This is a genomic window from Rhizobium tropici CIAT 899 (genome assembly GCF_000330885.1).
Classification (GTDB): Bacteria; Pseudomonadota; Alphaproteobacteria; order Rhizobiales; family Rhizobiaceae; genus Rhizobium; species Rhizobium tropici.
The window spans coordinates 971974-1087316 of sequence record NC_020062.1; the positions used below are offsets into that span (position 1 = coordinate 971974).

Genomic DNA, 115343 nt, shown 5'->3' on the forward strand with positions numbered 1-115343 from the left:
TGGCGGCGGCTCGCTGCGTTCGGCCGAATGGGCCGGCCGTAACGGCTTCAATCTGCTGATCGGCAATGTCACAACAGGCGAGCAGACCGACGATTTCTTCGTTGCTCAATCGCGACAGCTGGAAACCTATCGCGCGTCTGGCGGCGATACGAGGCGGATGGCGCTCGGACGGGTCATCGTGCCCTTCGACAGCGCGGATGCGATCACGCGCAAACGCTATACGGACTACGCCGCCGGCCGCTATGAGCGCACACTTTCACCTCAGGGCGAACGCCGCACGCTTTTCGCCCGCGATATCGTCGGCTCCTCGGACGAGATAGTGGAGCGTCTGCGCAAGGATCCGATCTTGCCTCATGTCAACGAATTCCGGCTGGAGCTGCCCTATGAGTTCCACGACGAGGAATATCGGCAGATCATCCATGATTTCGTGACGCTGATCGCTCCGGAGCTTGGCTGGAAGGAGACCACGCTCCTGCGACGATCCGCATCCTGAGGGCTGCGGCCGCCCACATCCGCGATGTTGGATCGACGGGCTCTCGCCCGTCAGATCCGGTTCGCTTCTGTCCTGAAGACCGCTCGGGCTATAGCGCCGGTTAGCAGGCGAGAGAGCTCGCGGCGTCCTTTCCTTTGAGAATCCGCTCGGCGAGATGCAGCGCTTCCTCACGGGACGCGACGATTTCCATTTTTATGCCGAATGCCTTCGTTGCAAGGCTCATCTGCAGCTGCATGGCGCCACGCTTGATTGCGCTTGCCTCGATACCGATGACTGCCTTGCAAACCGTTGCGAGTGCCGCCTTGTTTTTCTTCAGCCATATGCCGCGTGCTTTGCGATCCTTATGCTCTTCGGCGTGCTCGTCGCCTTCCATGATGATGACAAAGGGCATTGAAATGGCAAGCAGGGCGTCCATCTCGTGCTCCCATTGTTTAGAATAACCCGGCTGGATAGCCGCAGCGGAATGGCGCACGATCGGCCAAAGAGAGACGTCGTGAAAGGTGAAGGTAGCCGCATCGATTGTCATGGTGTTCCTCAGGCGATCTTATCGGTGATGGCCGCAAACAGCATGGCCGCGCCGCGTTCCGACGTGTCGATGGCGCAAGTCGCCCGCTCGCGCATGTCGGCTTCGTAATCCAGCAAGGCCGTGCAGGTGGTCTTTGTCTCCCTGCCGGCTTCGGCCAGGATCTGCGCCAGCATGCGGGCATCTTCGAGCGCGGTATTGGCACCTAGTCCGCCGGCAGGGCTCATCGCATGGATGGCATCGCCCAAAAGCGTCACTGGACCGAACGGCCAAAGGGCGTCGGGGCGCCCGCTTCTGACCGAGAGCGCGGCAACGGCAGTCGCTCTGCTCCGGCTGACGATCTGCTTCAGCTCCGGATGCCAGCCGCGCATGACGGTTCTCAGCAAGACGGGCAGATCTTGGGTATGGTCATATGTTTCCAGTCCAAGCCTTTGCCGCGGACCGATCAGTGCCCAATAGAGATAATCGGTAACCGACGTCAGCTTGCAATCGGGCGCGAGAATGGCGGCAAGGTTCGGAAGATCGTTGCGGAAGCGCATGAGATCGAAGATCGCCGTGCACCCATCGGCAAAGACTACCGTCGTTCCATTCCCAAGCAGGTCGGCAGCATCGTTCAGTGGCATTTCGCTTTTGCCGTAGACACATATAGAACCTGTATCCGCTGGCTCGGCATAGGGTGCCAGCTGGCGGCGTACCTGCGAGTTCACGCCGTCGGCGCCGACCAACAGATTGCAGGAAACCGGGGCGGCACCGTCGAACTGCACCTCGACGCGACCGTGGTCCATGCAGCGATAGTGGGTGAAAGCATGTCCGAGATGAACATGATCTTCGATCCCCGACAGCAGGATTTCGCGAAGGGTGAGGCGATTGACACTCAGATCGCCGTCGTCGTCATTCTCGCCCGTATCCCAGCTCGCCGGCGTGCGGCCCGTAACGGGCAGAAGCTGAGGGGTCAGGAAGCACGCGGATCGAGGGCTCGTCGAGGCGGTCGCTCGAAAGAGGTCAAACAGAGCGGTCGGCAGGCATGATGCCAGCGCTTGCTGCCCGTTTGCGTCGATACGAATGCGATAGCCTTGAAGGCGGCTATCGGCAGCCGGGTCGCGCTCATATACGTCAAAACGGATGCCGGCGCGCTTCAATCCCTGTGCGAGGCACAAGCCACCGAGGCCAGCGCCGATGATGACAACATGAAAGTCCTGCATGGGTCTTCTATTCCATTCATTGGTCGATTTCGATCTTTCGAGAGAAAATATAGCCGAAGGCCGCCGGAGCGTGATAACGACATTCGGTCTTTAAATGTTGCAAAGCGGCCAAACGAAACATGGGCATCGAAGATATTGGCGACCGTCTCGACGGGCCGCCGCTCATCGCCTTTTGGGGATCGGATGAACCCGGCAGCGCCTTCCGTCTCGGCACTCAGGAATATGATTGGCACGCGCATAGCCGCGGTCAGCTTTTCTGCATTGAGAGCGGGCTCGTCCGTGTCGATACGCCAGGCGGTTCATGGTTGCTACCGCCGCAGCGTGCGGGCTGGATTCCGCCTGGTGTCATGCACAAGGCGGGGATCAACGGCGTGCTGAGCGGCTGGGGCATTCTCTTGACGCCCGACGCCAGCGCCGGTTTGCCGGTGACGCCTTGTGTTCTGAGCGTCAGTGACGTGTTGCGAGCATTGGTGCGCCGGGCAACCACATGGCATTGGGAGGAAAAGCTGTCGGCGCAGCAGCGTCGCCTCGCAGCCGTTCTACTCGATGAGGTTCGGGCCGCACCGCGTGAAAGCCTGCATCTGCCGATGCCGACGGACCGGCGTGTTCTGCGCATCACGGACGCCGTACTGCAGGACCCTGCCAGCGAGGAGACCTTTCAATCACTGGCGCAGCGGGCGGGCATATCCGAGCGTTCAGCCAGGCGGCTGTTCCATGCAGAAACGGGCATGTCTTTCGCAAATTGGCGCCAGCAGGCTCGGCTGTTGCTGGCACTGGAGCATCTGAGCGCGGGAGCACCGATCGCTGAGGTGGCGGACAGCTTGGGCTATGCGAGCGCGAGCAGCTTCATCGCCATGTTCCGGAAGGCATTCGGCCTGTCGCCGCGCCGTTATCTGTCCGCCAGGAGATCTTGATCTCTTTGCAATCTCGGAATTGATATCAGGGCGCCGGCCTGTTCGTCGGCGCCCGTCAACAATTCAGACTGCGACCCGGCGCGGCTTTAAGGCGAGCAAGCGAAGCGCATTCATGGTGACCAGTACGGTTGCGCCGGTATCGGCGAGGATTGCCGGCCAGAGCCCCGTAATGCCGACGATCGTGGTCACCAGGAACACACCCTTGAGGCCGAGCGCGATGGTGATGTTCTGGCCGATATTGCTCATCGTCCGCTTGGAAAGGTCGATCATCTCGATGACATCTCCGACGCGGCCATGCAGCACGGCGGCATCCGCCGTTTCCAGCGCAACGTCGGTACCGCCGCCCATGGCAATCCCGACATCGGCGGCTGCGAGCGCCGGCGCATCGTTGATGCCGTCGCCGACCTTGGCGACCCGCAAGCCTTGCCGCTTCAGCTCACCAACGATCCGCTGCTTGTCTTCGGGCAGCAATTGCGCGCGAACCTCTATGCCGAGCGTTTTGCCGATTGCCTGTGCCGTGCGCTGATTGTCGCCCGTCAGCATGATCGTCTTGATGCCCGCGTTGGCCAGCGCCTTAAGACCAGCTGCGGTATCGGCGCGCGGTTCGTCGCGCATGGCGAGCAGGCCGGCGGCCGCACCTTTGGCAACCACGACGGAAACCGTTTTCCCCTCATCATTGAGTGCAGCGATGCGGGCAGACTGCTCCGAGGTCAATAATACGTGGTCGGTGGCTGCCTGTGGCGATCCGAGGAACACGTCCAAACCATCGACCGTGCCGCTGACGCCCTTTCCGCCGATCGCTTTGGCATCGATGACCTGAGGGATATCCGTTCCGGCTTCAGCTGCGCGGTCGAGGATGGCGCGGGCAAGGGGATGGCTGGAGCCGGTTTCGAGCGCGGCTGCCAGGCGCAATACGTCCGTTTCATTCATGCCGAGACCGATAATATCGGTGACCTTGGGCTTGCCTTCGGTCAAGGTGCCGGTCTTGTCGAAAGCAACGGCGGTGACCTTGCCGATATTCTCAAGCACGGCGCCACCCTTCAGCAGCAGACCGCGGCGGGCGCCTGAAGACAGTGATGCCGCGATTGCCGCCGGCGTCGAGATGACCAGGGCGCATGGGCACCCGATCAGCAGGATGGCAAGGCCCTTGTAGACCCACTCGTTCCAGCTGCCGCCCAGGAACAGAGGCGGGACGATGGCGACGAGCGCGCCGACAACGACGACGCCGGGCGTGTAATAACGCGAGAAGCGATCGATGAAACGCTCGGTGGGAGCCTTCGATTCCTGCGCCTCTTCGACCAGCTTGACGACGCGGGCAATGGTATTGTCCGATGCTGCCGCCGTTACCCGAACACGCAGCGCGGCGTCACCATTGACCGTGCCAGCAAAGACGCTTGCATCCAGGCCCTTGCGCACCGGCGTGCTTTCGCCTGTCACCGGCGCCTCGTCGATGGCGCTTTCGCCGGAAACGATCACGCCGTCGGCCGGAACGCGGTCGCCGGGGCGCACCAGGATGATGGCGCCGACAGCAAGGCTTTCAGCCTGCACTTCGCGGGTCTTGCCATTCTCCTCGATGAGCGCGGTCTTGGGCACCAGATCCGTGAGGGACTGGATGCTGGCGCGCGCCTTGCCGGCCGCAACGCCTTCCAGCAGTTCGCCGATCAGGAAGAGGAAGACGACGGCAGCTGCTTCCTCGCTGGCACCGATGATAACGGCGCCGATGGCGGCGATCGTCATCAGCATCTCGATCGAGAACGGCGTGCCCATCCTTGCGGCCATGAAGGCGCGTCTGGCGATCGGTAACAGGCCGACCAACATGGCCACGCTGAAGATCCAGACGTCCAGTGCCGGAACCAGCTTGCCGATACCGCAGGCGGCGGCGAGCGCCATACCGCTTGCGATCGTCAGGCGGCCCTTGGCGGATTTCCACCATGGCCCGCTGGTCGGTCCATGATCGTGACCGTGGAGGCCGGCAACCGAAGCATCGCGCTCATCCGAAGCGTGGTTGTGGCCGGAATGATCATGTCGATGCCCGTCGGCGCCGTGATCGTGGTCGCCGCCGTGATCATGCTCGTGGTCGTGACCCGTATGACCATGGTTGCGGCCATCGGATTCGTGCGTGTGATGGTCGTGCCCGCAGCCGCAGGCTTGATCGCTCTCTTCGACCCTTGGCGCAGCGGCATTGCTTTGCGGCAGTGGAAAAAGCTTGTAGCCCAGTCCAGTGACACGCTTTGCGATGCTCGGCAGCAGGTCCGGGTCGCTCTGATGCTTGATCGTCATCGTGCCTGCGGTGACCGAGACGGAAACATCCTCGACACCCTGCAGCCGGCGAACGGCCGTGTCGATTTTCGCGGCGCAGGAGGCGCAATCCATGCCCTCTACGCGATAGCGGCTCTGTTGTGTTGGCGATGTCATGTTGCGGTTCCAGATTTTCTCTTGGAACCATCGCTACATCCTCTAGTAACTAGAGGGACAAGAGCAATTCTGCAAATTTTTACGCAATCGTTCGCAGGCGCTGCAATCGATCCAGCCGCGTGCCACCAAGCCGCCCCAGCCGTCTGCTGCTGCGGCTACGCCAAGGCCCAGGAAAACCTATAGCAGTTTCAGCAGAACCTTGCCGGTCTTGCCGGGCGCCAGCGATGATTTCACAGCTTCCGAGATATCGGTGATGTCGTAGGCTGCCTCCACGGGCAGCTTGACTTCGCCTGAGGCGACGCGTGTGATGAGTTCGCTGATCAGCCGTCGCCGCTCTTCCGCCGGCATGGCGGCGCTGATCTTGATGCCCCAGAAGCCCTTGATCGTAAGCTGCTTGAAGATGACGGCCCTCGAGGCGATCTGCATCGGCTTGCCGGCAGCAGTGCCGAAGGAAACCAGCAGGCCGTTTTCGCCCAGCAGGTCTGCCAGGTCGTTGCTCGCAACACCACCGACGGAATCGACTGCGGCACGGATCGGCGCGTCGCCGATCATGGCGCGCACCTTGGCCTTCCAATCCGGCGCCGCGGTCGAGACGGCATTGCCGATACCGAATGCGGATAGCTCATCGATGCCGCCGTCTCGCCGAACGAGATTGATCATGTGTATGCCGCGGCTATGTGCCAGCATGGCCAGGGTCTTGCCGACAGCACCGTTCGCTGCGTTCTGGATGATCCAGTCGCCGCGCTCGACATTGAGGAATTCCAAAAGCGAGATAGCGCTGAACGGCATGGCGATCAGCTGCGCTGCGGCTTCGTCGGAGATCACGTCAGGCACCGGAACAAGGCTTGCTGCCGGCGCCGTGAATTGCTCTGCCCAGGTGCCATGGACGCCGGCCGCAACGACGCGCTTGCCGATCAGCGCCTTGTCGACGTCAGGCCCGACAGCATCGACAAAGCCAACCGCCTCGCTGCCGCCAATGGCAGGCAAAACCGGCTTATAGCCATAGGCGCCGCGCACGGTCCAAAGGTCATGATTGTGGATGGGGGAGAGAATGGTGCGAATGCGCACGTCTCCGGCGGCAGGCTCCGGCAGTGGCATGTCGGCCAAATAAAGGACCGAAGCCGGATCGCCGAAGACATCGTGGATGGCACTGCGCATTGTATTTTCCTTGTGTGTTGACATACTGGTCCTGCTTTGGATCAAAGGCCGCCGGGTGCCGAAAGGGCTTGCTCAGTGGCAAGCATGGCCTGGTCGAGCGGTGTCTTGTCTTTTCCTAGCTTCGCCAGGATTGCCGCCCCGAGCCATAGGCTATAGAGCGAACGAGCCGTCTTTTCCGGGATGCAGGATGGCGAAATCGAACCGTCCTCGCGTCCCTCGGTGATTGTTTTGGTGATGCGGCGAATGAGGTCCTCGACGCCGCCGAGCAGGATCACGCGCATATTGTCTGAGAGATCGGAGATCTCGGCGGCAAGTTTTACGACCAGGCACCGGTCAGCGAGGCTGGCCGTATTGCCATCGGAAAGCCAGGCATTCCAATAGAGCATCAGGCGCTGGCGGCCATTGCCTTTCCAGCCGAAGAGCGTGTCGAGCCGCTCCGCGTAGTCGGAACAATATTGCTTCAGCAGAGCGCAGCCGAAGGCCTCTTTGGATGCGAAATAGTAATAGAATGAACCTTTCGGCACGGCGCTCTGCTCGAGCAGCTCCTTCAGGCCCACGCCTCCGAAACCCTTGCGCAGCACCAGTTCCCGCCCGATTGCGAGAATATGGCTGCGAGTCAGCTCCGATTTCCTCTTCGTCATCATGAGCGGTCCCTAACAAATAATCGACCGGTCGTCTATAAACTCGATGTTGTTCACAGTCAGATCAGTGCGAGGGCCGCAAGCGAGAGGATCAAAGCCGGAAACATCACGAGAGCGCCGATCCTCAGAAACGCCAGCGCTCCCATATGCAGCCCTTCGCGGCGAAGAGCGGCAAGCCAGAGGATGGTGGCGAGCGAGCCGGTGACGGAGAGGTTGGGGCCGAGATCGACGCCGATCAGCACTGCGCCGGCAATGGAATCAGGAACATGGGCGGCCTGCACCGCGCTGCCGGCGAAAAGACCGGCCGGCAAATTGTTGACGAGGTTGGAGACGATTGCAACGGAAAGCCCGGCAGCGCCGACCGCCTGTGTCTGCGACTGAGTCGCCAGCAACGCCAGCTTTTCGGACAGGAGGGCGGTGAGCCCGGTGTGGTTGACCGCCTCGACGATCACGAAAAGGCCCGCAACCAGAGGTATTACGCTCCAGCTGATGCCGCGAACCGTCTCCAGCGGATTTTGCCGGGTAAGAACGAGAACGATGACGGTCGTGAGGAGGCCCGCGACAAATGTCGGGATGCCGAGATCGACATTCATGGCCGACGCCACGATCAGAATGAGGGCGGTGACTATCAGCCCCCATCCTGCCAGCTTGGCGCTATGGGAAAGGGCGGGTTGGCCAACCTCGCGGGCGATCGTGTCTTCCGCCAGTGCATGGCGCTGCGTCCAGTAGAGGCAGGCGAAGGTGACGATGATCGACACGATGGATGGCAGCAGAAAGGTCTGCATCCAGTGCGACAGGGATGGCATCTCGCCGCCGGCGAAGATCACCAGATTGGCCGGATTGGAGATCGGCAGCACGAAGCTTGCGGCATTGGCGATGAAGGCGCAGACCAGCAGATATGGCATGGGGTCCTTCACCCGTGCCGCACGGCAGGCTGCGTAGACGGCCGGCGTGAGTACGACGGCGGTTGCGTCGTTCGACAGGAATACCGTCACGACCACGCCGACGACATAGACAAGCACGAACAGCCGGCGAGGAGAGCCCTTGGCATGCGCGGTGGCGATTGCCGCCACCCAGTCGAAGAGCCCTTCGCGCCGTGCGAGCTCCGACAAAAGCATCATGCCGATCAGGAAGAGATAGACATCGAACCCTTTGGATATGCCTGTCCATACATCGGCTGGACCGATGAGCCGAAGCGCAACGAGAAGCGCTGCTCCGAGAACAGCCCAGATCGCTTCTGGCCATCGGAACGGGCGTGTAACGACGCCGATAGCTGTCAGGCCGGCGATGCTCCAGGTGATGGCGGATTCAGTCATTCATCTCGTCTTGGATTTGAGGTCGGAGCGGCTATGTAGCATCACCACGGGACAGCGCAAACCGTAACCGAGCTATATTCGCAGACAACCCAGCATGAAAGGCCACGCCGAGGGAGCGTTATGCCTTCTTCGCCGTATCCGCTTTCCCAGCGATATCGTCATGCGATTTGTCGGCTCGCTCGACAAGGACGGAGCATTCCGCATGACGGATGACGTATTCGACCGTCGAACCGAATATGCGATCGATGATATCGGACGTATGCGTTGCGAGGATAATCAGATCGGCCTTCTTCTCCTTGGCGATGGTCAGCAGCGTCGTCGATGCCGTGCCCATGCGCACATCGATGGTCGCGGTAATGCCGAGACGCCTGCACAAGGCATTGAGCTTTTCCTCGGCTTCCGTGATCGCTGAGACAGCCCATTCGTCCGGGCTTTCCCGCCCCGAGAGGAAGCGCTCGATAACGTGGGCGACCGTTAATTCGCCGTCTGGAGACAGAAGTGCGTGGGATGTGCGCAACAGGCGTTCGGCGCGTTCGCGTGAGCCGAGCCCAATGGCGCAAATGATATTGTCATACATTGCATTCTCCCAAAACACCCCGGCCGCAGTCGTTCTTGGCGTCACTGGCATCTGTCCGGTTGCGACGAGCAGGGCGAGCATACGAATGTTCAACACATCGATAATGGCGGGATTCGTCAAGTCTCGCCGCCGCTGTGATGCAAACCAAACCATGCATATCTACGCGCTCCGTCGCCGTGTGGCTTCGATTTATCCCACTTTGCACGAAGACAGCTGCGTCATTCTGGCAACTGGACTCGATCATTCCATTCATTGTACATATATTGTATGCATTCAACTTACCAATTGATTGCATTCATTTGCGAGACTGAATCAGGAGTAATGTCATGGATATTGACTATCCCCCGCTGAGCCCATTGCAGACTGGTCTCCGGTGCCGCTGCCCGCGCTGCGGTCAGGGGCGCATGTTCGACGGATTTCTGACCCTGCGCAAACGATGCGAGGCGTGTGGGCTTGACTATTCCTTTGCCGATCCGGCCGACGGCCCGGCATTTTTCGTCATCTGTTTCGCCTGTATCCCGAGCGTTCTTCTCGGCGTCTGGCTGGAGGTGGCCTTCTCCGCTCCGGTCTGGGTGCAGTTTCTGTTGACTGGCCCCTTCATGGTGGCGACCTGCATCCCCCCTCTACGCCCGCTGAAGGGTTGGCTTGTCGCCAGTCAGTACTTTTATAAGGCCGAGGAAGGCAAGCTCGTCCGCCTGCCGGCAACCGAGACGCCGCACTAAGCGAGCTAGGTTTGTGGGCCTTATCTCGAATTGATGACCGTCGCGGCGAGATGGACGATAGCACCGCTATGTCGTGCGGACGGGAATATCATGATCGAAGTTGGATTCGACGATGGTTTGAACAAAAAATAAAGCTGCCAGAGCATCAGTTTCGGGGTGGTGCTCCTCACGATAAATAGTGTCAACTAGCCTGGAAATATTCGAAATGTGGGATTGGTTCCCTTTAGTCTTCATTCTGTTCAAGGTTCTCGTGTTAGGCACGGGCATGTTCTTCGCCATCAAGTGGCATCACGATCAAGGGAAGCAGAAATAACGAAACCGGCGGACATACCTTTGACGCCTCGGATCAAAGCGAAATTCTCGGCGCTCGATACCGGATATCGACCCTTCGGCATCGCAGTGCCTATGCCGCACTGCACATTTCGCCAAATAAGTCACCCTTCAAGTCAAAAAAGTATCAGTCGAGCGTACAAGGCGTAGTAGCGGCAGGCGCGTATGAGGGGTAGGTTTACCACATAGAAGACGTGATGGCCTCTGGGAGGAGGCGCCGCAACCGTTGCTATGCGGACGGATGAAAAGGAGGCTTGCCGATGAACCCCGATTTGGAAGTGGTCGCGATCGGCAGCGGAGAATCCTTCAAGGCGTGGGAACACGGTTATCCCTACCGCACGGTTCGCTGGCATTTCCATCCCGAATATGAAATCCACCACGTCGTCGCGACGACGGGCCAATATTTCATCGGCGACTTCATTGGTGAGTTCGAACCGGGCAATCTCGTGCTGACGGGACCGAACCTGCCGCACAATTGGGTGAGCGATGTGCCCGTCGGCGTCACCTTGCCGCTGCGCTGCCGCGTGCTGCAATTTTCCGAATCCTTTTTTGCCGATGCCAGTAAAGTCTTTCCGGAACTGTCGGCCTGCGCAGGTATTCTTGAAACGAGCCGCCGTGGTGCGCTCTTCACGCCTGAGACGGCTGTCATCGTCGGCCCGATCCTCGGTGAGCTGGTCGAGGCATCGGGCATCCGCCGTATCGAACTCTTCATGAATATTCTCGACGCCATGAGCCGTGCCGAGGGCACGCGCACGCTCGCCAGCGCCGGCTATCAGCCGGACCCATCCGGCTTCATGTCGGCGGGTGTCAATCAGGCGCTGGCTTACATCAACGCGCATCTGACCGAGCCGTTCAGCGAGTGCGATCTGGCCGAATTGACCGGCCAGAGCCCGAGCGCCTTTTCCCGCAGCTTTCGTCGCCATACCGGCATGGCGCTGGTGCAATATGTCAATCGTCTGCGCATCAACTTCGCCTGCCACCTCTTGATGAGCAAGGCCGACATGACGATCACCGACATCTGCTTCGCGGCAGGCTTCAACAATATTTCGAACTTCAATCGGCGTTTTCTGGATCAGAAGGGCATGGCGCCCTCTCGGTTCAGATCGCTCTTGGCACAGCACGCACGTGCGGTGGAGGCCGCCTAAAAAAAGGGAGGACAGGGAGGAGAGACAAAATTCAGGGCAAGCGAACGGGCAGGCACATTTGCCGTCCGAAGGAGAAGGCTTGTCCGAAAATACCGCCGCGTCGGCCCGATGGCCGTTGTTTGCGGACAACCAAACAAGAGCATCGCGTGCGAACGGCCGCGATGATCGAGGGAAACCATTACCAATTGGAACGGAGAAATTCCAATGACCCATTTCGCACTGAAAGTCGCCGGCATAGCCGTGCTTGCCGCCGGTCTTCTGGCCGGCACCGCCGCCTTTGCGCAATCCGCCAAGGTGACGGATGCGACCGTCGCCTTCCTGATGCCGGACCAGAGCTCCACTCGCTATGAAGAGCATGATTTCCCCGGCTTCCAGGCGGAAATGAAGAAGCTCTGCGCCGGCTGCAAGGTCATCTACCAGAATGCCAATGGCGATGCTTCGCGTCAGCAGCAGCAGTTCAATTCGGCGATCTCGCAGGGTGCAAAGGCCATCGTGCTCGATCCGGTTGATTCCACTGCCGCCGCTTCGCTGGTGAAGCTCGCGCAAAGCCAGGGTGTAAAGGTCATCGCCTACGACCGCCCGATCCCGTCGGCTGCCGCCGACTACTACGTCTCCTTCAACAATGAAGAGATCGGCAAGATGATCGCCAAGTCGCTGGTCGATCACCTGAAAGCCAAGGGCGTGAAGGCGGGTGACGGCGGCCTTCTCGAAATCAACGGTTCGCCGACCGATGCTGCTGCGGGCTTGATCAAGAAGGGGATCCATGCCGGTCTGGCCGATGGCGGCTATCCGGTGCTTGCGGAATTCGACACGCCGGAATGGGCGCCGCCGAAGGCGCAGCAATGGGCAAGCGGTCAGATCACCCGCTTCGGCAAGAAGATCCTCGGTGTCGTTGCCGCCAATGACGGCACGGGCGGGGCAGCCGTCGCCGCATTCAAGGCCGCCGGCTACGATCCGGTGCCGCCGGTCACAGGCAACGACGCGACCATCGCCGGTCTGCAGCTCATCATTTCCGGCGACCAGTACAACACGATCTCCAAGCCGAGCGAGATCGTGGCCGCCGCCGCCGCCAATGTCGCGATCGAATTACTATCAGGCCAGGCGCCGAAGGCCGACACGAAGCTCTTCGACACGCCGACCAAGCTCTTCACGCCGGCATTGGTCACCTCTGAAAACCTGAAGGCCGAGATCATCGACAAGACTGTGAACGGCAAGCCGATCCAGACGCCGGACCAGCTCTGCATCGACCGCTATGCCGATGGCTGCAAGAAGCTCGGTATCGGCAGCTGAGCCTTGCCTCATCCAGATCCGGCCGCTTCGGCGGCCGGAAACCAACAGCATTTCAACCCGAGAAGGTGGCTTGTCATGAGTGACGCTTCCGACCAAAGAGCCCCATCGGGCGAGCTTGTGCTCAGCCTCAAAGGGATCTCCAAACACTTCGGCGCCGTCTCGGCTCTGACGGATATCAACCTCGATGTGCATGCCGGCGAAGTCGTGGCTCTTGTTGGCGACAATGGCGCGGGCAAATCGACGCTCGTCAAGGTTCTGGCCGGCGTTCACCAGCCGAGTTCAGGTACGATCACATTCCGCGGCAAGCAGGTCACGCTCAGCGATCCCGCGACCGCGCTTGATCTCGGTATTGCCACGGTTTTTCAAGATCTGGCGCTTTGCGAAAATCTCGATGTCGTCGCGAACATCTTCCTCGGCCGGGAATTGAGCCCGATGAAGCTCGATGAGACCGCCATGGAGGTTCGCGCCTGGACCTTGCTCAATGAGCTTGCGGCGCGCATTCCGAGCGTGCGTATCCCGATCGCATCGCTTTCGGGCGGCCAGCGGCAGACGGTGGCGATCGCCCGCTCGCTGCTGCTTGAGCCGAAACTCATCATGCTTGACGAGCCGACTGCAGCGCTTGGCGTCGCACAAACCGCCGAGGTGCTGAACCTCATCGAGCGCGTTCGCGACAAGGGGCTCGGCGTCATCATGATCAGCCACAACATGGAGGACGTGCGCGCCGTCGCCGACCGCATCGTCGTGCTGCGCCTCGGCCGCAACAACGGGATCTTCTATCCCGACACGTCAAATCAGGAACTCGTCAGCGCTATCACCGGAGCCACGGAAAATGCCGTGTCGCGACGGGCAGGGCGACGTCAGGCCCAACAGGAACTCAGAGAAGGGGGCCAGCCATGAGCGAGAATGGCAAGCAATCCACCCTGCTGCTCGACCGCAGCGACGTCCGCGTCAACCATGATACCGGGCTTGCGGCCACCATCCGCTCCTCCATCGATAAGGTCCGCTCCGGCGATTTAGGCTCGCTGCCCGTCGTCGTCGGGCTCGTGATCATCTGGACGGTGTTCGGCACGCTCAACCCGACCTTCCTGTCCAGCAACAACCTGGCAAACCTGCTGTTCGACGCCTCGACAGTCGGCATCATCTCTCTCGGCATCGTCTGCGTGCTGATGGTTGGCGAGATCGATCTTTCCGTGGGGTCGATCAGCGGCTTCGCATCCGCCATGGTCGGTATGCTCTGGGTCAACGAGGGCTGGCCGGTGGCCTTGGCGATCCTGGCGGCGCTTGTCGTCGGCGGCGCGATCGGCGCCATCTATGCCGTACTGTTCAACCGGCTAGGCATGCCGAGTTTCGTTGCCACATTGGCAGGCCTTCTCGCCGTACTTGGCATGCAGCTCTATCTGCTTGGAGCGACGGGGTCGATCAATCTGCCCTATGGCTCGGCCATCGTGAACTTCGGCCAGCTTCTCGTCATTCCTCGACCGCTTGCGTATCTCTTCGCGCTCATTCCGGGTGCGGTCCTGTTGTTGACCGGCTTAGGTACCGTGCGGCGGCGCAAGCAGGCGAACCTCTCCGCGCCCTCCGTCGGTGGCCTGCTGGCGAAGGCGGCCGTCATTACCGTGGCGTTGGAATTCGTCGCCTTCTATCTCAATCAGGATCGCGGCATTCCCTGGATGTTCGCCCTGTTCGTGGTGCTGGCCATCGTCATGAATTATGCGCTGACGCGCACGCAATGGGGCCGGTCGATGTCCGCCGTCGGCGGCAATCGCGAGGCCGCTCGCCGCGCCGGCATCAATGTGCGGCGGATCTATACCAGCGCCTTCGTTCTATGCGCCATGTTCGCAGCCCTTGGTGGTGTACTCGCGGCAGCGCGCCTGGCCTCGGCCAGCCAGCAGGCTGGTACCGGCGACGTCAATCTGAATGCGATCGCGGCGGCCGTCATCGGCGGCACCAGCCTTTTCGGCGGCCGCGGCAGCGCCTATTCGGCACTGCTCGGCATCGTCGTCACCCAGTCGATCGCCAGCGGCCTCACCATGCTCGATCTGTCGTCGGCGCTTCGCTACATGATTACAGGCGCAGTTCTTGCCATTGCCGTCATCGTCGACTCGCTCGCCCGTCGTTCCCGCGCCTCGCATGGGCGCGGCTGATTTCTTCAAGAAGGTAAGGATTGCTATGAGACAGGATTTTGCCGGCAAGGTCGCCGCCATCACTGGGGCTGCGTCCGGAATTGGCCTGGAATGCGCCAAATCGCTATTGAACGAGGGCGCCAGCGTCGCCCTCGTCGACCGGGCCGAAGACAGCCTGAAAAACCTCTGCGCCGAATTGGGACCGAACGCTCATCCCGTGGTCGTCGATCTTCTGAAGCCCGAGAGCGTGGCAACGATGATGCCGCAGATCCTGGAGAAATTCGGCAGGCTCGACATCTTCCATGCCAATGCCGGCGCCTATATCGGCGGCGAGGTTGCAGAAGGCGATCCCGATGCCTGGGACCGGATGCTTGACCTCAATATCAACGCGGCCTTTCGGTCCGTTCGGATGGTGCTGCCGCATATGATCGAGCGCAAGACCGGCGATATCATCATGACGAGTTCGATCGCCGGTCTGGTGCCCGTGGTCTGGGAGCCGATCTACACGGCCTCGAAGCATGCCGTTCAGGCCTTTACGCACACGGTGCGGCGCCAGGTCGCCAAGCATGGCATCCGTGTGGGTGCCGTGGCGCCGGGGCCGGTGGTGACGGCACTGATCAGCGATTGGCCGCAGGCAAAGCTCGATGAGGCGATCGCGGCAGGCGGTCTCATGGAGGCGACCGAAGTGGCGGATGCGGTGCTCTTCATGCTATCGAGACCGCGGAACATCGTAATCCGGGATCTGGTGATCCTGCCCTTGAGTACGGATCTCTGATGACGGCACCTTATTTCATCGGCATCGATGTCGGCACCGGCAGCGCCCGGGCCGGAATTTTCGATGCGCATGGTCATCTGCTTGGTGCGGCCAAGCAGCCGATCACCATCTGGCACGGGGCTGGCAGCATCGTCGAACAATCGAGCGAGCAGATATGGAAGGCCGTCTGCGATAGCGTCAAAGAGGCTATCGCCACGGCAAAGATAGCGGCCGGTGACGTTTCGGGCATCGGCTTCGATGCAACCTGTTCGCTGGTCGCGGTCAAGGTGGATGGTCGGCCCGTGGCCGTTGGCCCGTCTGGGGACGCCAATCGCAACATCATCGTCTGGATGGATCATCGCGCGGCCGGCGAGGCGGCGGAGATCAATGCCGGAGGTCATGCTGTGCTGCGCTATGTCGGCGGCCGCATCTCGCCGGAGATGGAGACGCCGAAGCTTTTGTGGCTGAAGCGAAACCTGCCGCGCTCCTTTGCGGCAACTGATCATTTCTTCGATCTTGCCGATTATCTGACCTGGCGCGCGACGGGTTCGCTGCAGAGATCGGTGTGCACGGTGACGTGCAAGTGGACCTATCTGGCCCACGAAAAGCGCTGGGACGCCCAATATTTCAAGGATATCGGTCTTGGTGAGCTAGCGGACGAAGGTTTTGTACGGATCGGCACCGAGATCGTCGAGCCGGGTACGGCGCTTGGCGAGGGCTTGAACGAAAGCGCCGCCCGCGATCTTGGCCTTGTCGTTGGTACGCCGGTCGGCGCATCGCTCATCGATGCCCATGCCGGCGGTGTCGGCACGCTTGGCGGGCAGGGACCGGATGGTAAAGCCGATGTCAGGAACAGGCTCGCCTATATCTTCGGCACATCCGCCTGCTCGATGGCATCGAGCGAAGCGGCCATCTTCGTCGATGGCGTCTGGGGACCTTATTTTTCGGCCATGGTGCCCGGCCTCTGGCTGACCGAAGGCGGCCAATCTGCGGCAGGGGCCGCGATCGATCATCTCGTTACCATGCATCCTGCGTCCGGCGAGGCGCGTCAGAAGGCGGAGGCCGAGGGCTTGTCGCTGGTCGCCTGGCTTGATCGACAGGCCATGCAGGCGAGCGGCAACGCGTCCGACGCCGTGAAGCTCGCGCAATCCATCCAAGTGGTTCCCGAATTTCTCGGCAACCGCTCACCCTATGCCGATCCCGATGCACGCGCCGTCATCTCCGGCCTCGGGTTGGAAACAGGCATCGACGATCTCATCGCTCTGTACGTTGCCGGCCTCTGCGGTATCGGCTATGGCCTCAAGCAGTTGCTCGAAAAGCTGGCGAAGGACGGCATTGCCTGCGATCTCGTCATTGCGAGCGGCGGTGCTGCGCAGAGCGGATTGGTCCGTCAGCTTCTCGCGGATACGACCGGCAGACCTGTCGCTGTGGCCGATACGGAAGAGCCCGTTCTTCTCGGCGCAGCCATGCTCGGTGCCACGGCTGGCGGCCATTGCGGCTCGCTCTTGGAAGCCATGACAACCATGTCGCGACTGGCGAAGAAGTTCGAGCCGGCGGACGGTGCCGTCAAGGCGTTGCATGCACGGCGTTACGAAGCTTTCGAACTGCTGCAATCGGCAGATCGCAGCATCCGGGCCTTGATGGCGTCGTAAGTCCGGCGAGAAACGACATTTATTGCTCCAATTCATGAGTCTATACGCGGATGGCCCCCTACCGCTTTGTCAATTGCGGGCTAAATTGCCCTCATGCAGCCGAGCCGTCACGGTTCATCGCAGGAAAGGATGGTCATCATGGATATCACGAGGAACGGTGCGCAACCCTCCGGCAAAGGCCCTTCGGACTGGTTCACCGGTACAGTCCGCATCGACCCGGTCTTCGCGGCTAATGATGCGCGGCGAGCCGCAGCCAGCAGCGTCACGTTTGAACCCGGCGCAAGAACTGCGTGGCATACCCACCCGCGCGGTCAGACCTTGATCGTCACGGCTGGCCTGGGTCTCGTTCAGCGGGAAGGCGGCCCGGTCGAGGAGATCCGCCCCGGGGATATCGTCTGGTTCGAACCGGACGAGAAGCACTGGCACGGCGCTTCGCCGACGACAGCCATGACCCATGTCGCCATCCACGAACACCTCGACGGCAAGGTGGTGGATTGGCTGGAGCATGTGACGGACGAGCAATATCAGGCAAGGTAAAGGTCCAGCCCCGCGATCGGGCCAGTATCGAGCGGATCGCTCGCGAGCACCTAACGCTTGCCATGGCTTGGCCATAAGTCGGCCGCACGAGGTCAGTACAGACGGAACTCTGCCGCTTCGACGGCGCCGGCCTAACGATCGAATGCCCCGCGACGGCACTGACCTCGCGATGGCAGCAACACGGATGGGGAAATATCATGCTTCGGCTTGTGATTGGCGCAGCTCTCGCGCTTGCAATGCTCACATGGTCCAATGCGCAATGCATGCAGATGCCGACGGGTTTTTTCCTGCTGTCGAGCAGCGTATTTGTGCCCGATTGAACTCGACGCAATCAGGCAGATGTCGCCATCGCAGCGGTGCTGGCCGTAGGCAGATAAGCGTTCGGTTGCATCGCCGCGTAGTTTCGATCCAATGGCACGAATCGAGGATATCCGATGACCTCTGCTGAGCGTCCTATGCCGAGCGAGGCAGGCATCTTGCAGTTCATGGAGATTTGCGATTCTTTCTATCCGCCGGATGCGGTTGCGGCCTCCATCGCACAGCAGCGCCAATGGTATGACGCATTATGCGCGCGCTTCGATCGCCCTTTGCCGAAGGGCATGCAGACCAGAGATGACCTTGTATCCGGAACGATTCCCGTCAGGCATTACAAGCCCGCCAATATCCGCACGGCAACGAACCTGCTCTATCTCCACGGTGGCGGCTTCGTCGTCGGCTCGCTCGAGAGCCATCATGCCATCTGCGCCGAGATCGCCGATCATGCCGGCGCTGAACTGATCTCGGTCGATTATCGGCTGGCGCCGGAATATCGCTGGCCGGCACAAACGGATGACTGTTTCAGCGTCCTCAAACAGCTGCTTGCCGAGAGGAAGTCGGTCGTGCTGATCGGCGACAGTGCCGGCGGTAATCTGGCGGCTGGATTGGCGGTGCGGGCGCAAGCCGAGGGGCTTTCGGGGATTGTCGGCCAGATCTTGATCTATCCCGCACTCGGCGGCGATCTCGTCTCGGGTTCCTATGAGGAGATGGCCGAGGCGCTAGGCCTCACGACGGCCGATGTCGCCTATTACCGCACTATTCTGCAGGCGCCGGAAGGCGATCCGGTCTCGGGGCCGCTTGCTTTGTCGTCTCTAGCTGGCCTTCCGCCCACCTTTATTACCGTGGCCCATTACGATCCGCTGCGCGATGATGGACGCAATTATGCGGCCCGTCTGGCGCAGGCTGGTGTCGAGGTTTGGTTCCGTGAGGAGCCGCAGATGGTGCATGCCTGGCTACGGGCACGGCATATGAGCGAAGGTGCGCGGGCCGGCTTTGCCGCCATCTGCGCAGCGGCAAGCCGGTTTGCGGGGTCGCGCTGACCTACATCAGGTCACGGGCGATGCGCTTCTCCTCGAATATCTTCCTGAAAATCTCGGTCTCCCCCTCATAGGCAACGACCGAGGCACTTATGACCCAATCCTTCGCCGTGCAGGATATCGAGGATGTTGCGACCGTGCGGACGAACCAGCCAGGGCGTCGCATGTCGCAGGTCCATGTCGATATGCCGGACATCGACAATGGATCGTTCGGCGCGATCGACCAGACCTCCTCGCGCAGCTGCCGGGTGGAAAGCCCTGTGCCGGGATGTTCGGAAAGGCCGGTATCCTCATGGATTTCATAGCGGGTGACGCCGGCCGAGAGATCGCGCACCACCTGTCGTTTCGTTGATCCCGGTGCATGTTCGATATACTTCGGCAGCGGATCGGGATTGTCGGGCTGCTTGATGTCGATGATCTCATGCGCGCCGAGCTTAGGCAACGCAAGGCCGATGGAGGCGATATCGATCGTCAGGCCCGGATCTTCCGGTGGCGGCAGCACCATCGGCCAATAGGCTGTCGACAACGACAGGCGGATGCGGTGCCCCTTGCGGAAACGATAGCCGCAGGCATCGAGCGTTAAGGTCACTCTGACCTGCTGCCCCTTGCTCAGCGGCTCCGGCGCAGCATTGCCGTTGTGATGAGCGAGATTGAGCACGCCGAAGGAAACGCGCGTTGCCGTGCCGTCCGGATGGATATCGACGAGCCTTGCGCAGAGATTGGCGGTTTCGGCGTCGCACTGCAGCGTCAAGGTGACGATGGGGCGGCCGAGATAATCATGATCCTCGACCAACGGCGTGGTCTGGAAGGTCAGCGATCCGGCATCGTCGATGCGCTGATCGATCGCCATTTCCGCGTCCGGCTTCAGAGTGAACCATTCGCCCGAGGCCGTGCCTGTGTCGAGTGGTGAGCGCAGATAGACGGGATGTTCCGGCGCATGCGGGATCGGCATGCCTTCCATCAGCGTACCGAACTGCTCGACATAGAAGCACTGCATCTCCGGCTGCTGCCACTCTTTCTTGGCAATCCAGAAACCGGGGTCGAAATCGCGGCGCATGGCGGGTTTGGCGGCGTCGAGAATATAGGCACGCACCGATGGCATGGCTTCGGCGCCGTTGCGCTCGCCGCGCAGCCAGCGGTTCCACCAGGCAATCGCTTCTCCATGGAAATCGACCCGCGGCTTCGGCCAAGCGAAATGCGGATATTTGTGAACCCATGGGCCAATCAGCGCCTTCGCCTTATCGCGCAGCCCTTCGACGGCCAGCAGCGGCGTGTTGCGATAACCGTCAGCCCAGCCGGCGATGACGATGGCGGGAATATCGAAGCCGGCGAAGTCTTCGCAGATCGACCCATGCCGCCAGAGGTCATCGCGGCGCTGATGCTGGAGCCATTCTTCCATGAAGAAGGGTTCCTGCTCCAGGCGTTCCAGCCACATATCGCGCCAATCGTCACCAACGATGGCCGGATCGGGTGAGCGAGACTGATAGCCGAGCATGGTCGCCGCCCAGGAAAGCTGGGCGGAGAGATGGCAGCCGTTCTTGTAGTGGATGTCGTCATTATAACGGTCGACCGTAGAGGCGATCGAAATCACCGCTTTCAGTGCAGGGGGCTTCAGGGCCGCGACCTGCAGGCAGTTGAAGCCGCCCCAGGAAATGCCCATCATGCCGACAGAACCGTTCGACCAAGGTTGTGCTGCGATCCAGGCAATCAGCTCGCAGGCATTGGCAAGCTCCAGTTCGGTATATTCGCCATCGATAACGCCGCCGGATTCGCCGGAGCCTCTGATGTCGACACGCACGCCGGCAATGCCGGCTGCAGCGAAGACCGGATATGTCGATTCGTCACGCGGACTTGTCCCGTCGCGCTTGCGGTAAGGCAGGAACTCGAAAACGGCAGGCACGGGATCGCTTTCCGCGCCATCCGGCATCCAGATGCGCGCGGCAAGCCGCGTTCCGTCCTTCAGCGTGATCCACTGATTTTCGATGGTGGTGAAGCTGCGCTCGGCCATGATCATATATCCAGAAGAGTTTTAGGCATTAAACCATACACGGCTGCCGATGTAGCCGTTGGACATATCGTTGCCGATGTCGTCGACATATCCCTTCAGCGTTTTCGCAGAGGCCATGATGTAGTCGTTGAAGACGGGCAGGATCAGGCCACCATCGTCTCGCACCGTGAGCGCCAGCTGTCGATAAAGCACCTTGCGCTTGGCTTCATCGAGCTCGGACCGTGCCTGCAGCACCAACTTGTCGAAGTCGGGGTGCTTGAAACGCGTATCGTTCCATTCCGCGTTCGACAGGTAGGAGGTGGAATAGCGCGAATCCTGCGTCGGACGACCGCCCCAGAAGGAGGCGCAGAAAGGCTGCTTGTTCCAGACATTGGTCCAGTAGCCGTCTTCCGGCTCGCGTTTGACGTCGATCGTGATGCCGGCCTTGCGCGCGCTTTGCTGGAACAGGATCGCCGCATCCACGGCGCCCGGAAAGGCTGCATCGGACGTGAGCAACTGAACGGGGCGGTCGACACCCGACTTCTTGAAGTGGAAGGTGGCCTTGTCCGGATCATATGGCCGCTGCTCGATATCGGTCGGCGCAAGCGCATAGTTGGAGTTGACTGGATAGTCGTTGCCGATCGTTCCATAGCCGCCCAGAACCTTGTCGAGGATCGACTGGCGATCGATGGCATATTTCAGCGCGAGACGAAGATCGGCGTTGTCGAAGGGCGCCGTGTCGCAATGCATCAGGAAGCAGTAGAAGCCTTTGCCGGCGTTTCGGAGGATGTCGACGGTCGGTGCCCGCTGCAGCATCGGTACGGTCTTCGGATCGACATTGTTGACGAAATGGACCTGACCGGAGGCGAGCGCTGCAATGCGGGCGGTGTTATCGTTGATGACGAGGATTTCGACGCTGTTGACAAAGCCTCGGTCGGAGCGCCAATCCTTTGCGTTCTTCTCGAAGGTGGCGCGAACACCCGGTTCAAAGCTTTTTAGAATGTAAGGGCCGGTGCCAACGGCCGCCGCCGGCTTGTCGACGCCACCCTTCGGCTGGATGATCAGGTGGTAGTCGGTGAGAAGGAGCGGCAGGTCCGCATTGCCTTCCGAAAGCGTCAGAACAAGATCACCCGCTTTTTCTTCGATGCCGGTGATCGAGGCCATGAGCCCAAGAGCGCCCGACTGCGAATTCTTGTCCGCGTGTCGCTTCAGGGTCGCGACGATATCGGCAACGGTCATCTTGCTGCCGTCGTGAAACTGCACGTCGTTCCTGATCTTGAAGGTCCAGGTAGATGCATCCGCTGACGGCGTCCAGGAAGTTGCCAGCGACGGTAGGGGAGCGCCGGTTTTGGGGTCGGATTCGACAAGCGTATCGCCCCAGAGGCGGCCAATGACGAACAATACGGAGGCACTATAGGTCGCCGGATCGAGCGCGTCACTGGTGGCGCCGCCTTTGAGACCAAGCTTCAGATGGCCACCACGCTTTGCTTCCTGCGCGCGGGCATCGTGCGGCACCAAGAGGCCGGAGGCGAGGGCAGGCAAAGCGCCCAGTGCGACGGCACCGCCCAGGAAGTGGCGGCGGCCTATGCTCAGAGGCGATGATTGATCTTTTTCACGCGTCATTGCAGTTCCCTTTTTCAACTTTGTTGGGAGGGAACGTAGAGGTCAGGCTGCTTCATGCAATTTCGCGACTTGACGCATCTTTAAGCGAGTTTACGCTAGTTCGTTCCAAGACGGAGTTATGGATGCCTCACCTGGCCGAGAACCTCAAAATTGCCTGCGCAACGCAACGTTCCATTTCGCAGCTGTGCCGTGCAATCGACATCAACCGGCAACAATTCAACCGATATATCAACGGTCAGACGCGGCCGTCTGCCCATAATCTCGCGCGTATAGCCAAGTACTTCGATCTCGACGCAGCCGACTTTGGTCTCGCTCCCATGCTCTTTCGCGAGCGGCTTCGCAAACCGGCCCTGGACCTCAATCAAAGTTCCGAATTGTTAAAGGCGTTCCCCGGAGATCTAACCGCGCTCCGGCGCCATATCGGCTATTTCCAGACCTACCATCGCTCACCGTCCTGGCCTGGAATGGTTGTCTGTTCCTGCAGTCGCATTATCGAGCAGGGTGGGCTGATGCATGTCAAATCGATGGAGCGTCTGCGTGACCCTGGAAACGGCATCCAGCAGTTTTCCAAATATGTGGGTTTGGCAGCCTTCTATCGAAACCGGATCTTCATTACCGAGCGTGTGGTCGGCCCGAATCCCATACTGTCACAGACGATCCTCCTGCCATTCGACGAGTATCAGCGCGTCTATCTGCGCGGGACGACGATGGGAGTTTCCTGGCGAAAGGAAAACCTCCCTTATGCGTCGCGGATGATCTGGCGCCATGTCGGCACCGAGCCGGATCTTCGTGAACTTCTCTCGCGCTGCGGACCTCTGCCGCTATCGTCGCGCCGGCTGCCGCCGACGGTGCGCTCATTCCTCGCCGATCCATCCGCAGAAGTATATGCGGTGCCGGCAGAATATTGAGGAGCCGATTGCCTGGTTTGGTTAGTCTTCGGCCGTTCAAGGGCGAAAACTCCCAAATACAATAGAAAGTTGTGCTTTTACAGAATATATTAAGGGTCGATTTATAAGATTGCAGTCTATCTTGAGGTTGGCGGCACATGCTTTGATATTCGGGGGCGGTTAGATGCTTTTCTCTGCGAGAACGGGTGCAGATCCCAGCCCTCATACCTATGTCAGTGACCTGTTTCGCCAGGAAGCAAAGGTTGATTTGCGCGACGACGCAGACATTCCCGAAGCTGTCTCAGTCAACCGTGTCTTGAATTTCATCAAGCATTTGTGGAGCGAAACCGGCGAGGAGCTGGATGTCAATGTCTTCTATCGTCATCGCACCCTTGATGCCCTCAGCCTTGCAATTTCCAATCACGAAGATCTCTCTGTCTCGCCGAAAATCATAGAGCTCCGAGGCGGAGAAGGTCGTGCACCCCTGCTGCTATTTGCCGGTGGAGCAAGCTGCTTCCTGGAAATGCAGCAACTCATCAAGGAAATCCGCTTTCCCGGGCCTATTCTCGGCGTGGCATTGACGGCCTTCAACCGCGATCGTCACCATCCGGCAACGGTGGAAGACGAGGTTCAAAGCACGCTGAAAGCGTTGCAGGCAGCCGGGATTGACGGACCCTATCGATTGCTCGGCTATTCTTTCGGCGGTGTTTTTGCCTTGGAGCTTGCGCGTGCATTGAAGGCACAAGGGCAAAAGATCGCGTTCCTCGGGATGCTCGATACCCCCTTGGGCGAGCAAGAATGGCCGCTGATGACCTGGGGCAGCTTCATGTGGCAACGCTGGAGGCGAGCTCATACCCGAAAGAAGAATCTGAGGAAGACCGATCCTCAACCACGCCATCGAACATCAATCCAGGCCAATAGGCCGACGACCGAGCGACGGGAATTCCTCGCAAAGAAACTGAAACCACTTTCTTTTCGCTACGCCGACCCCCGCACGGCATATTATCCGGAACTGGCGCCGCAATGGATGGGGGATTATCCTCCGCTTTACGATGTGGCTGCCAGACAACTTCTGCGCATGAAAGGCCTTTATAGACCAAACCGTTACGACGGCGAATTGACCTTCTACCGCAGCCTGCAAGGCTCACCGGTCGATTGCGATCCGAAGACCATATGGGGACGCTTTCTTGCGCATGCCGACTGGATCGATGTTTCCGGCAACCACCAGAGCATGATCGTCGGCCGCAACGCCGGTACGCTCGCGCGCGAACTCAGCGCGCGCCTTACGCGCTGAGCCCACGGGATCGAAATAATCCAGCGCTCAATTGCCGGCGCTCTCCATCTTCCGCGTCGTTAGCACGCGCTCCAGCCACCCGATCTCCATTTCCGGCACGGATTTCAGCAGCAAGTCGGTATAATCGTCGAAGGGCGGCGAAAGCGCTTGCGATTTCGGGCCGAAGCGGACGAGCTTGCCGCGATGCATCACCGCGACACTGTCTGCGATGGCGCGAACGATGGCGATATCGTGGGTGATGAAGACGTAGGAGAGATGCGCCTCTTCCTGTAGCTTCAAGAGCAGTTTCAGAATGCCTTCGGCAACCAGCGGATCGAGTGCCGATGTCGGCTCATCGCAAAGAATGAGTTCCGGCTTGGCCGCAAGCGCTCTGGCGATGGCGACGCGCTGTTTCTGGCCGCCCGAAAGCTCGGCCGGATAGCGGTCGATGAAACCGTTACCCATCTCGATCTGATCCAGCAGCTCTTTCACGCGCGCCGTCTTTGCCGCGCCACGCAGGCCGTCATAGAAGGTCAGCGGACGACCAATGATATCGCGCACGGTCTGGCGCGGGTTCATCGCCGTATCGGCCATCTGGTAGATCAGCTGGATACGCCGCAGCTCTTGCCGCGAACGGTCTTTCAAGGCAGGCGTCAGCGGCTTGCCGTCGAAGGAAATCCGCCCGTCGCTCGGCGGCAGGAGGCCGGTAATCACGCGCGCAAGCGTCGATTTTCCGGAGCCGGACTCGCCGACCACCGCCAATGTCTGGCCTTTAGGAACGTGTAGAGAAACATCGTGCAATACCTTGAAACCATTCGAGTATTGCGCGCTGATATTCTCGACTTTCAAAAGCGCACCCGTCTGATCGGCGGCTTCGGCACGTGCCTCCTGGCGAACGTTGACGAGGGCGCGGGTATAATCCTGCCGCGGCTCCTCGATGATCTGCTGGACGCTGCCATATTCCACCGTCTTGCCATGCCTCAACACCATGATGTCGTCTGAAATCTGGGCGACGACGGCAAGGTCATGGGTGATGTAAAGCGCAGCCGTATGCGTTTCCTCTATCGCATGCTTGATTGCCGCGAGCACGTCGATCTGCGTGGTGACGTCGAGCGCGGTCGTCGGTTCGTCGAAGACGATCAGTTCGGGATTGGAGCAGAGCGCCATAGCGGTCATGGCGCGTTGCAGCTGGCCGCCGGAGACCTGATGCGGATAGCGGTCCCCGAAGGTTTCCGGATTGGGCAAGCCAAGCACCCGGAAGAGATAGAGGGCGCGCGTTCTTGCTTCTTCCTTCGACATCAGGCGATGCTTGACAGTTGCTTCGATCACCTGATCGCCCAGCCGATGCGCCGGATTGAAGGCGGCAGCGGCCGATTGGGCGACATAACAGACCCGCGCGCCGCGAATCCTGCGGATGCCGGATTTGCCGAGCGGCAGAATGTCTGCGCCATCGAGCAATACCTGGCCGCCGGTAATTTCCGCACCGCCGCGGCCATAGGCGAGGGCGGAGAGGCCGATAGTGGACTTGCCGGCGCCGGACTCGCCGATCAGGCCAAGGACTTTGCCTTTCTGCAGATCGAAGGAGACGCCATCGACGATGGTGACGCGCTTCGGCGGCTCGCCCGGTGGATAGCTGGTCGCCTCGATCTTGAGACCGCGAACGGAAAGAAGCTCAGGCATCGCCACGCCCTCCCTTGAGGCTGGAGGTGCGCCGCAAGAGCCAGTCGACCACCAGATTGACACAGATTGCCAGCGCCGCAATGGCGGAGCCCGGCACGAGCGCGGCAGAGATGCCGAAGATGATGCCGTCCTTGTTGTCCTTCACCATGCCGCCCCAGTCGGCCGCCGGCGGCTGGATGCCGAGGCCGAGAAAGGAGAGCGTGGAGAGGAAGAGGATCGAGAAGGCAAAGCGCAGCCCGAATTCCGCCAGCAGCGGCGACAGCGTATTCGGCAGAATCTCGCGGAAGATGATCCAGATCTTGCCTTCGCCGCGAAGCTTGGCGGCCTCCACGAATTCCATGACTGCGACATCGAGCGCCACGGCGCGGCCGAGGCGATAGACGCGGGTGGAATCGAGGATGGCCATGACGAGGATCAGCACGATCAGGTTCTGCGGCAGGACGGCCAGAACGACGAGCGCGAAGATCAGCGTCGGGATCGACATCATCAGGTCGTTGAAGCGCGAGAAGACCATGTCGATCCATCCACGCGAGACGGCGGCGGTGAAGCTCAGGATGATGCCGAGCGAGAAGGAGATAATCGTCGCCGCCAGCGCGACGAAGAGGGTCGTGCGGGTGCCGTAGATCAGACGCGACAGGATATCGCGGCCGAGATTGTCGAGGCCGAAGAAATATTGCGCATCGGCGGGCTGCCAGACATTGCCGACGACTTCCGTTTCGCCGTAAGGGGCGATCCAGGGGGCGAAGATCGCGCAGATGAAGGCGATCAGGATACCGATGATGCCGATCCAGGCGGTGATGGGGATATCTCTCAATCTCATCGTGGATGCCTCAGACGCGGATTGGCGACGATGGCGAGAATGTCGGCCGTCATGTTGAGGAAGATGTAGACGGCGGCAAAGATCAGGCCGCAGGCCTGGACCACAGGCATGTCGCGTACCGTTACGGCGTCGACCATGTACTGACCCATGCCGGGATAGACGAAGACGACTTCGACGACGACAACGCCGACGATGAGATAGGCAAGGTTCAGCGCGATGACGTTGATGATCGGCGCCAGCGCATTGGGCGCGGCGTGCTTGACGATGGCGCGGAAGGCGGAGAGGCCCTTCAGCTCGGCCGTTTCCATATAGGCCGACGACATCACGGAGAGGATGGCCGCCCGCGTCATGCGCATCATATGCGCGAGCACGACGAGAACCAGAGTCGCGGTCGGGAGTGCGATCGCCTTCAGCCGGTCGACGAAGCCCATGCCGTCGAACACCGTCGCCGGAAAGGTGGCGATGCCGAATTTCACGGAGAAGAACATGATGAGGAGATAGCCGATGAAGAATTCCGGCAGCGAGATCGCCGCCAATGAGATGACGTTGATGATCTTGTCCGGCATGCGGTTCCTGTAGTGGACGGCGAGCATGCCCAGGGAGACCGCCAGCGGCACGGAGATCAGGGCGGCAAAGCCTGCCAGAAACAGCGAGTTGCCGAGGCGCTTGCCGATTTGCTCGCCGACGGAATTCTTGCTCGCCCAGGAGGTGCCGAAATCGCCCTTAACCGCGTTGCCCAGCCATTCCACATAGCGGGTCACGACGGGCCGGTTGAGACCGAGCTCCTCGCGGATATTGGCGACAGCCTGCGGCGTTGCCGACTGGCCGAGATAGGTGGTGGCGAAATCGCCGGGCAGGGCTTCGAGCCCGCCGAAGATCAGGACGGAGACCGCAAACAGCAGGATGATACTGAGCACGCAACGCTCGATGATGAGGGACAGCAGCGGAAAACGCTGCTTGAACCTCAGCCCGGGCAGAACGGTGCCGGGGGGCAGATTGGACATGGCCGATGCCTCGCACTTGGAGCGGTTCCATGTTTCAGGGAATCGTTGAGCCGCTCGATCTTGTTGTCTTACGCAATTCCGGACGGAAAGCAGCTAAGCAATTTTCCGGGGATTGCCTGAAACGTCGGGAGGACCGCGAAGGGCTTTCGCGGTCCCGGCTGCGTCGGAGATGAGGGCGGTTTCGCCCGGATTCGGGCGTCAGGCGTCGAGCCAGACGCGGGTCGCGACGTAGCCGTTCGACATGTCGTTGCCGATATCGTGAACGTAGCCCTTCACCTGCTTGGTGGAGGCGTTCACGAAATCGTTGAACATCGGCAGGATGACGCCGCCTTCGTCGCGCACCATCATCGCCATGGCGCGGTAGAGCTCCTTGCGCTTGGCTTCGTCCAGTTCGGAGCGGGCCTGAAGCAGAAGCTTGTCGAAGTCGGGTCGCTTGAAGCGCGTGTCGTTCCAGTCCGCCGTCGAAAGATAGGCGGTGGAATACATCTGGTCCTGCGTCGGTCGTCCGCCCCAATAGGAGGTGGAGAAGGGCTGAACGTTCCAGACATTCGTCCAGTAGCCATCGCCCGGCTCGCGCTTGACCTCGATGTTGATGCCAGCCTTCTTGCAGCTTTCCTGATAGAGAACGGCCGCATCGACCGCGCCGGGGAAGGCCACTTCCGACGTGCGAAGCAGCACGGAACCACTGTGACCGGACTTCTTGTAGTGGAAGGCGGCCTTGTCGGGATCGTATTTGCGCTGCTCTATCCCTTCGGGGAAGAGCGCATAGGTGCTGTTGATCGGGAAGTCGTTACCGACTTTGCCGTAGCCGCCGAGGATCTTCTTGACCATGGTCTCGCGATCCATGGCGTATTTCAGCGCCAGACGCAGGTCGTTGTTGTCAAAGGGCGCCTTGTCACAATGCATGATGAAGACATAATGGCCGCGGCCGGCGGTGGCCAGAATCTCGACGTTCGGAGCACGCTTCAAAAGATCCACGGTCTTCGGGTCGACGCGGTTGATGTAATGGACCTGGCCGGATGAGAGCGCCGCGATACGGGCTGTGGCATCGTTCATGCAGATGATTTCGATGCTGTCGACGAAGCCGCGGTCGGTACGCCAGTCGTCCTTGTTGCGCTCGAATGTGGCGCGCACGCCGGGCTCGAAGCTGACCTGCTTGTAGGGACCGGTGCCGATCGAGGCGAGCGGATCGTCATAGCCGCCATTCGGCTGGATGACGAGGTGATAGTCGGTCAGGAGCAACGGCAAGTCGGCGTTGCCTTCGGTCAGCGTCAGGACGAGGTTGTCGCCGTCGGCCTTGATCTCCTTGATCGACTTCACGACGCCGAGCGCGCCCGATTCCGATTTCGCATCGGTATGGCGCTTGAGCGTGGCGACCACGTCGTCGATCGTCAGTTCCTTGCCGTTGTGAAACTTGACGCCCTTGCGGATCTTGAAGGTCCAGGTGGCGGCATCTTTCGACGGCTCCCAGGATTCTGCGAGCGACGGAACGGCGGCACCCGTCAGCGGATGGGATTCCACCAGCATGTCACCCCAGCAGCGGCCGATGCAGAACATGACCTGCGACAGGAATTTTGCCGGGTCTTTTGAATCGGTCGCAGCACCGCCTTCAAGGCCAAGTTTCAGATGACCGCCGCGCTTCGGTTCGGCCGCCATTGCACTTTCGGTGAAGAGTTTGTCGGCGAGCGTCAAAGTCACGCCCGCTGCCATTGCGCGTCCCATGAATTCGCGGCGGCTGAGACCACCCGCGGTGACGCGGCCTGCAAGATATTTCGTATAGTCGTTCATTCCCCTGTTCCTTCTTCTTGCCGTGTTGACAAAGCTATCGAGCAAGCCACCTCAGGTCACGGTTCCTCTTCCGCCTGAAGCCTGTCGCCCGTGAGCATGCGGGAAATTCAGCGGTTGCCGCCGCCTCTACCTTCCTTTCCAGATGGGGGCTCGCTTCTCCGCAAAAGCCCGTGCGCCTTCCAATTGATCTTCGCTCGAATAGAGGAGGTCGACGGTTGCGAACTGCCGTTTGGTGATCTTGTTCATGGCAGTCTGAAACGTCGAACCCTCCGCCTCGCGAACGATTTCCTTGATTGCTGCATAGACCAGCGGCGGCCCGCTTGCGAGCAGACGGGCGAGTTCCCAGGCCCTGTCCATCAGCCTGTCGGCGATTACGATCTCGTTGACGAAGCCCCAGCGATGCGCCTCTTCGACATTGAGCCAGCGGCCAGTCAGCAGCATGTCCATGGCGATATGATAGGGAATGCGCTTCGGCAGCTTGATCGATGCTGCATCAGCGACGGTGCCGGAGCGGATCTCGGGCAAGGCGAAGGTCGCATGCGGGGCGGCGATGATTAGATCGGCGGAGAGCGCAATCTCCAGCCCACCGCCGCAACAGATGCCGTTGACGGCGCAGATGATCGGCTTGTTGAGGTCGCGGAGTTCCTGCATGCCGCCGAAACCGCCGACGCCATAGTCGCCGTCAACCGCGTCGCCATCGGCGGCCGCCTTCAAATCCCAGCCGGCGGAAAAGAATTTCTCGCCGGCGCCGGTGACGATGGCGACGCGCAGATCCGGGTTGTCGCGAAAGTCGCGGAAGATCAGTCCCATCTTGCGGCTGGTCGCGAGATCGATGGAATTCGCCTTAGGCCGGTCGATGATGACCTCGAGGATGCCGTCTTCGGAGCGGGTTCGAATGGGGTCTTGCAACTTCCGCTACCTCCTTCGCCGGATGAGAGCATCCGCAGCAACAACGCCTCGGGATTCTGCTAGGACCATCAATGGATTAATGTCTAGTTCTTCAAGATGTGCGGCGTTCGTTACGACATATTCTGCCGCTGATAGGACGGCGTCGGCTACAATCTCCAGGCTGCTTGCCGCGCCACCGCGATAGCCTTCGATCAATTTGCGAACCTTCAGCCGCGAAATCCGCTCAAGAACCTCGGCTTTCGTCACGGGGAGCGGCAAAACGACGGAATCCTCAAGCAATTCCACGAGAATTCCGCCCGCGCCAACGGTTAGCGTCAGGCCGACGACCGGATCGCGGACCGCGCCGACGATGAGCTCGGCGATAGGACGGTCGACCATCCGTTCGACGAGGAATCCACGAGCGACCGCAGCCATGCCTTCCGCTGCATCCCTGACGGCATTTCTATCCCATAGGTTGAGCTTGACGGCGCCGACATCGGACTTGTGCTCGACGCCAAGCGCCTTGAGTGCAACGGGGAAGCCGAGTTGCTCCGCGCACCCGGCCGCTTCGTTTGCTGTGGCAGCAGTATGACCCCGCGGGACGGCGAGGCCGGCCGCGGTAAGCTCTGCCTTGGCGGCGGCTTCGTTCAGGGTCTCGACCTCGCCTTCGGCAATGGAGGCGTTAACGAGCGGCAATGGTTGCGGCTTTCTCCAGGCATCGGCAATCCCGCTGGCAACATCTGCCGCCGCCAGCGCTTCGCTGATGCCGCAGAGCGGCACGATGCCGGCTTGGAACAATTGCTCAGCGATCGCTTCCGGCATGTTTTCCGGCAGCGTCGCCAGAATGCCGGCGATAGCCCCCGTCTGCTTCGCGGCTGCGGCAACGGCCGAGACCGTAATCATCCAGTCGGCGCCATCACAACGATCCTCACGCGGGAAATCAAGCACGAGGAGATTGAGGGCATAGCCGCCTGCGAACATCGCGCTGAAGGCCTCCGTCTGTCGGGCCAGATCACCCCAGACGAAGGTGTGGTAATCGAGGGGGTTGGAGAGCGTCACCATCGGGCCGAGGCTTGCGCGCAAGGCGGGCAGCTGTTCGGGTTTCAACGCACGGAACTCGATAGTCCGGCCGACGGCGGCATCGGCCATCAGCGATGCCTCGCCGCCCGAACAGCTCATCGAGGAGATCGCATCGCTTTCGAGAGGGCCGGCAACATGCAGGAGTTTCAGCGTTTCGATCAGCTCCGGCAAAGTCGCGACGCGGCCGATGCCGAGGCGATTGAGAACGGCGTCTGCCACCGCGTCGCTGCCGGCAAGCGAGGCCGTATGCGAGACGGTGGCGCGCTGCGCCTGTTCGGATTTTCCGACCTTCAGCGCGACGACGGGCTTCTTCAATTCACGGGCGCGTATGGCGAGTGCTTCCAGCGCCCTGATATCGCCGAAGCCTTCAATATGCAGTCCCACAGCCGTGACACGCCGGTCTTCAAGGACGGCGCGGGCGAGATCCGAGAGGCCGGTCTGCGCCTGGTTGCCCGCCGTCATCAGATAGCTGATGGGCAGGCCGCGCCTCTGCATGCTGAGATTGATGGCGATATTGGAAGATTGTGTGAGGATGGCAACGCCGCGCTCGGTTCTGACGATGCCGTGCTGGTCCGGCCAAAGCAGGGCGCCATCCAGGCCGTTGATCATGCCATAGCAGTTCGGGCCGACGATCGGCATGGTGCCGGCGGCTTCGACGAGCGCGCGCTGCAGATCCGCCCCGTCTGTCAGTTCCGCCACGGCCTCGCTGAAGCCGGAAGCGTAGCAGACGGCGCCGCCGGCGCCTCTGGCTGCGAGATCACGAACAATATCGACGGTGAGCGTCCGGTTGACGCCGACGAAGGCGGCGTCCGGCGCGTCAGGCAGGCCGGCAACCGACCGGTAGCAGCGGCGACCGAGGACGCTTTCCTGTGTCGGATGCACGGGCCAGATCTCGCCGGCGAACCCCATGCGGTCGCATTGCTCAATGACGCGCCGGGCCTCTCTGCCGCCGAAGACGGCGATCGTTCTGGGGCGAATGAGGCGGTCGAGCGAGCGCTGGGTCATGGGCTCATGCTCCGAATGGCCGGAGCAGGTCGCGGCTGATGATGTGCCGCTGGATTTCCGAAGTCCCGTCCCAGATGCGCTCGACGCGGGCGTCGCGCCAGAAGCGGGCCAGCGGCAGGTCGTCCATCAGTCCCATGCCACCGAAGATCTGGATTGCCTCGTCGGTGACGCGGGCGAGCATTTCCGAAGCATAGAGCTTGGCCGAGGCGATTTCGCGATTGGCCGGGATGCCGGCATCGAGCTTCCAGGCGGCTGACAGCGTGAGCAGATCGGCCGCGTCGATCTCGGTGATCATGTCGGCAAGCTTGAAGGATACGCCCTGATTGGCGCCGATCGGCTTGCCGAACTGCTTGCGCTCGGCGGCATAGGGCAGGGCGAGATCGAAAACACGGCGAGCCCGGCCGACGCAGGTGGCGGCCACGGTCAGGCGAGTGCCGTAGAGCCACTGATTGGCGAGATCGAAGCCCCGATGCACCTCGCCAAGCACCTGTGACTTCGGCAGCCGGCAGTGGGTGAAGTTCAGGATGCAGTTGTGATAGCCGCGATGGGAAACCGAGTCATAACCTTTGAGGATATCAAAGCCCGGCGTGCCGCGATCGACCAGGAAGGCTGTGATCTTCTTCTTGACGCCCCGATGCGTTTCTTCTTCGCCGGTTGCGGCAAAGACGATGACGAAATCGGCGACATCGGCGTGCGAGATGAAATGCTTCGTGCCGTTGAGCACGAAGTCATCACCATCCTGTCGTGCCGCGCATTTCATGCCGCGCATGTCGGAGCCGGCATCGGGTTCGGTGATCGCGAGCGCATCGATTTTGTCGCCACGCACCGCCGGGAGAAGATAACGTTCGCGCTGCTCACCCTCGCAGGCCATCAGAATGCCCGACGGGCGTCCGAAAAAGACGGTGAGGCCAAGCGAGCCTCGGCCGAGCTCGCGCTCGATCAGGGTAAAGGTGAAGTGATCAAGCCCGGCGCCACCGATTTCCTCGGGGAAATTGCAGGCATAGAATCCGAGTTCGATGCATTTGCGACGGATTTCGTCTCCAAGCTCGGGCGGCACGACACCGGTACGCTCGACCTCGTTTTCGTACGGATAGATCTCCGTCTCCACGAAGTCCCTGACCGTCTTGACGATCATCTCCTGTTCTTCGCTGAGCCCGAAATTCACGATCGCTTCCTCCTAGCGTTTTTGTCCCACATGACGGCCGGCACCCTCCGGCATGGTCAAGGCTGCGTGCGCGGCAGAAATCGGCCCCAGCTTCGCCAGCACCTCCTCCGGTGCGGCCGTGGCTTTGCCTGCTTTCGCGTCGACATGCAGCAGCATTTGTTCTGCGGTGGCGATGACATCGCCGTTCGCGCTGTCGTGCAGCGCATGGAAGACATGCAGCCGCTTTTCGTCGGATGCGAGGATCTGCGCCGTCGAATGGATGGCCTGTCCGAGCTTGGCCTCGCCGAGATGGCGGATATGGGTCTCCACCGTATAGTAGCTGTGGCCGCGTTCCACATAATCGAGATCGACGCCGATCAGCCGCAGCAGCGCATCCGACGTGTCGCCGAAGACTTGCAGGTAGCGATGCTCGGTCATGTGGCCGTTATAATCGACCCATGCGGGGCTGACCTTAGTGTCGATAAGGCGCAGCGGTTTCGTGACGTCCAGCCCCCCTTTCTCGCCACCGCCAGCGGCCCAAAGTTGCTGCTCGAAATCCTTCAGCAGCTTACCGGCGCCCCAGCCCTTACCGCCGTGGCCGCCTTTCAGGCTCTGAAGGATGCCGACGAGGTTTTCGTCGCGGATACGCTCGAGTTCGCGGATCGACAGGCCATCGGCCTGTTCGTCCGACTGCTGGCCGATCTTTTCGACAAGGGCATCGTCGAGATCGACGACATCCATCAGTTTCGTCCAGTTCCACTGCAGGGCAGGGCCGAACTGCGCCAGGAAGTGACGCATGCCCGCTTCGCCGCCGGCGATGCGATAGGTCTGGAACAGGCCCATCTGTGCCCAGCGCAGGCCGAAGGAATAGCGGATGACATCATCAAGCGTCTCGACGGTGCAGATATCGTCCTTGATCAGCCACAGCGCCTCGCGCCACAGCGCTTCCAGCAGGCGGTCGCCGACGAAAGCCTCGATTTCCTTGGCGATATGCACGCCCTTCATGCCGATGGGCGGCAGTCGTTCCATCGCCGCCTGGATCGTCGCGGCACTGGTCTTTTCGCCGCCCACGATCTCGACAAGCGGCAGCAGATAGACGGGGTTATACGGGTGGGCGACGAACAGGCGCTCGGGATGGCGCATGTCGCGTTGCAGATCGGTCGGTAACAGGCCGGAGGTGGATGAGCCGATCAGAGCATCGGGCTTTGCGGCTGCATCGATCTGCGTCAGCACGTTGCGCTTGAGATCCAGCCGCTCGGGCACGCTTTCCTGGATCCAGTCGGCACCGGCGACGGCCGCTTCCAGCGTATCTCTGAATGTGAGCTTGCCGCGCGGTGGAAGCGGAGCGCCGGTCAGCATCGCATAGGCTTTTTCGGCATTGGCTAGAACTTCGCCGACGATGCGTTTCGCCTCTGGATGCGGGTCGTAGACATCGACATCGATGCCCGCCAGCAGGAAGCGGGCGATCCATCCGCCGCCAATGACACCGCCGCCGATGCACGCCGCCTTGTTGATCTTGGTCATCGGGGCCTCAGCGCTTCGTCAGTTTCAATTTCTTGCGGACATCTTCGGGGCCGATGATGCGAGCGCCCATGCCTTCGACCACCTGCACCGCCTTTTCGACGAGCTGGGCATTGGTCGCGAGCATACCCTTTCCGGCGTAGAGATTGTCTTCCAGCCCGACGCGGACATTGCCGCCGGCAAGGATCGCAGCCGCCGGATAGGCCATGGCATTGCGACCGATGGAAAAGGCCGAGAAGGTCCAGCTTTTGGGAACGTTATTGACCATCGCCATAAAGGTGTTGAGGTCATCGGGCGCCCCCCAGGGGATGCCCATGCAGAGCTGGATGAGGACCGGATCCTCGATCAAGCCCTCCTCGGCAAGCTGCTTGGCAAACCAGAGATGACCGGTATCGAAGGCCTCGATCTCCGGCCGGACGCCGAGATCGGTCATCTTCTTCGCCATGGCTCGCAGCATCGAAGGCGTGTTGGTCATGACGTAATCGCCAAGATTGAAGTTCATCGTGCCGCAATCGAGCGTGCAGATTTCCGGCAGGCATTCGGCGACGTGGCTGACGCGCTCGGTGGCGCCGGCCATATCGGTGCCCTTGGCATTCAGGGGCAGGGGGCTTTCGACGTCGCCGAAAATCAAGTCGCCGCCCATGCCGGCGGTCAGGTTCAGCACGACGTCGATGTCTGCCGAACGAATGCGGTCCGTGACTTCCCTGTAAAGCTCGTTGCGGCGGCTGGCAGCGCCCGTTTCCGGATCGCGGACATGGCAGTGAACCACTGCCGCCCCAGCCTTGGCGGCGTCGATCGCGGAGTCCGCGATCTGCTTGGGAGTGATCGGAACATGGCTGGATTTGGAAACCGTGTCGCCGGCGCCGGTCACGGCACAGGTGATGAAGACATCGCGATTCATCGCAAGAGGCATCTTTTGTTCTCCCTCGTATTGAGGACATTACGAGCCATGAGACGTCTACATGCTTTGTATTATCGGAAGCATATAATACAGTTTCGGAACTCTCGAAGGATTGCTGAATGCTGACATCGGCCAATGAGACGCTCGACGTCGACCTCCTGATCCTTCCGGAGACGAACCTGATTTTGATCGCGTCGGTGATCGAACCATTACGTGGGGCCAACCGCATTTCCGGAGCCGAGCTCTACCGCTGGCGCCTTTTCACGCCGGATGGTTCGCCTGCGGAAACGACGAGCCTTATTCCGGTGCCCGCCTGCTCCGGCTTTCGCCCGACATCGGACGCGACGCCGCTTTTCGTGCTCGCCAGCTACAATTGGCGGCGCAGCGCGACGCAGGCATTGAAAATGCAATTGTCGCAAACGGCACGTCACCGGTCGATGGTCGCCGGCGTCGAATCCGGCACGTGGCTGCTGGCCGAAGCAAGCTTGCTGGACAATGTCTCCGCTGCTGTCCACTGGGAGGACTACGACGATTTCGCGCTCGCCTATCCACAGGTGCGCGCCGTCAAGGATCGCTACGTGATCGACGGCAAGCGCATTACTACGGCGGGTTCGCTGCCGACGGTCGATCTGATGCTGGAGATCATCCGGCGACGGCAGGGCTATTCACTGGCGCTCGAGGTTAGTCGGCTGTTCATCTACGAGCCGGCGAGCACGCAAAGCGCTGCGGAGCTTTCGCCATCGACGGCTGGCCTGCGCATGCGCGATCCGCGAGTTGCTCAAGCCATCCGCCTGATGGAGGACCATATCGAGCAGCCGCTGGTGCTCACGCGTCTCGCCCGCCGCGTCGGGGTCAGCGCACGCCACCTGCAGACTCTTTTCCAGGAGAGCATAGGCGTGCCGCCGCATGTGCATTATCTGGCGCTGAGGCTCAATGCGGCCCGGCGCAAGGTCATCGAGACGAAGGCTTCGTTCGCCGAGATCGCGGCCATGACAGGCTTCAATTCGGCATCGGCCTTTTCGCGCAGTTACCGTGCCAGCTTCTCGGAAAGTCCGTCCGGCACGCGCCGCAGGTTGCGCCGGCGCATTACGGCTGCAGCGGAGCCGACATAGGACGAAAGGCCTCGCGCACCATCTCTGCCAGTTCCCGGATCGCTTCGCTCGAATGATAGGGATTGCGTCGAAGCACGACACGGGAGGAATCGACCGGCGGGAAACCGTCATCACCCGTCAGTTCACGACAGCCATGCGGAATGTTGCTGCGCGACAGCGTCGTTACGGCAAGTCCGGCGGAAACGGCGTTCTTCAAGCCGGAACTCGTATCGGCGACGAAGGCAATACGATAACGCCGCCCGATTTGCTCCAATGATTTCAGAGCGAAATCGCGGCACCATGTCGAATCCCGATAAACAGCGATGGGCATGGGGGTTGCCTCATGCACACGATGCACCAATGATGTTACCCAGACCGTTGGATCGACACAAAGAACTTCGCCCTTGCTCTGGTTGTTCCAGTCGAAGACGACGGCCAGGTCCAGTTCATCTTTTTCCAGCGCGGCCAGATTATGCACCGTGTAATCGCATGAAACGGTGACCTCGACAGCGGGATGCCGGATGGCGAAGGCGGCCAGTGCCGCCGGCAACACAGTCTGGCTATATTCCTCCGGAATCCCGATCCGGACCGGCCCGTCGAGCGGTTTGGTACGGATATTTGCCGCCGCCTCGTTCAGGAGTTCGATTACGCGCTGCGCGTAGGGAAGCAATTGAGTGCCGGCTTGGGTGAGGACGGCGCCACGTGCACTTCTTTCGAAGAGCGTTTCGCCGATCGTATCCTCCAGCCGCCTGATCTGGGCGCTGACGGCCGATTGCGTGCGGCCGATCCTTTGAGCGGCCGTGGAAAAATTGGACGTCTCGGTGATGACGAGAAACGTCCGCAGAAGGTCGCTTTCAATGAGGTCGCGCATTTGGTCACAAATATTTCTGATAGCTACTATCTCTACTATTCGTTTGCCTGATGTCAAATAACGGCGCACACAGGGGCGTTCCTTCGTTCCTCGAGTCCATACATGACATTCCAGCTCCCGGCCCGCTCCGCTTTTGCCAGCGATTATGAGAGGGGCGTTATTCTTGTGGCGACAGCAATGCTTGCGTGGAGCTGCAGTGGCATCTACGCGCGCCTGCTGACCACGGACATATGGACGGCGATCGCCTGGCGGTCGCTGTTTGGCGGCCTGTTTCTGCTGATTCCAAGCTTTTTCCTCGAAGGCGGGTTTTCGCGCAGGCAATGGGCATCGATCTTTCACCCTGCCGGGCTGGCGATGCTGGTTTGCCAGACCGTCAGCCAGGCCTGCTTCATCGGTGCGCTCTATACGACCACGGTCGCAAACGTGACGATGATCTATGCGACCGCACCGTTCATCGCCGCCTTCCTCAGCTGGATCATGCTGAAGGAACGGGTAGCAAAACGGACCTTGATCGCAGGTGGCATCTGCCTCATCGGCGTTGCTGTAATCGTTGCCTCATCGATCGGCGGCGGTACGGGTGTCGGCGATCTGTTGGCGCTCGGCATGACGGTCACCTTCGCCCTCATCATCGTCATCCCGCGCATGGACCCCAGTATCCCGATCCTGCCGTCGAGCGTCGTCAGCGGGCTTTTGACATTCGTCGTCTTCGTGCCTTTTGCCTCGACGAGCTCGGTAGATATTCAAAATTGGCTTTTGCTAGCGGCTTTCGGCGCGACGAATTTCGCGCTCGCCTTTGTCCTTTTCCTCTTCGGTTCGAGAAAAATGCCTGCCGCCGACGCTGCGCTTATCAGTTCGATGGAAATCGTGCTGACGCCGTTCTGGGTGTGGCTCTTCTTCTCGGAGATGCCGCCGGTTGCCACTTTTGTCGGCGGCGCGATCATCTTCGCGACGATCGTCTGGCATACCGCGATCGATCTCCGGCATAGCCGCCGCCGTCGGGCACCCGTCAATGGGCTATAGCCATAATCTCTCGTCTCAGCAAAGATAGCGGCTCGAGCCTCGGCTTCATAAAGCGATGAAAGTGACATGACCTCCAACGATCCCTTGCTCCAGCCCTATCAGCTCAAGCACCTGACGCTGAAGAACCGCATCATGTCGACGGCGCATGAGCCGGCCTATTCGGAAGGCGGCATGCCGACGGATCGTTACAGGCTCTATCACCGCGAGAAGGCCAAGGGCGGTATCGCGCTGACAATGACGGCGGGCTCGGCGATCGTCTCGGCGGATTCGCCGCCGGCCTTCGGCAATCTGCATGCCTATCGCGATGAGATTGTGCCCTGGCTGAAGAAGCTTGCCGACGACTGTCACGAGTTCGGGGCTGCTGTCATGATCCAGCTGACCCACCTCGGCCGCCGCACCGGCTGGAACAAGGGTGACTGGCTGCCGGTGTTGGCGCCATCGCCGATCCGCGAGCCGGCGCATCGCGCCTTTCCGAAGGCGGCTGAAGATTGGGATATCGAACGGATCATTGGCGACTTTGCGGCAGCGGCACAACGCATGCAGGCGGCCGGCCTGGATGGTATCGAGATTGAGGCCTATGGCCATCTGACCGACGGCTTCTGGTCACCGGCAACGAATCGACGCGAGGACGAATTCGGCGGTTCGCTTGAAAACCGCATGCGGTTCTCGATGATGGTGACAGAAGCCATTCGCAAGGCGGTCGGCCCGGAGTTCATTGTCGGCATGCGCATGGTGGCTGACGAGGATTGGGAGAAAGGGCTTTCACGCGAAGAAGGCATTGAGATTGCCAGGCGGCTGGTGGCCTCCGGCAATATCGATTTCCTCAATATCATTCGCGGCCATATCGATAGCGACGCGGCGCTCAACAATGTCATTCCGATCCAGGGTATGGCCTCGGCACCGCATCTCGATTTTGCCGGCGAGGTGAGGGCTGCGACAAAATTCCCCGTCTTCCACGCCGCCCGCATCGGCGATGTCGCGACGGCGCGTCATGCGATCGCGGAAGGCAAGCTCGACATGGTCGGCATGACGCGCGCCCATATCGCCGATCCGCACATCGTCAACAAGGTGATGTCCGGGCAGGAGGCCAGTATCCGCCCCTGCGTCGGCGCGACCTACTGTCTCGACCGCATCTATGAGGGTGGCGAGGCGCTCTGTATTCACAATGCGGCGACGAGCCGCGAGGCCGAGATGCCGCATCGGATCGAGCGCGCCCAGGCGCTTCGCAAAGTCGTCGTCATCGGCGCCGGGCCTGCGGGCCTGGAGGCGGCGCGCGTGCTGGCCGAGCGCGGCCATAAGGTCGACGTGCTGGAGGCGAGCAGCAAGGCCGGCGGGCAGGTGAATCTGCTCATCCGCAACCCGCGCCGCAAGGAGATGATCGGCATCGTCGACTGGCGGCTGGCGGAGCTGGAGCGGTTGGGCGTCACGCTTCACTACGACGTCTATGCGGGAGCTGACGATGTTATGGCGTTCGAGCCCGATCTCGTCATCGTGGCAACGGGTGGCATCGCGCAATCCCCCGAGCTGGAGAGCGGCGACAGCCTCGTCACCTCCTCCTGGGACATTCTGGCCGGCGCAGTCAAGGCCGAGGGTCAGGTGCTGCTTTACGACGACAATGGCGGACATCCGGGCATGTCGGCGGCAGAAGTCATCGCCAATGGCGGCGCCGAACTGGAACTCGTCTCGCCGGAGCGCTTCTTCGCGCCCGAGATGGGCGGCATGAACCATGTCCCCTATGCCAAGACCTTTGCCGAGAAGAATGTCCGGGTCACCATCAATACCAGACTGAAATCGGTGCGCCGCGACGGCAATGCACTCGTTGCGGTTCTAGGGTCCGATTTCTCGGATGAGACGCAATGGGAGCGGCGGGTGTCCCAGGTGGTCGTCGAGCATGGCACGGTGGCGAATGATGAGCTTTATCTTGAGCTGAAGCCATCATCGCGCAATCTTGGTGCTGTTGATTATCCCGCATTGATTGCCCGGCGATCGCCGCTGCCCGTCAAGAACGAAGCTGGTTCCTTCGATCTGATCCGCATCGGTGATGCGATCGCAAGCCGCAATATCCATGCCGCGATTTACGACGCGCTGCGCTATTGCTCACTTCTGTGAGATCATCGGGATTGTCGACTTTAATCGCGTTATCACGCCAGACATTTTTGCGGTTTTCCAATAAAATTCATAATGTCAATGCAGTATCCTGGATGTCTTAAGTGATATGTGAGGTTCCGCCGCCGCGACATGGCTGTGGGAACTGCCTTAATTTTGAAACAAAATGTAACAACTTATAACACCCCGTTACCCGCCGAATCATTATATTCGGGCATGTGAGTGAACGAGAGGTTGTTTGATGCTGGCTAACCATGCGCCGTCCCCTTCGCAGACAGATGTGCTGATCTGTCTGGATAATCAGCAGATTGCCTCGCGCATCAGTTCGCTTTTGTCGCAACAGGGATTGACGGTCGCAGCCATATCGACGACCGGTCTTCAGGAATGGTTCGATCCAACCGGCTGTCACCTGGTGGTGACGCATACCGCGATGATCGGAGACGTGCGGACGCGATTGAACTTGCCGATCGTCAACATCGAGACGTTCATATTCGATCGCCCTGATCATGTGACCGAGGGAGCTGCGCGGCAGTTCGACGGCGATGCCTTTGTCAAACGCGTTTTTTCGGTCATGAATGGTACCCAAAGGCGCGCAGCTGAGTGATTTAAATCAGCGGTTGCCGCCTTCTACAGTCGTTGCTGACTGGCCTTGTCGAAGAAGTGCAGGTCCGGCGTCTTGAGCGAGATCTGAATTGTCTGGCCTGGTACGAGTTCGGCGCGTTCCCGCATGACCCAGGTCAATTCCTTGCCTTCCAACTCGAGCGCCACGTGCGTTTCCGAGCCAGTGGGTTCGACGACGGTCACGGTTGCGGTAACGCCAGCCTCCGATGCGAAGGAAATATCTTCTGGACGTATGCCGAGAACAACCTCCCGACCCTCCGATTGCGCCGGAGCGTTGGCGAGTTGGATGCGTGTGCCGGTTGGTAAAACCAATTCCGGCGAGGCACCGCCGGTAAGCTTGCCTTCGAGAAAATTCATGGCCGGAGAGCCGAGGAAGCCTGCGACAAAGACATTTCTCGGGCGATCGTAAAGCTCGAGCGGCGAGCCGACCTGCTCGACCTTTCCGCCCTGCAGCACGACGATCTTGTCGGCCATGGTCATGGCTTCAATCTGATCATGGGTTACGTAAACGATCGTCGTCTTCAGGCGCTGATGCAGCGCCTTGATTTCGGCGCGCATCTTCACGCGCAGCTTGGCATCGAGATTGGAAAGCGGTTCATCGAACAGGAAGACTTTCGGGTCGCGCACGATGGCGCGGCCCATGGCGACGCGCTGGCGCTGGCCGCCGGAAAGCTGAGCGGGCTTGCGATCCAATAATGGCTGCAGGCCCAAGATCTTGGCTGCTTCGCCGACCTTCTGATCGATTTCGGCGCGCTTCGCCCCGGCAAGCTGCAGCGCAAAGCCCATATTCTGCGCCACAGTCATTTGCGGATAGAGCGCATAGTTCTGGAACACCATGGCGATGTCGCGATCTTTCGGTGGCAGGTCGTTGACCACCCGTCCACCGATCGAGATTTCCCCGCCGGTGATATCCTCAAGCCCCGCGATCATCCGCAGCAGCGTTGACTTGCCGCAGCCCGAGGGGCCGACGAGAATGACGAATTCGCCGTCCGAGATCGCCACGTCGACGCCATGGATGATGTTTACCGCGCCGTAGGACTTCCTGACGTTCTTGATGATCAATCCGGACATGACATTCTTCCCTTGGGTCAATGCTTCTTGCGGATGCGCAACGCCTGGTATGGCCTGCCCGGCAGTTCCACGCCGAAGGCGGCATCCGCCTTGCCGCCGCGCACGATGGCGCCATGGCGTGTCGGATGCGGGATGGGCGCTTCCACCTTCTTTGCCGGCGTGATCGTCATCTCCCACGTGTCGATGATGTCGACGTCATAGTCGGTTCCGTCCTTGGGCAGGCCGGTAGACCAGATGACCGGCTGGTGCTCGCCGAGATAGATGTAGCTGACATCGCCGTCGCGCGCGCCGGAGACGCGGGTCCAGGGCCATTCGCCGAACGAGGCCATGGGTTCAAGACCGTTGACGACATCCTGCTCGAGGAGATCGCGCAGGAAGCCGATACGCTTCCAGGCTTCGCCGCGCAGTTCGCCGCCCTTCGCCCACCAGATCAGATCTTCCGGATGCGAATAGGTTTCGCCATGGCCGGCATAGCCGCCGCGCGTCATTGTGATCCAGAAGCGATGCACCAACTCTTCAGCCGTCAGGTTGCCCCATGACTGGATGATGTTGCCCTCATATTCCGGCTCGTCGTTGACAACAGGCTTGCCATAGGCATCGCGCCATTCCTGCGTGCGCTTCACATCCCAGTTCTGGATGCAGGTATGGGTCACCCAGGGCTTGCGATGATCGAAGTTCATCGTCGGGTCGCCGTTATGGATGGACTTCAGATGGCCGTAAGGATCGTTCTCCTCGAGAATGTGGAAATAGCGATCCCATTGCTGCAGCGGTTTGGTGTCGAGAAGGAAGTCGTACTCGTTTGCAAGCGCCCACCAGACGTTGCGATAGGCGGCAAGCCGTGCCGCGAGATAGGCGACATAGCGGAAATCCTGCTCGGCCGACATGTCGGTGTAACCCCAGCGGTCGTAGGGGTGAAACATGATGATATCGGCTTCGATGCCGAGATCGCAGAGCGCTGCGACCTGGCTCTCGAAATGACGGAAGAGAACCGGGTTCGGCCGGTCGAAATCCTCCTTGCCGTCGGCGCCCTTTTCAAAGCAGGCATGGAGCGGCTCGTTGACGTTATAGGGATAGTCCTTCGGAAAGATGCCCATGCGGATCTTGTTGAAGCGCGATTTCTTCAGCGTCTCAAGCGTCTGGGCTTGCATGTCGAGTGGCTGGTGCGTCCAGGCATAGCAGGTCGTGCCGAACGACAGGAAAGGCTTGCCGTCGGCATAGGCGAAGTGGAACTTGTTATGGACATGCACGGGCCCGTGGTTGCCCTCGGACGGCTTGGTCGCGACGAAAGAACCGGTCTTGCCATCCAGTTCCGATGTCTTCGAGTGCGTGTGGAACGACCAATCGCCTTCATTGTCCGGCATGAAGCGAACGCGATAGACGCCGTCGCCATCGTAGAAGCCTGGTACGCGGATCTCGCGGCTGTTCTGGCTGAAGACGGCATCGAATGCCACATCGAGATAGGGATTGCCGCTCGAAGGACCGTTGAAGGCCGCTTCGAAGACACCCCATTTTTCGACGGACGCGTTGGACATGATGTTCTCCTCGGAAGATGTATGGATGGTGCGACGGCTCAGCCCTTGACCGCGCCGGAAGTGAGGCCGGAGACGAAGTAACGCTGGAAGATCAGATAAACGATAGTTGCCGGCAGCACGGTCATGACAATTGCGGCATTCAACTGCCCGTAATCGTTGGAAAACTGCCCCTGGAAGGACATAAGCCCGAGCGGCAGCGTCCACATGTGCTGGTCCTGCAGCAGCACGAGCGCCATGGCGAACTCGTTCCATGTCGAGACGAAGTCCAGGATCAGCAGTGCGGCGAGCACTGGCAGGCAGACGGGCAGGAATATCCGGCGGAAGATGGTGAAATGGCTTGCGCCGTCGATCAGGGCTGCCTCAGACAGTTCCTTCGGAATGCCTTTGAAGAAGCCGTGAAGGATGAAGACCTGATAGGGCACGCCGAAGGCGATGTAAGGTAGGATCACGCCGGGATAGGTGTCGATCAGTCCGAGCGAGTTGACCAGCGTGAAGAGCGGCGCCAGCATGACCTGAAAGGGGATCATCGTGCCGAAAACGACGAGGAGTAGCAGCAACTTGCTGAACCTCAGCCTGATCTTGGCGAGAGCATAGGCGGCCATCGCCGAGAGGATGAGACCGAGCGGCACCTTGATCACGGTGATGATGGTGCTGTTGAGGAAGGCATTGGCGAAATTGCCGCGGCCCCAGGCGCTCGAATAATTCTCGAAGGCCGGATCGAGCGGCGGCATGAAGGCGCCGGTCGATGTCACGTCGGCCTGCGTTTTCAGCGAGGTGAAGACGATGAAGACGAAAGGCGCAAGCCAGATCGCCGCGACGACCAGCAGTGCGATCCATAGGCCGATCAGGACGGGATCGCGCTTGCGCTTTGCCGGTATGATGGTCTCGAAGTCGTCCGATATGGATGTGGCCGATGTTGCCGTCATTGTTCTGCCTCCTCATGCTTCTGCGTCCAGCGCAGATAGGGAATGACGATGGCGATGGTGATGAGCAGCAGGACGACGGAGATCGCAGCACCGCGGCCGAAATCGAAGATCTGCATGGCCTGCGTGAAGGCCCAGAGCGCCAGCATCTGCGTCGATTGCGCCGGCCCGCCTCCGGTCAGGCCGTAGACGATGTCGAAGGCCTTCAGTGAGGAAATGACCGACAGCACCAGCACGATGGTCAGCGTCGTGCGCAGCGCGGGCAGGGTGACATAACGGAAGATGTTCCAGCGCCCGGCGCCATCGATGCGGGCGGCTTCCACCAGCGTTTGCGAGACACTCTGCAGGCCGGCGAGAAACAGCACCATGGAAAAGCCGACGGATTGCCAGAGAAAGGCGACGAAGACCGAATAAAGTGCGATATCCTTGTCGCCGAGCCAGTCCTGGATCCAGCCCTGCAGCCCCATCGATGTCAGGATTTCGGTGAAGAGACCGAAGAAGGGGTCATACATCCATTTCCACATGGTCGCGACCGCGATCGGGGCGATGATGACGGGCAAATAGAAGATGGCGCGAAAGGTATTGCGGGCAAAGAGTTTCAGATTGAGGCTCAGCGCCAGCAGCAACCCGACCATGGGCGGAAAGATCACACACATGATCGTCCAGATCACGGTGTTGCGGAAGGCAACCCAGAAGACCGGATCCTGCGTGAAGACATATTGATAGTTTGCCAAGCCGACGAACGGGCGCTGCGGATCGAGGCCGTTCCATTTCTGAAAGCTCAACACCACCACGTTCAGCATCGGATAAAGCGCGAAAATCACATAGATCAGCATGGCCGGCGCAAGCAGGATCGCTGCCTGGACGCGGGGATCATGAGTACGATTGCGGAATGACATTCTGCTTGCTCCCGGCGGCAGCTGGCACGTGGGCATGGAGGTGAGGGAGCCGTCGCCACAACTGGCATTGGCGGCCCCCTCGATAGGTCAGGTACGACCTGCGATGAAGGTCTGCAGCTGCTTGGCAGCATCGGCCGGCTGGACGTTGCCGGAGGCGACATCGTTGATCACCCGGAAGTATTCGGTTGTCACGTCAAGCGGGAAGGCCTGGTCGCCATTCATGTAGACCTTGCTGTAGGTCTTGAAGATCTCAAGCCATTTCGCCTCGAGCGGCTTCTGGTCGGTGTACTGGACATTCTTGTTGACTGAGATCGAGCTGATCTGGCCAACGAGATCCTGCTGCACTTTCGTCGACAGGAAATAGTCGAGGAACTTGGCGGCAAGGTCCGGGCTCTTGCTCTTGGTGCTGACGTAATTGTACTCGGCAAAGCCATAGAGGCGATTGGTGTTCGTCGGGAACGGCACGATGCCGTAATCGTCGAGATTGACCTTGCTGCCGGTGAGCTGGCTGACCAGCCAGTCACCCTCGAGCATCATCGCGGCGCGGCCGGCGACGAACAGCGTATAGGACTGCTGGTTGCTGATGCCCATGAAGGGCTTCAGAGTGTAATCCTTCGTCCACTTGGCGAATTCGGTGAAGGCGTCGGTCGCGCAGGGCTCCTTGGTCCAGTCCGCCTTCATCGCCATCAGCGCGTCATGCTTGTCGGCGCCGCACTTGGTTTCGAGCAGCACGTCCATCAGGCGCATGACATGCCAGTTGACCGAGCCGCCGAAGGTGAAGGCCGGAATGCCGGCGGCCTTGAGCTTGTCGGCTGCGGCCAACAGCTCCTCGTAGGTCTTCGGCTCCCCGGTGATACCAGCCTTCTGGAAGAGCTTCTTGTTGTAGTAGATCGCCTCACCCTTGAAGGTGAAGGGAACGCCGTGCTTGCCGCCGGGATAGAGATCGGCAAAAGCGGCGGCGGACGGAAGCAGTTCGTCGTTCCACTTGTACTGGATGTAATACTTGTCGAGCGGTAGCGAGAGGCCCGCCTTCACATATTCGCCCCCGAGGCCAAGGCCGGCCCAGCTGAAATAGATATCCGGGCCTTTGCTCGAACCCGCCGCGACGCGAAGAGCAGTCTTGTGTTCATCGACGCCGCGCTGGACGATTTCGATATGGGTGCCGGGATTGGCGGCCTCGAAATCCTTCGCCACCTTCTTCAGCGCGCCGTTTGCCGCACCGTTGTCGAAGTTTAGCGTCCACAGCGTCAGGTCTTCCGCAGCAACATTCGTTGCCGAAAAGGCCGCCACTGCCAAAGCAGCAGCGCCGAACCAACGCGCATATTTGAAGTTGCCAGCCATCTCCCGTCCTCCTCTGAGCAAAGCTGAGGGCGGTTTTGACAAATAGTCATCAACATGTCAACTGGTATGATGAGCTTATCAGCAGGATCAGGTGAAGTGGTCGCGAAAGCAGGCCATGATGACGACGGCCGACGCCGCGCCGGGGTCCATGTGCCCCAGCGCCCGGTCGCCGAGGCGCGATGACCGGCCTTTCGCCGCGATCATGCTTTTGGTGGCTTCCGCACCCGCTTCACCGGCTTTGAAGGCGGCGGCCAAACAGTCGGCAAGTGAAAGTCCTTGATCCCGGGCGGCACGGCAGGCTGCGGCGGCGGGTGCCCAGGCATCGACCATGGTCTTTTCGCCAACCTCTGCCTTGCCTCGATCCTGAATACCTCTCGCAAAGGCCGAAAATACCTCGACCATATCGTCATCGCTCAACGAAGATTTTCCCTTGGCGACGGCACCCGCACGCATGAGCGCCGTCGCATAAAGCGGTCCGGATGAGGCGCCGACCGCGTTGAGGAAGGATTTCGCGGCCGTATTGAAGACCAGTGTCGGGTCGGATGCCGATGAATCCAGCTCCGAAACCGCTTTCGCGGCGGCGGCAAAGCCAAGCTCCATGGCGATGCCATGATCGGCATCGCCGATCACGCCGTCCAGCTCGCAGAGACGATCCTTTTCGCGGGCCATCGCCTCAGCGATCCGCACGAAAAGCAACTTCAGTTCTTCCGTTCCGATCGTGGTCATGCGAAACCCTCGCCGGAGCGGAACATGGCGCAATCGCAGGGATGATCGATCAACCGCTGCAGTTCGTCGTCGAGATGCATGAGCGTGACCGAAGCGCCGGCCATTTCCAGCGATGTGCAGTAGTTGCCGACCAGCGACAGGTGGATAACGAGGCCGGCGTCGTCGAGCATTGTCTTGAGCTTGCGCATCATGATGTAGAGTTCCATGAGCGGCGTCGAGCCCAGCGAATTGACCAGCACGGCGACGCGATCACCGCGGGCCGGCTTCATCTCCTCCAGGATCTTGCTGACGAGCTCGCTCGTCACTTCGTCAGCCGGCCGCATCGGCCCGCGCGCGACGCCGGGCTCGCCATGGATGCCCATGCCGATTTCCATCTCGTCGGCGCCGATCTCGAAGTTCGGCTTGCGTGTCTGCGGCAGCGAACAGGGCGAAAGCGCTACACCCATCGTATAGGTGCGTTCATTGGCAAAGCGCGCCACTCGTTCAACATCGTCGAAACCGTACATGAGATCACAGGCAGCACCTGCGGCCTTGAAGATGAAGACGTTGCCGGCAACGCCACGACGGCGCTCTTTCTGATCGATGGGCGCAGAGGCGATGTCATCCGTCGTCAGCACGGTACGCACCTCGATATCGTCCATGGCCAGCATTTCCGCCGCCATGTCGAAATTCATGACGTCGCCTGCATAATTGCCATACATGAACAGCACGCCGGCGCCGCCATCGACGACCTTAGCACATTCGATGATCGGATCGGGCGGCGGTGAGGCAAAGACATTGCCGATAGCGGCGGCGTCGGCCAGCCCCTTGCCGACGAAGCCGAGAAATGTCGGCTCGTGCCCGGAACCACCGCCGATGACCAGGCCGACCTTGCCGGCTCGCGGGCCATGGTTTGCCACGATCGAGCGTGGCGATCCTTCAACGGCGCGGAGATGGTGCGGATGAGCCGCTAATATCCCGCCCAGCATTTCATCCACGGCGGCCGCGCCTTCGTTGATCAGCTTCTTCGTCTTCACGCAGTCCTCCAAATCATTGCGATTGTTGGGACTAACATGCGCGTCTGCAATTGAAGGTCAATCCATCAACTCAGCCGAAAGAGTGCTGTAGGCATCAAGCATGAGCCTCTTGTTTCCCCTCTGTTCCTTAAGCCGAAACTCCCCCAGCTCCACCAGTTGCGGAATGGGCGTTATGTTGACCAGATGGAGCGAACGCAATCCGTTGGACCGTGCCGTGGTGAAGCTGAGTACGGCGCTCGGATCGGACGACAGGCACTCTTGCCATTGCTGGCCGGCGAGGCGTGACAGCGTCGCAATCGTATTGAACAATGGCCGTTTGGCGCCTGCCGCCGACGGCTCGTTCGCTCCGGCGATCAGCCCGAAGGACCCCGTCAGCGCCGAAAGCGTCAGGCATTCCAATCCGGCATCGAGGACACGGGCCGCGTAACCCAACGCAAAAGCTTCCCCGAAGCGGGCATTGTGACGCGGATCGATGTTAGCCATGGCGATACGGCCGCCGCGGGGATTGTCCATTGTGCGGCTGCCATAGGGGTTCTGTCGCATCGGTATGGTGGATGGGCCGATACGGTAGGGCTTGTCGCCGTAAATGGCGCGTATGGAACGTGTGATGAATGGCAGTGCTTCCAGCGTCTGCATGACGCTAAGATCGTCGGCCGCATGCACGATGGGATTCGTGCAATGGGTGATGAAATCCAGAGTGCCCGCGGGCACTCGTTTGCGATTGAGTTCGGTGAAATAGCTCAGCATGCCGCCGCCGATACGCATATCGGGAAAGGCCGCATGCGCGGCGGCGTAGACCTCCTCGAGCGGCGGACATTCCGGCCATTTGCTGCCCGGCGGCGTCGATTGCCGGTCGACGGAAGGCGAGATCATGATTGCATCGGGTTTGAAGCCGGCCGCCTGCATCCAGCCTGCTATTTGCTGTGTCTCGACAAGAGGTGTCTGGCGGCAGGGCAATGCGATTTCGAGCGTCGATCTGCCTGGATGGAGTGCGGCAACGGCGGCGAAGCGCCTGAAGGCGTCAGCACCGTGGCCGGCATCTGGATCGAAGTGGAACAGCAGCTCCTGCGGTCCGATTTCAGCCAGCCGGTCGCGCGCAGCTGGCGTCGCATCCGCCTCCTCCGGCGTAATGACAAGGCCCATGGACGGCATGAATCCGGACCTTGCTCCAGCGCTCAGCCCGACCGCGGGCGTTTTTTCCGAACCATAGGTGGAGGCGGGAGGCAGGCGGCGCATATCTCCGATGGTCAGAACGATGCGCTGCCGCATCGGCTTTCCAGCCGGAATTCGATAAGGCCAGGGCAGGGCGAGCGGGCGAACGTAGGTCTTGTAGGAAGCATCGGACCAGTTGCGCTGATCTTCCATCTCGAAGGTGTCGCCTTCCATGCGGCATTCGGCTGTTACGTTCGCCACCACGCTATGCGTAATCGCCCGCATATCCCTGAAGGGCTGCCAGGGTTCGATGAGGTCGGGAAAATGCGTGCTCTCGCTGCTCCCATCGACATGTTCAACCGAAACGGGCATCCCGGCAACGCCGACGATCGGGTGCAGGATACAGAAGCCGCAGCGGTTGGTTTCGAAGCCGGTCGTCGAGAGCACCGTCGCTTCGAAGATCAGGGCCTCATCGACTTGAGCCGTTATCCGAACGTCGACGGTAAGCTCGGTGTTCTCGGGGCCGGCGCAGCGCGCTAGATAGCTGACGAAAAAGCCATCATGACGCTGCTCGATCCGTAGATCGTCGATACCGGGCGAATAGGTGCCCCAATCGCGATCGCGGATCAGATAGGAAACAGCCCGCAGAACCTCGATGCCATCATAGCGGATGGTCCGGAGATTGCCGTCCTTGAAATCGACATCCAGCCTGCCCGAAGTCAGTCGCATCGGCGGCGTTTCGAGCTCGCGTGTGCCGTAAAGCTGAAACGGATCGATCTCGGTCTTCATCGCAGCATCGCTCCGATATCGATGGGATACCCGTTGGCGGCACTCTCGTAGGCGGCCTCGACAAGTGCCAGGGTCTTGAGATTGTCGGCACCTGACGTGGAAGTCTCGCCGCCATAGGCAAGACGGTCGATCCAATGCTGCTGGATCGCCAGAACGCTTTCCTGGATGTTGTGCCAGGGACGAGAAGCCCAGGGCAGAAGCCGCGGCGATGCATCCGAGACGCGCACGCCATCGGGGGCGCTGACCTCAAGCCGATATCCTTGCGACAGCCGAATGCTACCCTTCGTGCCGTCGAGTTCGATCAGCGTCTCCGGGAAGGGCTCGGTTGCAAGCTTGGAGGCGTAGCTGACGTCGACGATCGAGGTCGCGCCGCTCTCATGGTCGAGCAGGATAGTTGCGACATCCTCGCCCTTGATCTTGGGATTGACCCGTTTGGTGCGGGCCGTCAGTGAAGAAACGTCACCGAGGACGAAGCGGGCGATATCGAGCGTGTGGATACCGAGATCCTCGATAATGAACCGTTCGCCTTCTGCCAGGTAAGGCTGGCCGGAAAAGACGTCATAGCCCGAGCGGAAGGAGAAACGTCCCCAGAAGGGCTCGCCGATTACGCCGGACTGCAGAGCGGTCTTGACGGCTTGAATAGGTGTCTGCCAGCGAAAATTCTCATGCACCATCAGCGGCACGCCGGCTTCAGCGCAGACTGCGACCATTGCCTTGGCGTCGCTCAGCGTTTTTGCGAAGGGCTTCTGGCAGATGGCCGGAATCTTGTGGGAGGCGGCCATCTCCACCAGGGCGTGATGGCTCGCCACCGTCGTTGCGATGTCGACGAAATCAAAGCCACCATCGGCGAACATTGCGGCTGCATCCGTATAGCGACGTTCGATGCCGAACTGGTCGCCGACGATCTTCAGCCGCTCCGGGTCGCGGTCGCAGATCGCAACGATGCTGGCGCCTTTGACGTCTCGCCACGCATGCATCTGATTGATCGCGAAGAAGCCGCAACCGATCAACGCGCCCTTGAGTTCTGCCATTTCAGCCTGCCTTTGCCATTTGCATGAGAGTTACGCGCTGCTGGAGACGCCGCTGCGCCTGATCCACGACCACAGCGATGATGATGACCAGCCCCTTGATGACCATCTGCCAGAAGGATGATACGCCCATCATCACGAGGCCATCCGAAAGAATGCCGATGACGAAGGCGCCGATGATCGTCCCGCCTATGGTGCCGCGTCCGCCCGACATGGAGGTGCCGCCAAGCACGGCTGCTGCAATGGCGTTCAGCTCGAAGCTCTCGCCGGTTGCCGGATGCGCCGCCATCAGCTCCGACGATATGACGATACCGACGATGGCGGCGCAGAGGCCTGAGAACATATAGACAAAAATCTTGACCACATCGACGCGGATGCCGGACATGCGCGCGGCGCGCTCGTTTCCACCGACAGCGAAGATGTGCCGGCCGATCGGCGTCGAGCGGGCGACATAGGCGGCGGCGAGCGCCAGCACGATCAGGATCCAGATGGAAACGGGAAGGCCGAGCAGGCGGCCGGCGCCAAAGACATCGAAGCCTGTCGTATCATATTCCGGCCGTCCCACGAGGTTCGGGAACGTCTGACCGTCGGAAGACAGAAGCGCGAGGCCACGGGCGATGTAGAGCGTTCCGAGCGTGGCGATGAAGGGCGCGACGTTGAGCTTGGTGATGAGCAGGCCGTTGATCAGCCCAATCCCCAGGCCGACGGCCAGTGTGATGAAGATGATCTCGTAGATGTTGAAGTAGACCGTATATCCGATCGGCAGTTCGACGCCATTCAGGATGAGGGCACCGGCCACCATGCCGCAAAGGCCGACGATCGAACCGACCGATAGATCGATCCCGCCGGTGACGATCACGAAGGTCATGCCCATGGCGAGAAAGGCGTTGAGCGCGACATGCTTCGACATCAGGATGATGTTGGCGGTCGAGGTGAAGTTCGGTGCAAAGATCGCAAAAAAGATGACGACGGCGAACAGCGCGATGAAGGTTCTGAGCTTCATCAGCGTCAGGAGAACGGAGCCGTTCGAGCGATTGGTCGCAAAGGCGGAGGACGTATCTGCGGTCATAACGCGAGTTTCCCTATATGTCCGTGTCCCTTGGCGGATGCCGCGATGATGGCCTCTTCCGTCGCTTCGCTTCGGTCGAGAACGGTGACGAGCTTGCCGTTGCTGAGCACTGCGATGCGGTCCGAAAGAGCCATGACTTCTTCAAGGTCCGATGTTGAAAACAAGATTGCCAGGCCCTTGCCGGCCAGCCTGCGCATGGTGCGAAAAACGTCTGCCTTGGCGCCGACATCGATGCCGCGGCTCGGCTCGTCCATCAAAAGCACCTTCGGATCGGTCATCAGCGCCTTGCCGATGACGACCTTCTGCTGGTTGCCGCCTGACATGGAGGTAACTTCGAAGTCCGGATTGGGCGCCTTGATTGAGAGATCGCGGATCATGTCGCGGATGGCATTCTTTTCGGCGCCCGGATCGATATGGAAAAGCAGCCGGGCGAAACGCCCAAGGCTTGCAAGCGTCAGGTTGCTGGCGATGGACAGGACCTGGACCAGTCCTTCGCGCTGCCGATCCTCGGGAATCAGCGCAAGGCCGTGCCGGATGCGCCGGGTGGTGTCGCGGGCGCGAACCTCCACGCCATCGATATAGATCCGCCCGGTCGAATGCATATGCCGGCCCATCACGCATTCGAAGAATTCGCTGCGCCCGGCACCCATCAGGCCGTAGATGCCGAGGATTTCGCCGGCGCGCACCGACAGCGAGACATGATCGACGGCAAGGCCGCCGGTGCGTCTCGGCAGGCTGATCTCCTCGGCACGGAAGGCTTCCTTGCCGATCGCATGGCCTCCATCCCTGGCGAAATCCTTGGCGTCGGATCCGATCATCGAGCGGACGATCCATTTCGTGTCGATATCGCGAACCATGGCATGGCCGGTGATCTGCCCGTCGCGCAGCACGGTGATGTAGTCACCGATCCGCATCAGCTCTTCCAGCCGGTGCGAGATATAGACGATCGCAACGCCTTGAGCCTTCAGCTCTGCGATGACCTTGAACAGAATGTCGACCTCCGCCGCGGACAGCGCCGATGTCGGCTCATCCATGATGAGGATGCGGGCATCGAGCGAGATGGCCTTGGCGATCTCGACGAGCTGCTGCTGCCCGATCGGAAGGTCCTCGACCATGGTTTTGGCGTCTATGCCAGCGTCGAGCCGATCCAGAAACTCGTTGGCCTTTACGACCTGCGCCTTGTGATCGATACCGAAGACGCCACGGGTGATTTCGCGCGTGGCAAAGATGTTCTCGGCCACCGTCATGTTGGCGAAAAGATTGAGCTCCTGGAAGATCATGCCGATTCCGCGAGCCCGCGCGGCAGCGGGGCTATCGAAGGAGACTTCCTCGCCCTCGAGCAGGATGCGGCCGGCGGTCGGCCGTTCGACGCCGGCTATGATCTTCATCAGGGTCGACTTGCCGGCGCCGTTTTCGCCGACGAGCACGTTGACCGCGCCGCGATGCAGCTCGAGATTGGCGTGCTTGACGGCAACGATGCCGGAATAGACCTTGGAAACGTCCTCCAGGCGCAGGATGATGTCGTTGCTTGACGTTTCGCTCATGGTCATTGCCCCAATGTCAGGGCCGAAGGGGTGATCAGGGGAAGCTGGCCGGATGCGGGCAGCGGAAACGCGCCGGTCACCGTGATCGGCTTCCCGGTCAGCCCGTCGCGGGGCAGGGCCGCCAGAAAGGACGAGTTTGCCTTCTCATTGAAGGCCTTGCCGAACTGAGCCCATTCGATCTGATTCCTGAATTCGTTGAAGTCCAGGAAATCCAGCGCGTCGCGCAGCGCCGTGCCGCGGACAGCCGGGCCGATCTGCACCTTCGCATCCGCCTTGCCGTCGCCATCCACATCGACATCGAGGGTTCCGGCGCGGGAGGCGGTATCGGCAGCGACGATCTTGCCGCTCAGCTTGACGGCATAGGTCCAGGGGGATGAAGCCTGCTTCCGCGGATTTCCGTATTTCGCGCCGGCCTCGTCCGGGCTCGATGCGACAGCCTGCAATACCGTCTTGATGTCGCCCGCGCGTTTATCGATGGTGGGCAGCACCTGGGATTGCCAGATCGCCTCCACCTTGGTTGCGGGGTCGAAGGCACTCTTTGCCGCCGCTGCCGCCTTCTCCTCGGGCGTGGGCGTCTTGATAATCTTGCAGCCGGGCAATGCCGCGGCCAATACAAAGGCCACGAGCGCGCCTCTGATCCTCAACATGCAATTGCACCTCGATCTTGCAGAAAAGCTCCGGAGAGCGCGGTTTTGCCGCGCCCTCCAACCCAGAGCGTGATGCCGAAAAGTGTATGCGGTTTTCGGACGACATCACGCTCTACTTCTTTGATTCTAGAGCGGATTCAGATTTTAGGTCGAACAGACCTAAAATCATCCGGCTCTAGTGGTCCGCCCTCAGTTCTTCAGTGCGAAGGTTTCAAGCTTGTTGGCGTTGTCGGCATTGATGAGGACGCAATCCATCAATTGCTTCTCATCCTTCGGCGCCGTCTTGTTCTTGATGTAGGCGTCGGCCTGTTCGACCGCCTTCTGCGCCTGGGCGTAGGCCGGCTGCATGACCGTCGCCTTGATGCCGCCCGCCTTGATGGAGTCGCGCACATCGTTGGAGCCATCGAAGCCGACGACGATCACATCCTTGCGGCCGGCGGCCTGCAGAGCGGCAATCGCACCCATCGCCATGGTGTCGTTGCCCGAGATCACGCCCTTGATGTCGGGATTTGCCTGCAGGATGGTTTCCATCTTGGCGTAGGCTTCCGTCTGGCTCCAGTTCGCCGATTGCTTGGCGACCAGCTTCAAGTCCGGATAGTCGTCGATGACGTCGTGATAGCCCTGCGAACGGATGCCGGCATTGGTATCGGCTTCGCGGCCGACGAGTTCGGCATAATTGCCCTTTTCGCCCATCAGTTTGACGAATTCCTGCGCGCCGAGCTGGGCGCCCTGGTAATTGTTGGAAACGATCTGGGCGACTGCGATGCCGGTGACATTGATTTCGCGGTCGATGAGGAAGGAAGGGATGCCCGCATCCTTGGCCTTCTTCAGGGCAGCGACCGTTGCGTCCGCACCGGCATTGTCGAGGATAATGGCCTTGGCGCCACGCCCGATGGCGGTGTCGATGACTTCCGATTGCTTGTTGGCATCGTCGTCGTGCGTCATGACCAGCGTCTCGTAACCCAGCTCTTTTGCCTTGGCTTCGGCGCCGACGGCCTCTGCCTTGAAGAATGGATTGTCGAAGGCCGGCGTGATGATGGCGATCAGATCTGCCGCGAAGGCCGGCATTGCCGTGCCCAGCGCCAGTGCACCGGTGAAGGCTGCAAGTGTCAGTCTGCGTCTCAGTTTCATGGTCTCCTCCCAGTTATGAAACAGGCCCTGTTCCCGGCAGGGCGGCAAAGGGAGGGCGACGCCCTCCCGGGGGCGTCGATCAGGTGATGCGACGGATGCTGTCTGCGATCTCCTGCGGCTCGAAAACTTTTTTCCAGTCGTCGCGCATCAGCGCAGGAATGCCGAATTCGATCGCCTTGTTGCAGGCATCGGAGAATACGCCGTCGACTTCCTTGAAGATGACGGCGCCGAGCACGTTCATGTGGCCGAGGAGAAAGTCGCGGGCGGCTTCCGCCGGAACGCCGCGGGCAACGCATTCATCCATGGCCTGGCGCATGACGACGAGCAGCGAGGCGCAGACGGTTTCGGAAAGACCCGGCTCCAGCATCGCCATCTGCTCGACGGTGACGCGGTGCGAGCGCATGACGGGCGCCCAGATGACCGTGGCGATCTCCTCGCCAAGCGCATAGGCGCTTTCCGGACCCTGCATCAGCGCGGAGACGATATGCTGCTTGGCAAAGAGACCACCGAAATGGTCCTTCTTGGCTTGCATGTCGGTCTCGTCGTTGAAGATCGGCGGATGGCAGGGATGGGTGACGAAATAGGTGAGGTCTTCGCGCTGCGGCAGATGGCCGGCAAAGGGGGCCGCGGCGTCGAGAGCAACAACCATCGTGCCGGGATTCAGCTTGTCGACGATGCCGGCGGCAACCTTGCCGATCGCCGTGTCAGGTACAGCAAGGATCACGACGTCTGCGCCATCCAGTGCGGCATCGGCCGGGACGCAATCGACGGAAAGGTCGTTCTTCAGGCGGGTCTTGCCGGCATCGCTGACCTCGACATGGCGCACATCGAAGCGCGAGCCTTTCAGGTTCTTGGCGAGCCGGTAGCCCATTTTGCCGCCGGCGCCGAAAAGAGCAATTGCAGTCATGTTGGTACCTCGTTCACTTTCGGAGTGTGGTATCGCAAGTGGTATGATGAGTCAATGAGCATGCCAATGACTTTGCCCGAGAATGCACAGCTACGATGCTCTGCCGTCGAGAATTTGTGCGAAGTAGTCGTCGGTGCCGACCTGCCCGCCCTTCAACGCAATCTGCAGGCCATTGGTGGCCGCGTAGCTGCCATGGGCCGTGCAAAGCGGCGAGCCGGGGGTTTGCGGCAATGGAAGAAGCGTCGTCAGCGCTTCGACACGCAATTCCTTCAGGGCGTGGCTCGACGTGTCGCCGCCGGCGATGACGGCGCGGCCGAGATTTTCCTCTTCGATCAACCGTCGCAGGATCGTGCCGAGAGCTTGCCCCAGGCGATGGCGGGCGCCCGGAATACGGTCGATATCGCCGCCGCGATCGGCCGATGGGCCAAGTGCCGTATGAAGAATGACGCTGCGGCCGGCCTTGAGGCTGGCCATGCCTGCGGCGACCGCTGCGTCAAGTGCCTGCCCGGCATCTTCGCCGACAAGCGCCAAGGGGTCGAGATCGATGCCGTCAAAACCATTAGCCGTCGCGCGGCGGATCTGCCGTTCAGTCGTCGGCGACACGCTGCCGGAAACGACCGCCAGGCGATCTACCTTGCCCGGAGGAGCGAAATCCGGCTTCTCTTCGATCAGGCCTTCGTTGCGCCAGGCATCGAGAAGGGCATATTCGACACCGGACGAGCCTGCGACGAGGGCGTCGCCCTTGCTTGCCAGACGCCATAGCTGCCGTCCTGCGGCAGCCTGCGTTTCCGCACTATCGACGTCAAGCAGCAGGATACCCTCCTTGCCTCCCGTCAGCGCATCGATCCGCGCGTCGGCATCGGTTGCCCGGATCGTGACGAGGTCCGCGAGACCGACGGGGAGGGACGTCTGTCTGCTCAGATGCACGGCCAGATCGGCCTCATCCATGGGCGTGACGGGATGCCGGCTCATGACCGGGTGTCGGTCGATACGGAAGACTTCGCCCTGATAGGCTGCGAAAAGATGACCGAAGGCGGTATAGCGCTTGAGCTGCGGCGCACCGACCACGACCGGGACGACGGATTGCGCAAAGAGCGCTTTTCCGATCTCGATTGCCTTGCCGATGTTGCCGATCCTGGGGCTGGAATCGAAAGTCGAGCAGACCTTGTAATGGCATATCGCGGCATCGAGGCTCTTCAGCCATTCGAATGCTGATGTCAGATGCTCGTCCATCCATTGCGGCGTCTCGCTGCGGCTGGTGCCGGCAATGCCGATGGCGCGGCAATCCTTGAACCGCTCCAGCATGGTTTTGCTCGGAACGCCGAGAAAGAGTGCCGTCGGCACGCCGTTCGAGGCGAGCGCCTCCATGACGTCGGTGGAGCCAGTGAAATCATCGCCGTAATAGCCGAGAAGAAGATTAGACATTGCTGTCAGGCGTCCTTGCCGTCACTGAATTTTGCGATCGAGGCGGCAAGTTCCGGGTGGTCCTTGGCATATTGTTCAAGCGGAATGTCCGAAACCGCCGCCTGCCAGGCCTGCTGGATCGCACGAACGCCGGCCGCCGGTCCGAAGGGGTGGCTGACGATGCCACCGCCACAGAGATAGAGAAGGTCCGTCGTCCGGCCGGTGCGCTGGTAGGTTTCGGGCGCCTGTCCTCCCCATTGGCCCGAGCCGGCGACCGGAAGCGGACAGTCCGTTGGATCGAACAGGGGCGTGCTGATGGCCTTGAAGGATTCGACGAAACTGTCGTCCGGTTCCCAGTATTTGACCCTGATGCCGTTGATCTGGAACTGGTCGACGCCGAGCAGGCGCCAGAATTGCTGATATACTTTGAAATCCATGCCGGCGCCGGGATGGCGGGTCAGGATATCCCAGCCATTGCGATGCGCATGCAGCACCAGCCCGGAGCGCTTGCGCAGGAAGTTCATGCCGCCGAAGCCGATGGAATTGATGTTAACAACAGCGCAATTGCCGCCGGCCTTCAGCACGAGATCGTGGTTGCGCATCATCTCGTCGGGATCGGCATGCGAAATGCCGAAGGCATACATGACCTTCTTGCCGGTCTTCTGCTCGTGATCGAGGATCAGGGGCATGATGGCCTCGACGCGCTCTTTGAGCGGCGAATAGGCCGGGCTCATCAGCTTCTCGTCGTCCTTGATGAAGTCAGCGCCGGAGCCGATCAGCTCGCCGACCAGTGCCGCCGTTTCTTCCGGCCGAAGGCCGAGCGCCGGCTTGACGATGGTGCCGATGATCGGGCGGCCGTTGACGCCGGTCAGTCGAAGGCTGCCGGCAACGCCGAATTGCGGGCCGGGATGCGCATCGCGAAAGGCCTCCGGCAGCTTCATGTCGACGATGCGGATGCCGGTCATGCCCTTGATCGAGAAGACGCCGCCGATCGCGATCGTCATGAGTGCAGCAAGATCGGTGCCGATCGCATCCAGCGGGAAGGCGATGTCGACATCGGCCCGATGGATCGGGCCATAGCCCTCGCCCGCCTCCGGCCAGGTCGGACGCTCCGCATCAGCAAGAGGGTGGATCGCGACGACACGCGCGGCCACGCGCGCCTTGAGTTCTTCCGTCTCGCCCGGCACAGCGACGAAGGTGCCTGTCGACTGATCGCTGGCGATCTTGCGAGCCATCGCCTCGATGCTCCCAGACGTTTCGATGCGGTAGGTGATGGTGATGGTCATAAGTGGGTGAATGCTCCTCTCGCCGACGATTTCCGCGTGGCGCAAACTGGTGATCTGGTATAATGAGTATTCCAACTTCTGCAACTATTTTTTGCCCGGTTGTCGGTAGGGTGGGGCTTCCGCCATGGCGGCCAAAAATGCATAAGGGAGTAAAAGCTTTGGGAAAGCGGGATTCCATGGGCGAGCCAGTCGAACAAATTGTACGCCGAAAGCTATCCGATGAAGTATTCGACCGGCTGGAACGGTTGATCACGTCGGGAGAGCTCAAGCCGGGTGATGAGATGCCGTCAGAGCGTGTCCTCATGGAACGCTTCGGTGTAGGACGTCCGGCGATCCGGGAGGCCATGCAGGCCCTTGCCAATATGGGGCTGGTCAACATTTCCCATGGCGAACGTGCTAAGGTGCTTCAGCTCACTGCGAAGTCGATCTTTCGGCAGGTCGACCTGACCGCAAAGATCATGTTGTCGCAATCACCTGATTCCCTTGAACAGCTGAAGAGCGCCCGCATCTTCTTCGAGCGCGGCATGGCACGCGAGGCCGCACAGCGCGCGAGCAAGAAAGATGTTGCCGATCTCAGTGAAATCATCGACCGGCAGCGGGCATCCCTTGGCCATGCGGAGGACTTCATTTCTGCCGATATGCAGTTCCACACGCGTATCGCCCAGATTTCCGGCAATCCGATCTTCGCTGCCGTCAGCGAGGCGATGCTCGCATGGCTGAAAGCCTATCACACCGACATGCTGATCTGGACCGGCAAGGAAAAGTTCACGCTGGTCGAGCACGAGGAAATTCTTGCGCGTCTGGCTGAAAACGATGCCGATGGCGCCGAGCAGGCGATGCTCAAGCATCTGGAAAGATCGCGCGCGCTCTATACGAAATGAGCCAGTCGGCGTTCGCCCGCCACGGCGCCTCGGCTCTGTGCCTTTGTCGTAATTCCTCCCCAATCCTTATGGAATCTCTTGGCACTCAAACGAGGTGTGCGTGATGATTGATTTCTTTCAGCGAAACATGGCGCTTTTCCTGGCCGCTCTCATGACGGCGGTCGCCATCACCCTTTATAATCTGAGCTGCCTTCTGCTCAGGCATCACCATACGATGCTGCATAATCTGCACCATGCGGCAGGCGCGTTGGTCCTCCTCGCCGGCTTCTACACCATGATCCGCTATATGCAGGCGCTGCCGGAGGATGAAGGCTAGAAATACGCCAAACTCTGAAATTCGAGCCGGCAATTTCAGATAGAGTTCAGCCTGCGCGGCTATATCCTCAGCTTGTCCCGATGTGAAATTGGCGCCCCCTTCACCAGGTTTTGCCAAGTTCAATTTGGGAACCAGTTTCACAGCTAGTTCGTCGCACCGCTCCGGTGCAAAGCCCCATGAACAACTGAGGATATCAAAACGTGGCTGATGTTTGTACGCAAGGCGTGGACACGGGCTTTGTCGCCCTGGGCTATGCCAAGATCGCATTTCTGGGCGTCGTGCAGGGATTGACGGAGCTGCTGCCGGTTTCGTCCACTGCCCACATGCGCCTGGTGCCGGCGTTGCTGGGCTGGCAGGACCCCGGTTCTGCCTTCTCGGCTACGATGCAGCTTGCAGCACTTGCGGCGATCGTCTCCTATTTCTGGAGCGACGTCCGCTACGTCACCTTTGGATCGCTCGATGCGATCAGGCAAAGGGACTGGAGCTCTCCTTCCATCCGGCTTGCGATCGCCATCGTGATTGCAACCGTACCGATCGTGATCGCCGGCCTGCTGCTGTCATCCTCCCTGAACGCTTGCGGCACGTCTTTCCGCAGCCTCTGGGTCATCGGCATCGCCTGCGTGGTCATGGGCTTGCTCTTGGCGGTCGCTGAGCTTTACAGCCGCCATAGAAAGGATATCGGACAGATGACGCTGATGGATGCCCTTTTTGTCGGCATCACGCAGGTCGGTGCTCTTATCCCCGGCGTCTCGCGCTCGGGTTCGACCCTGACCGGCGCACTGTTCCTCGGCTTAAAAAGAGAGGAGGCGGCACGGTTCTCCTTCCTGCTCGGCTTACCGGCCATCGCTCTTGCCGGCTTGAAGGAGCTTTATGAGCTTCACAAGGCGCATATTCCGATGGAAGCCTGGTCGGTACTGCTCGTTGGCCTGATCGTCGGCAGCATATCGTCCTTCATCACCATCTGGGGGCTGATGCGCTTCCTGGAGCGCTTCTCGACCTGGCCTTTCGTCATCTACCGTATCGGTCTTGGCGCCGTCATCCTTTTTGGCGTGCTGACCATGGGCTGGGCCTGAGACGTTGGTACCATTCGATCGCAAATAGAAGAGGAGGCGCCGCCCATCAGGGCGGCGCTTTTTGTCTTATGCCCGATCGAGGACGAGGCCACGTCCGGCACCAGAAGCGGCGACCTGATCCTTGAGTAACAGGCTTGCTACTCCTTATTTGTGGCCCACAGTGCATGGAAATGCTGCACAGGCCCATGGCCGCTGCCGATGGAAAGTTGGCCTGCGGCGGCAACCGCGGCGGCGAGATAGGCTTTTGCGGATGCAACGGCTTCGGCAAGCGGCAGGCCTTTGGCGATCTCGGCCGCGATAGCGCTGGAGAGCGTGCAGCCCGTTCCATGCGTATTCTTGGTCGGCAGCCGTTCAGCTTCGAACCAGGTCACATGATCGCCGCTTGCGAGCGCATCCGGGCTTTCATCTCCTTCGAGATGACCACCCTTGACAAGGACAGCTGAAGGCCCGAGCGCTGCCAGCGCACGCGCCTGGCGCGCCATGTCTTCGCGGTTCTTCGCCTCAGCGTCATGCAACAGCGCAGCCGCCTCGGGCAGGTTCGGGGTAATGACGGTCGCAAGCGGCAGCAATCGTGTGGTCAGCACGTCAACGGCATCGGCAGCGAGCAGGGCAGCGCCGCCCTTGGCGATCATGACCGGGTCGAGGACGACGGGCACATCGCGATGTCGCGCCAGAATGTCTGCGACGGCATTGGCGATGGCGGCATTGGCGATCATGCCTATTTTGACGGCATCCACACGGATGTCGGCAAAGATCGCATTGATCTGATCTGCCACGAAATGTGGAGGCACGGGATGGACGCCGGAAACGCCCTGCGTGTTCTGCGCCGTCAAAGCTGTCAGAGCCGCCATTCCATAAACGCCGCGAGCGGAGAGAGCCTTCAGGTCGGCCTGAATGCCAGCGCCGCCGGAGGGATCGGAGCCAGCGATGGATAAGACATTGCGGATCATTGGCGAGCCTCCTTGATGGCGTTCGCTATGAGAATTGTCGCGGCTTGCGGGTCCGGTTGGCCGCATATTGCCGAGACGACCGCGAGACCAACGACGCCGGCTGAGTAAACGCTCGCGGCATGCTCTGCCTTCAGGCCGCCGATCGCGACTGATGGAATGGGGCAAAGCCTGACGATGCGGGCAAGCCCGTCGAAGCCGATCGGCTGCTTGTGGTCGGGCTTGGTGGACGTGGCAAAGACCGGGCCGACGCCGGCATAGTCGACGATGCGGGCATCTATGGAGGAGGCAAGCGCTTCCGTTTCCACCGAGAGACCGAGGATCATGTCCCGCCCGATCATGTGGCGGGCGTCGGCAGCGTTCATATCTTCCTGGCCGATGTGAAGGCCATCGGCGCCGATGGCGATGGCAGCCTCGACATTGTCGTTGACGATCAGCCGAACATTCGTTCCGTGCAGGATTTGCTTGAGGGCACGGCCGGTTTCGATCATGGCTGCGGTCGAAGCCTCCTTGTCGCGAAGCTGGATCATGGTGGCGCCGCCCGCCACCGCCGCCCGCGTTGTCTCCACCATGCCGAGATCACGGCATAGCAGCGGATCGAGGACGAGATAGAGGGATAGATCGAAGTCTTGGTTCATGCTGCCGATATCCTTGCGTCTCGATCCAGTGTTTCCGGGGTAAGGCCTGTGAGGGCATCGAGGAAGCGCCAGGAGAAGGAGCCTGGCCCCTCTGCGTCCGCTCCTGCCTGTTGGCCGGCAACGGCAAAGACCGTAAGCGCCGCTATGGTCGCATCGAACGGATCATCCGGAGCTGCCGCCGCAAACGCACCGACGAGGCAGGTTAGCGAGCATCCAAGTGCGGTTACTTGCGGCATCAATGGCGAACCGCCTGCGATGCGCTTCGCCTTCTGCCCATCCGTCACAAAATCCGTAGCGCCGGTGACTGCGACTATGCAGCCGTGCTTTTGGGCGAGCTGACGGGCGGAATCTTCGGCTTGCTCGACGGCATCGCGGCTATCGACACCCTGGCCGCGGCTCGTCCCGCCGGCAAGCGCGATGATCTCGGATGCGTTGCCGCGAATGATTGCCGGCTTTAGTTCCAGCAAGCGCGTGATGGCATCCCGACGAAACGCAGTCGCATAATGGGCGACGGGATCGAGGACCCAGGGCTTGCCGGCATTGTTTGCCGACTGTGCGGCCTTCAGCATGCCCGCAAGCCAATCCGCGGAAAGCGTACCGATATTGATCGTCAGCGCCCCCGATATAGCGGCAAACTCGTCGGCTTCTTCTTCGGCATGCACCATCGCCGGCGATGCCCCGGCGGCAAGCATCACATTGGCCGCGATATTCATGGCGACGAAATTGGTGATGCATTGCACCAGCGGAGGGTTCGCCCGCATGGTGCGAAGCAGATTGCCCGGTGTGATTTGGTCTTGCATATCGCCCCTTTCAGGCGGGCGAGACGCGTAGGGACGACGTGCTTCAGCTTCGCGAGGTCCCGAGCGACTTCCTCCGCCAGCATGATCTGGTTCAGGTTCGAAGGGTACTTCTCAGCCCGCCGGATAGCGGACGCCCCTGTCTCTCATCTCTCTTCTTTTCGCAGACAAAGGCGGCGCTGTCATCAGCAAATCACAAAAGCCAATCTGACGGCGGCGATCGCCTGCATTTTCGGCGACCTATGCAATAGACGCATTGGTGGAGTGATCTCTTAGCTCTGCAAAAAGCTGCGGGCTTCGACTATATATTTCTCATCGAAGCGACGGGAGCGCCAAGCACGGCTGCTCAGCTTCGAAAGCCCAAGGAAAGGGGATCATCATGAACGTAGCACGCTCTTTCAATAACTGGCGCAAGTATCGTCAGACGGTCGCCGAACTGGGCCGTATGTCCACGCGCGAACTGCACGACCTGGGTATCGATCGCGGTGAAATCCGCAACGTTGCCCGCGCAGCGATCGCTCGCTAACGGCCACGACGGCTCCTTATAAAAGCTGCATTATGCCAGCGCCTGTTCCCCCGAGCAGGCGCTTTTGCTTTATGGGCATTCCGCTCATTCTTCGCCGCCCTAGCTGAAAATTGCTATCGACCCAGCTGCCCGGTTTTCGCATGGCGCATAACTGCCTTGCAAAGAAATGCCTATGAACTGAGCAAAAGACTGGTATGTTCGTCTTCATCGAAGCGATGCATCTCCTCCCGCATCCCTTCGCTTGGCAGACGTCCTTATCCTCCTCCCAGGGACGGCTGCAGGAATAGCGGAACTCCTCCTCCCATCCGCTGTTCGGTTCTTGTAAAAAGCCTGCCGCTCCTCCTCCCGCGGCAGGCTTTTTCGTTTCATGAACCTCCAGACGGTTGGCAATGGCCCAACGTAGCTGAGGAGCCCGCGCTCCAGCCCGGGCGGCAAGAGCGCTTCCGCGTTAAAGAGTGCGCATTCTCCTCTCGCAAAAATGAAGAGCGGGCCCTATGTGCGATCTATGTAGCGCGCTACATCGAAGATCGCCCAAATTCGATTCCCGAAAAAGGAGGATGCCCATGACCGGTTCTGCCGAATATACGCCGCCGAAAATCTGGACCTGGAACAAGGCCAATGGCGGCCAGTTCGCCAATATCAACCGCCCGATCGCTGGCCCGACTCACGAGAAGGAACTGCCGGTAGGACGCCATCCCCTTCAGCTCTATTCGCTTGGAACGCCGAACGGCGTGAAGGTCACCATCATGCTTGAAGAGCTGCTGGCGCTTGGTCACAGCGGCGCTGAATATGATGCCTGGCTGATCAAGATCGGTGAGGGCGACCAGTTCGGCAGCGGTTTCGTTGACATCAATCCGAATTCGAAGATCCCGGCTTTGCTCGACCGCAGTGGCTCGAAGCCGGTTCGCGTTTTCGAATCGGCTTCGATTTTGATGTATCTCGCCGAAAAATTCGGCACCTTCCTGCCGACCGAGCAGCCGGCGCGTGCCGAATGCATCTCCTGGCTGTTCTGGCAGATGGGCAGCGCGCCCTATCTCGGCGGCGGTTTCGGTCATTTCTACGCCTATGCACCGACGAAGATCGAATATGCGATCGATCGTTTCGCCATGGAGGTGAAACGCCAGCTCGACGTGCTCGACCGTCGGCTGGCCGAAAGCGAATACATCGCCGGCAGCGACTATACGATTGCCGATATCGCCATCTGGCCGTGGTACGGCGGTTTGGCCAAGGGGTGGCAGTACGGTGCGGCCGAGTTCCTGCAGGTGCAGGACTACAAGAACGTGCAGCGCTGGGCCGAGCAGGTCTATTCGCGTCCTGCCGTCAAGCGCGGCCGCATGGTCAACCGCATGTCGGGCGATCCATCCGAGCAGCTGCGTGAGCGCCATGATGCCAGCGACTTCGAGACGAAGACGCAGGATAAGCTGGAAGCTGCCGGCTGATCCAACAATTCGCCTTGCAGAAATGAGCTCGCGGCCCTCCGGATCGCGAGCTTTTTTATTGCGCTTACTGCTGGCGCTGGCGGCCTTGGGAAGTCAGCCTCGCTCCATCTTGTGAAGCGTAATGTTCGGCTGCCGAGGTTCCCCCGCTCGGCGTAGACCGCAGCGCGATTCTGCAAAGCGTGTCGACATTGGCGAAAGAGGAATGCTTCTCCATGCAGCAAGTTGCTGACGACCGTACCCCGGATAAAAATGCGACTACGGGTGCGTTGTCGAAGCAACGGAGCGAGGCGAGGGATGCGCTGCTGAAACACCTGGTGTCGGGTGGCGATGAACGGCTGGATTGCGACCCGCTCACCGGGCTCAATATGTATGGCTATGGTCCGGCACCCCGGCCCGAAGATCTCGCTTTCGGCTCGTCGACGGCATCGACCATATCCGCCGCCGCCTTTGCCGCGGTCGAATCCTATTATGCGGATCTGAGGCGGGAGATGGAAACAAGCTCGCCGACGGCTGTCTACGATCGCGAAATCGGGCGCGGGCGGGAGGATCTGTTGCGCTTGCTCGGCCTTAACCAAGCGTCGGCACCCCGGATCGATGCGATCCTGGCCACATCGGGCACGGACATTCATCTCTTTTCGGCAGCATTGCTGGCGGGCGAGGACGAGCGTGCCCTGATGACCATCACACTTATGGGGAACGAGACGGGCAGCGGCGTCATGACGGCATCGGCCGGGCGGCATTTCATGAGCCGCGTCAGCAGCGCACGGTCCGTCGCCAAGGGCGAAGAATTGCGGGTGGGGGATGCCACGCGCAATGCCACCATTGCTGTCCGCAATAAGGATGGTTCCCTTCGCGCCGACAACGAGGTGGAAGAGGAGCTGCGCGGCCTCATCGAGCTTGCGCGCGCAGCCGGCCTCAGATGCCTGCTCGTCGTAACAGACGTATCGAAGACCAGCCTGCTGGCGCCGAGCCTTGAGACCGTCATGCGTCTGAAGGAGCGTTTCGGCACCGTGCTCGATATCATGATCGATGCCTGTCAGTTTCGTCTGTCGGCGGCAACGATCCGTGCCTATCTCGCCCATGGTTTCATGGTCGCGCTCACGGGTTCGAAATTCCTCGCCGGGCCGATTTTCAGCGGCGCGCTTCTGTGCCCGCCACAAATGTCGCAGCGCTTCAAATCGCGCGCGCTGCCCGGAGCCTTGGCCGACTATTGCGGGAAGGCGGAGTGGCCTGAAAGCTGGGCCGCTCGCAATATCTTGCCGGAGCGTGCCAATCTCGGCCTGCTGCTGCGCTGGAAAGCCGCGCTGTTCGAACTCGGATGCTTCCTCGATATTCCTGAAGACCGTGTAGTCACGGTTTTGTCCGCCTTTGCCGAGGCGGTTTCTGATCGTCTTGCGAACGATCCGGCTTTCGAGCCTTTGCAGAGCCGGCGGTTGGAGCGGCGTGAGCTGTGGGGCGCATCATCGGCTCTTCGGTGGGATGAAATTCCCTCCATCTTTTCGTTCTACCTGCGCAATTGCACAGATGGCGCCATGCTGACCGCAGCGGAAATGGCAGCGGTCTACAAGGAGTTGGCCGTCGAAGGCGATGGAGTTGCCCTGGCGCGTCTCGGCCAGCCCGTTCGCTGTGCCGATTTTGGTGATGTACCGGCAAGTGCTCTTAGAATTTGCCTGAGCGCACCGCTGGTCGTAGCTGCCTCTAAGAGCGATGAAGCGCTTGCGGCGGTGGTCGCGCACGCGATGCAGGTTCTGGATCGTACAGCCGAGGCAGCGGCCCGGCAAAGGCAAGGCAATGCCAAGGACATGCGCCGCAGCGCCTGAAGTTCACACGAGGCGGCTTCAGCTGGCGTGGTCGCTCATCGGCAGTGGATCATGAGCCCCGGCGATCATCCCCATCAAAGCCGGTAAAATCGCCTCTGACGATGCCGTGCCGCTGGAGCTTATCGTAGAAGGTCTTTCTTGGAATGCCGAGCGCTTCGATGGTCCGTCGCACATCGCCATTGTTCTGTGACAGGGTTTCGCGGATGAGTTCGGCTTCGTAGCGCTCTATTCGAGCAGGCAGCGGCAGGCCTTCATCCGCCGTCGGCGCTTCGTCGGATTTTACCGCTGTTGCCGATTCGAGGCCGAGCACGAAGCGCTCGGCAAAATGCGAGAGTTCGCGAACATTACCCGGCCAGTCGTGCTCCCGCAGATGGCGGCGCACTGTTGTGGATATGGCCGGCACCTCGCGCTTGAAGCGGTCGGCGGCACGATCCGCGAAATGGCCGAAGAGCAGGGGAATGTCATCGCGCCGTTCACGCAATGGCGGAATGGAAAGCGTGACGACGTTGAGGCGATAGTAGAGATCCTCGCGAAAATCGCCGCGCTGGCGGGGATCGCCGAGATCGACCTTCGCCGCCGCAACGACGCGAAGATCGACGGGGCGGATTTCATTGGTGCCGAGCGGTGTCACCTCGCGCATTTCCAGCACGCGCAGCATCTGCACCTGGATTGCCGGCGGCATGCTTTCGATCTCGTCGAGAAACAGGGTGCCGGCGCTTGAATGTTCGATGCGCCCGACGCGCTTCTTCTGCGCGCCGGTAAAAGCGCCTGGCTCATGGCCGAACAGCTCGCTCTCGATCACGGTTTCGGGCAGGGCGCCACAATTCAACGCAACGAAATTGCCCTTCGCTCGCCGGCTCCATCGATGCAGTAGGCTCGCCACCACTTCCTTGCCGCTGCCGGTCTCTCCCGTGACAAGCACATCGACATCCGTATCGGCGATCTGCCGCAATGTATGGCGCAGCCGCTCGATGGCAGGAGTCTGTCCGATCAGCGGCAGATCGCCCTGTGACTGTTCGGCCGCTTGCCGCAGCGCACGATTTTCCAGCACAAGCCGTCGCTTTTCAGCAGCTCGCCGCACGCTCTGCACCACCCGATCCGTGGCGAAAGGCTTGGCGATGAAATCATAAGCGCCATCCTGGATCGCCTGTACCGCCATCGGAATATCGCCATGACCCGTCACCAGGATGACCGGCAGATCGGCGTCGAGCGCCTTGATACGAGCGAAGAGCTGCTGCCCGTCCATCTGCGGCATGCGGATATCGGAAACGACGACACCTGCAAAATCGGCCCCGAGAGCATGGAGCGCCTCGGCAGCCGCAGAGAAGGCGAAAACGGCAAAGCCTGCCAATTCAAGCGTCTGCTTCGTTGCCCTCAGCAGATCCTTGTCGTCGTCGATGAGGAAAACGGGGGAACTCTCATTCATGGCGTGGCCTTGCGCAAATGGACGGTGAAGCGGGTGCCGTTGCCATTGCTCTCGACGTCGATGCGGCCGCCATAATCGACGACGATATCCTTCGAAATGACGAGACCAAGGCCGAGGCCTTTTTCCTTGGACGTGTTGAAGGGTGTAAACAGCGAGTCGAGGATCGCCGCGGGAATGCCGGGGCCGTTATCAGAAACCACAATCTCGACTTCCTCTGAGGTTTCGCGCACCGACACCTCCACCTTGGCCTCGTCGCGACCTTCCAGGGCCTCCAGAGCATTCTGAAAGAGGTTGATCAGCACTTGTTCCAGCCGGATGCGGGTCCCGACAACGCCGAGCCCCGTTGGTGGCAACTCGATCTTCAGCGCATCCAGGCGGCCGGCAAAGCGGCTCCTCAGCAGGACCACGGCCCCCTCTATCACGCTTCTGAGATCAACCGGCTCCGGTGCAGTCCTTCCCTTGCGGGCGAAGGCCTTCAGTTCTTCGGTGATCGTGCCGATACGCTCCGTCAGCGCCGCGATCGCCGAAAGGTTTTCCTTCACCGGCTCCGTCTGCCGCCTGTCGAGGAAGACATTGGCATTCTCAGCATAGGCACGGATCGTCGCCACCGGCTGATTGATTTCATGAGCTACGCCGGCGGCGACCTGACCCAGGATGGCAAGGCGATTGGCCTGCACGAGATCCTGCTGCACACCCTGCAGCTTGGCTTCCGTCGCACGGTGGTCTGCAATTTCCTCCTCCAGCCGATCGCGGGCCTGGCTTAAGTCCTCCGTGCGCTCAAGAACCCGGCGCTCCAATTCTTCACGCGCGATCCGGCTGACGGCGATCTGCATGGCCGATACGTCGCGGCGTCGCAGCAGGAAAGCGGCGAATGCGAGGATCGGCAGAAGAACGGTCAAGGCCAGGAAGCGCGTCTCGCGCACGGATGAGGCAATCGCCTGATCGGTCGGGATCAGATAGCCGAGCTGCCAGGGCGTCGATGGAACCGCGACCGTCAGCTGCAAATATTCCGCAGCGCTGCTTCCGGGCAGAATGGCGCGCACGATGGTTGCATCCGGGCCGACTTCTTCGGGATGGCTGACCGGAAGGGGCGAAAGCGGTGCTGCGCCGAATTGCAGGCTTTTTCGAATCGCGTCGGCTTCCTCGCGCGCAAGCGGAGCGGTCGTCATGAAGCGCCATGAGGGTAGGCTGGTGATGAGCACGACACCGCGTTCGTCTGCCACGTAAGCGGGGCGGCCGGTCTCGCTCCAGTCAGCCTCCAGCTGATCGAACTCCATCTTCACCACAACGACACCAAGCGCAGAGCCGACATCGCCGACGCGTCGGGAAATGTAGAGGCCGGGGCGATTGCTGACCGTGCCGAGTGCATAATGTTCGGCGGTTCCCGTTTCCATGGCTTTGCGGAAATAATTGCGGAAGGAATAGTCATTGCCGACGAAACTCAAGGGCTCGCGCCAGTTGCTGGAGGCCATGGCGACGCCGTCCTTGCCGGTGACGTAAAGGACGGATGCGCTGGTGCCCGAGACGAGACTTTCGAGCTTGCGGTCCAGGGCAACAACATCGTCGATGTGCTTCTCGGCGAGCGCATCTCGCACCTGCTGATCGTCGGCCAGCAAGAGCGGCAGGGCGCGCGGACGTTCGAGGACTGCGCGCAGCAGGGCAACCTTGAGGTTCGCATCCGTGTGCCCCTGCCTCTGCAGCGTTTCTATTGCCGAGAGCCGACCATAGAAATTCGCGCCATAAAGTCCAGCCGCAATGACAGCCGCACTTAGAAACGCAAACACGAGCCAGACCCGGCGGGAGCGCCGGCCCAGTTGCTCTGGCGTTAGAAATCGTTCGTTGGCCGGGCGCTGCAGCATTGCCGTATTGTGCATGATTTCGCGCGCACCGCAATTCGATCTGTGCGGATAGTCGCACAGGCCGACGACCTTCGATCCGCGCCGGAAATCAAAACTCAATAAAAGCAATGTGTTAAAATCATGGCGCGCATTTGGCACGGCCATTGCAAAGGATGATGAAACAGTCGGAGGCTGTTGAATTCTAGTCGTCGCCCGGAGGGCCGAGAGATCGGTTGGGCTTAACGGAGGACATCATGATTGCTCCCATCGCTGCCGCGGAAACGCGTGCCAAAGTTCCCTTCTACCGGCATCTCTATGTACAGGTTCTCACCGCCATCGCTGCCGGCATCCTGCTTGGTCACTATTATCCGCAGCTCGGCACATCGCTGCAGCCGCTGGGTGATGCCTTCATCAAACTGGTGCGCATGGTCATCGCGCCCGTTATCTTCCTGACGGTCACGACCGGCATCGCCGGCATGTCGGACTTGAAGAAATTCGGTCGCGTCGTCGGCAAGTCGTTCATCTACTTCCTGACCTTCTCGACTTTGGCGCTGATCGTCGGTCTCATCGTTGCCAACGTCGTGCAGCCGGGTGCCGGCATGCACATCAATCCGGCGACGCTGGATACGAAGGCCGTCAACAACTATGCGGCACAGGCCCATGACGCGTCGGTCGTTGGCTTCCTGATGAACATCATTCCGGATACGATCGTCGGCGCTTTCGCCAAGGGCGATATTCTCCAGGTGCTGTTCTTCTCGGTGGTGTTCGGCATTGCGCTTGGCGCTGCCGGCGAACGTGGTCGCCCGGTGACGGATTTCCTGCAGGCACTGACCACGCCGATCTTCCGCATGGTTGCCCTGCTGATGAAGTTCGCTCCCATCGGTGCCTTCGGTGCGATGGCGTTCACCATTGGCAAATATGGTATCGGCACGATCGCCAATCTGGCCTTCCTGATCGGCACCTTTTACGCCACCTCGCTGCTATTCGTGCTCGTCGTGCTCGGCGCCGTTGCCCGCTATAACGGCTTCTCGATCCTGGCGCTGATCCGCTACATCAAGGAGGAGCTGCTGCTGGTGCTCGGCACCTCATCGTCCGAAGCCGCATTGCCGGGCCTGATGAACAAGATGGAGCGTGCAGGCTGCAAGCGCTCCGTCGTCGGCCTCGTCATCCCGACGGGCTATTCCTTCAATCTCGACGGCACCAATATCTATATGACGCTGGCGGCATTGTTCATCGCCCAGGCAACCGATACGCCGCTGTCGCTGGGAGATCAGGTGCTGCTGCTGCTGGTGGCCATGCTGAGTTCCAAGGGTGCCGCCGGAATCACCGGTGCAGGCTTCATCACGCTGGCCGCGACGCTCGCGGTCGTGCCGTCCGTGCCGATCGCCGGCATGGCGTTGATCCTCGGCATCGACCGATTCATGTCGGAATGCCGCGCCTTGACCAATTTCGTCGGCAATGCGGTAGCCACGGTTGTCGTTGCCCGCTGGGAAGGCGAGCTCGACCAGACCAGATTTGCAGCCGCTATGGCGGGGCAATTGGGCGAAGAAATCGAGGTGCCTGCCCTGCAGGCCGCCGAGTAAACTTCGCATTATCCTCCCAAGGATGAAACGGCCCTTTCGAGGGCCGTTTTTCCACTTCCGTGCCGTTCGATCACAGTTTCGTGTAGCACCGCCAGATGGCGGCTGCCCCTCGCATCATCAACAGCCGCCTTCATAAAACTGTCACTGCAACAGCTCACAGCATCATAATGACAGTTGTGAATTTCGACGAAACCCAAGCGAACAGGAGGGCAGCGTGTCACAGACCGTTTTTGTGAGCACAAGCCAGCCAGCTTCGTGGAGCATGTGCGTCGATCGACCATGTCGCGAGTAGCGCACATGGCTTCCTCACTCTCAGCGCAGCAAAAAGCCTTGCGACGGTCGGAAAGCTTTCTGTCCGAGCTTGCCTCTCATGCGGACGAGTTGCTGCACGGCCAGGTCCATGAGCAATATGCCGCCATCTGCTACAGGAAGCTGCCCGAATGCGATGAAGCCGAGATGCTCGTCGTCACCAGCCGGGAAAGCGGCCGATGGGTCGTGCCGAAGGGCTGGCCGATCAAGGGCAAGAAGCCGCATGAAGTTGCTGCCATCGAGGCTTACGAAGAAGCCGGCGTACGCGGCAAGGTTAAGAAAAAGCCGTTCGGCTATTTCACCTATTTAAAGCAGCTTGCCGACGGCAATCGCGTCCCCTGCATTGTCGGGTTGCATCTGCTTGAGGTTGATCAGACCTTGCAGGATTTCCCGGAGCGAGGCCAGCGCCGTGTCGAGTGGGTTTCCTTCGTCGAAGCAGCCAACCGTGTGCGTGAACCGGAACTCAAGGGACTTTTGCTTGCGGCTGAGCGCAAAGTGCGCAAGGCAAAAGGCAGGAAGTGATCGTCGCGTTCGCAGCCGGCCGGCAGCAACTGTCGCAAGATGACGCGCAGCACCGTTCATTCTTCTGTAACCATGACGTGTCGTCGCCATCACAGAATATTAAATTTCGAAATGAGCTGAGAGCCAAGCGATTGGCTGCTATGCGCCTGCGTGCTTGCCCTCGCCGCATTGATGCCTATATTGACGCAGCGTTCGGCCGCTTTTGTTTGGGCCGATTTGCCTCATGGCTGCAATAGCTGCCTTCACCCGGCAACGAATTGGCCGGCGGACTTTGGAAGGAGAAATTTCATGTCCATTACTCCGAATAATATCGATAGTTCAAAGGTTTCTACCGTTCCTGATGGTGAGATCGCTGCTGCCGTGCGGCAGGCGCGTGAAGCCATTGGCTACACCGTTGACGACCTCTCGGAAACCTGCGGCCTCACCAGTGAGGAAATCATTGAAATCGAGGCTGGAGCCGAGGCCGATCCGGCAAAACTTCGCCGTATTGCCACCGCATTGCAGGTTCCGCCATCGACTTTCTTCATCGTCTGAGCAGGCGGCGCACTTCGGTGCGCCCCTTCAAGGTTCCGACAGCATTTTTCGTCGCAAAACATCGCAGATCTTGACGCGACATGCGTCGGGTTGGCGTGACGACTTCCGAAGAGCGCCTGTCGCTCTCATGCATGTCTATCGGCTTTTTAAGCGAAAACTCCCATAATTATACATCGAAAATAAGCCAATATTCGTGTGATTTTATGAGTATTCGCTCTTTTTCCTGTCGCGATACTGGTCAAAATCGTTTCAAAGCTTTAACCTGTACCAATCAAATACGCTTTATTAGTCGTACTTTTATCGAAGCAGCATGATACGGCACGCCTGCCGTAAGTGAGATGTATTCGATGACGCTCATTGGGACGTACAGGCATGGGGCGGAATGATGAGAATGGCGGTGCCGACCTCGATCATGGTGAGCAGCTCGTTAATTCAATCCCTATTGAAGTTCCCAGTCCTCAGACGAACGCGGATGACCGCCTGCCATTATCCCAGGAGCGAGCGCAAGCTGAAGGGAGTAGTTTGGATCGAGCGCCAGCTCAAGAGGACAAACTAGCGGCCCTGGACCAGATCGCTCGGGATATGACATTGCTCGCCACGCTTGTGACGAGACGGCGACGCGCGAAATCCGAAAACGCCGGAGATCAAGATCAGGCGCCGTCATTTGACGCCTCCAGCGATCCAGAGGAACTGGCATTCGCGCCTATCGGCATCGCGCCGCGTGATGGTGACGAGCTTCAATTCATCGCTTCAATTGGCCAAGCGATCGAGTATCTCACAAGGCAATGGCCGACCCGTAGTGGAGATGCTTTCGAAGAAGCGTTACAAGCCTGTATCGAGGGCGTCAAAGGCAGAGCCTCACCTGAGCAGGTTCGCTCTGCTTTCCTGAAGGCCGCAGATGCGGTGAGTATACGCGTTGTTACGTCCGGCGATTAAAGCCCGGCTGTTAAACCTTCCCGTCCCCTGAAATCACAGAGCATCACAGCGTGTGCGAGAAAAGACGCAACTGCATGTGAGCCGCGCCAGTGCAGCGCAAACGAGGAGGCCCGACCGGTGCTTGAAGCAAGGCGACCGGGCCTCCCGTCCATCGCAAATTGGCGGTTGCGATAGCTACAAAGATGTGGCTTTTCACCGTCCTGTCGTCCATACGCAAAGCGACAGCGGAGGTCCGATTACGCCTGGCGTTGGAAAGCCGGTTTTAAAGTAAGCCGATACCTAACGCCGGCACGCCACTTGTCTCGCAATGCTGCAGCCCGAGGTGCCCAGTTCTTCTCCTGCTTGAATGCAATGGCGAGCACAGATCATATACGTCTGCTTTCGCGCATGCTCTGCCAGCAGATTCTTTCCGAAAGGGATGTTGGGGCAGGGCATTGAGCGCAGTTGGGAGGCCAGACGTTCCTTCAAAGGGTCCGCCCCGTCAGGCCTCCCGGCGCAGCAGATTGATATCTGCGTTAGCGCTCGAAACCTGCAGAACGGTGCGTGGACTGTCTATATCGAAAGCGACGGGTTGCATCCAATTACGTCACCGGAAATTGACGGCGGCCTTTTGCCGACGAAACAAGTTATTCGCATGCAGCGACGCGAAGCCCGCCTTCCGATTCTATACCGTGTCGATCGGCAACGGTAGATTCCGGAATATTTGCGTGATCCCACAGTATAGAATCACCATTACCTCAATACATATTGCGACAGCGTTATACAAATAATGTATAGTTTATAAAAATATTTATTAGCAATCACGTATTTACAGCTATAATCACGCCGATATTATGGCTTCAACGTGAACTCTCACAAGTTACATGTTGAATCTCGTGAATTCCTTTAAGGAGAATTTTCGAATGCGCAAGTTTTTGGGATCCACCGTTTTCCTGATGGCGGCGGTTGCGGGGAGTACCGTTTATGCAGCAGACCTTGCGGTTTCCACACCGCCTCAAGCTCCCGTGGAAGCGGCGCCGGTATTTTCTTGGACCGGCTTCTATGTGGGTGTGAATGCCGGCGGCGGTTTCGGCGGTAACGACACTGTCGGTTTCCATTCGTTCGGAGATTATCTTGGCAGGTATGGCAAGCTTGAGGGATCCGGTTTTCTCGGTGGTGGTCAAATCGGCTACAACTATCAGTTCGATCCCAACTGGGTAGTCGGCCTTGAAGCTGATTTCCAAGGTGCTGACATCAGCGATTCCTTCCGAACCGACATCGCAAGCGCGTCTTCCAAGATCGATTGGTACGGCACCGTTCGTCCTCGCATCGGTTATGCCTATGACAACACCTTGTTCTACGGAACCGGCGGCTTCGCCTATGGACACGTCAAATACAAGGGCGCGTTGGCCGGCGTAAGCTTCGACGATGACAAGACCGAGGCCGGCTGGACTATCGGTGCCGGTGTGGAACATGCTTTCACCGACCATGTGACAGCAAAACTCGAATATCAGTATGTTGATTTCGGCAGCAGCAACATGGGTGGGGATCTCCTCAACTCCAAGGCCAGCCTTGATTTTCATGCCATTCGGGTGGGTCTGAACTACAAGTTCTGACGGCAGATTTGCCTTGAAAACAACGTGTTAATCCAATGGAGAGGGTAATAACATGGCTTTGATTGACGTAAATCTAGTCAACAACGGTACGACCACGATCAACAGTAGCAATGCCGGCGGTCCGTCAGACACGCTCCAGCTGAACCTGGTTTCCAACGGCACGGTCATAGTGGACGGTGTCAATGTCGATATCAGCAGTTTCGTCGGTACCGGCGCGCTGTCGAGTACGACGATCGAAGCGATCAACGGCGCAAACGTGACGATCAATGCCGGTCTTGCCAATATCGGAGCCGGTTCGACCTATACCTATGCCATCGGCGCTGGCTCCAGCATCAACGTCGAAGCCGGTCTGCTCAACGTCGGTTTGCTGAACGGCGTCACCGTGGACTTTGCTAGTGCTAATGGCACCGGTCTGTTCTCATACAATCCCGGTCTCGTCAATTTGAACATTTCGACGCCACCGAACGTGACAAACGTTCAATCCGGCGACAAAATCGAGATCGTCGGTTCGAACTTTGTCGGCCAGTCGGGAAATACCGTCACCTTCTATACCGATTCGCTTCATCTCTTTGCGATTGGCTCCTATACGATCCCGGCCGGCGTCACTTATACCTATGACGGAGGCACCGACACGCTGACCTTCACGAGCTGCTTCCTGCGCGGCACGCTCATTCGTACGCCGGAGGGAGATACGCCGATCGAGGATTTGCGGGTCGGCGATCTTGTGGTCACTCACAAGGGCGTCGCGGAAATCAAATGGGTCGGTCGTCGGCGCCTCGATCCGAAAGCCATCGACAAGCCTCGCGATACCCTTCCTATCCGTATCCAGTCCGGGGCATTTGCCGAAAACGTCCCCTCGCAGGATCTCTATGTCTCTCCGGATCACTGCATGTTCCTGGAGGAGTCTCTGATCCCCGCCAAATTCCTGGTCAACGGCACCACCGTTACTCAGGAGGGAACGCTCGCACCTTTCGAATATTTCCATATCGAACTGGAGCAGCACTCGATCATTCTCGCCGAAGGCGCTCCAACGGAAACCTACCTGGATCTCGGTGGCCGTATGTCCTTCCTTGAGCCGGGCGTCCTGCGGTTCGGCGCGATGTCGGGCACGGCAACACGCAACTGGAACGACTGGTGCTATCCTCCAGTCTATGCCGGCAAGGTGTTGGAGCAAGCCCGCACGATCCTCGAACGGCGAGCCGAGGAACTGGGTTACATCGTTCAGGATGCGCAAGCATCCTGATGCTCGAATGCAAAGCGAACTGCGGGCGGTTAAGACTGCCCGCAGGCGATTGAAGCGGGATGTTGACGTGTCGGTCCCGTCTCGACTTTCGTATGACCGAGAAACTCTTAGCCCAAAAAATATCGTTCATTTTTTTGTTTTCAGCGCTTGGGAGTACTGAATGCGCCATGACGATGCTGTCTCGCCCTACTTGCTCGATGCAGACCGCATCGATGAGCGATCGCTGATCGGAAAATTTGCCGGCAAGACAGTTTTCTTCGACGGAGTGTTCAAAGGCGATTACAGCCTGGCGATCGTCAATCGCCACCTTGCGCAGGCGCTCATCGATTTGGGCGTCAATCTCATTTGTCATACGGCCGAAGACGATTGGCAGAGCGATGTCAACCTGGCGACGGCACCGGATATCATCCGCCGCATGCGCGATGACTACCCGTTCAAAGAGACCTTTGACATCCATCTTCGCAATACCTGGCCCCCGGTGACCCATAACATGGTCGGACGGCAGAATGCCTATGTTGCCTTTGCCTGGGAGGAGCTCGAATTTCCGCAATACCTGGTGGATCGCTTTAACCGCGATCTCGACCTTGTGACCGTCATTTCGAATTTCGTTCGCGACAGTTTCGCGCGGTCCGGCGTCACAATACCGGTGGAAGTTACCGGAAATGGCTGTGATCATCTCTCGGCCCTTGCTGACGACGTGCCATCCCCATTGCCCGAAAGCAGACGCAGACGCATTCTGCATGTCTCTTCCTGCTTTCCGCGCAAGGGTGTCGACGTCCTGATCGATGCGTTCCTGGACAGCTTCCGTGCGGATGATCCGGTCGAACTGGTAATCAAGACTTTTCCAAATCCGAATAATATCTCGGCATCTGTTCTGGCCGACAGGCGCGACAAGCTCGCCGATGCTCCCCCCATCACCATCATCGACAAGCATTACAATCCAAGCCAGCTCCGCGCGCTCTATCGATCCGCCGCGATGTTGGTGGCGCCAAGCCGGGGCGAGGGTTTCGGCTTGCCGTTGGCGGAAGCTATGCTGCTCGATGTTCCCGTTGTCACCACGAATTACAGCGGCCAGCTCGATTTCTGCCGTCCCGACACGGCTTGGCTGGTCGATTGCCATATGTCGGCATCTCAGGCTCATGTGGCTGGCTCTCATAGTCTTTGGGCCGAACCCTCTGTGCAGCATCTCGGAGCGCAGATGCGCGCCGTGCTCGACCATCCCGATGAGGCCCAAAGCCGAACGCAAAAGGCGAAATCATTGTTGAAAGCGCATTTCAGCTGGAGATCGGTCGCTATCCGTACCCTGAGCGCTCTTGCAAAATCCGCGCGGACAGCGGCCCAACCACGGCAGGATTGGACCATCGATCTCATCTCCTCCTGGCAACAGCAGTGCGGTATCGCCACCTATTCGCAGCACCTCTATAGCGCGCCCGCATTCGAGGGCAGGATCGAGCATATCTTTGCCCGGCGGATCATGGACGATGCGCTGCCCGAAGCGCCCGTTGATATGATCGAGGCAACACCGCACAGCATGTCGCGGCTGTGGGGCTATGATCTTGCTTCGCTCAAACGCCTGGCTGGGCGGCTGGAGCAGGGACGCGGCGATGTCTTATGGATGCAACATCATCCGGGGCATTTCTCAACACCGGACATGGAATTACTGGCCCAGCCGATCGCAGCAACCAGTCATCGGCTGCGCGTGCTGACCATGCATAGCGTGAAAGAGGCGCTGCGCGGTGGATCACTCGACTGGACCCGCGCATTCGACATCGTCTTCCTGCATTCGGCAGAGGATGCAGCAGCCGTTTCGGCTGCCGGCCACCCGAACCCGATCGTCATACCGCACGGCGTTCTCTTGGCGCCGGAAGATGCACCTGCACCCCACCCGTCGCATTTCACCATCGGTTCCTTCGGGTTCCTGATGCCCCACAAGAATATCGACCGTCTGGTATTGGCCTTTGCGGAGGCATTGAACTACGAGCCGAGGCTACGCCTCAAGTTGTTCAACTGCATGGTGCCCAACGATGAATCGCGCGCGGTACGCGCCGTGATCGAAAATCTGATCGCCTATCTCGGACTATCCGACAAGATCACCGCGCGTTTCGACTTCATTCCGGAAAGAGAGTTGCGTCTCGAACTTATGACCTGCGACCTGCTTTCTTTCCTGTATGGCCACTCGACCGAAACGGCGACCGGGGCAGCGCGTATCGCAATGAGCGTTGGCCGCCCGCTGCTTTGCTCTCGCTCTCCCGTTCTTCGCGACTTGTGGCCGTTCAGTCACGTCGTGAGAAGCACCGAGATAGAGTGTATCGCGGAAGCGTTTCTCAGCCTTGCTCAAAATCCCTCGCTGCTCTCGATGTTGGATCGAGACCGCAGCCAGGCCGCCCACTGGTATTCCTATCCGCGCACTGCCGCGCGGCATGTCACAGCCATCGAGAAGATGTTGGGGGAAGATATTGACCATCGCCGAGTTGCATAGGCAGCCTTTGAGCTCGCTGCCGAAAGACGTGTTCTCCTTGCCCGCGGAATCCTTCATCGACGCCTGGGCAAAGGCATTGGACCTGACGGAGGCCGATCTGACAGCCGACGATCGTCTTTCGCTTGCAAATGCCATTCGCGGCGGCACCAGTCGGCTGCGTGTGGTGGACGCGCTGAAGGCTCGCCGTCCCGCCCCGCAATCATTGAACGGCCTGTCCGGCCTGCATGCATTGCGTCGGGAACCGGACCAGTTCGCCATGGTGGAGAATTTCGTTCGATTCGCGAAAGACGATGACCCGGCTTTCCTGCGTCATGCATTTTCGCGGATCTGCGGCCGCGATCCGACATCCGCCGAGCGGTTAGGGATGGAGTTCGACCTTAGGCGCGGCGTCCTTAAGCGAAGAGACGTGGTGAAGCGGATTGTCGCCATCGCGCGCCGGGATGGCAAGACAGCGTATTGGGATACGCTGCTGCCCGAAGATGACGATGACACGCATGAGCTGCCCGATGCCTCCAACGCAAACATCACGCCGTCGGGGCTGCTGATCAATCCGGATGGTCAGGCGATGCTCGTCTTTGTGCGTGAGGTCGAAAACGTCGGCTGGATGATCGCTCCAGATCTCCTGTGCCAACCGCTGCAGATCAATGACGGCAGCTGGACGGTGCAGTCGGGCTGGCTGTTGACAGGTCCCAAGCGCAGCATGGCGGAAGGCGACTGGTTGCTGGATCTCGACATTATCCAACCGCAAACGGCCAGGCTTGATATCGAGATCGTCGCCAATTCAGGTCTCGATTTTCTACAGGTCATGACGCTGGTCGGTTCGTTCTCCGGAACCGTGTGTGTGGCCATCAAGCGGGAACATCGTTTCATCGAATTGCGTGTTCGCATTCACGAGCGCTCTCCCGAAGACCGCTGGCTGCGTCCTCGAAACATTTCGATGCGGCGCGTATCATGAGACGAGAACTGAGATTTGCATCGACGCTCCTGCGCGTCGGCCAGGCGGAGAAAGAGGCGGCCGAAGCGGATACGCCAATCAATGCTCTCGCCGCGGCAGATGCCGCGCGCGATCGGCGCGATTGGGCGGCGGCCGCCTTCTATTATCAGCAGGCGCTGAAGCAAAATCCCGCGCGAGTATCGCTATTCGTTCAGCTGGGGCATGCCCACAAGGAGAATGGCGATTTCGATGCGGCGCTTGAGGCATACCAGCACTTCCTCGCGGAAGAGCCCGACGATATCGACATTCACCTCCAACTCGGGCATCTCTACAATCGGATGAATAAGTGGGAATCCGCGCTTCAATGGTACGAGCAAGCCCATGTTCTCGCGCCCGCTAATGCTGATATCGCCGCTCATCTGGAGTCGGCGCGTCTTCGATTTTCGCGCATCGATATAGAGCGCAAACGCCAGAACGCGATGGAATTGCTTCAGTCGCGGCGCTGGCATCAAGCGCGGGCGCAATTGTACGATCTCGTGGAGACGGATGGCGAAATCGATCTGATTGCCGTTTACGCCAACGCGACCAAGGAAGCCGGCGATTTCGACGAAGCGCTGAGGCTCTACGATGTCTATCGTGAATATGCGCAAAACCTCGATGCAGCCTCAGTGATCGACGTCGAAATCCAGACTGCGCATCTGTACAAGGCCATGCGGGATATCGATGCTGCCTTGCGATATTACATTCGCGCACGCGATGCGGAGTTCAGTCTCTATGGCCATGTTACGCCGGATTCGATCGCCAGCCGAGAAATCCGCGCCTGCATGGCGGAGATTTATACCTGCTTCTGGCATCCTGATTGATATCGGGATCAGCCGCTTTCGTGATCCCTGATGGCAGTGACCATGAGCCAGCCCAGCAGATAGCAAAGGCTCAAGGACAGGAAAACGACTGTAATGTTCTTGAGCTCATAAGGCATCTCTGCCTCGTCGGGCATCTGCGGTGGAACGACGACCTCAAGATAGAGCTGTTGCCGGCGGGCATCGGCTCGGGCCGCTTCGAGCGAATCGAGGGCAGCAACGAGCGCCTTGTTGGAAAACTCCCGCACCAGGACGAGACTTTCGTAATCCGCAATTCTGGGCGCGACGGATTTGTCGGATCCGACCATTTTGGCTCGTTCACTCTCGATTTGCTGCTCCAGTGCAGCAGCCTGACTCGTCAAAAACGGGATGGAGTTACTGTCCGGCGCAGTCTTTCGTGTTTCTGCTAGGCGTGCCCGTGTGTTGGCGAGAGCCGACGTCAAATTGCTGATGAGATCGATCATCGACATGGAGCTGGCATTCGGGTCGATCATCAGCTCCTTGTTTCTGAAGTTCGTTATGTTTCTCTGCGCGTCAATGACCCGCTGCTGCGCCTGCTGCACCTCGCCATCGGCAAAGCGAACGGCATCGCCGCGGGCGCGGTTGTTGAGCCGGTCGAGAAGATCGCCGCCGAGCGCCAGCAATGATGTGTTCATGTCCGCGGCATCCTGCGCGTGAAAGGCTGTCGTCCGCAGGACGGTGATACCCGTGGTGTCGTTGTGAATGACGGACACTCGGTTCGAATAGTAATTATAGAGCTGTTCCTCGCTGTTGGTTTCCCAGAAGCGAGGAAAGCGCGTCAGCCAGTCTGCCTGCGGGCTGCCGAAAATAGCACGTACGGGAAGCCGTTCGGCAAGTTCCTTCAGCGCCTGACGGGAGCGGATATATTCCTGCACGGAAAAGGTATCGTCCTGCGAGCGCGTAATCCCGCTGTTCTGCAACAGAGAGCCGAAGACGCTGGATGATGGTGGCGCCGCCATACGAACGACGAAGGAGGATTCCGATACATAGATGGGGGCGGCGATAAACGCGTAATAGGCGCTGACGGCGAGGGTAGGGGCGACAACTGCCAGTATATAAACGCGCATACGGCCAAGGCGCTTGCGATGCCTGCGGGCTTTTGTCGTTCCGCTGATCGATTTTGCGACCATTTGACGTAAAGGTTGCGAGCGCTGCTCAGTATCCACTTTCTTATTTTCGTTCTCGGAGTTTATCAGAGCCATGGCCATGCCCTTTCTGACGATTGCCTGTCGTTGGATATCCGCAAGCGGACGCTATGGACGGTAATTGTCCAAGTCCGGCGCAATGAAGATTGAGCGCCCGCCCCCCGCCGGTATCGTTGACCGACCGTCTGATGGAGACGGCGTAGCGACCAGGAGGGCTTCGAGTGCATCAGGTATCGGCAGGCGCGCGTGGGGATTCGCAGTTCATTACCGGATTGAAGATTCAGGGGCGCGTCCTTGGTGCGCTGATCATGCGCGAAATGCTCATACGCTATGGGCGGGAAAACATCGGCTTCCTGTGGCTTGCGCTGGAACCGATGATCCTGACCACGGGTGTCATGATCATGTGGACGCTGCTCAATCACGAGGCGCATGGATTGACGGTCGCGGCTTTCGTTTTGAGCGGCTATATGCCGCTGACGCTCTGGCGCCACATAAGTGGTCACGCGGTCTCTTGTCTTCGTCAGAACATGCCTCTGATGTATCATCGTCAGATCCGCTTCGCGGATGCACTGATTGCTCGCGCACTTCTGGAGATTGCCGGCACGACCGCAGCGCTCATCATCGTCTACACGGTTGCGCGTTTGGCAGGCATCATCCCGCCGTTCCAGGATCTCGGCCTGCTTTTGACAGGTTGGCTGTTCATGGCCTGGTTTTCGTTCGGAGTAGGGCTTATCTTTGCCGCGAGTTCGGAGCGGTTCGAGTTCGTCGAGAAGTTCATACCGCCGTTCCAATATCTGACGCTGCCGATCTGCGGCATGTTCTTCATGGTGGCCTGGCTTCCCAGTGGCGCCCAGAAGCTGGCGCTTTATGTCCCAACCGTCCACTGCTTTGAGCTTTTCCGCGCCGGCGTATTTGGCGACACGGTGCAGACCTTCTACGACGTCAGCTATCTTTTGAAATGCTGCCTGTTCACCACCGCCGTCGGCCTCTTTCTGGTCAACGTGGCACGCAGCCACATCAAGTTCGAATGATGCGATGAACGTCCGGTTTCCCGCCGCGCTACTGCTGCTTGGCATAATGAGGCACCTGGCTCTGGAATTCGAAGGAACGCAGCAGCGTTTCACGCAGCTCGCCGCGGTTGTGTAGCGCGTAGTGGTTGAGGAAGGTTTCTGCGGACTCTGGCTCACGGCCAAGAATCCAACGAAAGGCGGCAACGACATCGTGGGAATCGATTGGATCGCCGAAATGGCTGTGAGCGGGACTGCTGATTCTTGCGAAAAGATAGGGTAGTGCCCCATGCAGAATATCGAGGCTGAACCGGTGAAGGTTCTGGTTCGACAATGCGGTCCTGGTGAACGCATCCATAAGGCCGGAATAATTCGTGAGGATCGAGAGCAAGTCGCTGGAGCGAGGCAAGCCTTCAAAGCCGCCATCCGCATGGAAGCGCCCCGCCATCTCTTTCCAGACCTCGGCAGAATAGTGCATCGGCGCAGGTCCATAGAGGGCGGTGTCGTCGGAATAAAGGTCGGAGCGCGGCGTTAGTACCCGACTGTTTTCGATATGCTCCAGGCAGAAGTCTACGAGCATGCGCGACATCGGATAGCGCATCTGCCAGCGGCAGAAGTCGATCATATAGGTATTGCTGTCAATGAGCGTGCCGCGATAATCGGCGGTGGGCGGAACGTCGAGCAGAATCAGCCTCGTATCGGGAATTTCTGTGTTCACGAAATCGCAAAATGCCTTCATTGCCGCGATTACGTGCGTCCAAAATTCACGACAGCCGAAGGGGATGATCTTGAAGATGCCGAAAGCTTCCCGCTGCAAATCCGGTCCCGCCTCCAGTAGCTCATAGGGCACTGTCAGCAGGGTGTTCCTATAGCGCATGAGCGAGGCGCGCGTGATGCGGCTGAAATCGACGACAAGCATTTTCGGGGCTGCTTGCCTCAATCGCTCCCGGAAGCCCTTACGTGCTTCGAAGCGCAGCTTTTTCCTGATCGGCTCCGGCCATGTCTCGATCGCTCTGAGGCTTGCTTTCCGCTCGTCCATGAAGCTGGCGACATTGATGCCGTAGCAAAAGAACGGGATTCTGCTATTCGGAAAGGCGTGGCGAACGAACTCCTCGCTCGGGCACGAGCCGTAGTAGGCGACCTCGGCTATATCATCGATCTGCTTGCGCAATCATGTCTCCGTATAAGATGCGGACATGCCGGCATCTCGCACCGACATCGCACAATCGGGCACTGATGGGGCTAAAGCGCCGGTTCTCGCTGACGTTGTTTCTTTGCCTTCGTCGACCCAAGTGTCAGACCAAGTCGCTGAAGACTTTCGCTGACGTTCTCGGCGCGATCGTCGTGGACGGCCAGGATGTTCGCGACTACGCCGAACTGAAAATTCAAGTCGAGTTCCTCAGGTGAGGTCATCCGAGTCAACTTATTTTGTGCACTGTTCCAGATGCGGTAGCCGCGTTCGGTAAGTTGCTGGTGGATCGCGCCGGGCGTCGTTTTCGACAGGACGGAGAGCATGTCGCGGTTGATCTCCATCAAGAGGGAGGGCTTATGTGCCGATAGCGTTTTTTTCGCTCCTTTCAGGAACAAGCCTTCCGCCCCCTCGATATCGACCTTCATGACATCGGGTCGCAGGCCACCGACGACGCGGTCGAGTGTCTCGACCTTGGTCATGCGTCCGACCTTGGTGTCGGTCGAATTCGTGACTAGCCGCGTCGCCCCGGCGTTGACGGTGTCCTCGGCATTATTGAGTTGTAGCTCGCCTGGCACATCGGCAAGCGCGAGCTGGCGAACGCTAACGCGATCTTCAAAGCCGTTCTCCAGGATTGACCGGTTGAACAGATCCCAGAGCTTCGGCAGCGGCTCGAAGGCAAGGACCGTTCCTTTGAATGTCGGATGGGCCGCAATGGAGAGTGAGTAGTAGCCGACATTGCCACCGACATCGATGAACTGTCCGGTCTCGGGCAGAATGGCCTTGACGAGATCGACATCGAATTTCTCATATTCACCGCTCATGATGCCAAAAGATATGTGATACTGGCGCAGATCGAGATACAGCTTGAAATTGTATTTGGTCTCGAACAGAACGAAAATCGATTTCGGCACGAAATTGTTGAAGAGAAGTTCGCCATGGCGGTGATGAAATTCGTATGAGCTGAGGAAACGCCGACGATGCTCCTCGAGAGAAACGTCCGTCAGCTGCAATAGATTCTGTCCGATGACGTTACGCTCATCCTCGTTCATTGCGCGGCCGAGGATGAATTTGTAGCAGTTCTCGATGTCGTAAAAGCTTGTCACTTTGCTGCTCCCAGATCTTTGATCAACCGTATTTGTGCTGTTGCTGTCTTTTGCCCGCACCACTGCCTCTCACTGCAAAACCGGCGAGGTCGATATTCTCGCGATGCGCCTTGGAGCCCGTTGGGCAGCATGGCGTCGCGCCGAAAAATCGGCCTCGATCAATGCCTCCAAATCATCGAAATGCGTATCCCATCCGCTTGATGGGCCGGGTTTCATTCGGCGTTGCGGCGAGGTGGCGATCATGTCCAGCCCGGCTTTCCAGCTCAGCCCATCAAGCGGGTCGAGGAAGATGGCGGGCTGTCCGGCGGCGGCTTCGCGATGGGCACTGATGTTGGAGGCGATGACGGGTGTGCCGAGCGCGATCGCCTCGGCGACGGGCATGCCGTAGCCCTCGGTAAAGGATGGGGCCAGAAGACCAGCTGCGCCGGCAACCAGCCGCGCCAAAGCCGCATCCTCGAGCCCCGGCACCTCGATGACGAGTCCGGGCAGGGCAGGGCATCGCTCCAGCATTGCCAGGATGTGACTGTTTTCCCACCCTCTCTTGCCGACAATTACGAGCCGCGGGGCCATCGCCCCATCACGTTCGGCCAGATATTGCCAAAGATGCAGCAACAACATGTGGTTTTTGCGCGGTTCGATCGTTCCGAGCGTCACGAAGTAAGGCATCCGGGGGCGCGGCATCTCGTTTGGCGGAGAGAGGAAGCAACGCTCGATGCCTGGGGGCAGGACTGCGATCGAGGGGGCAGGCCTGTCGCTCTGCTGAGCAAACGTGCGCAGGGCACGTGCGGTTACCTGCGAATTGCAAAGCACCAGCGATGCATGTTTCAGCACCGTCTCCATCCTGCGGCGATGCCGCTCCGGCTCCTCCGGTCGGACGAATTCCGGATGCGATAGCGGGATAAGGTCGTGGACATAAAAAACGCCGTTGCGACCGGTTTCTCCCAGCCAGGAGAAGGCGGATGTTCGATCCAGCCGGCTGTGCGACACGTGGACAAAGGAAGCTCTGGGCGGCAGCATCAGGCCATGCGTGAAATGGCTGGCGACAGCATGCGCGATCTTGCGCAGCTTTTGCGTATGGGCTTCGCCTGCCCTTACTTCGGCTGCGGCCTGCCACCTGATCTTGCCGTCGATAGCGGCGAAAATCCGTTCGAGAAGAGCGGCCTGCGTTGGCGATATATCTGTCGCCGACCAGCGGTTGTTGAGCATGGAGACCAGCTTGTCCGCACGTTCGGACGGAATGGCAACGGCGCTGTTGCGACCGGTCTCTACAAACCAGGACGGCCGCGAAATAGCATCGAAATCTGTCAAGGCAGTCCGTTTGCGGCGTTCGTTCAGCCAGTTGGCGTAATGAAGCTCATAGCGATCGATACCGGTGGGCGTCGGGCAATGCGCCCGTTCCATCAATCGAGAAATATCCATGACGACGGGCTTGGTCATAATTTTCTGGCCTCGAGCATATGGATAGCCTGCGCCAGCCAGCGCCGCCGCGATGGATTTGGAGCAATACCCTGGCGGGAGCGATAGAGTTCGGCGACGACGTCTTCCGCCTCGCATGGAAGATTGGTGATATTCGACCAGTATCGGGGATAGAGGATGAGCGTGCCTGCAACCAGTGCATCAAGCGTTAGCACCCGCTTTCGCCGCAAGGAGACGACCGCATCATGCGTAAGACCCCAGCCCGCGTAAAAGGGGAGACCATAGCACCATACCGGTCTTTCGCGCAGCAGCGCCTCGAATCCGATCTGCGAGGTTGCGACATGGACTTCGTCGACCACACTCAGAAGGTTGCCCAGATCGACATTGCCGATCACCAGATCGGCGGCCTCCGCTGGCGGGGATGGAGTTGGGCGACGGCCGGTCGCCTTCGCTAGAAGATCCGGATGCTGCTTATAGATGATGAACGCCTTGGGCCTGGCACGGCGGACGGCCCTCAGCAGTTCGATATCGGAGGAATGGCTTGCCATGCCGAAGCGCAATGAGGCGTCGTTCGGAACTTGGCCGGCCACCAAAACGATGGTGCGGCCTTCGGCCAGTGTACGATAATCCGGTGCAGGCTGCGGCGGCAGATTGTATTTGGTGATGCCCATGGAGACGACGGCTTGCCGCAGGCGTTGCGCCCGCTCGAGAAGCGCATCATCGAAATTCGTCCTGTTCAGGATTGTTTCCAGCTGGCTCGGCGCGGAGGCATCAAAATAGATGCCTTCCTCATCGAAGCAGAGCGAGGATGGCGGCACGAGCGAGCTGCCAAGACCGGAAGAGCGGATGAACCCGTCTTCAACCCGCATGACCGGCAATCTCTTGCCATGCTTCCATAAAACTCCTTCCTCGGGAGCGGGAGCATTGCCCCAAAGAACGATCGTGTCGGCGCTCTGGATTTCCGAGGCGCTCGGATTGTTGGCGAAATGAACTTGCGATCGCGGGCTGCTCAGGTATCGTCGCATGACCGCGCGTTTATGAAGCGAGAAATTGACGCAAAGGTAACGGCCCGTGAGCGAGCGGGCGCGAGCGCGCCATTCGAGGAGCCGTTCCACCGCCTGCTCGGCCGTGATCGGACTGCGTGAGACGGGATCAACATAGCGCGAGTATTGAAAAAATGAAGCCGCGGCAAACTCGTCTATGCTGACATGGCGCCCTCGACGGCAGCGTGCCGTAGCCGCTACCGCGCCCTCGGCACGATCTGCGGTCAGTCCCCAGCCGGCATAGGCGGGCATGCCGAAGGTAACGACGGGTATTTCCCGCAGCAGTGCTTCGAGGCCGAGCCGGCTTGATACCGTCCAGACCTCATCCACCATATCCAGAAGGGAGTGCGTTGAAATCGCCTTGTCCACGAATTGCACATCCATGGTTTGCGCAAGAGGCTGAAGAAAACCTCGTGCGCGGCCAGCGACGACGTCGGGATGGCATTTTACGATGATGTCGGCATTTGCCTCCGCCAGAGCCGCCGTCCACATTCTCGCGAAGGTCGCTGCGTCTGCGCCGGCGCTTTCGACGGCGCTATCTCCGACCACTTCGTCGACGAGCAGGATGCGCCTGCGACGGCTTCGGCGAAGACGAAACGTTCCTTCGGGGCCGTGGCCATCTTGGGAAAGTCTCTCGCGGTTGATCCAGCGCCGCAGGTCCCGCGCTCGCCGAACATCCGCATCGAAGGACGCGTCTTGAAGCAGTGCCTCGAGCCGTGAAGGTTGGCGTGCGGAAAAATGAATGCCGAGGTCGTCGGCGATAACGGAGATTGGTGAAGCAGCGTCCGGGCCGGTCGATTGCAGGAAGCCACCTTCCACCGTCCAGAAAGGCAGGCGCAGCACCCGCGCATAGAGGCGTGCCAGGCGGGAAAGCGGACCGTTTCCCCAGCTGACGACGCCATCGGCAGCACCCATCGTCAATTCGATCGGCCTCAGGGACGCGGAGAAAGCGGGACCGATTAGGGGAAAGCGCTGACGCGTCGGAAGGAAAGCAAGCAGCCGCGCGTTGATTGGCGGTAGCCAGGACGGCTGCTCACTTGGTTTTACGGCCGAAGATTGCGCTCCTTCGGGAAAGACCATCGAATCCCTGTACATATAAATCCCCCCGAGATGCCGCTAGGAGCAATCACCCGTGCCTGAACGGCGGGGCCTGCGATATCCGACCACGGCCGGCTGCATGAGCGGAACCGCTTTCGGGGGCACGAAAAGCAGTTGCAGCCGGATCACATCCTCAAATATTCCGCTTGCTGATTTGCGCCGCCGGCGGGCGAGAAATTTCAGGAGGCTTCGCTGAAGCCGGCCGAACAGCAGGTCTTCATGGCCATCCGTCGCAACATTACTGCCGACTTGCCTCAAGATGCCTCCGAGCTTTCCCATTCCGAATTCCTTGAACCAGCAATGAGGGAAAAACAGCTAATCGAATGGCAGTTATTGCCGTCGCAATCTTGCCTCGCCATACGGATCGCGTCGTCAAAGTATTAATTGCGACAGAACGGAAATTATTCTTATATACCCATGTAAAAATTTTCAAACGTCGGAATTATATTTGACTTTTGAAGGATATATGGGAATCTCTTGCGAGTAAATTTCTGCCTAAATCGTCCCCGCGCATCGTCGCAGAAGCCGATGTTGAACGGTGGAAGCCGCAAGATTCACGAGAGCCGATGCAATATTTCGGAGAGGCAGCGAGTGGAATGGTCTTGGCAATTCCGAGAGAGATTTGATGGTCCCATATGAGCCGCATCGAGAATAATAAGGAATTTACCGATTTCATTACACTGGTGGATGCTCGTTCGTCCGGTGTCGTCATAGGCCAACCGGTTTCCTGGCCCTATTCCCTTGTGCGGTGGGTTCGAGCGCAGCTGCTGCTATTGGTGATCGTCGTCGTCCCCGGCGTGTTCGGGGCGATCTATTATGGTTTCATCTGCGCAGATCAATATGCCTCGGAAACGCAATTTGTCGTGCGCAGCCCCAATAGAAATGCTGCCGGCCTGCTCAGCGGGTTCCTTCAGAGCACCGGGTTCGTTCGCGCACAGGACGATAGCTACATCGTCACCGAGTTCATCAAGTCGCGCGCAGCCGTCGACGCGCTGGCGAGCAGGGACGATCTGAAAGCGATTCTTTCCCGCCCGGAAGGCGACTTCCTCAGCCGCTATCCGCTACCCTGGGCCGAAGCCAATAATGAGGAGCTGTATCAGCATTATCTTCGTTTCATCAATGTGCACACCGACAGCGGCAGCGGCGTGACCACGCTGGATGTGCGTGCATTTCGCGCCGACGATGCTTATCGCCTGGCCAATGCCCTGGTGCAGCATGCGGAAGAGCTTATCAACAGGCTCAACGATCGCGCCCGTGAGGATGCCATTCGCTATGCTCAGATCGAGGTAAATGACAGCCAAACGAGACTGTCCAAGATGCAGACAAGCCTGACCGATTTTCGCAATCGCGAGGCGCTCGTCGACCCGAATAAGCAATCAGCGGCCGCTCTGGATATGATCGCCAGGCTCTCGGACGGTCTTGCCGACAACAAGGCACGGCTTTCAGCGCTTGAGGAGCAAGCGCCGCAAAGCCCGCAGGGTGAGGCGCTGAGGGCGCGGGTGGCGGCGATGGAACGGCAGATCAGCGATGAACGGACAAGGATCGTCGGCAGCGACGGATCAATGGCGCCGCGCATCGCACAATATGAACAATTGCTGCTGGAGCGGGAAATGGCTGCGAAGATGCTGACATCGGCGACGACCTCCCTGGAAAACGCCAGGATCGATGCGCAACGCCAGCAACTGTATCTCGAACGAATCGCCGACCCGAATTTGCCCGACCATGCATTGTACCCAAAACGGCTGACTTCGTTTCTGATTCTGGTCGCGGTTTGCTTTGCAACCTTCTGGATCGTGCGCTTTTTCGTGATCCAGGTCTACGAGCATGCGGCCCAGCAATGACCATTCTTCCTTCCAGCCTTGCGCGAATCGCGCCGTCAGAGGCGCCGGGGTCGAAGGCAGAAATCCCCTGGCATGAAGATGGCATCGTCGGGGTATTCGATCTCGTCAAAGAGTATGAAGTGAATGGCCGGATGCGCCGCGTTGTCGACGGCGTGTCATTCAAGATCGGCCGAGGCGAGAAGATCGCCGTGCTTGGGCACAATGGCGCCGGCAAATCGACCCTGGTGCGCATGATTGCGGGGATAGAGGAGCCGACCTCGGGTAAGGTCGTGCGCAACATGTCGATGTCGTGGCCAATCGCCCTAAGCGGTGGCTTCGGCGGTTCGATGACCGGATTCGACTGCATGCGCTTCCTGTCACGCATCTATGATAAGCCATTCAACGAAATTCGTGATCTGGTAGAGGATTTCAGCGAACTTGGCCGCTATCTGCGCATGCCTCTGAGAACCTATTCCTCGGGCATGCGGGCCCGGCTGGCGTTTGGAATGTCGCTTGCCATCGATTTTGATTGCTATCTCATCGATGAGGTGCTGGCCGTCGGGGACAAACGCTTCCAAACGCGTAGCTTCGAGGAGCTTTTCGTCAAGCGGAAGGATCGCTCGATGATCATTGTGGGACATAATCTCAGCGTGATCGGTGATTTATGCACGTCGGCGCTTGTGTTGAAGAACGGCCGCGGCCGCGTGTTCAACGATATTGAGGCGGCGTTTCGCATCTACTCCACATTGTAGGCCGGATCGACGTCTTGGTTGTGTTGATCGGCAACAATAGTGCACGCGGCCATTGCAAATTGGCACAATAATGGGCGGCAGCCGGCGACATTTTGCTACCTTTGCGCGCTGCGCCAAAAGACAGGCGAGAGCCTCGCGTGTCGCCAGCGGCTTGTACATCTAAACCTCTAGATAAATTAGGATAATTGAAAATACCGTGGTGAAGCAATCGCCCCATCGGCCACGGCACCATCATGTTCCATCGCCCCTGCAACCCAAAGGACCGGGCCGGGTTAACTGTCTTACGGTAAGTCTATTCGCAGAAGCAGCTGGCTACCTTTACAACCAAAACCCGTAGGGCCCCGGTTATATTGTCCGGCAGGGCTGTATTTTGTCCGATCTCGTCGCTTTGGGAATTCAACGTTCAGTCGAGCTGTGAACTGGTAGGATTCTGTATAACATCGTCACTATCTGTACTGTTGCATTAAAATTCGTCGTGCTAATTTAACGACAGATAATGCGATCGTGTCCCATGGAGTGGTGTAGCTTGATTTCATAGCCATCGGTGATTTCCGGTAGGGTCGGGTTGCTTAGAGCCAACCTGAGGGACACCACCGATGACCGACGACATGATGAACCTGCGCTCACTCGTTGAGAAGAGCGCTGATGCCGATTTGCTGCGGGAGATGATCGGCTTTGCTGCCGAGAAGCTGATGGCGCTGGAGGTCGGCACGAAGACCGGCGCGGCCTATGGCGAGAAGAATGGCTTCCGGCTGGCCCAGCGTAACGGCTATCGCGACCGGGATTGGGAGACACGGGCGGGCACCGTCGAGCTGCGCATTCCCAAGCTTCGCACCGGCAGCTACTTCCCGAGCTTCCTGGAGCCGCGCCGCATGGCCGAGAAGGCTCTGACGGCGGTCATCCAGGAGGCTTATATCCAGGGTGTTTCGACCCGCTCTGTTGATGACCTCGTCAAGGCCATGGGCATGTCGGGCATCTCCAAAAGTCAGGTGTCCCGGCTCTGCGAGGAGATCGATGAGAAGGTGAAGGCCTTCCTCGACAGGCCCATCGAAGGAGAATGGCCCTACCTGTGGATCGATGCGACCTACCTCAAGGTTCGGCGCGGTGGTCGTATTGTCTCCGTCGCCGTAATCATCGCCGTCGGCGTCAACACCGATGGCCGACGCGAAGTGCTCGGCATGGAGATCGGCACGTCCGAGGCCGAGGCGATCTGGACCGAGTTTCTTCGAAAGCTGATCAGGCGGGGGCTGCGCGGCGTCAAGCTCGTCGTCTCCGATGCCCATGAGGGCATCAAGGCCGCAGTATCGAAAGTGCTTTCCGCCACCTGGCAGCGCTGCAGGGTGCACTTTATGCGCAATGCCTTGGCCCATGCTGGAAAGAGCGGACGCCGGGTTGTCTCCGCGTTCATTGCAACGGCCTTCGCTCAGGACACGCCGGAGGCCGCAAGCACTCAGTGGCGCAACGTCGCCGACCAGATCAGGCCAAAGGTACCGAAGCTCGCCAGTCTCATGGACAGTGCCGAGCAAGACGTGCTCGCCTACATGACCTTTCCCAAGCAGCATTGGGCCAAACTTCACTCGACCAACCCCATTGAGCGATTGAACGGTGAGATCAAGCGGCGCACAGAGGTCGTCGGCATTTTCCCCAACGACGACGCCATCGTGCGCCTGGTCGGTGCGCTGCTGCTCGAACAGAACGATGAATGGGCCGTCCAGCGATCCCGCTACATGACACTTGAGACAATCGCCACAATGAGCGATGATCCGCTCATCAGCCTGCCAGCAGCAAGCTGATACTCATCCGACCCTCTGGGATGAGCCGTGGTCGTCTAAGCTACACCACGTCCTGGGACATGATCGATAATGCAACCTGCGCTAAACGATCCCGCAACTTCCTAGCCGCGGGAACGGGATGATGGAGTCGTCATAACGAACGCTGGAAAAAGTGTAGCCTAGATAGAAATCACGTGTTAGCAATTGCTAATATGCAACTTGAGATTTTGAGTAGGAATAGCGGATGGCGATGTTGGAAAGAGTTGTCGAGCAATGCGTCGGTACTTTCGAGGTGTATTCCCGTGATGCAATCATTCGTAATCTCGACATGCTTGAGCCAAACTGGAAGTGGTCTGTTCCCTCAGAAACCTCCGGCGACTATTCCTTCAAATTCAGTAAGCAACCCCTTCAATCGGCTTCGATCATAAGCGCCGAGCATTCGGCAGGCCTGGAAGGTATCGCCAAACAGGATTTGCCGCGCGTCAGCATCGTCTTCGTTCTCGCCGGAGAAATAGAGATCATTCACCGGCGAATGCAGAAATCCCTCCGCATTCCCGCCAACAATGTCGCCAGCATCAGCGATCGTGCCGGGAAGCGCATCGAAATCAAGCCGCGCAGTTCCTGGCTGCTGTTTCAGATCCCGGAAGCGGTTATTCGGCAGCATTTCGAAGAGCTGACCGGCAAGCCCTACGTGCAGGAATTCGCGCTGGCGCCGGTGAGCTTCCGTCAAGGCGGCGCGCAAGGGCTCTATCAAACACTGCGCCAGGCCGAGAAGGATTTGACGACCGCCCGCCAGACCGAACGGATGATGCTCGCCAAGGCCTACGGCGAGCTCCTGCTGGTCAAGCTGTTTGCCAAGTTGCCGCACAATCTGTCCGATGCCTTCAATCGCGGCACCTTGGATAGCGCGCCGCGACAGCTCCTGAGGGCAGAGGCGTTCATGCGCGACAATCTCCATAATGCCATCATGCTGGAGGATCTCGCGCACGCCGCGAGCTGCAGCCCGCGCGCGCTGCAACGCATGTTCAAGACCTATCGCGGCGATACGCCGATGGGAATCCTCTGCAATTACCGGCTGGCCGCGGCACATGGCGCCATCAAGGGCGGCCAGGCCGAAAGCATCACCGATCTTGCCATGAGCCTGCAATTCTCCAATCCCGGGCGATTCTCCGTGCTCTACAAACACGCCTACGGCTCCAGCCCATCGTCGATCCTTCGTTTTTCCCGGGAGCGTAGCGACAATGCCGGAACGGCCTAGCCTGCTTGGCACGATGTTGCCTCGTCAAAACTGCCTCCATGCCAATCAGGATCATCGATGCCGTTGAAGTTCGGATTATTGTGCGTTTTTGCCTGCGTTCTTACGGGCTGTGGATTACCGGAGGCCGGCCCCAAGGCCTCCCGCATATTGGAGGAGGCGGCTGCGCGTGCCATGCCGCCATTCGCGGTGGTCGATGTGATATCGACGGCGATGGTCAAGAGCGTCGCTCGACCGGAAGCCAGCTTCGCAGCATATTTCGGTGAGGGCGCACGGGATCCCGGCCTCAGGATCGCGGTTGGCGATGTCGTTTCCGTCAGCCTTTGGGAAGCGCCTCCCGGCAGTCTGTTCGGGATGGCCTCGAGCGCTTCGGGTCAGCAACAGGCGACCGGCAGTTCGGTGACGATCCCGCCGCAAACCATCAACAGCGATGGCACGATCAGTATTCCCTATGTGGGCCGGATTACGGCTGCCGGCCGCACTCCAGCTTCGGTGGAAAAGGCGGTGGTTTCCGGCCTGACGGGCAAGGCGGTGCAGCCACAGGCGTTGGTGACCGTCCAGCAAAGCTCATCGAACACCGTCACGGTTACGGGCGAGGTGGCCGGCGGTGCACGCGTCGCACTTTCGCCCGCCGGCAGCCGCGTGCTCGATGCTATTGCCGCGGCGGGAGGATTACGCGCCGGCGTCAACGACAGCGTCGTCTATCTGACGCGCGGCGGACGAACGATGCACCTGCCTTTCACCGCGATTGTTCAAAATCCGCGCGAAAACGTGAGATTGCGGCCCGAAGACGTCGTTACGGTGGTGCGCGAGCCGGTTACCTACACGATTCTTGGCGCCTCAGGTCAGAGTGGCGAAGTCCCCTTCAGCGTTCAGCATTTGACTATGGCGAACGCCGTTGCACGTGCAGGAGGCTTGCAGGATAGCCGCGCGGATGCTTCCGGCGTCTTCCTTTTCCGCTACGAGCCGCTTGAGGTCGCCCGTCGCATCGTTGCGCCGAGCAATCCGTTGCTGCGCCGTGGGGGGCTTGTTCCGATCGTCTACCGGTTCAACCTGAAAAACGGCTCGACGCTGCTTGCAATGCAGAACTTCGAGGTTCAGCCGCGAGATATAATTTATATCTCCAATGCCTCGTCGGTCGATATTCAGAAGTTCATGGGCCTCTTCCAGGGGGTTACCGGGACGGCTCTGTCGGCGGCATCGGTCGGCATCTCCGCGTCGGCGGCAAACTGAAGACGACGGAGCAAGTGCCTAGAACGGGCCGGAGGCGGATGATCTCGCTGCGATCGAGGGAGTTTCCTGATGCTGCCCGGCTTGCGGAATGCGTTACGGGCATGCTGGAACGAGAGAGGTACGATGAGTTCTTCGGCACTGCTACATCTTCATGAATTGATGGCGTTCGATCGGCATCAGGCCGAAACGGCCATCCTGCAGCGCGTGAACAGCGCCTACCTTGGAAACCACACGGCTTTGGTGCGTGTACTCGGTCGCTACAAGCTCTATGTGGACACCCGAGATCGAGGCTTCGGGTCCCATGTTCTTCTGGACGGCTTTTGGGAAATCTGGCTGACGCTGTTCTGCGCGCGCAACGTCAAGCGCGGCATGACCGCGATCGATGTCGGTGCGAATTTTGGCTATTACTCCCTTCTGCTTGCCGAACTCGTCGGCACAAGGGGCGAATTGATCGCCGTCGAGCCCAATCCCCATGCCGCCGATTTCCTGCGTCGCAGCGTCGAACTCAACGGGCTGCTCGGACGGTCGAGGATCGAAACATCGGCGCTCGGCGCAACGATAGCGGGAGAAGCCTCTTTATATGTTCCCCATAGCGAGCCGAAGAATGCGCAGATCGTTTCGGAAATGTTTCAACCTCGCCCACAAGACGGCGTTGTCATCAAGGTCCCTGTGACAACCCTCGACGGGATGAGCGCCGCCTGCTCGCGCGTCGATTTCATCAAGATCGACGCGGAGGGGGCGGAGGAGGTGATACTCGAAGGAATGGCCGAGACCATTGCCCGCCATAAGCCGATGCTCGTGGTCGAATTCAATCCTGCCCGCTATGCCGACGCATCCGGTTTTCTCGAACGGCTTGCCGGCATCTATGGAGCGATACGGCGTCTCGATTTCAGCGGCGAGGCAGAGCCCATCACCAGCGAAGACCTGCTTTCGAAATACGGGGCCGATGATTCGCTGCTCGTTCTTTCGCGCGACAAGCCGGCTTGATCGAGAGTGGTGAGAGTTCCCAAATACTGAGGGAGAGATAGGAATGAGCCAGACGATCCTTTACGACGGCCTCAACCTTTCCCTCAAGAAGGGCACCGGGGTTGCAACCTACACCCGCAGCCTGATGGAGACGGCCCAGTCCCTCGGCTATCTGACGGGCGTTGTCCATGGAATTCCCGGGAAAGTGCCGAAGGACCCCGTTCTGCGTGAGGTGCTCCTCTTCGATGACGCCAGTGCTCAAGTCCCCGGAACGATTTCGGTCGCAAAGCGCTGGCTGCGGCGCCGCATCGCCGCCCCGTTCGGCATCGCTCCGATTCCGATCCCTTTGAGCGGCACCGTCATTGTGAAATCGCTTCAATCGCAACTTGGTGCGGCCGACACCATTTATGCCGCCAACGATTTGTTCCAGCTCGCGCGCTATCATTTCAAGCGTTACGGCAACAATCTGACCATGAAGTTCGAGACGCAACCCGATCTTCTCCATTGCACCTATCCGATGCCGATCGCAGCAAAAAGGGCGCTGAATGTCTACACGATCCACGATTTGGTTCCGTTGCGGCTGCCCTATCTGACCGAGGACAACAAGCGCTATCACTACAAGATGCTGCGCTCTCTGGTCCGGCGAGCGGATCACATCGTGACGGTATCGGAAACGTCGCGGGCCGACATCATCAAGGTTCTCGGCGTCGACGAGGCGCGGGTCAGCAATACCTATCAGGCCGTTCAGGTGCCGGAGCGGCTTCGCGAGAAGCCGGACGACGTTGTTGCCGATGAGGTCGCCGGCATCTTCCATCTCGATTGGAAGGGATATTTCCTTTTTTTCGGTGCCTTCGAGCCGAAAAAGAACATCTCCCGGCTGATCGAAGCCTATCTTGCCGCAAAGACGGACAAGCCGCTCATCATTGTCGGTGCCCCCGGCTGGAAGGGTGCCGAGACGCAGCAGCTGATCGATGACGACCGCTTCCGCTTCTATCTTCGCGCGGAGGACCGCATCCTGCCGCAACGACAGATCCAGCGTTTCGACTTCGTGTCCTATCCCTTGCTGATCAGCCTGATCAGAGGAGCGCGTGCGGTGCTATTTCCTTCGCTTTATGAAGGCTTCGGGCTGCCCGTACTTGAATCCATGCAGCTTGGAACGCCTGTTTTGAGTTCCACGGAGGGATCGATTCCCGAGATAGCAGGGAATGCGGCGCTGCTGGTCGACCCCTATGATACGGAGGAGATGCGCAAGGCGATCGTCAGCCTGGACCAGGACGACGGGCTATGCGCCTCCTTTGCCAAGTCCGGGCCCAGACAGGCCGCGCGTTTTTCGCCGGATCGATATCAACAGAAGATTGGCGCGCTTTATGATAGCCTCTTCAACGGATAATCAAACGAGGAGTGCGTCGTGACCATCCTCTTTGCATTCGGAATGCCGGGGGTCATGTCTTCCTGGGGCGTTGCAGCGGTTCACGCCCTGGCCCGCGAAGCCTTCGGCGATTATGCGGTCATTGCCACCGATACTGTAGAGGATCTCAAGCAGCACGTCCTCGCGCGATCGGGCGCGCATGCCGTTCTCGTCTCGCAGTTTCCCGAAGCGGGGCTATCGGAACTGATCCTCAGGGTCAATGTGCCGTTTCTATTATTCCTCGAAGATCCCCTCGATGCTGTTTCCTACCTCGCTCGTGCGACCGGGCAGCGAGATATCGGTTTGGTCAGGGCCGTCTCGGCAAGCCTTGCCTGCCTCGAGCCGCTTGCGGGCGCTTCCGGGGCACTGATCTTGCGTCGCGGCGATGTCGATCAAAAGGGCAGCATAGATCTGCTGCTGAAGACCATAGACCGGCATTTCAGCACCGATCTTAAACTGGAGCAGATAGCCAACGCGCTGCTGCATGTCGGCATGGCGCCCGCCGGACGACCACCGCATAAAGCACCGAAACTGGAGGAAGCCGCCGCGGCTGTCATTGCGGGCTATCTGACACCGCAGGAGGCGGTTCCGGAGGTCAGCGAGGGATTGCGCCAGACGGCAAGGAAGGTTCTCTGTCCCCTCGAATTCGACCGACGTAAAGCCGCGAGCACCGTCTTCTGGCCGCAAGAAGCGTTCCTATCAGGCGATAGTTTGGGGCAGGCTCTGGACGATCTTGTTGATCTCACCGGCGGAGCCCGCTGCCTCATCTATGGCCCCTATCTTCACCTGCCGACGGGGCGCTGGAATGCGAAATTCATTTTCGATGTCGACGAAGACTGCCAGGGGCAGATCTTCACCGTAGAGGTACATGCTGCCGAATTGCTCGGCCGCCTGCGCGTGTGCCCGCAAGGCACCGGCTCATTCGAAGCGGCGGTGCCGATCGATGTTGTCGATCCGCGTGCGCCGATCGAAATCCGATTGATGATGGATAGCGGCGCCATCGAGGGGCGTCTTTCCGCCTGGAGCGTCGAGTGGCTGCGAGCGGCCTGACAATCGGCTCTCGTCGTTGACAGCTGCATGCGGGCAGGTCGACCAAGGGCAAGTGCTATCGCGTGGGAGCAGGGAGGCGAGGATGATCGAACTCGCCGACGGCATTCAGGGTTGGCGAAATTCAGAAAGCCGGGTGTCCTTCGCCGGAGGTGACAGCTTCCTGGTTTCGGGAACACCCATCGGGCGCGACGCTGCCAAGGTTTCGCTCGGGATCGGCATGAAGCTCAGCGAGAACGCGGATTTCGGCATTTCCTATCACGGCGAGTTTTCGAAGGATGTGACCGAAAACAAGGCCCGTGCAGACTTCAAGCTGCGCTTCTAATAGACAGGCGTTGCGGCGCTCCTGCCGCAACGCCTCCATTTCCATTAATCTGCGGGCCGGCCCGACGCTTTCCTATTCCTTGCCGCTCGCAGCGGCTGAGGTCGATTGCCCGGCTTCCTTCAAGGCGGCAGCACATTCCTCGCAGCATACCTCGACTGATTTGCCGCCAAGATTGACCTTGATGGTCTCAGCGCCGAGTTCGCAGTCACAAGCAGCACATGTTGTTTTCTTCATATCATGATCCTTTCCTGATCGATCCCTTGCCGGGGTAGGATCATAAGAGCATCGATCATCATGTCGGCGCTGTCGGAATCTTTAGCGAACCGCGTAGCGCTTCGGCTTCAGCTGCGCCGAACGCTGAAATTCCGCCGGTGTCTGCCCGTAGGTTTGTTTGAATGTGGCACTGAAATGGCTGTGGCTGGAAAAGCCGAGATCGAGCCCGAGCATGGTCAGGTCGTCATAGGAGCCGAGGAGATCGAGCGCGCGTGCCAGCCGAAGCCGCAGCTGATAGCGATAAAGCGGAATGGCTTCCACCTGCTGGAAGACTTGCGTCAGATAGACGGGCGAGACGCCGACTTCTTTTGCGATCTCTGCAAGCGTCCAGCGGCGGGCAAGATCGGAGGACAGAACGAGCTTTGCCCGGTCGACAAGCTTCTGCCGGCCGGAACTTGCGCCAGCCGCATGCGATGTCCGCTCGCCGAGAGAACGGCGCACCAGGGTCAACGCCAGCGTTTCGGCTTCAAGGCTCTCGGCTATATTGCGGCTGAGCCCATGGCGAAGCATCGCCACGAGTGCCTGCGCACGTGGATCTATGCGTCTGTGCTGCCGACGAAAGATGACGCTTTCGCCGGACTGAACCTGCTCTTTCGGCGCGAGCTCGTGAAGGACGCTCTCATCTATACTGAAATCGAGACAGGAATCGCCACCGTCAACGGGATGACTGATCCGATATCCCTGTCCTTTATTGAAGAATAATACCTGATTTGCTTCCGCAACGGCGTCACTCTGGTCGACGTGGCGCTTGAAAACGCCACGATAGGGATAGACGAGGCTTGTCTTGTGGGCGCATTCCTCACCGCTCTTATGTCGGCATTCGCCATTGCAGACGATATCGCGAATGAGGACGGTTTTCGTCTTCAGCAGCAAGGCGGTCGTAATTTCTGACATGCCGAACTTCCCGTTCCCGGCGTTGACGTCCGCCATACCAGTGAAGCCTAACACATCCTGCGCCATCTTTTTAGTAGCGGCTATAAATATGGACATCGCTTCCATTCTGGCCGCGGGAAAGGCCAATGTCTTTCAACTGATCGTCCGACAGTCCCAGAAGCGCATTGCGGTTCCTGCGCTCGACCATTTTGCGTATGAGCAGACGTACAAGGTCCAGCAAGGTCGAGAAAGACGCGCGTCGAGTCTGGCGGAAGGCGCGGGCCTGCGCGGAAGAAGTGATGATGCTTGTGGCTTGCATGGCGATACTCCATCGGTTGCTTCGATGAGAGCAGTGAACCACTGGAGCCTTATTCGCGCTGTCAAATAATTTAGCTATCGAACGTGGCAGCGGCCTTCGAGAAAGCGGCATCGTTGTATTTTTATTGTCGACATACGTCTTGCAGGAGCGATAGTGTCGGTGCCGCTCGGCATGCCGCGATGATAAGGGTATGCAGGACCAGCACTATGGAGGAGAGCAGGAATGTCGTGGCAACACCCAATACCCCGGATTACCGCAGAGGAAAGACAACAGCGCCTTTCGAGCCTTCGAAAGCTGCTCGATGCAAAGGGCTGGGCCGGTATGTTGCTCGGGCCGACCGAGAGCCTGCGTTATTTCACCGGGCTGGCCTGGCATGCAAGCGAGCGGTTTCTCGGCGCATTGGTGACGCCGACAGACCTCTACTACATTGTGCCGGGCTTCGAGCGCAGTAGGGTGGAAACCCTGCCGCATCTGCCGGCCGAAATCCTGGAATGGCAGGAGGAAGAGAGCAGCGCGGCACTCATAGCCCGCGCGCTGGGAGATAAGGCCATCTTGGCACTCGACGACAACATGCCGCTCTACTTCTACAACGCGCTGGCCACCGAGCTTGGAACCGAAAGGCTTGTCAACGGCGGGCCGATCATTAATAGCCTGCGCCGGATCAAGTCCCCAGCCGAAATCGCGCTCATTCAATATGCCATGAACCTGACGCTGGACGTGCACAAGCAGGCGCATGCCCTGCTCAAGCCGGGGATTCGTGCGTCGGAAGTTGTTAAATTCATCGATCGGCGGCATCGCGAGGCCGGCGCCGATGGCGGCTCGACCTTCTGCATCGTATCCTTCGGCGAAGCCACGTCTCTGCCGCATGGCGCGGATGGCGACCAGACGCTCGGCGAAGACGACGTCATCTTAGTGGATACGGGCGCCCGCATCGACGGCTATCATTCCGACCTGACGCGGACATACAAGCTGAAGAGCGGCGACAGCGCCTTCGAGGATGCCTGGGCGATCGAGCGCGAGGCGCAGCAGGCCGTTTTCCACGCGGCAAAGCTGGGCGCCGCCTGCTCGAGCCTGGACGATGCGGCTCGCGCGGTGCTTGCCAGACATTCGCTTGGCCCCGACTACAAGCTGCCGGGACTGCCGCATCGTGCCGGTCACGGCCTTGGCCTGGAAATTCATGAGGAGCCCTACATCGTGCGCGGTAACACGACGTTGCTCGAGGCCGGTATGTGCTTCTCAAACGAGCCGATGATTGTCTTTCCGAAGAAATTCGGCATCCGGCTCGAGGATCACATCTATATGGCGTTGGATGGGCCGCACTGGTTCACACAGCCATCCAGCAAGCCAAGCGAGCCGTTTGCGAGCTAAGGACTTTAGTCGGGGCGACCTTCAAGTCGCCCTTTTTTCATCCTCATCGAAGACATGCAGATGCTGCGCCGGGAAGCCGACGTAGACTTGCGTCCCCGAGCCGAGGGCTGTGCGATCCAATGTGAATACCTTGAACGGCAGGCCGTGCAGCGAAAGATGCAGGATGATGCCGAAGCCGGTGGGCTCGATGAGTTCCACATTGGCCGCGATGTCGGACGGGTCGGACGACAGCACGACATGCTCCGGCCGAATGCCGAGCGTCACTTTCGTGCCGGCGGCCAGTTGCAGCGGCCCGGGAAGCGGCACGAGCGTGCCGTCCTTGAGCTTGACGCCATTCCCTTCATAGGTTGCATCGAGAAAGTTCATGCCCGGTGAACCAATGAAGCCGGCCACGAAGAGATTGGCGGGGCGGTCGTAGAGCTCGAGCGGGCTGCCGACCTGCTGAACCACCCCGCCATGCATGGCGACGATGCGATCCGCCAGCGTCATTGCCTCGATCTGATCGTGGGTGACATAGATCGAGGTCGCCTTCAGGTCGCCATGCAATTTCTTGATTTCGGCACGCATCTGCTCCCGCAGGCGGGCGTCCAGATTCGACAGCGGCTCGTCGAACAGGAAGGCTTTCGGCTGCCGCACGATGGCGCGACCCATGGCAACACGCTGGCGTTGGCCACCGGAGAGGGCCTTCGGCCGGCGTTCCAGCAGCGGGTCGAGGCCGAGCTTGGATGCCGCATTGGCCACGGCCTTGGCGATACCATCCTTGGCCACCTTCCGCAGCCGCAGACTGTAGCTCATGTTCCCGGCAACATTCATATGCGGATAAAGCGCATAGGACTGGAAGACCATTGCGATGTCGCGATCCTTCGGATGCAGTTCGTTGACGCGATTGTCGGCGATGCGGATTTCGCCACCGCTGATGTCCTCAAGCCCGGCAATCATCCGGAGCAGGGTGGATTTTCCGCATCCGGAAGGACCGACGAGAACGACAAACTCGCCGTCCTTGATCCTGAGGTCGATATCATGCAGCACCTGCACGTGGCCGTAGGCTTTCTTGACGTTTTGAATATCGATCGATGCCATATGACTAACCCTTGACCGCGCCGGCCGTCAGACCCTGCACGAGATAGCGTTGGATGAGCAGGAAGAAGAGAGCTGCTGGAATGAGCGCCATCACGCCGGCGGCCATCATTTGCCCGAAATCCACCGAGAATTTGGAGACGAAGGTGAGAAGCCCGACCGGGAAGGTCGCGGCTTGATTGCCGTTGATGAGCATCAGCGCGAAGAGCAGCTCGCTCCAGGCGGCCGTAAAGACGAAGCCGAGGGTTGCTGCGATGCCGGGTAGCGTCAGCGGCAGGATGATCTGCCGGAAGGCCGTGAACTGCGTTGCGCCGTCGATCATCGCGGCCTCTTCCAGATCCTTCGGAATGCCGTCGAAGAAGGACTGCATCAGGAAGGTGGCGAAGGGCACGTTGAAGGCCGTGTAGACGATGACGAGGCCGGTCAGGCTGTTTGTCAGATGCAGCGGCGTCAGGATCTTGAAGATAGGTGCGACGAGCATGACCAGCGGAAACATCTGCGTCAGCAGCATCAGTGCCACGATCCAGTATTTGGCGCGGAAATTAAAGCGCGAGAGAGCGTAGCCGGAAAGCGACGCACAGATGGTCACGGCAATTGCCGTCGAGGCGGAGACGATCAGGCTGTTCTTGAAGAAGGTCGGAAAGTCGCTGTGCTGCAGCACGAAGGCATAATGCTCCCAGGTCGTGCGCGACGGCCACATGCGCACGCCTTCGGTATAGAGTAGATCGTTCGGCGTCACCGAAACCTTGAGCAGCCAGAACAATGGGAAGAGCGCGAAGACGACGTAGCAAAGAATTGCCAAACGATGCGCGATGGTGGGCAGGACGGATCGTCTCATGGCTCAATCCTTGTTCAGCAAGGTCTGCCGTAGCAGGATGATCAGCATGGAATAGGCAAGCAGGAGAACCAGCAGTACCAGGGCGATGGCCGAGGCATAGCCGAAATCCAGCCGCTTGAAGGCTTGCGTGAAGATGTAGCTGGCGACGATCTGCGTGCGGTCCGCGGGGCCGCCGCCGGTCATGACGACGATCAGATCGGCGAAATTGGAGACCCAGACCGTGCGCAGGAGGACCGTGATGGCGATGGTCGGCGCCAGGAAGGGAAGCGTGATCGAGCGAAAGCGTTCGAACCAGCCGGCGCCATCGATGGAAGCCGCCTCATAGAGATCACGCGGGATCGCTTGAAGCGCTGCCAGAAGCGTGATCGCGAAGAAGGGAATGCCCCACCAGACATTGGCGACGATCGGCCCCCACATTGCATAATTTGGATCGGACAGGATGTTGTTCGGTTCGCTCATCAGGCCCATCGCATAAAGCCAATGCGGGATCGGGCCGATGACCGGATTGAACAGCCAGGACCAGTTGAGACCGGCGAGGAAAGAGGGAACGGCCCAGGGCAGGAATACGAGCGCCTGAACGATCGATCTGCCGAAGAAAGGCTTATCCAGCAGCAGCGCGAGGATCAATCCGAAGACGAACTGCAGCAGTAGGGAAGCGCCGGTCCACCAGAGCGTGTTCTTCAGCGCCCAGTAAAAGGCCTTATCCTTGGAGAGATCGCGAAAGTGCTCCAGGCCGATGAAGCCGCCGGAAAATGGATTGAGCAACTGGATATCGCGAAAGGCATAGGAAATCCCGATTGCCAGCGGCACCAGCATCACGGCGATGATGAGGATCAGGGCAGGGGCGCTGTAAAGATACGGTTCCGAGGCGTCGGCGAGGCGCTTCAGCCACGGCCTGCGGTCGTGACGCCTGTCGAGCGTGTCGGTGATTGAAGTCATCTGCAAGAGTTCCCATTCGCGGCGTTCGAACGCCGTCTGTTTCAAGTGGGCAGAGATGGCGGCGGATTGCTCCGCCGCCGCATGTGCGTTCTATTTCTTGGCCAGGAATTTCTGCTGAGCCTTGGTGAGGTAATCGGCCCATTGATCCGCCAGATCCTTCGCAGAGATATCGCCGAGCAGCGCCTGCTGCGACGTCTTGATCGCGAGCGAATCCTTGAAGAAGGCGAATTCCTCAAGATAGGTCGGCATCACTGTGGGAACGGTGTCCTTGTCAGCCAATTCCTGGAACCAGCCCTTGAATTGATCGCCGGCGTAGAAGGGGTCCTTTTCCGCGGCCGCATAGGCCGGAAGCGCACCGATCTTCTTGTTCCATTCCAGATTGCCTTCCTTGCCTTCAAGCGTTGCAATCAGCTTCCAGGACAGATCCTTGTTCTGGCTCGTCGCAAACATCGACCAGCCGGCATAGCCAATGGTCGGGAAGGACTTGCCATCCGGACCTTTCGGTAGCGGTGCAACGCCGAAATCATCCTTTTTCATGCGTTCCGCAACGGCAATTAGCGCATCCGGATCCTGATCGAGGAAGACGCAGGTGCCGGAATAGAATCCGGCGACGACTTCGTTGAAGCCCCAGTTGACGCTGTCCTTCGGCGCATAGCCCTTCTTGTAGAGATCGACCATCCACTCGATGCCCTTCGCCCAGCCCGGGCTGTTCATCGTCGAGGTGCCGTCATCCTTGAAGTACTTGTTGTAGCCGGCCATGGAGGCGGCAAAGATCATCCAGCCGTTGAGACCGCCCGGACCGCCGCGCATGCAGTAACCGTATTTGCCGGGCAATTTCGAGATGGCCTCGGATGCCTTGACGAACTCGTCCAGCGTCTTCGGCGGCTCGGCGATGCCGGCATCCTTCAGGATCTTCTTATTGTAGAACATCGCGCGCAGATAGAAGCCGTAAGGCAGCATATAGGCGGTGTTCTTGACATCGCGTCCGAGTTGAAGCGCGCGCGGCGTCAGTTCACTCGTATGTTCCCACTTGGCGAGGTAGGGCTCGAGGCTTTCGAGCATGCCGTTATTGCCGTAGAGCGACAGCCAGGTATCAGGCATTTCCATCACGTCGGGCGTATCGCCGGCCGAAACCATGGTGGCGAATTTCTGGAAGGCCTCGTTCCAGGGCAGGGAGATGATATCGACCTTGGTGCCTGGATTTGCGGCCTCGAACTTGGCGACGATCGACTTGAGCGTCTCGGTGCGCTCCGGGCTGGTGATCACTTCCACAAGCTTCAGCGTCGTATCGGCAAAGGCGGTACCGCCCATCAAGGCGGTAAATAGTGCTGCTGTTATCAGTCTTTTCATGTTGGTTCCCCTTTTTAGGTTTTCCTCTCAGATTGACGATGTCACGAGGCGGCGGCGATTGCCTCCTCGAGTTCCTTCCACAGAGCCTCGGTTCCTTCGAGGCCGACATGGAGACGCACAGAGCGCGGATTGATGCCGAAGGTATGCGCTGAATTCGGCTGCGCCTTCTGCTGCAGCACGACTTCGCCCGGCACGATCAGGCTCTCATGTCCGCCCCAGCTCACACCCAGCTTGAAGAGCGTGAGGCGATCCGCGAATGCACGCACGTCGACGCCTTCGCGGAAGATGAATGAAAACAAGCCCGAAGTGCCGTTCAGGCCCGCAGGCAGCCGATTGGCAAGACCCGGATGGCAAACCTGCTCGACGACATCCAGCTCCTGCAGCCGCTTGGCGATCGTCAAGGCTGCTGCCTCGTGTGCCTTCATGCGGATCGGCAACGTGCGAAGCCCGCGGATCAGGAGCCATGCGTCGAAGGGCGAGAGCTTGCCGCCGAGATAGGGGTAGGCTTCTGCCTTTAGTCGCGCGATCATCTCATTCGAACCGGCGACGACACCGGCGACCACGTCGCTGTGCCCGCCGAGATATTTCGAGGCGGAATGGATGACGAGATCGACACCGAGTTTCAAAGGCTGCTGGAAAAAAGGGGTTGCCCAGCTGTTGTCGATCATCGAGACGACGCCGTGCTGTTTGGCGAGTGCGGCAAGTGCACCGACATCATGCGCCTCCATGACCCAGCTCGTCGGGCTTTCCATGTAGAAGACTTTCGCACCCGGAAGTGCCTTGGCGACGGCCTCCTCATCGCGACCGTCGACATAGGTCACATCCACCTTCATGCGCTTCAGGACCGTGCCGAACAAACGGAAGGCATCCGGATAGACGTGCTTGACCGCAACGATACGGTCGCCCGGCTCGACAAAGCTCAAGACGGCCGACGATATCGCGGCCATGCCGCTGGCAAAACCGAGCGCATCCTCGGCGCCCTCGAGCTTTGCCAGCATTTCCTCGAACAGACGCACTGTCGGGTTGAGGCCACGCGTATAGGTCGGCCGCACCTTTTCGCCGCGATAGGAGGCAATCATCTCGTCATAGCTGGAAAAGGTGAAAAGCGAGGTCTGGAAGATTGGCGGTACTACGGCATCGGCGAAGTTGCCGTCGTCATGGGCAGTGATAAGGGAGGCAAGTTCGAACGGCTCTAACCCGTCAGTCATTTGGACATTTCCTTGATGTCTTCCTCGACCACGTCGAGAATTTTCAATGTTTCGGCGCGCGCAGCCTCGGGATCCTGGTCGGCGATCGCGTTGAACAGCGTGCGATGATAGGGGAAGGACCGGCGGGCAAAATCCTGCCGATCGAAAGGATGCTCCCAGAAGCGCTCGAAGGTTTCGCGCATCTGTTCGAGAAGCTGCCGGAACAGCGGATTGTGGGTGGCGTCATAGACGGCAAGATGGAAGGCAAGATCCTCGGGCCCGGATGTGCCCTTGGCCATGTGCACGCGCTCCATCTCGTTGAGCTTCTCTTCGATAATGACGAGGTCTTCGTCGGTTCGCTTTCTCGCAGCTACCATGCCGGCTTCACATTCGATGCCGCGGCGGACCTCCAGCGTCTGCAACAGCGCATCGCGCAGGTGTGACGGGTTGAAGGAAAGCGGCATATGGATCGTCGCTTTCGAAACCGGCTTCAGCAGGTAGGTGCCGCTGCCTTTGCGCGTTTCCATGACGCCGAGCGCCTGGAAGTAGGTGATCACCTCGCGAATGGTGGAGCGTCCCACCGAAAGCGCGGCCATCAGCTCGCGCTCGGTCGGAAGCCGGTCGCCGGCCTGCAGCTTTGACGATTCGATGAAGGTCGACAGCGCCTCGATGACTTGCTGCGTCCGATCAATGGAAGGAAGAGGGGTAAGCATGGGTTTTGTCATGGATAGTAAATTGGTCTGACATCTGCCATCAGGTCAATCTCTTTTTATTGGCCCGGTCATTTTTCCGGCCCTTAAATTTTTTAAGGACGCAAAGCGAGCAGCAGCGAAGGTTGTTTGCGGCCTTCAAGAGCGCCGACAGCGCTGATAGAAGGAACGCGTTGTGAGTCCCGGGCTGGAAGAGAATGGCCGCTAGAGATCGATATTCACGGAAGCTGGAATGCGCGAAATGCGACCATACCGGCTTTGCCGAGGTTTCCGAAACTGACGATCGTCGGGCGATGAGCCGCGATTTCAAGATAGACGAGATGCCGCGCGGCTTTTCCACGGAACGCCCGTCGACCGATCCGCGCAAGCATATGGTCCGCTGCCGATGCGGCTCGGTGTTTCCTTTCGAGCAGGATACGGTTTATGCACCGAGCGGCGAGCCGCGGCGCTGAGTAAGCGTATCCAGAAAAGAAAAAAGCCCCGCACAGGCGAGGCTAAGCTTGTGCCGCTCCGGGGAAATCGGAAGCGACGCGGCATTGTCTAACGGTCGCCTTCTCTCCCGACTAGGTCAGTTTTGGCGATAGCGGTACGCTCAAGGAAAAAAGCATTTAATTGTAAAGCGCGGTCAGTTTGCAGACTTCCCTCACTGGCTGCAAAGCCATGGCAAAACCATCGTGCCGTGCAATCTGTTCAGCTGGCATTCATTTTCGCGCGGGCAAAAAGCAATGACCGCAACGCCTTGCGGTCGTCGAGGCCCGGTTTCCATGGCTTCCGGGCCATGTCGCCGGGCCTCGCAGACACTGAGAACCTTGGATACCCACATGCGCCTGCTTCGTGCCTTCATCGATTGGATTTGCCGGAAGCGGCAGCCCGAACAGGAAACGCTCCAGCACTCCGCCGATGACCCCTGGGTCCTGCAGCAGATCGAAAAATTCGAACGTGAGCTGAAGCGCTAGCAGCGCTTGCCGATTCGTAACCCTAGTGCTCGATCAACGCCGCAGGACGGTCCCGTCTCTCGCGACAAGCTTGCCCGCCTTGTAGACAGCGCGTCCTTTCGGCACTGCAACGACCGCCTCGGGAACATGCTCCGCCTTCAAGGTAACGAAATCGGCTTTGGCACCGATCTTCAAGCCGTAATCAGCCAGGCGCAGTGCCTTGGCACCGCCTTCCGTCACGACATCGAAGGCGGTCTTCAATTCGTCGTCCGTATAGAAGCCGGACCGATAGCCGATCATCATGGCGCGGCCCAGCATGTCGCCATCGCCATAGGGCCACCATGAATCGCGGATATTGTCGCTGCCGCTGAAAACGATTGCACCGGCAGCCCGAAGCAGGGCAACGGGCGGGAAGGTGTGGGCGCCGGGTGCGTTGGTCATGATGGAGACACCGCTCTGGGCGATGAGAGCCGCGGCGCGCTTGGCGGCCTCGATCGAGAGATCGCCAAGCCCATAGGCATGGCTGATCGCGACATGTCCGCCCATGGAGAGTGCGCGGGTGCGAGCGCAGATCTGCTCGATGGTGAAGAGGCCGAGCGTGCCGCCGTCATGAAGATGGATATCGACAGCGACGCCATGCTTCTCGGCGACGCCGAAAACGACATCGAGATGTTTTTCGACATCGCGATCGAAGCTTGCAGGATCGAGCCCGCCGACGAGATCGGCACCCATGGCGATCGCCTGGTCCAGAAGCTCAGGTGTGCCGGGGCTTTTCAGAATGCCGCTTTGCGGAAAGGCAACGAGTTGGATGTCGATCAGGTCGCGGTATTCTTCGCGTACGGCAAGCACAGTCTCCAGCGACTTCAATCCAACGGAACCGTCCACCATGACATGGCTGCGCATATATGTGCTGCCATTGGCGATGCAGAGGTCGAGCTGGTTTCTGGCCCTTTCGTCCATCGGTGCGGCCTGCGCCATGTTTTGCGCCTGGAAGGCGACGCGCTCGTGGACGTCGAAGCCGTTGGTGCAGGGCTTGTGCGGAATCCAGGCGTCACCATAGAAGCTGGTGTCGAGATGAATGTGCCCTTCGACGAAGCCCGGCACCACGAGGGCGCCTTCGAGGTCAATAAGCTCGGAGGCAGAGATTGGCGCTCCGGTCTCCGTGATCGACACGATCCGCCCGCCCGTGACGCCGATATCCTTGATAGTGCCATCGGCAAGCTTGGCCCGGGTAAAGAGCGTTTCGATCGTGCTCAATTTTTTCTCCTTGAATCCATGGCTACCGGTCGCGCGCGAACCCTTCGGATGACGGATGTCTTACCGCTCGAACGCTTCTTTCAGACCGAAGCTCTTGCGCTCACGCAGGTCGAGATCGGCCTCGATATGGGCGATATGATGAAGCATTAGGTTACAGGCTGTGTCGACATCCTTGCGCTCCAGTGCGGTGATGATGTCGCCATGCTCGGAATGGCCACAACTGGAGGCGCTTGATTGTCCATAGAGCGCGATTACCAGCGAGGAGCGGGCGACGAGCTCCTCCATAAAGCGCTGCATGATGAGATTGCCCGATATCGACGCGAGCATGAGATGGAAGTCGCCCGAGGCCTTGATCTCGGCCCGGCGCGCGGGTTGACCGCGCTCTGCCATCAAGCGGCCTTCTTCCACGAGGAGCTGTCGGAGCTGTGCGAGCTGAGGTGCAGTGATATGCTCAGCTGCCGATCGCACTATGCCCGGCTCGACCAGCCGACGGGCAGCGAATATCTGCCGGGCTTCCTCGGGCGATGGATAGGCGACGAAAGCGCCTCGGTTCTTTTCGACACTGACGAGCCCCTCATAGGAAAGAGCCTGCAGGGCGGCACGTGCCAGAGTCCGGCTGACGCTGAAGAGAGCGCCGACATCGCTTTCGGACAGTTTCGTTCCGGGTGCGAGGCGGCGCTCGACGATCGCGTCGCGAATGGCCTCGCGGATCTGTTGCGTGCCACTGTCGGTAGCATCGCCGGGCGTCAAAAGCGCATCTGCTGAAGAGTTCATGATCGGTAGCCTGAGTAACTGGCTGCAATGATAGACAGGTTTCGCGCGGAAGTTAAATGAAATCTGATGCAAACCAGCGCGAAAATGTATACAATATTTTGCATAAATCGCGCACAATAGCCTATTTCCTGTGCAGATTCATAATTGCCTATTGGGAAGCGCAATTTCTCTCCCGAGCTAAAATTAAGTAAATTCAATCGGTTAGTTGGTCTCCGCAAAACTGGCACGATTGATGCAGTGTCTTTCCCAAACCACAGGGGAAGATGATGTCGAAAGCGGCAGAGATCGATATAGTGTCCGTTTCGAAGGTCTACGGCACGACCACGGCAGTCCACGCGATCAGCCTGAAGATACCGGCGGGCTCCTATTGCTGTTTCCTCGGCCCCTCCGGTTGCGGCAAGACATCGACCTTGCGCATGATCGCAGGCCATGAGGGCATTTCCTCGGGCGACATAAGGCTTGGCAATACCGTCGTCACCGACTTCCCGCCCGCCAGACGCGGCACAGCGATGATGTTCCAGTCCTATGCGCTGTTTCCACATCTGGACCTTATCGACAATGTCGCCTTCAGCCTGAAGATGAAAGGTGTCGACAAGGAAGAGCGCCGCGCGAAGGCGCTCGACATGCTGAAGCTCATGCAGATGGAGGCCTATGCGACCCGCCGTCCGGCTCAGCTTTCAGGCGGACAGCAACAGCGTGTCGCGCTGGCCCGCGCCCTGATCACCGATCCGGAAGCTCTGCTGCTGGACGAACCACTATCGGCGCTCGATCCCTTCCTGAAGATCCGCATGCGCGCTGAGCTCAAGAAGCTGCAGAAGTCACTCGGAATCACTTTCGTCCATGTCACGCATAGCCAGGAGGAGGCGATGGCGCTTGCCGATATCATGGTCATCATGAATGACGGCCGGATCGAGCAGGCAGGCTCGCCGCGGGAGGTTTTCGAACATCCCGCGACGGCTTTCGTTGCCCGCTTCATGGGTGACCATAACGTCTTGTCGGGTCGCATAACGTCGAGCGAAGATGGCGTGATCACCATGACCGCGCCGGAAGGGCAGGGCTTCTCCGTGAAAGGGTCAGATCGCGCCGTCGGCGAAGCCGTCGACATCGCCGTGCGTACCGACCGCGTCCGGCTTTCGCAGCCATCGGAAAAAGGGCTGGGCTTCAACGGCGTCGTCTCCAATGTCGAATATCGCGGCGCAACGCTGAAAATCACCGTCATCGGCGC

102 protein-coding genes and 1 riboswitch (2 of these 103 only partly in view) are annotated in these 115343 nt (G+C 59.7%); of the genes, 45 read left to right on the plus strand and 57 right to left on the minus strand.

The window, feature by feature from the left end:
• Positions 1-493, plus strand: the 3' end of a protein-coding gene (locus RTCIAT899_RS26640) for an LLM class flavin-dependent oxidoreductase (protein WP_015342933.1). It extends 548 nt beyond the left edge of the window; the window shows 493 of its 1041 coding nt (coding positions 549-1041); its start codon lies beyond the left edge, outside the window; it ends in the stop codon at positions 491-493.
• Between the two features lie 100 nt (positions 494-593).
• Here the strand turns inward: RTCIAT899_RS26640 and RTCIAT899_RS26645 are convergent, their stop codons facing one another.
• Together RTCIAT899_RS26645 and RTCIAT899_RS26650 are read right to left on the minus strand one after the other, a co-directional pair.
• Positions 594-1019, minus strand: a complete 426-nt coding sequence (locus RTCIAT899_RS26645; RefSeq protein WP_015342934.1) for a hypothetical protein — start codon at positions 1017-1019, stop codon at positions 594-596.
• An 8-nt stretch (positions 1020-1027) separates the two neighbouring features.
• A complete protein-coding gene (locus tag RTCIAT899_RS26650) occupies positions 1028-2218 on the minus strand; it encodes an FAD-dependent oxidoreductase (protein ID WP_015342935.1) in 1191 nt (396 codons plus the stop codon).
• A gap of 119 nt (positions 2219-2337) precedes the next feature.
• Here RTCIAT899_RS26650 and RTCIAT899_RS26655 point away from each other — a divergent pair, with 119 nt between their 5' ends.
• Positions 2338-3132: an AraC family transcriptional regulator gene (locus RTCIAT899_RS26655; RefSeq protein ID WP_015342936.1), complete on the plus strand. Its 795-nt coding sequence runs from the start codon at positions 2338-2340 to the stop codon at positions 3130-3132.
• Between the two features lie 63 nt (positions 3133-3195).
• On the opposite strand, the gene RTCIAT899_RS26660 is transcribed toward RTCIAT899_RS26655, so the two are convergent.
• The 5 genes from RTCIAT899_RS26660 to RTCIAT899_RS26680 all read right to left on the minus strand — a co-directional run bounded on the left by RTCIAT899_RS26660 (position 3196) and on the right by RTCIAT899_RS26680 (position 9239).
• Positions 3196-5547 (minus strand): heavy metal translocating P-type ATPase, encoded by a 2352-nt coding sequence (locus tag RTCIAT899_RS26660; protein WP_015342937.1) that lies wholly within the window; start codon positions 5545-5547, stop codon positions 3196-3198.
• Between the two features lie 177 nt (positions 5548-5724).
• Positions 5725-6705, minus strand: a complete 981-nt coding sequence (locus RTCIAT899_RS26665) for a zinc-binding dehydrogenase (RefSeq protein WP_015342938.1) — start codon at positions 6703-6705, stop codon at positions 5725-5727.
• 41 nt (positions 6706-6746) lie between these two features.
• On the minus strand, positions 6747-7349 hold the full coding sequence (locus tag RTCIAT899_RS26670; RefSeq protein WP_015342939.1) for a TetR/AcrR family transcriptional regulator: 603 nt from the start codon (positions 7347-7349) through the stop codon (positions 6747-6749).
• A 56-nt stretch (positions 7350-7405) separates the two neighbouring features.
• A complete protein-coding gene (locus RTCIAT899_RS26675; RefSeq protein WP_015342940.1) occupies positions 7406-8662 on the minus strand; it encodes an arsenic transporter in 1257 nt (418 codons plus the stop codon).
• A 118-nt stretch (positions 8663-8780) separates the two neighbouring features.
• Positions 8781-9239, minus strand: a complete 459-nt coding sequence (locus tag RTCIAT899_RS26680; protein WP_015342941.1) for a universal stress protein — start codon at positions 9237-9239, stop codon at positions 8781-8783.
• Positions 9240-9565: 326 nt separating this feature from the next.
• Between RTCIAT899_RS26680 and RTCIAT899_RS26685 the strand changes: the two genes are divergently transcribed.
• The 9 genes from RTCIAT899_RS26685 (at position 9566) to RTCIAT899_RS26725 (ending at position 19147) form a co-directional block, all read left to right on the plus strand.
• The gene (locus RTCIAT899_RS26685; RefSeq protein ID WP_015342943.1) at positions 9566-9961 is read left to right on the plus strand and encodes a DUF983 domain-containing protein; all 396 of its coding nucleotides are present in this window, start codon (positions 9566-9568) and stop codon (positions 9959-9961) included.
• A gap of 590 nt (positions 9962-10551) precedes the next feature.
• Positions 10552-11436 carry an AraC family transcriptional regulator gene (locus tag RTCIAT899_RS26690; RefSeq protein ID WP_015342945.1) on the plus strand — a complete coding sequence of 295 codons (885 nt, stop codon included), beginning with the start codon at positions 10552-10554 and terminating at the stop codon, positions 11434-11436.
• Between the two features lie 204 nt (positions 11437-11640).
• On the plus strand, positions 11641-12726 hold the full coding sequence (locus tag RTCIAT899_RS26695; RefSeq protein WP_015342946.1) for an ABC transporter substrate-binding protein: 1086 nt from the start codon (positions 11641-11643) through the stop codon (positions 12724-12726).
• 75 nt (positions 12727-12801) lie between these two features.
• A complete protein-coding gene (locus tag RTCIAT899_RS26700) occupies positions 12802-13623 on the plus strand; it encodes an ATP-binding cassette domain-containing protein (protein ID WP_015342947.1) in 822 nt (273 codons plus the stop codon).
• The gene (locus tag RTCIAT899_RS26705) at positions 13620-14870 is read left to right on the plus strand and encodes a sugar ABC transporter permease (protein ID WP_015342948.1); all 1251 of its coding nucleotides are present in this window, start codon (positions 13620-13622) and stop codon (positions 14868-14870) included. The genes RTCIAT899_RS26700 and RTCIAT899_RS26705 overlap by 4 nt, the downstream gene beginning before the upstream one ends.
• Positions 14871-14895: 25 nt before the next feature.
• Positions 14896-15624: an SDR family oxidoreductase gene (locus RTCIAT899_RS26710; protein WP_041678402.1), complete on the plus strand. Its 729-nt coding sequence runs from the start codon at positions 14896-14898 to the stop codon at positions 15622-15624.
• Positions 15624-17255: an FGGY-family carbohydrate kinase gene (locus RTCIAT899_RS26715; RefSeq protein ID WP_015342950.1), complete on the plus strand. Its 1632-nt coding sequence runs from the start codon at positions 15624-15626 to the stop codon at positions 17253-17255. The genes RTCIAT899_RS26710 and RTCIAT899_RS26715 overlap by 1 nt, the downstream gene beginning before the upstream one ends.
• 135 nt (positions 17256-17390) lie before the next feature.
• Complete coding sequence (locus RTCIAT899_RS26720) at positions 17391-17792, plus strand: (R)-mandelonitrile lyase (RefSeq protein ID WP_041678403.1); 402 nt, start codon at positions 17391-17393, stop codon at positions 17790-17792.
• Positions 17793-18226: 434 nt separating this feature from the next.
• Positions 18227-19147, plus strand: a complete 921-nt coding sequence (locus tag RTCIAT899_RS26725; protein ID WP_041678193.1) for an alpha/beta hydrolase — start codon at positions 18227-18229, stop codon at positions 19145-19147.
• A gap of 1 nt (position 19148) precedes the next feature.
• Here the strand turns inward: RTCIAT899_RS26725 and RTCIAT899_RS26730 are convergent, their stop codons facing one another.
• A complete protein-coding gene (locus RTCIAT899_RS26730) occupies positions 19149-21152 on the minus strand; it encodes a CocE/NonD family hydrolase (RefSeq protein ID WP_015342954.1) in 2004 nt (667 codons plus the stop codon).
• A 21-nt stretch (positions 21153-21173) separates the two neighbouring features.
• Positions 21174-22754 (minus strand): ABC transporter substrate-binding protein, encoded by a 1581-nt coding sequence (locus tag RTCIAT899_RS26735; RefSeq protein WP_015342955.1) that lies wholly within the window; start codon positions 22752-22754, stop codon positions 21174-21176.
• A gap of 122 nt (positions 22755-22876) precedes the next feature.
• On the opposite strand from RTCIAT899_RS26735, the gene RTCIAT899_RS26740 reads away from it, so the two are divergent.
• On the plus strand, positions 22877-23662 hold the full coding sequence (locus RTCIAT899_RS26740) for a helix-turn-helix domain-containing protein (protein WP_015342956.1): 786 nt from the start codon (positions 22877-22879) through the stop codon (positions 23660-23662).
• A gap of 163 nt (positions 23663-23825) precedes the next feature.
• Positions 23826-24935, plus strand: a complete 1110-nt coding sequence (locus RTCIAT899_RS26745) for a thioesterase domain-containing protein (protein ID WP_015342957.1) — start codon at positions 23826-23828, stop codon at positions 24933-24935.
• Positions 24936-24962: 27 nt separating this feature from the next.
• Here RTCIAT899_RS26745 and RTCIAT899_RS26750 read toward each other — a convergent pair whose 3' ends face one another.
• The 9 genes from RTCIAT899_RS26750 to bcoG form a co-directional block, all read right to left on the minus strand.
• Positions 24963-26594, minus strand: coding sequence for an ABC transporter ATP-binding protein (locus RTCIAT899_RS26750; RefSeq protein WP_015342958.1), 1632 nt, complete (start codon positions 26592-26594; stop codon positions 24963-24965).
• On the minus strand, positions 26587-27414 hold the full coding sequence (locus RTCIAT899_RS26755; protein WP_015342959.1) for an ABC transporter permease: 828 nt from the start codon (positions 27412-27414) through the stop codon (positions 26587-26589). Before RTCIAT899_RS26755 ends, RTCIAT899_RS26750 begins: the two co-directional genes overlap by 8 nt.
• Complete coding sequence (locus RTCIAT899_RS26760) at positions 27411-28418, minus strand: ABC transporter permease (RefSeq protein WP_015342960.1); 1008 nt, start codon at positions 28416-28418, stop codon at positions 27411-27413. The genes RTCIAT899_RS26755 and RTCIAT899_RS26760 overlap by 4 nt, the downstream gene beginning before the upstream one ends.
• 198 nt (positions 28419-28616) lie before the next feature.
• Positions 28617-30206, minus strand: a complete 1590-nt coding sequence (locus tag RTCIAT899_RS26765; RefSeq protein WP_015342961.1) for an ABC transporter substrate-binding protein — start codon at positions 30204-30206, stop codon at positions 28617-28619.
• Between the two features lie 126 nt (positions 30207-30332).
• A complete protein-coding gene (locus tag RTCIAT899_RS26770; RefSeq protein WP_015342962.1) occupies positions 30333-31115 on the minus strand; it encodes a carnitinyl-CoA dehydratase in 783 nt (260 codons plus the stop codon).
• Between the two features lie 6 nt (positions 31116-31121).
• A complete protein-coding gene (locus tag RTCIAT899_RS26775; RefSeq protein WP_015342963.1) occupies positions 31122-33179 on the minus strand; it encodes an acetate--CoA ligase family protein in 2058 nt (685 codons plus the stop codon).
• Between the two features lie 4 nt (positions 33180-33183).
• Complete coding sequence (locus RTCIAT899_RS26780; protein ID WP_015342964.1) at positions 33184-34344, minus strand: acyl-CoA dehydrogenase family protein; 1161 nt, start codon at positions 34342-34344, stop codon at positions 33184-33186.
• 12 nt (positions 34345-34356) lie between these two features.
• Positions 34357-35847: a carnitine 3-dehydrogenase gene (locus tag RTCIAT899_RS26785; protein WP_015342965.1), complete on the minus strand. Its 1491-nt coding sequence runs from the start codon at positions 35845-35847 to the stop codon at positions 34357-34359.
• 7 nt (positions 35848-35854) lie between these two features.
• Complete coding sequence (gene bcoG, locus RTCIAT899_RS26790; RefSeq protein WP_015342966.1) at positions 35855-36757, minus strand: 3-dehydrocarnitine:acetyl-CoA trimethylamine transferase BcoG; 903 nt, start codon at positions 36755-36757, stop codon at positions 35855-35857.
• A 107-nt stretch (positions 36758-36864) separates the two neighbouring features.
• Here bcoG and RTCIAT899_RS26795 point away from each other — a divergent pair, with 107 nt between their 5' ends.
• Positions 36865-37857: a GlxA family transcriptional regulator gene (locus RTCIAT899_RS26795; protein ID WP_015342967.1), complete on the plus strand. Its 993-nt coding sequence runs from the start codon at positions 36865-36867 to the stop codon at positions 37855-37857.
• Here RTCIAT899_RS26795 and RTCIAT899_RS26800 read toward each other — a convergent pair.
• Complete coding sequence (locus tag RTCIAT899_RS26800; RefSeq protein WP_015342968.1) at positions 37832-38707, minus strand: LysR substrate-binding domain-containing protein; 876 nt, start codon at positions 38705-38707, stop codon at positions 37832-37834. The two genes, RTCIAT899_RS26795 and RTCIAT899_RS26800, sit on opposite strands and share 26 nt — an antisense overlap.
• 102 nt (positions 38708-38809) lie before the next feature.
• On the opposite strand from RTCIAT899_RS26800, the gene RTCIAT899_RS26805 reads away from it, so the two are divergent.
• The 3 genes from RTCIAT899_RS26805 (at position 38810) to RTCIAT899_RS26815 (ending at position 42437) form a co-directional block, all read left to right on the plus strand.
• On the plus strand, positions 38810-39727 hold the full coding sequence (locus RTCIAT899_RS26805) for a DMT family transporter (protein WP_015342969.1): 918 nt from the start codon (positions 38810-38812) through the stop codon (positions 39725-39727).
• Between the two features lie 66 nt (positions 39728-39793).
• Positions 39794-41836, plus strand: coding sequence for an NADH:flavin oxidoreductase (locus RTCIAT899_RS26810; RefSeq protein WP_015342970.1), 2043 nt, complete (start codon positions 39794-39796; stop codon positions 41834-41836).
• A gap of 238 nt (positions 41837-42074) precedes the next feature.
• Positions 42075-42437, plus strand: a complete 363-nt coding sequence (locus tag RTCIAT899_RS26815; RefSeq protein WP_015342971.1) for a hypothetical protein — start codon at positions 42075-42077, stop codon at positions 42435-42437.
• Positions 42438-42460: 23 nt separating this feature from the next.
• Here RTCIAT899_RS26815 and RTCIAT899_RS26820 read toward each other — a convergent pair whose 3' ends face one another.
• The 16 genes from RTCIAT899_RS26820 to oiaX form a co-directional block, all read right to left on the minus strand.
• Positions 42461-43525: an ABC transporter ATP-binding protein gene (locus RTCIAT899_RS26820; RefSeq protein WP_015342972.1), complete on the minus strand. Its 1065-nt coding sequence runs from the start codon at positions 43523-43525 to the stop codon at positions 42461-42463.
• Positions 43526-43542: 17 nt separating this feature from the next.
• Entirely contained in the window at positions 43543-45057 is a 1515-nt protein-coding gene (locus tag RTCIAT899_RS26825; RefSeq protein ID WP_015342973.1) for a DUF5060 domain-containing protein, read from the minus strand.
• A 38-nt stretch (positions 45058-45095) separates the two neighbouring features.
• Entirely contained in the window at positions 45096-45983 is an 888-nt protein-coding gene (locus tag RTCIAT899_RS26830; protein WP_015342974.1) for a carbohydrate ABC transporter permease, read from the minus strand.
• Positions 45980-46879, minus strand: coding sequence for a carbohydrate ABC transporter permease (locus RTCIAT899_RS26835; protein ID WP_015342975.1), 900 nt, complete (start codon positions 46877-46879; stop codon positions 45980-45982). Before RTCIAT899_RS26835 ends, RTCIAT899_RS26830 begins: the two co-directional genes overlap by 4 nt.
• Positions 46880-46966: 87 nt before the next feature.
• Positions 46967-48220, minus strand: coding sequence for an ABC transporter substrate-binding protein (locus RTCIAT899_RS26840; RefSeq protein WP_015342976.1), 1254 nt, complete (start codon positions 48218-48220; stop codon positions 46967-46969).
• Positions 48221-48307: 87 nt separating this feature from the next.
• Positions 48308-48946: a dihydroxyacetone kinase subunit DhaL gene (gene dhaL, locus RTCIAT899_RS26845; protein WP_015342977.1), complete on the minus strand. Its 639-nt coding sequence runs from the start codon at positions 48944-48946 to the stop codon at positions 48308-48310.
• Positions 48943-49962: a dihydroxyacetone kinase subunit DhaK gene (locus RTCIAT899_RS26850; protein ID WP_015342978.1), complete on the minus strand. Its 1020-nt coding sequence runs from the start codon at positions 49960-49962 to the stop codon at positions 48943-48945. Before RTCIAT899_RS26850 ends, dhaL begins: the two co-directional genes overlap by 4 nt.
• Before the next feature lie 57 nt (positions 49963-50019).
• Positions 50020-51903, minus strand: a complete 1884-nt coding sequence (apnL, locus tag RTCIAT899_RS26855; RefSeq protein WP_015342979.1) for a D-apionate lactonase — start codon at positions 51901-51903, stop codon at positions 50020-50022.
• Positions 51900-52934 (minus strand): Gfo/Idh/MocA family protein, encoded by a 1035-nt coding sequence (locus tag RTCIAT899_RS26860; protein WP_015342980.1) that lies wholly within the window; start codon positions 52932-52934, stop codon positions 51900-51902. Before RTCIAT899_RS26860 ends, apnL begins: the two co-directional genes overlap by 4 nt.
• Before the next feature lies 1 nt (position 52935).
• Positions 52936-54000, minus strand: a complete 1065-nt coding sequence (locus RTCIAT899_RS26865; protein WP_015342981.1) for an ABC transporter permease — start codon at positions 53998-54000, stop codon at positions 52936-52938.
• A complete protein-coding gene (locus tag RTCIAT899_RS26870; RefSeq protein WP_041678194.1) occupies positions 53997-55550 on the minus strand; it encodes a sugar ABC transporter ATP-binding protein in 1554 nt (517 codons plus the stop codon). The genes RTCIAT899_RS26865 and RTCIAT899_RS26870 overlap by 4 nt, the downstream gene beginning before the upstream one ends.
• Positions 55547-56191: a DUF2291 family protein gene (locus RTCIAT899_RS26875; protein ID WP_015342983.1), complete on the minus strand. Its 645-nt coding sequence runs from the start codon at positions 56189-56191 to the stop codon at positions 55547-55549. The genes RTCIAT899_RS26870 and RTCIAT899_RS26875 overlap by 4 nt, the downstream gene beginning before the upstream one ends.
• A 189-nt stretch (positions 56192-56380) precedes the next feature.
• On the minus strand, positions 56381-57322 hold the full coding sequence (locus tag RTCIAT899_RS26880) for a D-ribose ABC transporter substrate-binding protein (protein ID WP_015342984.1): 942 nt from the start codon (positions 57320-57322) through the stop codon (positions 56381-56383).
• Between the two features lie 79 nt (positions 57323-57401).
• On the minus strand, positions 57402-58229 hold the full coding sequence (locus RTCIAT899_RS26885; RefSeq protein WP_015342985.1) for a phosphogluconate dehydrogenase C-terminal domain-containing protein: 828 nt from the start codon (positions 58227-58229) through the stop codon (positions 57402-57404).
• A gap of 90 nt (positions 58230-58319) precedes the next feature.
• A complete protein-coding gene (locus RTCIAT899_RS26890; RefSeq protein WP_015342986.1) occupies positions 58320-59654 on the minus strand; it encodes a four-carbon acid sugar kinase family protein in 1335 nt (444 codons plus the stop codon).
• Between the two features lie 5 nt (positions 59655-59659).
• The gene (gene oiaX, locus RTCIAT899_RS26895; protein ID WP_015342987.1) at positions 59660-60919 is read right to left on the minus strand and encodes a 3-oxo-isoapionate-4-phosphate decarboxylase OiaX; all 1260 of its coding nucleotides are present in this window, start codon (positions 60917-60919) and stop codon (positions 59660-59662) included.
• Positions 60920-61095: 176 nt separating this feature from the next.
• On the opposite strand from oiaX, the gene RTCIAT899_RS26900 reads away from it, so the two are divergent.
• Positions 61096-61800 carry a transcriptional regulator NanR gene (locus tag RTCIAT899_RS26900; RefSeq protein WP_015342988.1) on the plus strand — a complete coding sequence of 235 codons (705 nt, stop codon included), beginning with the start codon at positions 61096-61098 and terminating at the stop codon, positions 61798-61800.
• 85 nt (positions 61801-61885) lie between these two features.
• On the opposite strand, the gene RTCIAT899_RS33595 is transcribed toward RTCIAT899_RS26900, so the two are convergent.
• On the minus strand, positions 61886-62257 hold the full coding sequence (locus RTCIAT899_RS33595) for a hypothetical protein (RefSeq protein ID WP_154660812.1): 372 nt from the start codon (positions 62255-62257) through the stop codon (positions 61886-61888).
• A gap of 59 nt (positions 62258-62316) precedes the next feature.
• Here RTCIAT899_RS33595 and RTCIAT899_RS26910 point away from each other — a divergent pair, with 59 nt between their 5' ends.
• A complete protein-coding gene (locus RTCIAT899_RS26910) occupies positions 62317-63189 on the plus strand; it encodes an undecaprenyl-diphosphate phosphatase (protein WP_041678195.1) in 873 nt (290 codons plus the stop codon).
• A 137-nt stretch (positions 63190-63326) separates the two neighbouring features.
• Here RTCIAT899_RS26910 and thiD read toward each other — a convergent pair whose 3' ends face one another.
• Genes thiD through thiM form a run of 3 tightly spaced genes read right to left on the minus strand, consistent with a single transcriptional unit; the run spans position 63327 to position 65574 of the window.
• Positions 63327-64139: a bifunctional hydroxymethylpyrimidine kinase/phosphomethylpyrimidine kinase gene (gene thiD / locus RTCIAT899_RS26915; protein WP_015342991.1), complete on the minus strand. Its 813-nt coding sequence runs from the start codon at positions 64137-64139 to the stop codon at positions 63327-63329.
• Complete coding sequence (gene thiE / locus RTCIAT899_RS26920; RefSeq protein WP_015342992.1) at positions 64136-64774, minus strand: thiamine phosphate synthase; 639 nt, start codon at positions 64772-64774, stop codon at positions 64136-64138. Before thiE ends, thiD begins: the two co-directional genes overlap by 4 nt.
• Positions 64771-65574 carry a hydroxyethylthiazole kinase gene (thiM, locus tag RTCIAT899_RS26925; RefSeq protein WP_015342993.1) on the minus strand — a complete coding sequence of 268 codons (804 nt, stop codon included), beginning with the start codon at positions 65572-65574 and terminating at the stop codon, positions 64771-64773. The genes thiE and thiM overlap by 4 nt, the downstream gene beginning before the upstream one ends.
• 51 nt (positions 65575-65625) lie before the next feature.
• Positions 65626-65722, minus strand: a riboswitch (TPP riboswitch).
• Positions 65723-65950: 228 nt separating this feature from the next.
• On the opposite strand from thiM, the gene RTCIAT899_RS32680 reads away from it, so the two are divergent.
• From RTCIAT899_RS32680 to RTCIAT899_RS31780, 3 genes are all read left to right on the plus strand, one after another.
• Positions 65951-66097, plus strand: coding sequence for a DUF1127 domain-containing protein (locus RTCIAT899_RS32680; protein ID WP_015342994.1), 147 nt, complete (start codon positions 65951-65953; stop codon positions 66095-66097).
• A gap of 563 nt (positions 66098-66660) precedes the next feature.
• Positions 66661-67536 carry a glutathione-dependent disulfide-bond oxidoreductase gene (yghU, locus tag RTCIAT899_RS26930; RefSeq protein ID WP_015342995.1) on the plus strand — a complete coding sequence of 292 codons (876 nt, stop codon included), beginning with the start codon at positions 66661-66663 and terminating at the stop codon, positions 67534-67536.
• A 212-nt stretch (positions 67537-67748) separates the two neighbouring features.
• On the plus strand, positions 67749-69356 hold the full coding sequence (locus tag RTCIAT899_RS31780) for a hypothetical protein (RefSeq protein WP_015342996.1): 1608 nt from the start codon (positions 67749-67751) through the stop codon (positions 69354-69356).
• A gap of 49 nt (positions 69357-69405) precedes the next feature.
• On the opposite strand, the gene RTCIAT899_RS26940 is transcribed toward RTCIAT899_RS31780, so the two are convergent.
• Together RTCIAT899_RS26940 and RTCIAT899_RS26945 are read right to left on the minus strand one after the other, a co-directional pair.
• Entirely contained in the window at positions 69406-70782 is a 1377-nt protein-coding gene (locus RTCIAT899_RS26940; protein WP_015342997.1) for a sigma-54-dependent transcriptional regulator, read from the minus strand.
• On the minus strand, positions 70779-72656 hold the full coding sequence (locus RTCIAT899_RS26945; RefSeq protein WP_041678405.1) for a sensor histidine kinase: 1878 nt from the start codon (positions 72654-72656) through the stop codon (positions 70779-70781). The genes RTCIAT899_RS26940 and RTCIAT899_RS26945 overlap by 4 nt, the downstream gene beginning before the upstream one ends.
• 218 nt (positions 72657-72874) lie before the next feature.
• On the opposite strand from RTCIAT899_RS26945, the gene RTCIAT899_RS26950 reads away from it, so the two are divergent.
• The 9 genes from RTCIAT899_RS26950 (at position 72875) to RTCIAT899_RS26995 (ending at position 83618) form a co-directional block, all read left to right on the plus strand.
• Positions 72875-74203, plus strand: coding sequence for a dicarboxylate/amino acid:cation symporter (locus tag RTCIAT899_RS26950; RefSeq protein WP_015342999.1), 1329 nt, complete (start codon positions 72875-72877; stop codon positions 74201-74203).
• A gap of 297 nt (positions 74204-74500) precedes the next feature.
• Positions 74501-75034: an NUDIX hydrolase gene (locus tag RTCIAT899_RS26955; RefSeq protein ID WP_015343000.1), complete on the plus strand. Its 534-nt coding sequence runs from the start codon at positions 74501-74503 to the stop codon at positions 75032-75034.
• Between the two features lie 288 nt (positions 75035-75322).
• The gene (locus RTCIAT899_RS26960; protein WP_015343001.1) at positions 75323-75568 is read left to right on the plus strand and encodes a helix-turn-helix domain-containing protein; all 246 of its coding nucleotides are present in this window, start codon (positions 75323-75325) and stop codon (positions 75566-75568) included.
• Positions 75569-75940: 372 nt separating this feature from the next.
• Positions 75941-76504 carry a DUF982 domain-containing protein gene (locus RTCIAT899_RS33360; protein WP_041678196.1) on the plus strand — a complete coding sequence of 188 codons (564 nt, stop codon included), beginning with the start codon at positions 75941-75943 and terminating at the stop codon, positions 76502-76504.
• A 902-nt stretch (positions 76505-77406) separates the two neighbouring features.
• On the plus strand, positions 77407-78099 hold the full coding sequence (locus RTCIAT899_RS26975) for an outer membrane protein (protein WP_015343005.1): 693 nt from the start codon (positions 77407-77409) through the stop codon (positions 78097-78099).
• A 52-nt stretch (positions 78100-78151) separates the two neighbouring features.
• Positions 78152-79342: a Hint domain-containing protein gene (locus tag RTCIAT899_RS26980; RefSeq protein ID WP_015343006.1), complete on the plus strand. Its 1191-nt coding sequence runs from the start codon at positions 78152-78154 to the stop codon at positions 79340-79342.
• A gap of 160 nt (positions 79343-79502) precedes the next feature.
• Complete coding sequence (locus RTCIAT899_RS26985; RefSeq protein WP_015343007.1) at positions 79503-81821, plus strand: glycosyltransferase family 4 protein; 2319 nt, start codon at positions 79503-79505, stop codon at positions 81819-81821.
• A 163-nt stretch (positions 81822-81984) separates the two neighbouring features.
• The gene (locus RTCIAT899_RS26990; RefSeq protein ID WP_244441511.1) at positions 81985-82776 is read left to right on the plus strand and encodes a hypothetical protein; all 792 of its coding nucleotides are present in this window, start codon (positions 81985-81987) and stop codon (positions 82774-82776) included.
• Positions 82773-83618 (plus strand): tetratricopeptide repeat protein, encoded by an 846-nt coding sequence (locus RTCIAT899_RS26995; RefSeq protein ID WP_015343009.1) that lies wholly within the window; start codon positions 82773-82775, stop codon positions 83616-83618. Before RTCIAT899_RS26990 ends, RTCIAT899_RS26995 begins: the two co-directional genes overlap by 4 nt.
• An 8-nt stretch (positions 83619-83626) precedes the next feature.
• On the opposite strand, the gene RTCIAT899_RS27000 is transcribed toward RTCIAT899_RS26995, so the two are convergent.
• On the minus strand, positions 83627-84838 hold the full coding sequence (locus RTCIAT899_RS27000; RefSeq protein ID WP_041678406.1) for a KpsE/RkpR family capsule polysaccharide export protein: 1212 nt from the start codon (positions 84836-84838) through the stop codon (positions 83627-83629).
• Positions 84839-85002: 164 nt separating this feature from the next.
• On the opposite strand from RTCIAT899_RS27000, the gene RTCIAT899_RS27005 reads away from it, so the two are divergent.
• A complete protein-coding gene (locus RTCIAT899_RS27005) occupies positions 85003-85812 on the plus strand; it encodes an ABC transporter permease (RefSeq protein ID WP_015343011.1) in 810 nt (269 codons plus the stop codon).
• A gap of 28 nt (positions 85813-85840) precedes the next feature.
• Here the strand turns inward: RTCIAT899_RS27005 and RTCIAT899_RS27010 are convergent, their stop codons facing one another.
• From RTCIAT899_RS27010 to RTCIAT899_RS27025, 4 genes are all read right to left on the minus strand, one after another.
• Positions 85841-86959 carry a DUF6270 domain-containing protein gene (locus RTCIAT899_RS27010; protein WP_015343012.1) on the minus strand — a complete coding sequence of 373 codons (1119 nt, stop codon included), beginning with the start codon at positions 86957-86959 and terminating at the stop codon, positions 85841-85843.
• 71 nt (positions 86960-87030) lie between these two features.
• A complete protein-coding gene (locus RTCIAT899_RS27015; RefSeq protein WP_015343013.1) occupies positions 87031-88083 on the minus strand; it encodes an FkbM family methyltransferase in 1053 nt (350 codons plus the stop codon).
• Positions 88084-88152: 69 nt separating this feature from the next.
• Positions 88153-89520 carry a glycosyltransferase family 4 protein gene (locus RTCIAT899_RS27020; protein ID WP_015343014.1) on the minus strand — a complete coding sequence of 456 codons (1368 nt, stop codon included), beginning with the start codon at positions 89518-89520 and terminating at the stop codon, positions 88153-88155.
• Positions 89517-91637, minus strand: coding sequence for a capsular polysaccharide biosynthesis protein (locus tag RTCIAT899_RS27025; RefSeq protein ID WP_015343015.1), 2121 nt, complete (start codon positions 91635-91637; stop codon positions 89517-89519). Before RTCIAT899_RS27025 ends, RTCIAT899_RS27020 begins: the two co-directional genes overlap by 4 nt.
• A gap of 638 nt (positions 91638-92275) precedes the next feature.
• On the opposite strand from RTCIAT899_RS27025, the gene RTCIAT899_RS27035 reads away from it, so the two are divergent.
• The 9 genes from RTCIAT899_RS27035 to RTCIAT899_RS27075 all read left to right on the plus strand — a co-directional run bounded on the left by RTCIAT899_RS27035 (position 92276) and on the right by RTCIAT899_RS27075 (position 102218).
• Positions 92276-93481, plus strand: a complete 1206-nt coding sequence (locus tag RTCIAT899_RS27035) for a KpsE/RkpR family capsule polysaccharide export protein (protein ID WP_015343018.1) — start codon at positions 92276-92278, stop codon at positions 93479-93481.
• Positions 93482-93564: 83 nt separating this feature from the next.
• Positions 93565-94212, plus strand: a complete 648-nt coding sequence (locus RTCIAT899_RS27040) for an ABC transporter ATP-binding protein (RefSeq protein ID WP_041678408.1) — start codon at positions 93565-93567, stop codon at positions 94210-94212.
• A gap of 596 nt (positions 94213-94808) precedes the next feature.
• Positions 94809-96005, plus strand: a complete 1197-nt coding sequence (locus RTCIAT899_RS27045; protein WP_004110519.1) for an IS256 family transposase — start codon at positions 94809-94811, stop codon at positions 96003-96005.
• Positions 96006-96228: 223 nt separating this feature from the next.
• Positions 96229-97242, plus strand: coding sequence for a helix-turn-helix transcriptional regulator (locus tag RTCIAT899_RS27050; RefSeq protein ID WP_015343020.1), 1014 nt, complete (start codon positions 96229-96231; stop codon positions 97240-97242).
• Between the two features lie 57 nt (positions 97243-97299).
• Positions 97300-98472 (plus strand): polysaccharide biosynthesis/export family protein, encoded by a 1173-nt coding sequence (locus RTCIAT899_RS27055; protein ID WP_015343021.1) that lies wholly within the window; start codon positions 97300-97302, stop codon positions 98470-98472.
• A gap of 123 nt (positions 98473-98595) precedes the next feature.
• Entirely contained in the window at positions 98596-99459 is an 864-nt protein-coding gene (locus tag RTCIAT899_RS27060; RefSeq protein WP_135488191.1) for an FkbM family methyltransferase, read from the plus strand.
• Positions 99460-99502: 43 nt separating this feature from the next.
• Positions 99503-100828 carry a glycosyltransferase family 4 protein gene (locus RTCIAT899_RS27065; protein ID WP_015343023.1) on the plus strand — a complete coding sequence of 442 codons (1326 nt, stop codon included), beginning with the start codon at positions 99503-99505 and terminating at the stop codon, positions 100826-100828.
• 18 nt (positions 100829-100846) lie between these two features.
• Positions 100847-101896, plus strand: a complete 1050-nt coding sequence (locus tag RTCIAT899_RS27070; RefSeq protein ID WP_015343024.1) for a hypothetical protein — start codon at positions 100847-100849, stop codon at positions 101894-101896.
• Positions 101897-101978: 82 nt separating this feature from the next.
• Positions 101979-102218 carry an autotransporter outer membrane beta-barrel domain-containing protein gene (locus RTCIAT899_RS27075; protein WP_015343025.1) on the plus strand — a complete coding sequence of 80 codons (240 nt, stop codon included), beginning with the start codon at positions 101979-101981 and terminating at the stop codon, positions 102216-102218.
• A 72-nt stretch (positions 102219-102290) separates the two neighbouring features.
• On the opposite strand, the gene RTCIAT899_RS33915 is transcribed toward RTCIAT899_RS27075, so the two are convergent.
• The 3 genes from RTCIAT899_RS33915 to RTCIAT899_RS27085 form a co-directional block, all read right to left on the minus strand.
• On the minus strand, positions 102291-102452 hold the full coding sequence (locus tag RTCIAT899_RS33915) for a hypothetical protein (RefSeq protein WP_015343026.1): 162 nt from the start codon (positions 102450-102452) through the stop codon (positions 102291-102293).
• Between the two features lie 81 nt (positions 102453-102533).
• Positions 102534-103385, minus strand: coding sequence for a helix-turn-helix transcriptional regulator (locus RTCIAT899_RS27080; protein ID WP_015343027.1), 852 nt, complete (start codon positions 103383-103385; stop codon positions 102534-102536).
• A 70-nt stretch (positions 103386-103455) separates the two neighbouring features.
• Entirely contained in the window at positions 103456-103683 is a 228-nt protein-coding gene (locus RTCIAT899_RS27085) for a DUF1127 domain-containing protein (protein ID WP_015343028.1), read from the minus strand.
• Between the two features lie 222 nt (positions 103684-103905).
• On the opposite strand from RTCIAT899_RS27085, the gene RTCIAT899_RS27090 reads away from it, so the two are divergent.
• Complete coding sequence (locus tag RTCIAT899_RS27090) at positions 103906-105051, plus strand: M24 family metallopeptidase (protein ID WP_015343029.1); 1146 nt, start codon at positions 103906-103908, stop codon at positions 105049-105051.
• Positions 105052-105072: 21 nt separating this feature from the next.
• Here the strand turns inward: RTCIAT899_RS27090 and RTCIAT899_RS27095 are convergent, their stop codons facing one another.
• The 6 genes from RTCIAT899_RS27095 to RTCIAT899_RS27120 all read right to left on the minus strand — a co-directional run bounded on the left by RTCIAT899_RS27095 (position 105073) and on the right by RTCIAT899_RS27120 (position 111155).
• Entirely contained in the window at positions 105073-106131 is a 1059-nt protein-coding gene (locus RTCIAT899_RS27095; RefSeq protein ID WP_015343030.1) for an ABC transporter ATP-binding protein, read from the minus strand.
• 4 nt (positions 106132-106135) lie between these two features.
• The gene (locus tag RTCIAT899_RS27100) at positions 106136-106966 is read right to left on the minus strand and encodes a carbohydrate ABC transporter permease (protein WP_015343031.1); all 831 of its coding nucleotides are present in this window, start codon (positions 106964-106966) and stop codon (positions 106136-106138) included.
• Positions 106967-106969: 3 nt separating this feature from the next.
• Entirely contained in the window at positions 106970-107905 is a 936-nt protein-coding gene (locus RTCIAT899_RS27105) for a carbohydrate ABC transporter permease (RefSeq protein WP_041678409.1), read from the minus strand.
• Between the two features lie 90 nt (positions 107906-107995).
• Positions 107996-109255, minus strand: a complete 1260-nt coding sequence (locus tag RTCIAT899_RS27110; RefSeq protein WP_015343033.1) for an ABC transporter substrate-binding protein — start codon at positions 109253-109255, stop codon at positions 107996-107998.
• Positions 109256-109296: 41 nt separating this feature from the next.
• The gene (locus tag RTCIAT899_RS27115) at positions 109297-110463 is read right to left on the minus strand and encodes a PLP-dependent transferase (protein WP_015343034.1); all 1167 of its coding nucleotides are present in this window, start codon (positions 110461-110463) and stop codon (positions 109297-109299) included.
• Positions 110460-111155 carry a FadR/GntR family transcriptional regulator gene (locus tag RTCIAT899_RS27120; protein WP_015343035.1) on the minus strand — a complete coding sequence of 232 codons (696 nt, stop codon included), beginning with the start codon at positions 111153-111155 and terminating at the stop codon, positions 110460-110462. The genes RTCIAT899_RS27115 and RTCIAT899_RS27120 overlap by 4 nt, the downstream gene beginning before the upstream one ends.
• Positions 111156-111349: 194 nt before the next feature.
• Here RTCIAT899_RS27120 and RTCIAT899_RS27125 point away from each other — a divergent pair, with 194 nt between their 5' ends.
• Positions 111350-111604 (plus strand): hypothetical protein, encoded by a 255-nt coding sequence (locus tag RTCIAT899_RS27125; protein WP_015343036.1) that lies wholly within the window; start codon positions 111350-111352, stop codon positions 111602-111604.
• A gap of 369 nt (positions 111605-111973) precedes the next feature.
• Positions 111974-112108: a hypothetical protein gene (locus RTCIAT899_RS34450; RefSeq protein WP_015343038.1), complete on the plus strand. Its 135-nt coding sequence runs from the start codon at positions 111974-111976 to the stop codon at positions 112106-112108.
• A gap of 33 nt (positions 112109-112141) precedes the next feature.
• Here the strand turns inward: RTCIAT899_RS34450 and RTCIAT899_RS27130 are convergent, their stop codons facing one another.
• Both RTCIAT899_RS27130 and RTCIAT899_RS27135 read right to left on the minus strand, forming a co-directional pair.
• Positions 112142-113344, minus strand: coding sequence for an amidohydrolase family protein (locus RTCIAT899_RS27130; protein ID WP_015343039.1), 1203 nt, complete (start codon positions 113342-113344; stop codon positions 112142-112144).
• A 60-nt stretch (positions 113345-113404) separates the two neighbouring features.
• Positions 113405-114118, minus strand: a complete 714-nt coding sequence (locus tag RTCIAT899_RS27135) for a GntR family transcriptional regulator (RefSeq protein ID WP_015343040.1) — start codon at positions 114116-114118, stop codon at positions 113405-113407.
• A 266-nt stretch (positions 114119-114384) separates the two neighbouring features.
• On the opposite strand from RTCIAT899_RS27135, the gene RTCIAT899_RS27140 reads away from it, so the two are divergent.
• Positions 114385-115343: the 5' portion of an ABC transporter ATP-binding protein gene (locus RTCIAT899_RS27140; RefSeq protein WP_015343041.1), read on the plus strand. Its footprint extends 130 nt past the window's final position; the window shows 959 of its 1089 coding nt (coding positions 1-959); the start codon lies at positions 114385-114387; its stop codon lies off the right edge, out of view.

Coding starts and splice junctions, on each gene's coding strand:
- RTCIAT899_RS26765 (WP_015342961.1), bottom strand. CDS start 30,206: ATGAACGACTATACGAAATATCTTGCAGGCCGCGTCACCGCGGGTGGT.
- RTCIAT899_RS26775 (WP_015342963.1), bottom strand. CDS start 33,179: ATGACCCAGCGCTCGCTCGACCGCCTCATTCGCCCCAGAACGATCGCC.
- RTCIAT899_RS26660 (WP_015342937.1), bottom strand. CDS start 5,547: ATGACATCGCCAACACAACAGAGCCGCTATCGCGTAGAGGGCATGGAT.
- RTCIAT899_RS27085 (WP_015343028.1), bottom strand. CDS start 103,683: ATGCAAGCCACAAGCATCATCACTTCTTCCGCGCAGGCCCGCGCCTTC.
- RTCIAT899_RS27025 (WP_015343015.1), bottom strand. CDS start 91,637: ATGTACAGGGATTCGATGGTCTTTCCCGAAGGAGCGCAATCTTCGGCC.
- RTCIAT899_RS27020 (WP_015343014.1), bottom strand. CDS start 89,520: ATGACCAAGCCCGTCGTCATGGATATTTCTCGATTGATGGAACGGGCG.
- RTCIAT899_RS26815 (WP_015342971.1), top strand. CDS start 42,075: ATGCTGGCTAACCATGCGCCGTCCCCTTCGCAGACAGATGTGCTGATC.
- RTCIAT899_RS26945 (WP_041678405.1), bottom strand. CDS start 72,656: ATGCACAATACGGCAATGCTGCAGCGCCCGGCCAACGAACGATTTCTA.
- RTCIAT899_RS27065 (WP_015343023.1), top strand. CDS start 99,503: ATGAGCCAGACGATCCTTTACGACGGCCTCAACCTTTCCCTCAAGAAG.
- RTCIAT899_RS27035 (WP_015343018.1), top strand. CDS start 92,276: ATGAGCCGCATCGAGAATAATAAGGAATTTACCGATTTCATTACACTG.
- RTCIAT899_RS27090 (WP_015343029.1), top strand. CDS start 103,906: ATGTCGTGGCAACACCCAATACCCCGGATTACCGCAGAGGAAAGACAA.
- thiM (WP_015342993.1), bottom strand. CDS start 65,574: ATGCAAGACCAAATCACACCGGGCAATCTGCTTCGCACCATGCGGGCG.
- RTCIAT899_RS26860 (WP_015342980.1), bottom strand. CDS start 52,934: ATGGCAGAACTCAAGGGCGCGTTGATCGGTTGCGGCTTCTTCGCGATC.
- RTCIAT899_RS34450 (WP_015343038.1), top strand. CDS start 111,974: ATGCGCCTGCTTCGTGCCTTCATCGATTGGATTTGCCGGAAGCGGCAG.
- dhaL (WP_015342977.1), bottom strand. CDS start 48,946: ATGACCACGATCGGAACGGAAGAACTGAAGTTGCTTTTCGTGCGGATC.
- RTCIAT899_RS26975 (WP_015343005.1), top strand. CDS start 77,407: ATGCGCAAGTTTTTGGGATCCACCGTTTTCCTGATGGCGGCGGTTGCG.
- RTCIAT899_RS27075 (WP_015343025.1), top strand. CDS start 101,979: ATGATCGAACTCGCCGACGGCATTCAGGGTTGGCGAAATTCAGAAAGC.
- RTCIAT899_RS27060 (WP_135488191.1), top strand. CDS start 98,596: ATGAGTTCTTCGGCACTGCTACATCTTCATGAATTGATGGCGTTCGAT.
- RTCIAT899_RS26900 (WP_015342988.1), top strand. CDS start 61,096: ATGGGCGAGCCAGTCGAACAAATTGTACGCCGAAAGCTATCCGATGAA.
- RTCIAT899_RS26995 (WP_015343009.1), top strand. CDS start 82,773: ATGAGACGAGAACTGAGATTTGCATCGACGCTCCTGCGCGTCGGCCAG.
- RTCIAT899_RS27135 (WP_015343040.1), bottom strand. CDS start 114,118: ATGAACTCTTCAGCAGATGCGCTTTTGACGCCCGGCGATGCTACCGAC.
- RTCIAT899_RS26950 (WP_015342999.1), top strand. CDS start 72,875: ATGATTGCTCCCATCGCTGCCGCGGAAACGCGTGCCAAAGTTCCCTTC.
- RTCIAT899_RS26960 (WP_015343001.1), top strand. CDS start 75,323: ATGTCCATTACTCCGAATAATATCGATAGTTCAAAGGTTTCTACCGTT.
- RTCIAT899_RS26755 (WP_015342959.1), bottom strand. CDS start 27,414: ATGAGATTGAGAGATATCCCCATCACCGCCTGGATCGGCATCATCGGT.
- RTCIAT899_RS26685 (WP_015342943.1), top strand. CDS start 9,566: ATGGATATTGACTATCCCCCGCTGAGCCCATTGCAGACTGGTCTCCGG.
- RTCIAT899_RS26785 (WP_015342965.1), bottom strand. CDS start 35,847: ATGACCAAGATCAACAAGGCGGCGTGCATCGGCGGCGGTGTCATTGGC.
- RTCIAT899_RS27120 (WP_015343035.1), bottom strand. CDS start 111,155: ATGCTTACCCCTCTTCCTTCCATTGATCGGACGCAGCAAGTCATCGAG.
- RTCIAT899_RS26655 (WP_015342936.1), top strand. CDS start 2,338: ATGGGCATCGAAGATATTGGCGACCGTCTCGACGGGCCGCCGCTCATC.
- RTCIAT899_RS33915 (WP_015343026.1), bottom strand. CDS start 102,452: ATGAAGAAAACAACATGTGCTGCTTGTGACTGCGAACTCGGCGCTGAG.
- RTCIAT899_RS26725 (WP_041678193.1), top strand. CDS start 18,227: ATGACCTCTGCTGAGCGTCCTATGCCGAGCGAGGCAGGCATCTTGCAG.
- RTCIAT899_RS26985 (WP_015343007.1), top strand. CDS start 79,503: ATGCGCCATGACGATGCTGTCTCGCCCTACTTGCTCGATGCAGACCGC.
- RTCIAT899_RS27080 (WP_015343027.1), bottom strand. CDS start 103,385: ATGTCAGAAATTACGACCGCCTTGCTGCTGAAGACGAAAACCGTCCTC.
- RTCIAT899_RS27110 (WP_015343033.1), bottom strand. CDS start 109,255: ATGAAAAGACTGATAACAGCAGCACTATTTACCGCCTTGATGGGCGGT.
- RTCIAT899_RS27000 (WP_041678406.1), bottom strand. CDS start 84,838: ATGGCTCTGATAAACTCCGAGAACGAAAATAAGAAAGTGGATACTGAG.
- RTCIAT899_RS26680 (WP_015342941.1), bottom strand. CDS start 9,239: ATGTATGACAATATCATTTGCGCCATTGGGCTCGGCTCACGCGAACGC.
- RTCIAT899_RS27095 (WP_015343030.1), bottom strand. CDS start 106,131: ATGGCATCGATCGATATTCAAAACGTCAAGAAAGCCTACGGCCACGTG.
- RTCIAT899_RS26645 (WP_015342934.1), bottom strand. CDS start 1,019: ATGACAATCGATGCGGCTACCTTCACCTTTCACGACGTCTCTCTTTGG.
- RTCIAT899_RS33360 (WP_041678196.1), top strand. CDS start 75,941: ATGGGGCGGAATGATGAGAATGGCGGTGCCGACCTCGATCATGGTGAG.
- RTCIAT899_RS26705 (WP_015342948.1), top strand. CDS start 13,620: ATGAGCGAGAATGGCAAGCAATCCACCCTGCTGCTCGACCGCAGCGAC.
- RTCIAT899_RS27050 (WP_015343020.1), top strand. CDS start 96,229: ATGGCGATGTTGGAAAGAGTTGTCGAGCAATGCGTCGGTACTTTCGAG.
- RTCIAT899_RS26810 (WP_015342970.1), top strand. CDS start 39,794: ATGACCTCCAACGATCCCTTGCTCCAGCCCTATCAGCTCAAGCACCTG.
- RTCIAT899_RS27055 (WP_015343021.1), top strand. CDS start 97,300: ATGCCGTTGAAGTTCGGATTATTGTGCGTTTTTGCCTGCGTTCTTACG.
- apnL (WP_015342979.1), bottom strand. CDS start 51,903: ATGAAGACCGAGATCGATCCGTTTCAGCTTTACGGCACACGCGAGCTC.
- RTCIAT899_RS26865 (WP_015342981.1), bottom strand. CDS start 54,000: ATGACCGCAGATACGTCCTCCGCCTTTGCGACCAATCGCTCGAACGGC.
- RTCIAT899_RS26735 (WP_015342955.1), bottom strand. CDS start 22,754: ATGACGCGTGAAAAAGATCAATCATCGCCTCTGAGCATAGGCCGCCGC.
- RTCIAT899_RS26870 (WP_041678194.1), bottom strand. CDS start 55,550: ATGACCATGAGCGAAACGTCAAGCAACGACATCATCCTGCGCCTGGAG.
- RTCIAT899_RS26805 (WP_015342969.1), top strand. CDS start 38,810: ATGACATTCCAGCTCCCGGCCCGCTCCGCTTTTGCCAGCGATTATGAG.
- RTCIAT899_RS26695 (WP_015342946.1), top strand. CDS start 11,641: ATGACCCATTTCGCACTGAAAGTCGCCGGCATAGCCGTGCTTGCCGCC.
- RTCIAT899_RS26835 (WP_015342975.1), bottom strand. CDS start 46,879: ATGTCATTCCGCAATCGTACTCATGATCCCCGCGTCCAGGCAGCGATC.
- RTCIAT899_RS31780 (WP_015342996.1), top strand. CDS start 67,749: ATGCAGCAAGTTGCTGACGACCGTACCCCGGATAAAAATGCGACTACG.
- RTCIAT899_RS26885 (WP_015342985.1), bottom strand. CDS start 58,229: ATGACTGCAATTGCTCTTTTCGGCGCCGGCGGCAAAATGGGCTACCGG.
- RTCIAT899_RS26955 (WP_015343000.1), top strand. CDS start 74,501: ATGGCTTCCTCACTCTCAGCGCAGCAAAAAGCCTTGCGACGGTCGGAA.
- RTCIAT899_RS26650 (WP_015342935.1), bottom strand. CDS start 2,218: ATGCAGGACTTTCATGTTGTCATCATCGGCGCTGGCCTCGGTGGCTTG.
- RTCIAT899_RS26830 (WP_015342974.1), bottom strand. CDS start 45,983: ATGACGGCAACATCGGCCACATCCATATCGGACGACTTCGAGACCATC.
- RTCIAT899_RS26890 (WP_015342986.1), bottom strand. CDS start 59,654: ATGTCTAATCTTCTTCTCGGCTATTACGGCGATGATTTCACTGGCTCC.
- RTCIAT899_RS27100 (WP_015343031.1), bottom strand. CDS start 106,966: ATGAGACGATCCGTCCTGCCCACCATCGCGCATCGTTTGGCAATTCTT.
- RTCIAT899_RS26800 (WP_015342968.1), bottom strand. CDS start 38,707: ATGCGCGACCTCATTGAAAGCGACCTTCTGCGGACGTTTCTCGTCATC.
- RTCIAT899_RS26820 (WP_015342972.1), bottom strand. CDS start 43,525: ATGTCCGGATTGATCATCAAGAACGTCAGGAAGTCCTACGGCGCGGTA.
- RTCIAT899_RS26675 (WP_015342940.1), bottom strand. CDS start 8,662: ATGACTGAATCCGCCATCACCTGGAGCATCGCCGGCCTGACAGCTATC.
- RTCIAT899_RS26980 (WP_015343006.1), top strand. CDS start 78,152: ATGGCTTTGATTGACGTAAATCTAGTCAACAACGGTACGACCACGATC.
- RTCIAT899_RS26750 (WP_015342958.1), bottom strand. CDS start 26,594: ATGCCTGAGCTTCTTTCCGTTCGCGGTCTCAAGATCGAGGCGACCAGC.
- RTCIAT899_RS27115 (WP_015343034.1), bottom strand. CDS start 110,463: ATGACTGACGGGTTAGAGCCGTTCGAACTTGCCTCCCTTATCACTGCC.
- RTCIAT899_RS26670 (WP_015342939.1), bottom strand. CDS start 7,349: ATGATGACGAAGAGGAAATCGGAGCTGACTCGCAGCCATATTCTCGCA.
- RTCIAT899_RS26875 (WP_015342983.1), bottom strand. CDS start 56,191: ATGTTGAGGATCAGAGGCGCGCTCGTGGCCTTTGTATTGGCCGCGGCA.
- RTCIAT899_RS26940 (WP_015342997.1), bottom strand. CDS start 70,782: ATGAATGAGAGTTCCCCCGTTTTCCTCATCGACGACGACAAGGATCTG.
- RTCIAT899_RS26700 (WP_015342947.1), top strand. CDS start 12,802: ATGAGTGACGCTTCCGACCAAAGAGCCCCATCGGGCGAGCTTGTGCTC.
- RTCIAT899_RS32680 (WP_015342994.1), top strand. CDS start 65,951: ATGAACGTAGCACGCTCTTTCAATAACTGGCGCAAGTATCGTCAGACG.
- RTCIAT899_RS26665 (WP_015342938.1), bottom strand. CDS start 6,705: ATGCGCAGTGCCATCCACGATGTCTTCGGCGATCCGGCTTCGGTCCTT.
- thiD (WP_015342991.1), bottom strand. CDS start 64,139: ATGATCCGCAATGTCTTATCCATCGCTGGCTCCGATCCCTCCGGCGGC.
- RTCIAT899_RS26690 (WP_015342945.1), top strand. CDS start 10,552: ATGAACCCCGATTTGGAAGTGGTCGCGATCGGCAGCGGAGAATCCTTC.
- bcoG (WP_015342966.1), bottom strand. CDS start 36,757: ATGCCTCTTGCGATGAATCGCGATGTCTTCATCACCTGTGCCGTGACC.
- yghU (WP_015342995.1), top strand. CDS start 66,661: ATGACCGGTTCTGCCGAATATACGCCGCCGAAAATCTGGACCTGGAAC.
- RTCIAT899_RS26710 (WP_041678402.1), top strand. CDS start 14,896: ATGAGACAGGATTTTGCCGGCAAGGTCGCCGCCATCACTGGGGCTGCG.
- RTCIAT899_RS26840 (WP_015342976.1), bottom strand. CDS start 48,220: ATGGCTGGCAACTTCAAATATGCGCGTTGGTTCGGCGCTGCTGCTTTG.
- RTCIAT899_RS26745 (WP_015342957.1), top strand. CDS start 23,826: ATGCTTTTCTCTGCGAGAACGGGTGCAGATCCCAGCCCTCATACCTAT.
- RTCIAT899_RS27125 (WP_015343036.1), top strand. CDS start 111,350: ATGGCCGCTAGAGATCGATATTCACGGAAGCTGGAATGCGCGAAATGC.
- RTCIAT899_RS27045 (WP_004110519.1), top strand. CDS start 94,809: ATGACCGACGACATGATGAACCTGCGCTCACTCGTTGAGAAGAGCGCT.
- RTCIAT899_RS27105 (WP_041678409.1), bottom strand. CDS start 107,905: ATGACTTCAATCACCGACACGCTCGACAGGCGTCACGACCGCAGGCCG.
- RTCIAT899_RS26880 (WP_015342984.1), bottom strand. CDS start 57,322: ATGAAACTGAGACGCAGACTGACACTTGCAGCCTTCACCGGTGCACTG.
- RTCIAT899_RS26715 (WP_015342950.1), top strand. CDS start 15,624: ATGACGGCACCTTATTTCATCGGCATCGATGTCGGCACCGGCAGCGCC.
- thiE (WP_015342992.1), bottom strand. CDS start 64,774: ATGAACCAAGACTTCGATCTATCCCTCTATCTCGTCCTCGATCCGCTG.
- oiaX (WP_015342987.1), bottom strand. CDS start 60,919: ATGACCATCACCATCACCTACCGCATCGAAACGTCTGGGAGCATCGAG.
- RTCIAT899_RS26825 (WP_015342973.1), bottom strand. CDS start 45,057: ATGTCCAACGCGTCCGTCGAAAAATGGGGTGTCTTCGAAGCGGCCTTC.
- RTCIAT899_RS26740 (WP_015342956.1), top strand. CDS start 22,877: ATGCCTCACCTGGCCGAGAACCTCAAAATTGCCTGCGCAACGCAACGT.
- RTCIAT899_RS26760 (WP_015342960.1), bottom strand. CDS start 28,418: ATGTCCAATCTGCCCCCCGGCACCGTTCTGCCCGGGCTGAGGTTCAAG.
- RTCIAT899_RS26730 (WP_015342954.1), bottom strand. CDS start 21,152: ATGGCCGAGCGCAGCTTCACCACCATCGAAAATCAGTGGATCACGCTG.
- RTCIAT899_RS26795 (WP_015342967.1), top strand. CDS start 36,865: ATGCTGACATCGGCCAATGAGACGCTCGACGTCGACCTCCTGATCCTT.